This window comes from Enterobacter cloacae complex sp. IR5422, from assembly GCF_049238165.1.
Taxonomy (GTDB): Bacteria; Pseudomonadota; Gammaproteobacteria; order Enterobacterales; family Enterobacteriaceae; genus Enterobacter; species Enterobacter roggenkampii.
This window is the reverse complement of record NZ_JBMKHT010000014.1, coordinates 1-95901: the sequence shown is the minus strand read 5'-3', so window position 1 is coordinate 95901 and position 95901 is coordinate 1. Positions and strand designations below refer to the sequence as shown.

At 56.2% G+C, this 95901-nt stretch carries 97 protein-coding genes, 2 tRNA genes, 1 other RNA gene, 1 pseudogene and 1 other annotated feature; of the genes and pseudogenes, 54 read left to right on the top strand and 47 right to left on the bottom strand.

What is annotated here, in order from left to right; translation table 11 throughout:
• Nucleotides 1-334: 334 nt before the first annotated feature.
• Both spy and ves read left to right on the top strand, forming a co-directional pair.
• Entirely contained in the window at nt 335-829 is a 495-nt protein-coding gene (gene spy / locus ACOTXT_RS09580) for an ATP-independent periplasmic protein-refolding chaperone Spy (RefSeq protein WP_008500682.1), read from the top strand.
• A gap of 296 nt (nt 830-1125) precedes the next feature.
• Complete coding sequence (gene ves / locus ACOTXT_RS09575) at nt 1126-1683, top strand: environmental stress-induced protein Ves (RefSeq protein ID WP_021241069.1); 558 nt, start codon at nt 1126-1128, stop codon at nt 1681-1683.
• On the opposite strand, the gene cho is transcribed toward ves, so the two are convergent.
• Both cho and nadE read right to left on the bottom strand, forming a co-directional pair.
• Nucleotides 1661-2551 (bottom strand): excinuclease Cho, encoded by an 891-nt coding sequence (gene cho, locus ACOTXT_RS09570; protein WP_172955643.1) that lies wholly within the window; start codon nt 2549-2551, stop codon nt 1661-1663. The genes ves and cho overlap by 23 nt on opposite strands.
• A 103-nt stretch (nt 2552-2654) precedes the next feature.
• A complete protein-coding gene (gene nadE, locus ACOTXT_RS09565) occupies nt 2655-3479 on the bottom strand; it encodes an ammonia-dependent NAD(+) synthetase (RefSeq protein ID WP_106106095.1) in 825 nt (274 codons plus the stop codon).
• A 221-nt stretch (nt 3480-3700) separates the two neighbouring features.
• On the opposite strand from nadE, the gene osmE reads away from it, so the two are divergent.
• The 7 genes from osmE (at nt 3701) to chbG (ending at nt 9550) form a co-directional block, all read left to right on the top strand.
• The gene (gene osmE, locus ACOTXT_RS09560; protein ID WP_008500677.1) at nt 3701-4042 is read left to right on the top strand and encodes an osmotically-inducible lipoprotein OsmE; all 342 of its coding nucleotides are present in this window, start codon (nt 3701-3703) and stop codon (nt 4040-4042) included.
• Between the two features lie 284 nt (nt 4043-4326).
• Entirely contained in the window at nt 4327-4644 is a 318-nt protein-coding gene (gene chbB / locus ACOTXT_RS09555) for a PTS N,N'-diacetylchitobiose transporter subunit IIB (protein ID WP_008500676.1), read from the top strand.
• A gap of 79 nt (nt 4645-4723) precedes the next feature.
• Nucleotides 4724-6082, top strand: coding sequence for a PTS N,N'-diacetylchitobiose transporter subunit IIC (gene chbC / locus ACOTXT_RS09550; RefSeq protein WP_008500675.1), 1359 nt, complete (start codon nt 4724-4726; stop codon nt 6080-6082).
• 46 nt (nt 6083-6128) lie between these two features.
• A complete protein-coding gene (gene chbA / locus ACOTXT_RS09545) occupies nt 6129-6476 on the top strand; it encodes a PTS N,N'-diacetylchitobiose transporter subunit IIA (RefSeq protein WP_106106094.1) in 348 nt (115 codons plus the stop codon).
• A gap of 29 nt (nt 6477-6505) precedes the next feature.
• Entirely contained in the window at nt 6506-7324 is an 819-nt protein-coding gene (gene chbR, locus ACOTXT_RS09540; RefSeq protein ID WP_008500673.1) for a transcriptional regulator ChbR, read from the top strand.
• A gap of 109 nt (nt 7325-7433) precedes the next feature.
• Nucleotides 7434-8789 carry a 6-phospho-beta-glucosidase gene (locus ACOTXT_RS09535; protein ID WP_333163733.1) on the top strand — a complete coding sequence of 452 codons (1356 nt, stop codon included), beginning with the start codon at nt 7434-7436 and terminating at the stop codon, nt 8787-8789.
• Between the two features lie 11 nt (nt 8790-8800).
• Nucleotides 8801-9550 (top strand): chitin disaccharide deacetylase, encoded by a 750-nt coding sequence (chbG, locus tag ACOTXT_RS09530; protein ID WP_106106092.1) that lies wholly within the window; start codon nt 8801-8803, stop codon nt 9548-9550.
• A gap of 93 nt (nt 9551-9643) precedes the next feature.
• On the opposite strand, the gene katE is transcribed toward chbG, so the two are convergent.
• On the bottom strand, nt 9644-11893 hold the full coding sequence (katE, locus tag ACOTXT_RS09525) for a catalase HPII (RefSeq protein ID WP_106106091.1): 2250 nt from the start codon (nt 11891-11893) through the stop codon (nt 9644-9646).
• 167 nt (nt 11894-12060) lie between these two features.
• On the opposite strand from katE, the gene cedA reads away from it, so the two are divergent.
• A complete protein-coding gene (gene cedA, locus ACOTXT_RS09520) occupies nt 12061-12336 on the top strand; it encodes a cell division activator CedA (protein WP_191091794.1) in 276 nt (91 codons plus the stop codon).
• A gap of 48 nt (nt 12337-12384) precedes the next feature.
• Here cedA and tcyP read toward each other — a convergent pair whose 3' ends face one another.
• The 3 genes from tcyP to hxpB form a co-directional block, all read right to left on the bottom strand.
• Nucleotides 12385-13776: a cystine/sulfocysteine:cation symporter gene (tcyP, locus tag ACOTXT_RS09515; RefSeq protein WP_008500667.1), complete on the bottom strand. Its 1392-nt coding sequence runs from the start codon at nt 13774-13776 to the stop codon at nt 12385-12387.
• Nucleotides 13777-13903: 127 nt separating this feature from the next.
• Entirely contained in the window at nt 13904-14494 is a 591-nt protein-coding gene (locus ACOTXT_RS09510) for a metal-dependent hydrolase (RefSeq protein WP_032644865.1), read from the bottom strand.
• Nucleotides 14495-14595: 101 nt separating this feature from the next.
• A complete protein-coding gene (hxpB, locus tag ACOTXT_RS09505; protein WP_023343934.1) occupies nt 14596-15267 on the bottom strand; it encodes a hexitol phosphatase HxpB in 672 nt (223 codons plus the stop codon).
• Between the two features lie 148 nt (nt 15268-15415).
• Between hxpB and ACOTXT_RS09500 the strand changes: the two genes are divergently transcribed.
• The gene (locus ACOTXT_RS09500) at nt 15416-15952 is read left to right on the top strand and encodes a YniB family protein (protein WP_008500663.1); all 537 of its coding nucleotides are present in this window, start codon (nt 15416-15418) and stop codon (nt 15950-15952) included.
• Nucleotides 15953-15988: 36 nt separating this feature from the next.
• On the opposite strand, the gene ACOTXT_RS09495 is transcribed toward ACOTXT_RS09500, so the two are convergent.
• The 3 genes from ACOTXT_RS09495 to pfkB form a co-directional block, all read right to left on the bottom strand.
• The gene (locus ACOTXT_RS09495; RefSeq protein WP_065102187.1) at nt 15989-16849 is read right to left on the bottom strand and encodes a fructosamine kinase family protein; all 861 of its coding nucleotides are present in this window, start codon (nt 16847-16849) and stop codon (nt 15989-15991) included.
• 105 nt (nt 16850-16954) lie between these two features.
• Nucleotides 16955-17245: a type V toxin-antitoxin system endoribonuclease antitoxin GhoS gene (ghoS, locus tag ACOTXT_RS09490; protein ID WP_021241079.1), complete on the bottom strand. Its 291-nt coding sequence runs from the start codon at nt 17243-17245 to the stop codon at nt 16955-16957.
• A gap of 106 nt (nt 17246-17351) precedes the next feature.
• Nucleotides 17352-18284, bottom strand: a complete 933-nt coding sequence (pfkB, locus tag ACOTXT_RS09485) for a 6-phosphofructokinase II (protein ID WP_163340811.1) — start codon at nt 18282-18284, stop codon at nt 17352-17354.
• A 295-nt stretch (nt 18285-18579) separates the two neighbouring features.
• On the opposite strand from pfkB, the gene ACOTXT_RS09480 reads away from it, so the two are divergent.
• Nucleotides 18580-19338, top strand: a complete 759-nt coding sequence (locus ACOTXT_RS09480; protein WP_021241081.1) for a DUF481 domain-containing protein — start codon at nt 18580-18582, stop codon at nt 19336-19338.
• An 80-nt stretch (nt 19339-19418) separates the two neighbouring features.
• Here ACOTXT_RS09480 and yniD read toward each other — a convergent pair whose 3' ends face one another.
• Nucleotides 19419-19526: a small membrane protein YniD gene (gene yniD / locus ACOTXT_RS09475; RefSeq protein WP_008500658.1), complete on the bottom strand. Its 108-nt coding sequence runs from the start codon at nt 19524-19526 to the stop codon at nt 19419-19421.
• A gap of 98 nt (nt 19527-19624) precedes the next feature.
• On the bottom strand, nt 19625-19717 hold the full coding sequence (yncL, locus tag ACOTXT_RS09470; protein ID WP_021241082.1) for a stress response membrane protein YncL: 93 nt from the start codon (nt 19715-19717) through the stop codon (nt 19625-19627).
• Nucleotides 19718-20041: 324 nt separating this feature from the next.
• Here yncL and thrS point away from each other — a divergent pair, with 324 nt between their 5' ends.
• The 14 genes from thrS to selO all read left to right on the top strand — a co-directional run bounded on the left by thrS (nt 20042) and on the right by selO (nt 32677).
• Nucleotides 20042-21970: a threonine--tRNA ligase gene (gene thrS / locus ACOTXT_RS09465; RefSeq protein ID WP_008500657.1), complete on the top strand. Its 1929-nt coding sequence runs from the start codon at nt 20042-20044 to the stop codon at nt 21968-21970.
• A 3-nt stretch (nt 21971-21973) separates the two neighbouring features.
• Entirely contained in the window at nt 21974-22516 is a 543-nt protein-coding gene (gene infC, locus ACOTXT_RS09460) for a translation initiation factor IF-3 (RefSeq protein ID WP_333163873.1), read from the top strand.
• A gap of 97 nt (nt 22517-22613) precedes the next feature.
• Nucleotides 22614-22811 carry a 50S ribosomal protein L35 gene (gene rpmI / locus ACOTXT_RS09455; protein ID WP_001124225.1) on the top strand — a complete coding sequence of 66 codons (198 nt, stop codon included), beginning with the start codon at nt 22614-22616 and terminating at the stop codon, nt 22809-22811.
• A gap of 49 nt (nt 22812-22860) precedes the next feature.
• Nucleotides 22861-23217: a 50S ribosomal protein L20 gene (gene rplT / locus ACOTXT_RS09450; RefSeq protein ID WP_000124850.1), complete on the top strand. Its 357-nt coding sequence runs from the start codon at nt 22861-22863 to the stop codon at nt 23215-23217.
• Nucleotides 23218-23334: 117 nt separating this feature from the next.
• Nucleotides 23335-23459: a sequence feature (Phe leader region), on the top strand.
• Nucleotides 23340-23384 carry a pheST operon leader peptide PheM gene (gene pheM, locus ACOTXT_RS09445; RefSeq protein ID WP_001386830.1) on the top strand — a complete coding sequence of 15 codons (45 nt, stop codon included), beginning with the start codon at nt 23340-23342 and terminating at the stop codon, nt 23382-23384. (Overlaps the previous feature by 45 nt.)
• A 62-nt stretch (nt 23460-23521) precedes the next feature.
• Nucleotides 23522-24505, top strand: a complete 984-nt coding sequence (pheS, locus tag ACOTXT_RS09440; RefSeq protein ID WP_069598151.1) for a phenylalanine--tRNA ligase subunit alpha — start codon at nt 23522-23524, stop codon at nt 24503-24505.
• A gap of 15 nt (nt 24506-24520) precedes the next feature.
• Nucleotides 24521-26908, top strand: a complete 2388-nt coding sequence (gene pheT / locus ACOTXT_RS09435; protein WP_333163742.1) for a phenylalanine--tRNA ligase subunit beta — start codon at nt 24521-24523, stop codon at nt 26906-26908.
• Nucleotides 26909-26912: 4 nt separating this feature from the next.
• Nucleotides 26913-27212: an integration host factor subunit alpha gene (ihfA, locus tag ACOTXT_RS09430; RefSeq protein ID WP_003857805.1), complete on the top strand. Its 300-nt coding sequence runs from the start codon at nt 26913-26915 to the stop codon at nt 27210-27212.
• A 103-nt stretch (nt 27213-27315) separates the two neighbouring features.
• The gene (gene btuC, locus ACOTXT_RS09425; protein ID WP_333163745.1) at nt 27316-28296 is read left to right on the top strand and encodes a vitamin B12 ABC transporter permease BtuC; all 981 of its coding nucleotides are present in this window, start codon (nt 27316-27318) and stop codon (nt 28294-28296) included.
• A gap of 22 nt (nt 28297-28318) precedes the next feature.
• Nucleotides 28319-28870, top strand: coding sequence for a glutathione peroxidase (locus ACOTXT_RS09420; protein WP_021241087.1), 552 nt, complete (start codon nt 28319-28321; stop codon nt 28868-28870).
• The gene (btuD, locus tag ACOTXT_RS09415) at nt 28870-29625 is read left to right on the top strand and encodes a vitamin B12 ABC transporter ATP-binding protein BtuD (RefSeq protein ID WP_008500651.1); all 756 of its coding nucleotides are present in this window, start codon (nt 28870-28872) and stop codon (nt 29623-29625) included. The genes ACOTXT_RS09420 and btuD overlap by 1 nt, the downstream gene beginning before the upstream one ends.
• 74 nt (nt 29626-29699) lie before the next feature.
• Nucleotides 29700-30164, top strand: coding sequence for an NlpC/P60 family protein (locus tag ACOTXT_RS09410; protein WP_008500650.1), 465 nt, complete (start codon nt 29700-29702; stop codon nt 30162-30164).
• Between the two features lie 292 nt (nt 30165-30456).
• Complete coding sequence (locus tag ACOTXT_RS09405; RefSeq protein WP_008500649.1) at nt 30457-31173, top strand: EAL domain-containing protein; 717 nt, start codon at nt 30457-30459, stop codon at nt 31171-31173.
• A gap of 61 nt (nt 31174-31234) precedes the next feature.
• The gene (gene selO / locus ACOTXT_RS09400) at nt 31235-32677 is read left to right on the top strand and encodes a protein adenylyltransferase SelO (protein ID WP_333163748.1); all 1443 of its coding nucleotides are present in this window, start codon (nt 31235-31237) and stop codon (nt 32675-32677) included.
• 38 nt (nt 32678-32715) lie between these two features.
• Here the strand turns inward: selO and ACOTXT_RS09395 are convergent, their stop codons facing one another.
• The 8 genes from ACOTXT_RS09395 to ppsR form a co-directional block, all read right to left on the bottom strand.
• The gene (locus ACOTXT_RS09395; protein ID WP_023292669.1) at nt 32716-33495 is read right to left on the bottom strand and encodes a heme ABC transporter ATP-binding protein; all 780 of its coding nucleotides are present in this window, start codon (nt 33493-33495) and stop codon (nt 32716-32718) included.
• Nucleotides 33488-34480 carry a FecCD family ABC transporter permease gene (locus ACOTXT_RS09390; protein WP_045406286.1) on the bottom strand — a complete coding sequence of 331 codons (993 nt, stop codon included), beginning with the start codon at nt 34478-34480 and terminating at the stop codon, nt 33488-33490. Before ACOTXT_RS09390 ends, ACOTXT_RS09395 begins: the two co-directional genes overlap by 8 nt.
• Nucleotides 34480-35301, bottom strand: coding sequence for a heme/hemin ABC transporter substrate-binding protein (locus tag ACOTXT_RS09385; protein WP_065102183.1), 822 nt, complete (start codon nt 35299-35301; stop codon nt 34480-34482). Before ACOTXT_RS09385 ends, ACOTXT_RS09390 begins: the two co-directional genes overlap by 1 nt.
• On the bottom strand, nt 35298-36326 hold the full coding sequence (gene chuS, locus ACOTXT_RS09380; RefSeq protein WP_333163752.1) for a hematinate-forming heme oxygenase ChuS: 1029 nt from the start codon (nt 36324-36326) through the stop codon (nt 35298-35300). The genes ACOTXT_RS09385 and chuS overlap by 4 nt, the downstream gene beginning before the upstream one ends.
• A 35-nt stretch (nt 36327-36361) precedes the next feature.
• Nucleotides 36362-38344, bottom strand: a complete 1983-nt coding sequence (locus tag ACOTXT_RS09375; RefSeq protein WP_023327178.1) for a TonB-dependent hemoglobin/transferrin/lactoferrin family receptor — start codon at nt 38342-38344, stop codon at nt 36362-36364.
• Between the two features lie 72 nt (nt 38345-38416).
• Entirely contained in the window at nt 38417-38599 is a 183-nt protein-coding gene (gene hemP, locus ACOTXT_RS09370; protein ID WP_021241095.1) for a hemin uptake protein HemP, read from the bottom strand.
• Nucleotides 38600-38795: 196 nt separating this feature from the next.
• Nucleotides 38796-39842 (bottom strand): 3-deoxy-7-phosphoheptulonate synthase AroH, encoded by a 1047-nt coding sequence (gene aroH, locus ACOTXT_RS09365; RefSeq protein WP_333163757.1) that lies wholly within the window; start codon nt 39840-39842, stop codon nt 38796-38798.
• A gap of 152 nt (nt 39843-39994) precedes the next feature.
• On the bottom strand, nt 39995-40828 hold the full coding sequence (ppsR, locus tag ACOTXT_RS09360) for a posphoenolpyruvate synthetase regulatory kinase/phosphorylase PpsR (RefSeq protein WP_008500644.1): 834 nt from the start codon (nt 40826-40828) through the stop codon (nt 39995-39997).
• A gap of 335 nt (nt 40829-41163) precedes the next feature.
• Between ppsR and ppsA the strand changes: the two genes are divergently transcribed.
• From ppsA to ACOTXT_RS09345, 3 genes are all read left to right on the top strand, one after another.
• Nucleotides 41164-43542: a phosphoenolpyruvate synthase gene (gene ppsA, locus ACOTXT_RS09355; RefSeq protein WP_023292664.1), complete on the top strand. Its 2379-nt coding sequence runs from the start codon at nt 41164-41166 to the stop codon at nt 43540-43542.
• A 234-nt stretch (nt 43543-43776) separates the two neighbouring features.
• The gene (locus ACOTXT_RS09350; RefSeq protein ID WP_421625304.1) at nt 43777-45126 is read left to right on the top strand and encodes an MFS transporter; all 1350 of its coding nucleotides are present in this window, start codon (nt 43777-43779) and stop codon (nt 45124-45126) included.
• A 54-nt stretch (nt 45127-45180) separates the two neighbouring features.
• A complete protein-coding gene (locus tag ACOTXT_RS09345; RefSeq protein ID WP_063930176.1) occupies nt 45181-47556 on the top strand; it encodes a glycoside hydrolase family 3 N-terminal domain-containing protein in 2376 nt (791 codons plus the stop codon).
• 5 nt (nt 47557-47561) lie between these two features.
• Here ACOTXT_RS09345 and rprA read toward each other — a convergent pair.
• Nucleotides 47562-47669: antisense sRNA RprA (rprA, locus tag ACOTXT_RS09340), an RNA gene on the bottom strand.
• A gap of 207 nt (nt 47670-47876) precedes the next feature.
• Nucleotides 47877-48992 (bottom strand): annotated as a pseudogene (gene ydiK, locus ACOTXT_RS09335) (AI-2E family transporter YdiK).
• 200 nt (nt 48993-49192) lie between these two features.
• Here ydiK and ydiJ point away from each other — a divergent pair.
• From ydiJ to ACOTXT_RS09320, 3 genes are all read left to right on the top strand, one after another.
• A complete protein-coding gene (gene ydiJ / locus ACOTXT_RS09330; protein ID WP_045336106.1) occupies nt 49193-52249 on the top strand; it encodes a D-2-hydroxyglutarate dehydrogenase YdiJ in 3057 nt (1018 codons plus the stop codon).
• The gene (gene menI / locus ACOTXT_RS09325; RefSeq protein WP_021241102.1) at nt 52246-52656 is read left to right on the top strand and encodes a 1,4-dihydroxy-2-naphthoyl-CoA hydrolase; all 411 of its coding nucleotides are present in this window, start codon (nt 52246-52248) and stop codon (nt 52654-52656) included. The genes ydiJ and menI overlap by 4 nt, the downstream gene beginning before the upstream one ends.
• An 85-nt stretch (nt 52657-52741) precedes the next feature.
• A complete protein-coding gene (locus ACOTXT_RS09320; protein WP_003857766.1) occupies nt 52742-52936 on the top strand; it encodes a YdiH family protein in 195 nt (64 codons plus the stop codon).
• Nucleotides 52937-52986: 50 nt separating this feature from the next.
• On the opposite strand, the gene ACOTXT_RS09315 is transcribed toward ACOTXT_RS09320, so the two are convergent.
• The 5 genes from ACOTXT_RS09315 to ycgZ all read right to left on the bottom strand — a co-directional run bounded on the left by ACOTXT_RS09315 (nt 52987) and on the right by ycgZ (nt 56961).
• On the bottom strand, nt 52987-53616 hold the full coding sequence (locus ACOTXT_RS09315; protein ID WP_025911639.1) for a helix-turn-helix domain-containing protein: 630 nt from the start codon (nt 53614-53616) through the stop codon (nt 52987-52989).
• 131 nt (nt 53617-53747) lie between these two features.
• Nucleotides 53748-55898 carry a formate dehydrogenase subunit alpha gene (fdhF, locus tag ACOTXT_RS09310; RefSeq protein WP_055321208.1) on the bottom strand — a complete coding sequence of 717 codons (2151 nt, stop codon included), beginning with the start codon at nt 55896-55898 and terminating at the stop codon, nt 53748-53750.
• Nucleotides 55899-56088: 190 nt separating this feature from the next.
• Nucleotides 56089-56367 carry a biofilm/acid-resistance regulator YmgB/AriR gene (locus ACOTXT_RS09305; RefSeq protein WP_008500635.1) on the bottom strand — a complete coding sequence of 93 codons (279 nt, stop codon included), beginning with the start codon at nt 56365-56367 and terminating at the stop codon, nt 56089-56091.
• A gap of 29 nt (nt 56368-56396) precedes the next feature.
• Nucleotides 56397-56717: a hypothetical protein gene (locus tag ACOTXT_RS09300; RefSeq protein ID WP_021241105.1), complete on the bottom strand. Its 321-nt coding sequence runs from the start codon at nt 56715-56717 to the stop codon at nt 56397-56399.
• A 4-nt stretch (nt 56718-56721) separates the two neighbouring features.
• Nucleotides 56722-56961, bottom strand: a complete 240-nt coding sequence (gene ycgZ / locus ACOTXT_RS09295; protein WP_008500634.1) for a regulatory protein YcgZ — start codon at nt 56959-56961, stop codon at nt 56722-56724.
• A 340-nt stretch (nt 56962-57301) separates the two neighbouring features.
• On the opposite strand from ycgZ, the gene ACOTXT_RS09290 reads away from it, so the two are divergent.
• The 9 genes from ACOTXT_RS09290 (at nt 57302) to ldtE (ending at nt 66381) form a co-directional block, all read left to right on the top strand.
• Nucleotides 57302-58522 (top strand): diguanylate phosphodiesterase, encoded by a 1221-nt coding sequence (locus ACOTXT_RS09290; protein ID WP_055321207.1) that lies wholly within the window; start codon nt 57302-57304, stop codon nt 58520-58522.
• Nucleotides 58523-58710: 188 nt separating this feature from the next.
• Nucleotides 58711-59439, top strand: a complete 729-nt coding sequence (locus ACOTXT_RS09285) for a MerR family transcriptional regulator (RefSeq protein ID WP_008500632.1) — start codon at nt 58711-58713, stop codon at nt 59437-59439.
• Between the two features lie 313 nt (nt 59440-59752).
• The gene (gene sufA / locus ACOTXT_RS09280; protein WP_008500631.1) at nt 59753-60121 is read left to right on the top strand and encodes a Fe-S cluster assembly scaffold SufA; all 369 of its coding nucleotides are present in this window, start codon (nt 59753-59755) and stop codon (nt 60119-60121) included.
• A gap of 8 nt (nt 60122-60129) precedes the next feature.
• Nucleotides 60130-61620, top strand: a complete 1491-nt coding sequence (sufB, locus tag ACOTXT_RS09275) for a Fe-S cluster assembly protein SufB (protein ID WP_008500630.1) — start codon at nt 60130-60132, stop codon at nt 61618-61620.
• Between the two features lie 9 nt (nt 61621-61629).
• Complete coding sequence (gene sufC / locus ACOTXT_RS09270; protein WP_048027583.1) at nt 61630-62376, top strand: Fe-S cluster assembly ATPase SufC; 747 nt, start codon at nt 61630-61632, stop codon at nt 62374-62376.
• Nucleotides 62351-63622 (top strand): Fe-S cluster assembly protein SufD, encoded by a 1272-nt coding sequence (sufD, locus tag ACOTXT_RS09265; RefSeq protein WP_055321206.1) that lies wholly within the window; start codon nt 62351-62353, stop codon nt 63620-63622. The genes sufC and sufD overlap by 26 nt, the downstream gene beginning before the upstream one ends.
• The gene (sufS, locus tag ACOTXT_RS09260) at nt 63619-64839 is read left to right on the top strand and encodes a cysteine desulfurase SufS (RefSeq protein ID WP_045406260.1); all 1221 of its coding nucleotides are present in this window, start codon (nt 63619-63621) and stop codon (nt 64837-64839) included. Before sufD ends, sufS begins: the two co-directional genes overlap by 4 nt.
• Nucleotides 64840-64853: 14 nt before the next feature.
• Entirely contained in the window at nt 64854-65270 is a 417-nt protein-coding gene (gene sufE / locus ACOTXT_RS09255; RefSeq protein WP_008500626.1) for a cysteine desulfuration protein SufE, read from the top strand.
• 97 nt (nt 65271-65367) lie between these two features.
• The gene (ldtE, locus tag ACOTXT_RS09250; protein WP_333163776.1) at nt 65368-66381 is read left to right on the top strand and encodes a L,D-transpeptidase LdtE; all 1014 of its coding nucleotides are present in this window, start codon (nt 65368-65370) and stop codon (nt 66379-66381) included.
• A 60-nt stretch (nt 66382-66441) separates the two neighbouring features.
• Here the strand turns inward: ldtE and lpp are convergent, their stop codons facing one another.
• From lpp to ACOTXT_RS09225, 5 genes are all read right to left on the bottom strand, one after another.
• Nucleotides 66442-66678, bottom strand: a complete 237-nt coding sequence (lpp, locus tag ACOTXT_RS09245; RefSeq protein ID WP_001082307.1) for a murein lipoprotein Lpp — start codon at nt 66676-66678, stop codon at nt 66442-66444.
• Nucleotides 66679-66987: 309 nt separating this feature from the next.
• Nucleotides 66988-68400, bottom strand: coding sequence for a pyruvate kinase PykF (gene pykF, locus ACOTXT_RS09240; RefSeq protein ID WP_045284943.1), 1413 nt, complete (start codon nt 68398-68400; stop codon nt 66988-66990).
• A gap of 7 nt (nt 68401-68407) precedes the next feature.
• A complete protein-coding gene (locus tag ACOTXT_RS09235) occupies nt 68408-68704 on the bottom strand; it encodes a hypothetical protein (protein WP_418251755.1) in 297 nt (98 codons plus the stop codon).
• 73 nt (nt 68705-68777) lie between these two features.
• Nucleotides 68778-69923, bottom strand: coding sequence for a trans-sulfuration enzyme family protein (locus tag ACOTXT_RS09230; protein WP_421625305.1), 1146 nt, complete (start codon nt 69921-69923; stop codon nt 68778-68780).
• 11 nt (nt 69924-69934) lie between these two features.
• Nucleotides 69935-71305 carry a pyridoxal-phosphate dependent enzyme gene (locus ACOTXT_RS09225; protein WP_055321203.1) on the bottom strand — a complete coding sequence of 457 codons (1371 nt, stop codon included), beginning with the start codon at nt 71303-71305 and terminating at the stop codon, nt 69935-69937.
• Nucleotides 71306-71705: 400 nt separating this feature from the next.
• Here ACOTXT_RS09225 and ACOTXT_RS09220 point away from each other — a divergent pair, with 400 nt between their 5' ends.
• The 4 genes from ACOTXT_RS09220 (at nt 71706) to fumD (ending at nt 74670) form a co-directional block, all read left to right on the top strand.
• Nucleotides 71706-72728 carry a methionine ABC transporter ATP-binding protein gene (locus tag ACOTXT_RS09220; RefSeq protein ID WP_055321202.1) on the top strand — a complete coding sequence of 341 codons (1023 nt, stop codon included), beginning with the start codon at nt 71706-71708 and terminating at the stop codon, nt 72726-72728.
• Nucleotides 72721-73389 (top strand): methionine ABC transporter permease, encoded by a 669-nt coding sequence (locus ACOTXT_RS09215; protein ID WP_008500617.1) that lies wholly within the window; start codon nt 72721-72723, stop codon nt 73387-73389. Before ACOTXT_RS09220 ends, ACOTXT_RS09215 begins: the two co-directional genes overlap by 8 nt.
• A 148-nt stretch (nt 73390-73537) precedes the next feature.
• Complete coding sequence (locus tag ACOTXT_RS09210) at nt 73538-74350, top strand: MetQ/NlpA family ABC transporter substrate-binding protein (RefSeq protein ID WP_008500616.1); 813 nt, start codon at nt 73538-73540, stop codon at nt 74348-74350.
• Between the two features lie 110 nt (nt 74351-74460).
• Complete coding sequence (gene fumD, locus ACOTXT_RS09205; RefSeq protein WP_023343959.1) at nt 74461-74670, top strand: fumarate hydratase FumD; 210 nt, start codon at nt 74461-74463, stop codon at nt 74668-74670.
• Here the strand turns inward: fumD and ACOTXT_RS09200 are convergent.
• From ACOTXT_RS09200 to ACOTXT_RS09185, 4 genes are read right to left on the bottom strand one after another with little or no spacing between them, the layout of a single operon-like run.
• Nucleotides 74651-75337: an amino acid ABC transporter permease gene (locus tag ACOTXT_RS09200; RefSeq protein ID WP_055321201.1), complete on the bottom strand. Its 687-nt coding sequence runs from the start codon at nt 75335-75337 to the stop codon at nt 74651-74653. The two genes, fumD and ACOTXT_RS09200, sit on opposite strands and share 20 nt — an antisense overlap.
• Nucleotides 75321-76097, bottom strand: a complete 777-nt coding sequence (locus ACOTXT_RS09195; protein WP_055321200.1) for an amino acid ABC transporter permease — start codon at nt 76095-76097, stop codon at nt 75321-75323. The genes ACOTXT_RS09200 and ACOTXT_RS09195 overlap by 17 nt, the downstream gene beginning before the upstream one ends.
• Nucleotides 76097-76912 (bottom strand): amino acid ABC transporter ATP-binding protein, encoded by an 816-nt coding sequence (locus ACOTXT_RS09190; RefSeq protein ID WP_045353762.1) that lies wholly within the window; start codon nt 76910-76912, stop codon nt 76097-76099. The genes ACOTXT_RS09195 and ACOTXT_RS09190 overlap by 1 nt, the downstream gene beginning before the upstream one ends.
• A gap of 2 nt (nt 76913-76914) precedes the next feature.
• A complete protein-coding gene (locus ACOTXT_RS09185) occupies nt 76915-77745 on the bottom strand; it encodes an ABC transporter substrate-binding protein (protein WP_072253605.1) in 831 nt (276 codons plus the stop codon).
• A 251-nt stretch (nt 77746-77996) separates the two neighbouring features.
• Between ACOTXT_RS09185 and ACOTXT_RS09180 the strand changes: the two genes are divergently transcribed.
• Nucleotides 77997-78164: a hypothetical protein gene (locus ACOTXT_RS09180; RefSeq protein WP_008500610.1), complete on the top strand. Its 168-nt coding sequence runs from the start codon at nt 77997-77999 to the stop codon at nt 78162-78164.
• A 144-nt stretch (nt 78165-78308) separates the two neighbouring features.
• Nucleotides 78309-79715 (top strand): DUF1996 domain-containing protein, encoded by a 1407-nt coding sequence (locus ACOTXT_RS09175; RefSeq protein WP_055321199.1) that lies wholly within the window; start codon nt 78309-78311, stop codon nt 79713-79715.
• Between the two features lie 45 nt (nt 79716-79760).
• Here ACOTXT_RS09175 and ACOTXT_RS09170 read toward each other — a convergent pair whose 3' ends face one another.
• Nucleotides 79761-79901, bottom strand: coding sequence for a hypothetical protein (locus ACOTXT_RS09170; RefSeq protein ID WP_008500607.1), 141 nt, complete (start codon nt 79899-79901; stop codon nt 79761-79763).
• Nucleotides 79902-80026: 125 nt separating this feature from the next.
• On the opposite strand from ACOTXT_RS09170, the gene ACOTXT_RS09165 reads away from it, so the two are divergent.
• Nucleotides 80027-80809 (top strand): hypothetical protein, encoded by a 783-nt coding sequence (locus ACOTXT_RS09165; RefSeq protein ID WP_055321198.1) that lies wholly within the window; start codon nt 80027-80029, stop codon nt 80807-80809.
• A 72-nt stretch (nt 80810-80881) separates the two neighbouring features.
• Nucleotides 80882-81517 carry a carbonic anhydrase gene (locus ACOTXT_RS09160; RefSeq protein WP_008500605.1) on the top strand — a complete coding sequence of 212 codons (636 nt, stop codon included), beginning with the start codon at nt 80882-80884 and terminating at the stop codon, nt 81515-81517.
• A gap of 28 nt (nt 81518-81545) precedes the next feature.
• Here the strand turns inward: ACOTXT_RS09160 and ACOTXT_RS09155 are convergent, their stop codons facing one another.
• From ACOTXT_RS09155 to mdtK, 4 genes are all read right to left on the bottom strand, one after another.
• Nucleotides 81546-83141, bottom strand: a complete 1596-nt coding sequence (locus ACOTXT_RS09155) for an FAD-NAD(P)-binding protein (protein ID WP_055321197.1) — start codon at nt 83139-83141, stop codon at nt 81546-81548.
• Between the two features lie 119 nt (nt 83142-83260).
• Nucleotides 83261-83337, bottom strand: a tRNA-Val gene (locus tag ACOTXT_RS09150).
• A 4-nt stretch (nt 83338-83341) separates the two neighbouring features.
• A tRNA-Val gene (locus tag ACOTXT_RS09145) sits at nt 83342-83418 on the bottom strand.
• A 153-nt stretch (nt 83419-83571) separates the two neighbouring features.
• Nucleotides 83572-84945, bottom strand: a complete 1374-nt coding sequence (gene mdtK / locus ACOTXT_RS09140) for an MdtK family multidrug efflux MATE transporter (RefSeq protein WP_055321196.1) — start codon at nt 84943-84945, stop codon at nt 83572-83574.
• Between the two features lie 225 nt (nt 84946-85170).
• Between mdtK and ACOTXT_RS09135 the strand changes: the two genes are divergently transcribed.
• Nucleotides 85171-85812 (top strand): riboflavin synthase, encoded by a 642-nt coding sequence (locus ACOTXT_RS09135; RefSeq protein WP_008500602.1) that lies wholly within the window; start codon nt 85171-85173, stop codon nt 85810-85812.
• Nucleotides 85813-85844: 32 nt separating this feature from the next.
• Here the strand turns inward: ACOTXT_RS09135 and cfa are convergent, their stop codons facing one another.
• Nucleotides 85845-86993: a cyclopropane fatty acyl phospholipid synthase gene (gene cfa / locus ACOTXT_RS09130; protein ID WP_055321195.1), complete on the bottom strand. Its 1149-nt coding sequence runs from the start codon at nt 86991-86993 to the stop codon at nt 85845-85847.
• A gap of 298 nt (nt 86994-87291) precedes the next feature.
• A complete protein-coding gene (punC, locus tag ACOTXT_RS09125; RefSeq protein ID WP_055321194.1) occupies nt 87292-88491 on the bottom strand; it encodes a purine nucleoside transporter PunC in 1200 nt (399 codons plus the stop codon).
• Nucleotides 88492-88605: 114 nt separating this feature from the next.
• Between punC and punR the strand changes: the two genes are divergently transcribed.
• Nucleotides 88606-89517: a DNA-binding transcriptional activator PunR gene (gene punR / locus ACOTXT_RS09120; RefSeq protein WP_008500598.1), complete on the top strand. Its 912-nt coding sequence runs from the start codon at nt 88606-88608 to the stop codon at nt 89515-89517.
• Nucleotides 89518-89534: 17 nt separating this feature from the next.
• On the opposite strand, the gene purR is transcribed toward punR, so the two are convergent.
• Nucleotides 89535-90560 carry an HTH-type transcriptional repressor PurR gene (gene purR / locus ACOTXT_RS09115; RefSeq protein ID WP_014883552.1) on the bottom strand — a complete coding sequence of 342 codons (1026 nt, stop codon included), beginning with the start codon at nt 90558-90560 and terminating at the stop codon, nt 89535-89537.
• A 297-nt stretch (nt 90561-90857) separates the two neighbouring features.
• Here purR and ACOTXT_RS09110 point away from each other — a divergent pair, with 297 nt between their 5' ends.
• Entirely contained in the window at nt 90858-90947 is a 90-nt protein-coding gene (locus ACOTXT_RS09110; RefSeq protein ID WP_008500596.1) for a YnhF family membrane protein, read from the top strand.
• A 163-nt stretch (nt 90948-91110) separates the two neighbouring features.
• Nucleotides 91111-92277, top strand: coding sequence for an MFS transporter (locus ACOTXT_RS09105; protein ID WP_021241126.1), 1167 nt, complete (start codon nt 91111-91113; stop codon nt 92275-92277).
• Between the two features lie 38 nt (nt 92278-92315).
• On the opposite strand, the gene sodB is transcribed toward ACOTXT_RS09105, so the two are convergent.
• Complete coding sequence (sodB, locus tag ACOTXT_RS09100) at nt 92316-92897, bottom strand: superoxide dismutase [Fe] (RefSeq protein ID WP_023292633.1); 582 nt, start codon at nt 92895-92897, stop codon at nt 92316-92318.
• Nucleotides 92898-93019: 122 nt separating this feature from the next.
• Nucleotides 93020-93793, bottom strand: a complete 774-nt coding sequence (locus ACOTXT_RS09095) for a C40 family peptidase (RefSeq protein WP_333163787.1) — start codon at nt 93791-93793, stop codon at nt 93020-93022.
• A gap of 338 nt (nt 93794-94131) precedes the next feature.
• Here ACOTXT_RS09095 and grxD point away from each other — a divergent pair, with 338 nt between their 5' ends.
• Nucleotides 94132-94479 carry a monothiol glutaredoxin 4 gene (grxD, locus tag ACOTXT_RS09090; RefSeq protein WP_003832760.1) on the top strand — a complete coding sequence of 116 codons (348 nt, stop codon included), beginning with the start codon at nt 94132-94134 and terminating at the stop codon, nt 94477-94479.
• A 75-nt stretch (nt 94480-94554) separates the two neighbouring features.
• Here grxD and rnt read toward each other — a convergent pair whose 3' ends face one another.
• Together rnt and gloA are read right to left on the bottom strand one after the other, a co-directional pair.
• Entirely contained in the window at nt 94555-95214 is a 660-nt protein-coding gene (gene rnt / locus ACOTXT_RS09085) for a ribonuclease T (protein ID WP_219292016.1), read from the bottom strand.
• Nucleotides 95215-95309: 95 nt separating this feature from the next.
• The gene (gene gloA, locus ACOTXT_RS09080; RefSeq protein WP_008500591.1) at nt 95310-95717 is read right to left on the bottom strand and encodes a lactoylglutathione lyase; all 408 of its coding nucleotides are present in this window, start codon (nt 95715-95717) and stop codon (nt 95310-95312) included.
• Between the last annotated feature and the right edge of the window lie 184 nt (nt 95718-95901).

Here is a 95901-nt window from a genome sequence, read left to right as displayed (position 1 = left end):
CAGGGCCAAAATCAGCCACGAAGAGACGATTTTGGGCTGAAAATTGGAAAATTGAGCCACAGGACGTCGATAAAGGACGGTTTGGGGCGTCATATCGGGAGCTGCGGACCACTTAATCGCAACTTCCCTAAATCGCTTTAAAATCATCGTATTGAATATTTTTGGTTGCAACTCTCCACGCTTTATCCTTATTTCCTCCACATTTGGCGAAAATTTGTTTTTTACACTTTCATTGTTTTACCGTTGCTCTGACTAATTGACGATAAACCCCGTAAAGTTAATCTCGTCAACACGGCATAGCGCCGAAGAATAACTGAAAGAAAGGAAATAAATTATGCGTAAGTTTACTGCACTGTTTGTTGCTTCTACCCTGGCTCTGGGCGCTACCAGCATGGCGTTCGCCGCAGATACTGCGACCACCACCGCTGCCGCGCCTGCTGAAGGCAAAATGATGATGCATCATAAAGGCCCGGGTATGCACAACGAGATGATGATGTTTAAGGATCTCAACCTGACGGATGCACAGAAACAGCAGATCCGCGATATCCGGAAAAGCGAACGCGACCAGATGAAACGTCCGCCGCTGGAAGAGCGTCGTGCCATGCATGACATCATCGCCAGCGACAGCTTCGACAAGGCGAAAGCCGAAGCGCAGATCGACAAAATGGCCGAGCAGCACAAAGCCCGCATGCTGGCTCACCTGGAAACCCAGAACAAGATCTACAACATTCTGACCCCGGAACAGAAAAAACAATTTAATGCGAATTTTGAGAAGCGTCTGACAGAACGTCCGGCGATGGAAGGTAAAATGCCAGCACCAACCGAATAATCGGTTCACTCTCTTAAGACCGCCGGGATCCTGTCCACAAAAGCGCAATCGCTGTGGACAGGACCGGCGGTTTTTCTTTCCTGCCCTCTTGTCTGCCGCCGCCAGCGCGGTATGCTCCTGTAGTCGCATCAGAGAATGTTTGTAGAGTCATGGCGTTAGAATTTTTATTAACGTTCCGCTAAGGCCTGCCCGCTCTGCTGCCGATACTGTGTTGTGAATACCTAACGATAACAAACAAGACAGCAACGATAGCAATATCCTTGCCCTGGCACGGGTTGTGCCATTCAGGAGTGGTGATGGAGTTCTTTGATATCCGTAAGATGCCGGTCAGCCTCTGGCGCAATGGTGCGGGTGAAACGCGTGAGATTTGTTGTTTCCCTCCCGCAACGCGCGATTTTCACTGGCGCGCCAGTATCGCGACTATCGCCAGCAACGGCGAATTTTCCTCTTTTCCCGGCGTCGATCGGGTAATTACCTTGTTGGAAGGCGGGGAGGTGACGCTGGATGCGGGCCAGGCGTTCTTCCATACCCTGAAGCACCATCAGCCCTACAGCTTTGCCGGCGACCTGCCGGTGAAAGCGCTGCTGTCCGATGGGCGGATGGCGATGGACTTCAACATCATGACCCGTCGCGACTGCTGCCGGGCGAAGGTGCGCGTGGCTGACCGTACCTTTACCACCTTTGGCACACGCGGGGGCGTGGTGTTTGTGTTAAGCGGGGCGTGGCAGCTGGGTGATAAATTGCTGACGGCCGATCAGGGCGCCAGCTGGGAGGAGGGTACCCATACGCTGCGTCTGCTGGAGGCTCAGGGTACCTTATTGTTCAGCGAAATCACGTGGCTGCCAGGCCATTGAGCTCAATGATTTCAAACTTACCGGCCAGCACAGGTTTACAGAGAATTTTGTAGCCATCGTGGTCAAATCCGGCGGGCGTGCGCAGCAGGGTTGCCGCGTCGTTGATATCGTCGACAGCGCCCAGCCAGAGCCAGTTATTGACGATGTGATATTGGGTCATCGCGTCACCCACTTCTTTTAGCGCAACGGCGCTTTCCCAGGGCCAGCACTTCACGCTGATGGCCGCCAGACCGGCGAGGAGCCGGGCGTGGTGCGCCTCAACGCTCTCTTTCCCACAGCAGGCACCGGCACAGCGCTTCAGCGCGGATCGAAAACAGGCGCGTCCGCGCGTGGTCGCCTCAAGGCCCAAAAGGCTGTAGCAAAGCTGGAGTTCGTCCGCCAGCGTCTGCAGCGCCTGAAGTGCCGCACGTTTATTGGCGAACAGTCCATAGAGATTCGGGGCATGAGAAAAATCGACGTCCCGCGCGTAGACGACCTGCGGCTTGCCTTCGTTGATCTGCAGGGAGCAGAGCTGACGGTTGCGGCGCAGGCGCTTGTTGAACAGCGGCTGCTGCTCTTTAATCAAACGCGCCTCCAGCAACAGCGCACCCATTTCTCCCGCCGTCTGGAACCAGGTAATGCGTCGCGACTGGCGCAGCATGGCGGCCTCATCCGGAGTACGCAGATGGGATAACACCCGACTGCGAATGTTAACGCTCTTGCCGATGTAAAGCGGCAGCGTGTCGCTTTCACCGTGAAAGATATATACGCCCGGCTGTTTAGGCAGTGCCTCAAGCCAGGGGCGAAGGTGCTCGGGATATTCGTAGATAGCCGCCGCTTCAAACTCAAGACGCGGGGCGGATTGACGCCTGCTCACATACTGCTCCATATACTGTTCAGGCATACAGTGTAGCAGAGAGGGTTAGGTTAAAAAAGAGCCGGGTGGCGGCGACGCCTTACCCGGCCTACAAAACGGGGTTACCGTTTTGCGTTTATTTCCAGAAGTCGTCAAACACCGTTATCGGTGGGCGACGCTTGTGCTCGGTTTTCAGATACCAGCCTTCGATGATCTTTGCAGTGCCCTCATCCAGCTTTTTGCCTTCCAGATAATCATCAATGTCGTCGTAGGTGACGCCAAGGGCCGCTTCATCCGGCAGGGAAGGGCGATCGTCTTCAAGGTCCGCTGTCGGCGCTTTCTTATACAGATGCTCAGGACAGCCCAGCGCGGCAAGCAGCTGCTTGCCCTGACGCTTGTTCAGGCGGAAGATCGGGTTAATGTCGGTGCCGCCGTCGCCGTACTTGGTGAAGAAGCCGGTGATCGCTTCGGCCGCATGGTCGGTGCCGACCACGACGCCTTTGGTCATCCCGGCGATGCTGTACTGCGCTTTCATGCGCTCGCGGGCTTTCTCGTTGCCGCGAACAAAATCGCTTAACTCAATGCCCGCTTCGCGAAGCGCCTGCTCGCTTGCCAGCACGGAGCCTTTAATATTGACGGTCAGCACGCGGTCAGGCTGAATAAAGGCGATTGCATCCTGGCAATCCTGCTCGTCCGCCTGTACGCCATATGGAAGACGCACGGCGATAAATTGCAGGGTTTCATCTCCCGTCTCCTCGCGCAGCTCTGAAATTGCCATCTGGCAGAGCTTACCGGTCAGCGTTGAATCCTGGCCGCCGCTGATGCCCAGCACCAGAGATTTCAGGAAAGAGTTCTTCTTTAAATACGCTTTTAAAAAATCCACGCTGCGGCGGATCTCTTCATTTGCATCTACCGCAGGCTTCGCGCCCAGCGCCTGGATAATCTCTTGTTGCAGAGTCATCACGCTCTCCATAAACAGAATGTGTTAACTGTTAAAACTAACCCTTTGGACGTAAAACGACAAGGATCACAGTTTCGAGTGCGCTAATTTGCGCCGTTTTAGCAGGTTATCGTTGTTTTATTAGAATTTTCCGAAATTCGTCTGGCGTAACGCACAAAGTTGAACAATAGTACTTTTTATCCCATGCTTAGATAACACGCTGATAAACAAGAGGACGGAATATGAACAAGAACGTAGCAGGAATTCTTAGCGCAGCGGCGGTACTGACTATGCTGGCAGGGTGTACGGCTTACGATCGCACCAAGGATCAGTTTACGCAGCCCGTAGTAAAAGACGTTAAAAAGGGTATGACCCGTTCGCAGGTCGCTGCGATTGCCGGTAAACCTTCTTCCGAAGTCACCATGATTCATGCGAAAGGGACCTGCCAGACCTACATCCTGGGTCAACGTGATGGTAAGGCAGAAACCTACTTTGTCGCCCTGGATGATACCGGTCATGTGATCAACTCCGGCTATCAGACCTGTGCTGAATACGACACTGACCCGCAGGCACCTAAGGCGTAGTCACCCCGCTTGCCTGAGGATGTTAACAAACCGGCCCTGAGGCCGGTTTTTTTATGCATCGGAAAATCTTATTTCTTTTCGCGAATTATTTGCCCGAAATGTGAGGGTAGTCAACAAGCCAGGTCAATGAGAGACAATTTGAGTCTGTTCAGAATTATCCCCTGTCTGTACCATTGCGTATACTCACTCCAACGATAAACAACAGTACGCAAACTACCTGTCTGCCGGGACAGCGAGTCGAGTGAGAACGCGACGGCAGGTAGTCATACAAGAGGGAAATTACGATGGAAAAGAAACATATCTACCTGTTCTGCTCAGCGGGCATGTCAACCTCGCTTCTGGTGTCAAAGATGCGTGCGCAGGCTGAAAAGTATGAAGTCCCTGTGGTGATCGAAGCGTTCCCGGAAACGCTGGCGGGCGAAAAAGGTCAGACAGCCGATGTTGTTTTACTGGGACCGCAAATTGCCTATATGTTGCCCGAAATTCAACGACTGTTACCTAATAAACCGGTCGAAGTGATCGACTCGGGGCTGTACGGCAAGATTGATGGTTTAGGTGTTCTTAAAGCTGCTGTGGCAGCGATTAAAAAAGCTGCTAATTAATTTTTATTTTTCCCGTCAAAGAGTTATTTCACACACAATACGCCGTAACATGCGTTACGGCATTTAAGGGTATTTTCCTATGAGTAAAGTCATCGCTTCACTTGAAAAGGTACTCCTTCCTTTTGCTGTTAAAATAGGAAAGCAGCCTCACGTTAATGCCATCAAAAACGGCTTTATTAAATTAATGCCGTTGACGCTGGCCGGGGCCATGTTCGTTTTAATTAACAACGTTTTTCTGAGCTTTGGTGAAGGTTCCTTCTTTTATTCATTAGGAATTCGGTTAGACGCTTCCACAATTGAAACCCTTAATGGTTTTAAAGCCATCGGCGGCAACGTCTATAACGGTACGTTGGGGATTATGTCGCTGATGGCGCCTTTCTTTATTGGGATGGCGCTGGCAGAAGAGCGTAAAGTGGACCCACTGGCCGCCGGGTTATTATCCGTCGCCGCCTTTATGACAGTGACCCCGTACAGCGTCGGTGAAGCCTATGCTGTGGGCGCCAACTGGTTGGGTGGGGCTAACATCATCTCCGGTATTGTTATCGGCCTGGTGGTGGCAGAGATGTTCACCTTTATTATCCGTCGCAACTGGGTGATCCGCCTGCCGGATAGCGTACCGGCCTCCGTTTCCCGTTCATTTTCCGCGTTGATTCCAGGCTTCATTATTCTCTCTATTATGGGGATTATCGCCTGGGCGCTCTCTCACTGGGGCACGAACTTCCACCAGATCATCATGGACTCTATCTCTACGCCGCTGGCGTCTATGGGTGGCGTGGTCGGTTGGGCGTACGTGATTTTCACCTCTCTGCTGTGGTTCTTTGGCGTGCATGGTTCACTGGCACTGGCCGCGCTGGACAGCGGAATTATGACCCCGTGGGCACTGGAAAACGTTGCACTGTATCAGCAGTACGGCTCCGTTGACGCGGCGCTGGCAGCGGGTAAAACTTTCCATGTGTGGGCGAAGCCGATGCTTGACTCCTATATCTTCCTGGGCGGTACCGGGGCAACCTTGGGTCTGATCATCGCGGTCTTTATTGTCTCTCGTCGCGCAGACTACCGTCAGGTCGCGAAGCTGGCGCTGCCATCAGGCATCTTCCAGATTAACGAACCGATTCTGTTCGGTCTGCCAATCATCATGAACCCGGTCATGTTCATTCCGTTCATCCTGGTTCAGCCGCTGCTGGCCGCTATCACCCTGACGGCGTATTACATGGGCATCATTCCACCGGTCACCAACATTGCACCGTGGACCATGCCAGCGGGTCTGGGCGCCTTCTTCAACACCAACGGCAGCGTCGCAGCCTTCCTGCTGGCGATATTTAACCTCGGGATTGCCACCCTGCTGTACATGCCGTTCGTAGCGATTGCGAACAAAGCCGCCACCATCATTGATGAAGAAGAGAGCGAAGAGGATATCGCCCTCTCACTGAAATTCTAAGATTGACGGCGCGGGGAAACCCGCGCCAGCCACAAGGAGCTTAAAGATGTTAGATTTGGATAATATTGTCGCAGACGAAACCGTCGAGAACGATCTCGAAGAAGTGGTGATGGGGCTTATCATCAACTCCGGGCAGGCCCGCAGCCTGGCCTACGCCGCGCTGAAGCAGGCCAAGCAGGGGGATTTTGCCGCGGCGAAAACCATGATGGAACAGTCGCGCACGGCGCTGAACGAAGCGCACCTGGTGCAGACAAAGCTGATTGAAAGCGATCAGGGCGAAGGGAAGATGAAGGTCAGCCTGGTGCTGGTCCACGCGCAGGATCACCTGATGACCTCGATGCTGGCACGCGAGCTGGTGGCGGAGCTTATTGAGCTTCACGAGAAGATGCAGTAAGTCAGACTGAGTAGCAGGAGGTCAGCACGATGGAAATTAAAACCGCACTTGAACAGCAGCTGTTTAATGGCAAAAATTTTCACGTGGTTATCTACAACAAAACGGAGAGCGCCAGCGGTCTGCATCAGCATGACTACTACGAGTTCACGATTGTTCTGACCGGCCGCTACTACCAGGAGATCAACGGTAAGCGCGTTCTGCTTGAACGAGGGGATTTTGTCTTCCTGCCGATGGGATCTTATCACCAGAGCTTTTACGAATTTGGTGCCACCCGTATTCTGAATGTGGGCGTCAGCAGACGTTTTTTCGAGAAGCACTATCTGCCGCTGGTGCCGTTCTGCTTTGTGGCCTCCCAGGTTTATCGCGTCAAAAACGAGTTCATGACCTGGATTGAAACGGTTATCGCCTCGCTTAACTTCCGCGACAATGAATTTGATGAGTTTATTGAAACGGTGACCTTCTACGTGATGAACCGGCTGCGCCATCATCGTGAAGAGCAGCAGGTGACGGATGATATTCCGCAATGGCTGCGCAGCACCGTTGAGCTGATGCACGATAAAAGCCAGTTCAGCGAAAATGCGCTGGAAAATATGGTCTCTCTGTCGGGCAAATCCCAGGAATATCTAACCCGCGCGACGCAGCGTTATTACCGTAAAACGCCCGTGCAAATTATTAATGAAATCCGCATTAATTTTGCTAAAAAACAGCTGGAAATTACCAACTATTCTGTCACCGATATTGCATACGAGTCAGGATACAGCAGCCCCAGCCTGTTTATTAAAACCTTTAAGAAATTGACGTCATTCACACCGAACAGTTACCGGAAAAATTTGACGGTAATTAATTAACTGTCGGCGGATTACCCGCCACGAATATTGCTTTAATGGCTTGCCCAAATAGCGGGAAGAGCACGCTATACCTTGCAGGCGATTAACCTGATACGCTAAGGGAGATATTATGCAGAAGAAATTAAAAGTCGTAACCATTGGTGGCGGCAGCAGCTATACCCCGGAATTACTCGAAGGTTTCCTGAAACGTTATCATGAATTACCGGTCAGCGAATTATGGCTGGTGGACGTTGAGGAAGGTCAGGAGAAGCTGAATATTATTTTCGACCTGTGCAAGCGCATGGTGGAAAAAGCGGGCGTGCCTCTGGCCGTGCATAAAACCCTCGATCGTCGTCTGGCGCTGAAAGATGCGGATTTCGTCACCACCCAGCTGCGCGTCGGCCAGCTGAAGGCGCGTGAGCTGGACGAGCGTATTCCCCTGAGCCACGGGTATCTGGGGCAGGAGACCAACGGCGCGGGCGGCCTGTTTAAAGGCCTGCGCACCATCCCGGTCATTTTCGACATCGTCAAAGACGTGCAGGAGATCTGCCCGAACGCGTGGGTCATTAACTTCACCAACCCGGCCGGTATGGTGACCGAGGCGGTCTATCGTCATACCGGCTTCAAACGTTTTATCGGCGTCTGCAACATTCCGATCGGCATGAAGATGTTTATCCGCGACGTGCTGGCGCTGACCGACAGCGACGATCTCTCCATCGATCTGTTCGGCCTGAACCACATGGTGTTTATTAAAGATGTCATCGTGAACGGGGAATCGCGCTTTGCCGAGCTTCTCGACGGCGTGGCCTCCGGTCGTCTGACGGCGGCATCGGTGAAAAACATCTTTGACCTGCCGTTCAGCGAAGGGCTGATCCGCTCGCTGAATCTGCTGCCTTGCTCGTACCTGCTTTACTACTTCAAGCAGAAAGAGATGCTGGCCATCGAAATGGGCGAGTATTATAAGGGCGGCGCGCGTGCGCAGATCGTTCAGAAGGTCGAAAAGCAGCTGTTCGATTTGTATAAAGACCCGAACCTGAACGTCAAACCGAAAGAGCTGGAGCAGCGCGGCGGGGCCTACTACTCCGATGCGGCGTGTGAAGTGATCAACGCCATCTACAACGACAAGCAGGCGGAGCACTATGTCAACGCCCCGCATCACGGCCATGTCGACAATATTCCGGCTGACTGGGCCGTCGAAATGACCTGCATCCTGGGGCGCGAGGGGGCTAAACCGCATCCCCGTATCACCCACTTCGATGACAAGGTCATGGGGCTGATTCATACCATCAAAGGCTTTGAAGTGGCAGCAAGCAACGCGGCGCTGAGCGGGGAACTCAATGACGTGCTGCTGGCCCTGAATCTCAGCCCGCTGGTGCATTCTGACCGCGACGCGGAGCAGCTGGCCAGCGAGATGATTCTGGCGCATGAAAAATGGCTGCCGAACTTTGCCGCCACGATCGAGAAGCTGAAGTTCAAACAGCAATAAGAGGGCGCACAATGGAAAACCTGCTGATCGTTAATGCTGATGATTTTGGTCTCTCGAAAGGTCAGAACTACGGCATTATTGAAGCCTGCCGCCGGGGGGTTGTGACCTCTACAACGGCCCTGGTTAACGCTCAGGCGGTTGAACACGCGGCGCAGCTGAGCCGCGAGGTGCCAGAGCTGGGCGTCGGCATGCATTTTGTGCTGACGCTCGGGATGCCGCTTTCGCCAATGCCGGGCCTGACGCGCGACGGCCAGCTGGGTAAATGGATTTGGGAACGGGCGGAGCAGGGTGCTCTGCCGCTCGAAGAGATTGCCCGCGAGCTGGAGTGCCAGTTCAACCGCTTCGTTGATGTGTTTGGTCAGGCGCCGACGCATATCGACAGCCATCACCACGTGCATATGATCCCAGCAATTTTCCCTGTTGTCGCCGGGTTTGCGCAGCGCAAAGGCGTGGCGATGCGCGTGGATCGCGAGGTGCACGGATTGCCGGACTGCGCTGTTACATCCACTGAGGGGTTCAGTAGCGCGTTTTACGGAGAAGAGATCAGCGAAGCGCTGTTCCTGAAGGTGCTGGATGATTCCGCTGCCCGCGGTGAAACCTCGGTGGAAGTGATGGCGCATCCTGCCTTTGTCGATAACACCGTGCGTAAAAGTGCCTACTGCTGGCCGCGGCTGGCGGAGCTGGACGTGCTGACGTCGGCCTCGCTGAAATACGCGATTGCCGAACGCGGGTATCGGTTGGGGACGTTCAGGGAGCTGTAAGAGTTGCCGGGTGGCGGCTTCGCCTTACCCGGCCTACGAACGACCTGCTAACTCTTGTAGGCCCGGTAAGGCGAAGCCGCCACCGGGCTTTTTTTACGCCGGAATCTGATCGACCTTGCTGCTTCGCGACCAGACGCGGTGCGCGGCGAGCAAATCAAACAGCTTCGTCATGAAGGCATCGTCAATGTTATCTCCCTCGACAATGCCGTCCTCACCCTGATCGGCCACCTTCAGTTGCGCTTTAAACTGTCGCGCGTCGCCGGACAGCGCGATCGGTTTCAGGTGCTTATAGGCTTCCAGCAGATAATAGACGGCGTCGCCGTTGGTCAGCAGACTGGCAAGATCTCCGCCCGGCACAATCACCGCATCGACGGTGAGCGATGGCGCACCGGCAAAGGTCGCCGCGACCGGCAGCACAGAGCCATCGTCGGCCGTCACTTCACCCATGCGGGAATAGAGCAGTTTGGCATGCACGCCCTGGGTTTTTAGCGCCTGCATGATCCCCAGCACGTCGCTGGCGCGGGTTTTGTCGTTCAGCAGAATGGCAACCACGCGGCCTTTAATCGAGCCGCCCGGCACCGCATACAGGCTCAGCGACGGATCTTTCTTCACGCCGTTAACCTCTTTCGGCGGAGCGAGGTTACGCTGCTCGTCGGTCAGCGTAATGCCCAGGTTATCCGCAACGCTCTGGGCAAGCTGAACATCAATATGCGCCAGCTGATCGACCACGCGCTCGCGGATGTAGGTGCGCACCACTTTACTCAGCTCAAAGCTGAAGCCGCCGATGATGTGCTGTTGCTCAATCGGCGTCTGGCTGTTCCAGAACAGGCGAGGGTGGGCGTAATACTCGCCGAACGAGGGGCTGCGCTCGCGAATTTTATTGCCATCGATACGCTCCTGATAGGATTCAAATCCACCGCGTTTCGGTCCGGGAGGCGTTTCACGCGGCCAGTTATCGTTGATGGAGTTCGGCTCATAGTTCGCCGGGTTGGTATCAATATCCTGACGGTGCATCCCGTCGCGCTGGAAGTTGTGGTACGGGCAGGTTGGGCGGTTGATCGGTATCTCGTGGAAGTTCGGCCCGCCAAGACGGCTGATCTGCGTATCGGTATAGGAGAACAGGCGTCCCTGCAGGAGCGGATCGTTGGTGAAGTCCAGCCCCGGCACGATATGCCCCGGGTGGAACGCGGCCTGCTCGTTTTCGGCAAAGAAGTTATCCGGGTTGCGGTTGAGCACCATTTTACCCACCAGCTGCACCGGTACCAGCTCTTCCGGGATTAGCTTCGTCGGGTCCAGAAGGTCGAAATCGAACTTAAATTCGTCCTCTTCCGGGATGAGCTGCAGGCCCAGCTCGTATTCCGGGAAGTCGCCCGCTTCAATGGATTCCCACAGCTCGCGGCGATGGAAGTCCGGATCGCGCCCGGTCAGCTTCTGCGCCTCGTCCCACACCAGCGAGGCTTTACCCGCCACCGGCTTCCAGTGGAAACGGACAAACGTGGCTTTCCCCTCGGCGTTGATCATCCGGAAGGTATGGATGCCAAACCCCTCCATGGTGCGGTAGCTGCGGGGGATCCCGCGGTCTGACATCGCCCACATCACGTTGTGTAAGGTTTCAGGCTGCAGGGAGACATAGTCCCAGAAGGTGTCGTGCGCACTTTGTCCCTGCGGTATGGCCCAGTGGGGCTCCGGTTTTACCGCATGGACAAAGTCAGGAAATTTATGCGCGTCCTGAATGAAAAACACCGGCGTGTTATTGCCGACCAGATCGAAAATCCCCTCTTCGGTATAAAACTTGGTGGCAAAGCCGCGGATATCCCGGACGGTGTCTGCCGAACCTGCGCCGCCCTGCACGGTGGAGAAACGCACAAATACCGGGGTAATTTTATCCGGGTCGGAGAGGAAGTCCGCTTTGGTGATCGCCTTCAGGCTCTTGTAGGGCTGAAAATAGCCGTGCGCAGCGGAACCGCGTGCGTGGACGATGCGTTCCGGTATCCGCTCGTGGTCAAAATGGGTGATTTTTTCCCGCAGAATGAAGTCTTCCAGCAGGGTTGGCCCGCGCGAGCCTGCGCGAAGTGAGTTCTGATCGTCAGCAATGCGCACGCCCTGATTGGTGGTGAGCGCAAAACCTTCGCCGCCTTTACGGTGTGGCTCAAGCGATTTCAGCTTATCGTTTCCCGTATCCGGGGATTTCATGCTTCCCGGTGCGGTAGGCTGTTCGCCTGGTGCGGAAGGGCCCGGGGAGGGGCGGTGAGAGCCGTCAGAAGGGGCGAGAGAGTCCATGCCCGGTTGAGATTCTTCAGTGCCATGAATCGGTGATTGATGTGTTTTATCTTTGTTCGACATTGCACGCTTCTCCTTTATCCATTGCTAAAAACCCTATTAAGGATAGAACAATGTCGTGACATGGCTCGCGAACTAAGAGTTTTCACATGCCAGCATTAACGAAAGGAGCCATCTCACCCACTCGGAGCGCGACGGAAGGCAGCAGGATCGGCTATCATAGAATTTTCCTGCTTCAAGAATTTGCTTTAGTGAATCCGTCGCTTATGAAACCTCTTCGTCAACAAAACCGCCAGGTTATTAGCTATGTGCCCCGCGTTGAGCCCGCGCCGCCAGACCATGCCCTGAAAGTGGAGGGTTTTCGCGATGTGTGGCAGTTACGGGGGAAATACGTGGCCTTTGTGCTGATCGGCGAACATTTCCGTCGCTCTCCCACCTTTACGGTGCCGGAGTCCGCACAGCGGTGGGCGATGCAGATCCGCCAGGATGAAGAGGTTGAAGAATAACAGCCATAAAAAAACCGCCTGTTGGCGGTTTTTTTATATCTACAGCGATTAACGATGCGCCAGTTCGGCGTCGTCTTCACTTTCCAGAATCGCTTTGTCGGTCTGCTTCAGCCACTGGCTGGTCAGCGTACCGGCGGTCATGGAGCCGCTGACGTTCAGCGCGGTACGGCCCATGTCGATCAGCGGCTCAACGGAGATCAGCAGCGCGACAAGCGTCACAGGCAGGCCCAGCGCAGGCAGCACAATCAGCGCGGCGAAGGTTGCGCCACCGCCAACGCCCGCAACGCCTGCGGAGCTTACGGTGACAATCCCGACCAGCGTGGCGATCCAGACCGGATCCAGCGGGTTAATGCCGACTGTAGGAGCAACCATTACCGCCAGCATCGCCGGGTACAGACCCGCACAGCCGTTCTGACCAATGGTGGCACCAAAGGAGGCAGAGAAGCTGGCGATGGATTCAGGCACGCCCAGACGACGAGTCTGTGCTTCAACGTTCAGCGGAATAGACGCGGCGCTGGAACGGCTGGTGAAGGCAAAGGTCAGTACCGGCCAGACCTTACGGAAGTATTTCAGCGGGCTGACGCCGTTCACGCCCAGCAGGATGCCGTGCACCACAAACATAATGCCCAGGCCCAGGTAAGAGGCGACAACGAAGCTGCCCAGCTTAATGATGTCCTGCAAGTTAGAGCCGGCAACCACTTTGGTCATCAGCGCCAGCACGCCGTAAGGGGTGAGCTGCATGACCAGACGAACCAGCTTCATCACCCAGCTTTGCAGGGTATCAATCGCGGTCAGCACGCGTTCGCCTTTTGGCGCATCGTCTTTCAGCAGCTTCAGCGCCGCCACGCCCAGGAACGCGGCGAAAATAACCACGCTGATGATGGAGGTTGGGCTCGCACCGGTCAGGTCAGCAAACGGGTTCTTCGGAATGAAGGAGAGCACCATCTGCGGCACGGTCAGGTCAGCCACTTTACCGACGTAGTTGGTCTGAATTGCGGTCAGACGCGCCGTTTCAGCGGTACCCTGAACCAGACCCTCTGCGGTCAGGCCAAACAGGTTAGTGACCAGCACACCCACCAGCGCGGCAATCAGCGTGGTGAACAGTAGCGTACCAATGGTCAGGAAACTGATTTTTCCCAACTGGGTCGCGTTATGCAGGCGGGCAACGGCGCTCAGAATAGAGGCGAATACCAGCGGCATAACGATCATCTGCAGCAGCTGAACATAGCCGTTACCGACAATGTTGAACCACTGAATGGAATCTTTCAGTACTGGATTATCGGAGCCATAAATAGCCTGTAATGCCAGACCAAATACGACACCCATGGCCAGACCAACCAGCACCTTTTTCGCCAGGCTCCACTGTTTATGGCGCGCCTGCGCGAGAAGCAATAGCAATACAACGAACACAACGACGTTCGCGATGAGTGGAAAATTCATCCCCGTTCTCCTGATTTATTATCGGGTCGGTTTTTACCGATCCTGTTGGCGGAAGGTTAGCAGAAGTGTGATGTCGCGCTTATATCCAAATGGAATGGGTTATGACAAATGGGATAGTTTTGTTGGTTTACTGTTCAATCTGGTGGTGAATAAAGCGATTGAACTGAAATTGTAGCGAATTAATCATCTGGGAAGACCAGCGGACTGCACTGTTTTCGGGCAACGTTTGCGGCATCCAGACGGCGTAAGCAAACAGCGCCATGCACAAGACGCGCTCAAGCTGGTTCCCTTTCTGCGGTGCCAGGATAGGAAAACGGAAGCGCCAGCGGCAGGGCCACAGCAGCGGTACGCCCGCGGGCGTCAGCATATCGGCCAGAATATGGCTCAGATAGCCCAGCACCATCCCCTGGATGGCATCACCGGGGACGATCCAGCTTTCGGGCACTTTTAAATAGAAAAGCGTCAGCAGGCCAAACACGGCCAGCAGGCTGTGCGTAAACCCCCGGTGGCCGAACGCGCGAGCGATGGGTTTCGACACCCACTTCAGGCGCTGTCCGAGGAAGGACTTGGGATGGTCAATGTCGGGCAGCAGACAGGTCAAAACGGCGGAAGGGACGATATGCCACCAGTCCCCCTGTGCCAGCACGGGGGTGAGTTCAGCGTTTTTGGCAAATACTGCGCACGCGATAGAAAAAAGCAGGTGGCCTTCCGCCGTCATGATAAAACCCATAAAACTGTCAATTCATACAGTATAGGGTTTTTATACAGTAGGCGGAAGAGGTGACGGTGTAACTGTTTGTCACAAACCGGAGGAGGGGCTTAACCGCCCCGCAGGTGATGCGCCGTGAGTTCTGCCAGTGAAATCAGCTTCGCATCGGCAAGGGCAAACCGGGGATCGTGGCGGCCTTCTTCCGCAGGCACCACAATGGAGCGCATACGCGCGGCTTTAGACGCTATCATGCCGTTAACGGAATCTTCCAGCGCAACGCAGTTGAGGGGATCCACGCCGAGCTTAGCGGCACAGTCGAGATAGACCTGCGGGTGCGGCTTGCTGTAAGGCAATTTCTCAGCAGACGCCAGCGCGTCGAAACTGTCGCGCAGTTCAAACATGATGAGCACTTTTTCCAGCATATGCAGCGGTGACGCCGAGGCCAGGCCGACCTTGAGCCCCTGGGCTTTACACAGCGCGACGGCCTCACGTACGCCGGGCAGCAGCGGCTTGCTCTCTTCTACCAGCGAAATGGCGCGACTGATAATGCGCGCAGTCACTTCATCACGACCCGGTCCAGCCCACGGCTGTTGGGCAAACCACAGGTCAACCACCATATCGATGCGCAGGCCCAGCGTATCGGGAAGTTCATTCCGGCGGCTGATGTCCACGCCCAGGCTGGCCATGACCTCCAGTTCGGCGCGATCCCACAACGGTTCGGAATCGATCAGTAATCCATCCATGTCAAAAATTGCGGCAAGAATTTGGCGCGGTGTCGACATCACAACGTCTCCTTATCCAGGGTGTTCGACAGACGATAAGTGCTAAGCACACTCTGCAATTTAGCATATTGCTTTTAAAGAGCGGGCGAAATTGATGACCAGCAGGTAGACTTAGGCACAAATAACGCGTCTTTATGAAGAGGAACTGATGACGTATCAACAAGCTGGACGCATTGCGGTCTTAAAACGTATTGCTGGCTGGGTGATTTTTATTCCTGCCGTCATTTCTACGCTGATTTCTGTACTCAAATTTATGTACGATCACAGCGAAAAACAGCCGGGTATCAATGCGGTTATGCTTGATTTTGCGCATGTGATGATTGAGATGATGCGTTTTAATACGCCATTCTTGAATGTCTTCTGGTTTAACTCACCGACCCCGGATTTTCAGCATCAGCTGAATATCGGCTTTTGGGTGATCTACGCCCTGATCTTTGTTGCGCTGGCGCTGCAGGCCTCTGGCGCGCGAATGAGCCGTCAGACGCGCTTCTTACGCGAGGGCGTCGAGGACCAGCTCATTCTGGAGCAGGCCAAAGGCCCGGAAGGCATGAGCCGGGAGCAGATTGAATCCCGCATTGTTGTGCCGCGCCACACCATTTTCCTGCAAATCTTCCCGCTCTATATCCTTCCCGTGATTATCATTGTGGCAGGATACTTCTTCTTCTCACTGCTCGGTTTTCTGTAACCGATACGGGTGGCGGCAAAGCCACCCGTCCGCGTCTCAGGCGGCAAGCATGCGCTCAAGCGCCCGCTGGGCGTTAACCAGGTGTTCCCCACCAAAAAGTATGGCGCGGTTCATCAGCGTATAAAGCTGATACACCGGTTGACGCTCGAGGAAGCCGGGCGGCAGGGGGGAAACCGACTGATACCCGTCGTATATCTGCGGCGGTTGTTCTGGGTGCAGCGGCAGCATGGCAAGATCGCACTCACGGTCGCCCCAGTAGCAGGCCGGGTCGAAGATATAGGGGCCGTTGGGCCCCAGCGCGCAGTTATCGGACCACAAATCACCGTGGAGCAGAGACGCCTGAGGCTGGTGGGAGGCCAGACGCTGCTGCACGTGTTCGACGATGGCATCAATATTGCCAAATTCCAGGCCTTTCTCGGCGGCAAGCTCAAGCTGCCAGCCAATGCGCTGCTCGGCAAAAAACGTCGACCAGCGGCGCTGCCAGGCATTGGGCTGTGGCGTGGTGGAGAGATCGTTGTCAAAATCCAGGCCAAACTGCGGCTGGTCGCTCCACTGATGGAGGCGCGCTAGCTGCTGGCCAAGAATGAAAGCGTTATGGGCATCCAGCGGACGGGCGGGGAGATATTCCATGACCAGAAAACTGTAATCGCGGTCGCTACCGACGGCCAGAACCTGCGGGACCGTCACCGTTTTACTGCGCGACAGCAGCTCCAGCTGATCGGCTTCGGCGGTAAATATCGGAAGCAGCTCGCGTTCATCGCATTTTACGAAGAGATCGCGCCCTGCGTAGCGTAAATGCCACGCGGCGTGGATCTCTCCGCCTGGCAGTTCGTTACGCAGTTCAATTTCACCTTCACCCAGCTGCTCCCTTAAAAGATGACTGATAGCCTGCCACATGTTGACTCTCCCATGTTGTCTGCCAGATCATAAAGTTAGCGCATTATTGCGGTAAAAAAATACGAACTAACGCACACCTGAGCGGTTTAATTTCATACAGGGCACTTATTGTTCTTTTTTCTGCCAGCTTTCCCAGGTGTCGACGTCAATTTCGGCTGGCTTGTCGGTCACACTTTCCACCAGGCTGGCGGCCAGCGCATGGACCTCTTCTTTATTAAGCGCGCCGATCAGGCCAAATGTCAGAGTGCCTAAATCATGAATATTGCCTTCGTCATCCGTCAGGGTGAGGAGAAAATTAGCCCGGGTGAAGGCATTGTTGAGCTCATTTAGCTCGGTAAGCGATGCCTCATGAAGGTTGACGGTTACGACATAACGAGTGATGTCACCACTGCTCATAATTCACCTCATTGTTATCATGGAAGTTTTCTTAGCATAGTCGATAGTTTGCGTTTGGCGACTCGGGGATGACGTTCCCCTTCATGCAGATGAAGGGGAACAGACGTTAATTTCGGGACAGGTAATCGACGATTTTTTGCGTATCGGCCAGCGAACAGAGGCGCGTGCCCTGGTTGATGGTGGCGGCGCTACCCGCCGCCACGCCGTAGCGCGTCATCTCCAGCAGTGACGCACCCTGCGCAAGTTTAAGCGTCATCGCACCCACCATGCTGTCACCCGCGCCAACCGTGCTCTGGCTCTTCATCGGCGGTGGAACAACCTGAACGGACGACGTTTCATCGACGGCCAGTGCCCCCTGCGGACCGAGGGAAACCACCACGCGTCGCGCTTTGCCACTGCGTACCAGCTCCTGCGCGGCGGTGCGCACATCGTCAGGCTGCGTCAGTTCGCGGTTGACCAGCGCGCTTAGCTCTTTCTGGTTGGGTTTGACCAGCTCAAGATTGCCCGGCACTAAGGCCGCTTGCAGGGCCTCGCCGCTGCTGTCGACGATGCAGCGAATACCGCGTTGCTGCGCCGCCTGAATCAGCGCGGTTAATTTTTCCGTGCTGACGCCGGGCGGCAGGCTGCCGCTGACCACCAGCAGCGCGCCGCTTTCTATCGTCAGCACTTTCTCTTCAAGCTGACGAAACTCGTCATCGGTGAGTTTCGCGCCCGGCATGACAAACCGGTACTGCTCGCCGCTGGATTCCACGTGAACATGCAGGTTTTGCCGCGTCCAGTCTTTCGCCTCGACGGTCTCTACGGCCACCTGTTCATCTGCCAGCAGGGAGACCAGATGTTCACCGGTAGCACCGCCTGCGGGGAAAATGGCCGTGGCTTTGCCGCCGAGGTGGGTAATGGCGCGCGCCACGTTGATACCGCCACCGCCGGGCTCAAAGACCGGGGCGCTACAGCGCAATTTACCTTCCGGATAAATCTGCGGCGTCAGGGTGGCGGAATCAAGGGAAGGGGAGAGCGTCAGGGTGTAGATAGAAACCATCATTACCTCCTTTTAGCATGGGTTCCTTTTAGTCTGGCACCATTTGTCAGGAAGGCAATCTAAATAACAGTATGATTTTAAATATGAATAGTGAATAAAAGTGAGGCCGGAGACATATAAAATAAAACGCTTTTTGGGATCGTTCTTATTCAAAAAATGAAATAAGAAAACATTGCTATGTTATTTGCGGCTTTTTATAATTTGTTACCTTTCTCTGGACGCCTTGTCATTGATCCTCAAGAAAGATTCCGGGACCGTGTGGTCTCTTTTTTTGTTGTACGGACTCCTTAATAAAATGAAGCTTTTAAAGACAGTGCCCGCTGCACTGATGCTGGCGGGTGGCGTGTTTGCGGCTATGAACGCGACCGCCGATGATTCCGTTTTTACTGTCATGGACGATCCCTCCACCGCGAAAAAACCGTTTGAAGGTAACCTGAACGCGGGGTACCTGGCACAATCCGGTAACACCAAAAGCTCTTCTCTGACGGCGGACAGTACGCTCACCTGGTACGGTAATACCACCGCCTGGTCTCTGTGGGGTAATGCCAGCAATACGTCCGCTAATGACGAACGCTCTTCCGAGAAATATGCGGTAGGCGGACGTAGCCGTTACAACATGACCGACTATGACTACCTGTTTGGTCAGGCAAGCTGGTTAACCGACCGTTACAACGGTTATCGCCAGCGTGACGTGTTCACGGCGGGTTATGGTCGTCAGTTCCTGAACGGTCCGGTACACAGCCTCCGTTTTGAATTCGGTCCCGGTGTGCGTTATGACGAGTACACCAATGGCGATACCAAAACTCAACCGCTCGGTTACGCTTCTGGTACCTATGCCTGGCAGATGACTGATAACACCAAATTTACACAGGGTGTTTCTGTATTTGGTGCCGACGACACGACGCTGAACTCTGAGACGGCGCTCAACGTGGCCATCAACGAACACTTTGGTCTGAAAGTCGCCTACAACGTGACCTGGAACTCTTCACCACCAGAGTCTGCACCGGATCATACCGACCGCAGAACCACGGTTTCACTGGGTTATAGAATGTAATGAAGACGGGCCGATGATCATGTCGGCCCGTTTATTCTCTCTGATCTTGTGACGTCCCTTCTGATGAGCTGTACTCGCCCCTAACCCCAAATCATCGCCGCCCAACGGAGTAACAGCATTGCGCCGCAGATGGCAATCAGCACCAGCACCATTTTCCAGTGTTTTACGGCAAATCGTTTTGTTGGCATAACCTAATCCTTGTTCGTTGATATCCACAGTCTACCAAACAGGGCCTGAATATGCCCCTTCGCAGGAACGATTGGGTTATGCCAGCGTAGGGGGCGGTTCAGAACCAGTGGAATCGTTCGGCGAGAATCAACAATAAACCTGTGGCGGAAAGGATGTTCAATATCACAACCGTTCTACTGGATACGTTCATGGTATGCACCTTTGGGTTTAAAGACCTGTTCAAGAGTAGCCCTGCATTTCTAAATTGCGAGCGCCGGGAATATGCAACCTGCAAATTCATGCGAAAGTGCCAGCACATCAATCTGCCAGCAGAGGGTGCAATCTCCCTTTTGTTAGTGTTAACATTGCAAGGCTTGCCGTATATCCGGCGTTGTCTGATTTTCCGGCAGGTGAATGATGACGAACCAATTTGACGATTGTTGGTCAGATGGTGTCGTAATCTATTGTCAAATCACGATTATTTTCTTTGTATATGCTCTTATGTGTGGGGCATCACTGCAAATAAGGATATAAAATGCCTGTAATTACTCTTCCTGATGGCAGCCAACGCCATTTCGACCGCGCTGTTAGCCCAATGGATGTTGCCCTGGACATCGGTCCTGGTCTCGCGAAAGCGACCATCGCCGGCCGTGTCAACGGTGAGCTGGTGGATGCCTCCGATCTGATCGAAAACGATGCGACACTGGCCATCATCACCGCAAAAGATGAAGAAGGTCTGGAGATCATTCGTCACTCCTGCGCGCACCTGTTGGGCCATGCCATCAAACAGCTGTGGCCAAACACCAAAATGGCGATCGGTCCGGTTATCGATAATGGTTTCTACTACGACGTTGACCTTGACCATACCCTGACTCAGGAAGATATCGACGCGCTCGAAAAACGTATGCACGAGCTCGCCGAAACGAACTATGACGTCATCAAGAAGAAAGTCAGCTGGCATGAAGCGCGTGAAACCTTCGTGAAGCGCGGCGAGAGCTATAAGGTCTCGATTCTTGACGAAAACATTTCGCATGATGACAAGCCTGGCTTGTACCATCACGAAGAATACGTCGACATGTGCCGTGGACCGCACGTGCCGAACATGCGCTTCTGTCATCACTTTAAGCTGATGAAGATCGCAGGCGCCTACTGGCGCGGCGACAGCAACAACAAGATGTTGCAGCGTATCTATGGTACCGCATGGGCCGATAAAAAAGCCCTGAACGCTTACCTGCTGCGCCTGGAAGAGGCGGCGAAGCGTGACCACCGTAAAATCGGCAAGCAGCTTGACCTGTACCACATGCAGGAAGAAGCGCCGGGTATGGTGTTCTGGCATAACGACGGCTGGACCATCTTCCGTGAACTGGAAACCTTCGTACGCTCCAAGCTGAAAGAGTACCAGTATCAGGAAGTGAAAGGCCCGTTCATGATGGACCGTGTGCTGTGGGAAAAAACCGGCCACTGGGACAACTACAAGGATGCGATGTTCACCACCTCGTCTGAGAACCGTGAATACTGCATCAAGCCAATGAACTGCCCGGGCCACGTTCAGATCTTCAACCAGGGTCTGAAATCCTACCGCGACCTGCCGCTGCGTATGGCGGAGTTCGGTAGCTGCCACCGTAACGAGCCATCAGGTGCGCTGCACGGTCTGATGCGCGTGCGTGGCTTTACGCAGGATGATGCGCATATCTTCTGTACCGAAGATCAGGTCCGTGATGAAGTTAACGCCTGTATTCGTATGGTCTACGATATGTACAGCACCTTTGGCTTCGAGAAGATCGTGGTCAAACTCTCAACGCGTCCGGAAAAACGTATCGGTAGCGATGAGACCTGGGATCGCGCAGAAGCGGATCTCGCCGTGGCGCTGGAAGAGAACGGCATTCCGTTCGAATACCAGCTGGGCGAGGGCGCATTCTACGGTCCGAAAATTGAATTTACCCTGTATGACTGCCTCGATCGCGCATGGCAGTGCGGTACTGTACAGCTGGACTTCTCCCTGCCGCAGCGTTTAAGCGCCTCTTATGTTGGCGAAGACAACGAGCGTCAGGTGCCGGTAATGATTCACCGCGCCATTCTCGGTTCTCTGGAGCGCTTCATCGGCATCCTGACCGAAGAGTTCGCCGGCTTCTTCCCAACCTGGCTTGCGCCGGTGCAGGTGGTGGTGATGAACATTACCGATTCTCAGGCAGATTACGTTAAAGAATTGACGCAGAAACTACAAAATGCGGGCATTCGCGTAAAAGCAGACTTGAGAAATGAGAAGATTGGCTTTAAAATCCGCGAGCACACTTTACGTCGTGTCCCGTATATGTTGGTCTGTGGTGATAAAGAGGTGGAAGCAGGCAAAGTTGCCGTTCGCACCCGCCGTGGTAAAGACTTGGGCAGCCTGGACGTAAGTGAAGTGATTGAGAAGCTGCAACAAGAGATTCGCAGCCGCAGTCTTCAACAACTGGAGGAATAAGGTATTAAAGGCGGAAAACGAGTTCAAACGGCACGTCCGAATCGTATCAATGGCGAGATTCGCGCCCAGGAAGTTCGCTTAACAGGTCTGGAAGGCGAGCAGCTGGGGATTGTGAGTCTGAGAGAAGCAATCGAAAAGGCTGAAGAAGCTGGAGTAGATTTAGTTGAAATCAGCCCTAACGCCGAACCGCCAGTTTGTCGTATCATGGACTACGGCAAGTTCCTTTATGAAAAGAGTAAGTCTTCTAAGGAACAGAAGAAGAAGCAAAAAGTTATCCAGGTTAAGGAAATCAAATTCCGTCCTGGTACCGACGATGGCGATTATCAGGTAAAACTCCGCAGCCTGATTCGCTTTCTGGAAGATGGCGATAGGGCCAAGATCACACTGCGTTTCCGCGGTCGTGAGATGGCCCACCAACAGATTGGTATGGAAGTGCTTAACCGCGTCCGTGACGATTTGAGTGAACTGGCAGTAGTCGAATCCTTCCCTACGAAGATCGAAGGCCGCCAGATGATCATGGTGCTCGCTCCTAAGAAGAAACAGTAAGGCCTTCAAGCAGCAAAATCTGTGGAGCCTTCGGGTTTCATAGGTTTTGTTCGCCTATGTTTCGTTTATTTAACAATGCGAAGTGGAAGTTATTAAAATGCCAAAAATTAAGACCGTACGCGGTGCTGCTAAGCGCTTCAAAAAAACCGGTAAAGGTGGTTTTAAGCACAAGCACGCTAACCTGCGTCACATTCTGACTAAGAAAGCTACCAAGCGTAAACGTCACCTGCGTCCAAAAGCCATGGTTTCTAAAGGCGATCTGGGCCTGGTCATCGCGTGCCTGCCGTACGCATAAGTCGTTTCGTTTAACTTTTTTAACTTAGAATAGATACAGGAGAGCACACATGGCTCGCGTAAAACGTGGTGTAATTGCACGTGCACGTCACAAGAAAATTTTGAAACAAGCTAAAGGCTACTACGGTGCGCGTTCACGCGTATACCGCGTTGCCTTCCAGGCTGTTATCAAAGCAGGTCAGTACGCTTACCGTGACCGTCGTCAGCGTAAGCGTCAGTTCCGTCAACTGTGGATTGCGCGTATCAACGCAGCAGCACGTCAGAACGGTATTTCTTACAGCAAATTCATCAACGGCCTGAAAAAAGCCTCTGTTGAAATCGACCGTAAGATCCTGGCTGACATCGCAGTATTCGACAAAGTAGCGTTCACCGCTCTGGTCGAAAAAGCGAAAGCAGCACTGGCATAAGCCAGTTGAGAGAGGGGGCCTGGCTCCCTCTTTTCATATAACCCTGTAAGAAGATTGACATTTACCCGTGCAGGCTTTTCAATAAGGTCTCAACGGTTTTTACCCAACAAGGTAACGCAAGCATGAATGCTGCTATTTTCCGCTTCTTCTTTTACTTTAGCACCTGACTTCAGGAGGCTAGCGCGTGAAAGATGAAACGAAAAACAGCGCCAGATAAGCCTCCCGATGGAGGCTTTTTTTGTGCCTGAATTTGAGAGAATAACTCCACCAAATCGGTGTCTGCACCGACATAATGAGGAAAATCATGTCACATCTCGCAGAGCTGGTTGCCAGTGCAACAGCCGCCATTAATCAGGCCTCAGATGTTGCCGCGTTAGACAATGTCCGCGTCGAATATCTTGGGAAGAAAGGGCACCTGACCCTTCAAATGACAACCCTGCGTGAGCTGCCGCCAGAAGAGCGCCCGGCAGCGGGGGCGGTGATTAACGAAGCCAAAGAGCAGGTACAGCAGGCGCTGAACGCACGCAAAGCCGACCTGGAAAGCGCGGTGCTGAATGCGCGTCTGGCCGCAGAGACGATCGACGTTTCTCTGCCGGGTCGCCGCATCGAGAACGGCGGTCTGCACCCGGTTACCCGCACCATCGATCGCATTGAAAGTTTCTTCGGTGAGCTCGGCTTTACCGTGGCGACTGGCCCGGAAATTGAAGATGATTACCACAACTTCGATGCTCTGAACATTCCTGGCCATCATCCGGCACGCGCTGACCACGACACTTTCTGGTTCGACGCGACGCGTCTGCTGCGTACCCAGACCTCCGGCGTTCAGATCCGTACCATGAAGGATCAGGCGCCGCCAATCCGTATTATCGCGCCGGGCCGCGTCTATCGTAACGACTACGATCAGACCCACACCCCAATGTTCCACCAGATGGAAGGTCTGATTGTTGATAAAAACATCAGCTTCACCAACCTGAAAGGCACGCTGCACGATTTCCTGAACAACTTCTTTGAGGAAGATCTGCAGGTTCGTTTCCGTCCGTCCTACTTCCCATTCACCGAACCGTCTGCGGAAGTTGACGTGATGGGCAAAAACGGCAAATGGCTGGAAGTGCTGGGCTGCGGCATGGTGCATCCAAACGTCCTGCGCAACGTGGGTATCGATCCGGAAGTTTACTCCGGCTTCGCCTTCGGTATGGGCATGGAGCGTCTGACCATGCTGCGCTATGGCGTCACCGACTTACGTGCATTCTTCGAAAACGATCTGCGTTTCCTCAAACAGTTTAAATAAGGGCAGGACAGAACAATGAAATTCAGTGAACTGTGGTTACGCGAGTGGGTGAACACCACGCTGGACAGCGACGCGCTTTCTAACCAGATCACCATGGCAGGTCTGGAAGTGGACGGCGTTGAGCCGGTTTCAGGGGCATTCAACGGCGTGGTCGTCGGCGAAGTGGTAGAGTGCGGTCAGCACCCTAACGCGGACAAACTACGCGTAACAAAAGTAAACGTAGGCGGTGACCGTCTGCTGGATATCGTCTGCGGTGCGCCAAACTGCCGCCAGGGGCTGAAAGTGGCCGTGGCGACCGTCGGTGCGGTACTGCCGGGCGATTTCAAAATCAAAGCGGCTAAGCTGCGCGGCGAGCCGTCTGAAGGCATGCTGTGTTCCTTCTCCGAGCTGGGTATTTCCGACGATCACAACGGCATCATTGAGCTGCCGCTGGATGCGCCAATCGGCACCGACATCCGCGAATACCTGAAGCTTGATGACAACACCATCGAAATCAGCGTCACGCCAAACCGCGCTGACTGCTTAGGGATCATCGGCGTGGCGCGCGACGTTGCCGTGCTGAACCAGACCGCGCTGAACGCGCCGGAGATCGCCCCGGTTGAAGCGACCATCAGTGACGTGCTGCCTATCCAGGTTGACGCTGCGGATGCCTGCCCGCGCTACCTCGGTCGCGTGGTGAAAGGCATCAACGTGAAAGCGCCAACCCCGCTGTGGATGAAAGAGAAGCTGCGCCGCTGCGGTATCCGCTCTATCGATGCCGTGGTTGACGTGACTAACTACGTTCTGCTGGAACTGGGCCAGCCAATGCACGCCTTCGATAAAGATCGTATCGAAGGCGGTATTGTGGTGCGCATGGCGAAAGAGGGCGAAACCCTCGTTCTGCTGGACGGCACCGAAGCGAAACTGAACGCCGACACCCTGGTGATTGCTGACCACAGCAAAGCGCTGGCAATGGGCGGTATCTTCGGAGGCGAGCATTCGGGCGTCAACGACGAAACGCAAAACGTCCTGCTGGAGTGCGCGTTCTTCAGCCCGCTTTCCATCACTGGTCGCGCACGCCGTCACGGACTGCACACCGATGCGTCCCACCGCTACGAGCGCGGCGTGGATCCTGCGCTGCAATACAAAGCGATGGAGCGTGCGACTCGCCTGCTGATCGACATCTGCGGCGGCGAAGCGGGCCCGGTTATCGACGTCACCAACGAAGCCACGCTGCCGAAGCGTGCGACCATCACCCTGCGTCGCAGTAAGCTGGATCGCCTGATTGGGCACCACGTTGCCGACGCGCAGGTGACCGATATTCTGAAGCGTCTGGGTTGCGACGTAACCGAAGGCCAGGACGAGTGGAAAGCCGTTGCGCCGTCATGGCGTTTCGACATGGAAATTGAAGAAGATCTGGTGGAAGAAGTGGCCCGTGTTTATGGCTACAACAACATCCCTGACGAGCCTGTGCAGGCAGGTCTGGTGATGGGCACCCACCGTGAAGCCGACCTGTCCCTGAAGCGTGTGAAAACCATGCTGAACGACAAAGGCTATCAGGAAGTGATCACCTACAGCTTTGTTGATCCAAAGCTGCAGCAGCTGATCCACCCGGGTCAGGAAGCGCTGATCCTGCCAAGCCCAATTTCCAGCGAAATGTCCGCGATGCGTCTGTCCCTGTGGACGGGGCTGCTGGGCACTATCGTTTACAACCAGAATCGCCAGCAAAACCGCGTGCGAATTTTCGAAAGCGGTTTGCGCTTTGTACCGGATAATCAGGCAAATTTAGGCATCCGTCAGGATCTCATGCTGGCTGGCGCCATCAGCGGTAACCGTTATGAAGAGCACTGGGACCTGGCAAAAGGCACGGTTGATTTCTACGATATGAAGGGCGATCTGGAAGCGATTCTGGATCTGACCGGTAAATTATCTGAAATTGAATTCCGCGCAGAAGCCATTCCGGCCCTGCATCCAGGCCAGAGCGCCGCCCTCTATTTAGACGGCAAACGCATTGGTTTTATTGGGGTTGTTCACCCTGAGCTGGAGCGTAAACTGGACCTGAATGGCCGTACCATCGTGTTTGAGCTGGAATGGAACCCGGTGGCAGACCGCGTGATTCCTCAGGCTCAGGACGTCTCCCGCTTCCCGGCAAACCGCCGTGATATCGCGGTTGTGGTCGCGGAAAATGTGCCCGCAGCAGATATTTTGGCCGAATGTAAGAAAGTTGGCGTAAATCAGGTAGTTGGCGTAAACTTATTTGACGTGTACCGCGGCAAGGGCGTAGCAGAGGGCTTTAAGAGCCTGGCTATCAGCCTGATCCTTCAGGATACCAGCCGTACACTCGAAGAAGAGGAGATTGCCGCTACCGTCGCCAAATGTGTAGAGGCATTAAAAGAGCGATTCCAGGCATCATTGAGGGATTGAACCTATGGCGCTTACAAAAGCTGAAATGTCAGAATATCTGTTTGATAAGCTTGGGCTTAGCAAACGGGATGCCAAAGAGCTGGTAGAGCTGTTTTTCGAAGAGATCCGTCGTGCTCTGGAAAATGGTGAGCAGGTAAAACTCTCCGGCTTTGGCAATTTTGATTTGCGAGATAAAAACCAACGTCCGGGCCGCAACCCGAAGACGGGGGAAGATATTCCCATTACAGCCCGCCGCGTGGTGACCTTCAGACCCGGCCAGAAGTTAAAAAGCCGTGTCGAAAACGCAACGCCCAAAGCAGAGTAATATGAACTAACTAAAAAGGCCGCCCACGCGGCCTTTTTTCTTTGCGCTCTCAGGCAAACCCGCCGTAAAATCAATTACATCTCTCGCTACGAAAACCGTAAACATGCTTGATTATGTCCATCTCCAGCACCGTTCCGATCGGCGTCACCTGCTTTTTCTGGTGCTGCTGCTCATTGTCGCCGCAGGCGTTAGCCTCTGCGCCGGTGACCGGTGGATAGGGCCCAAAAGCTGGTGGGGACCTGACGGACAGCTCTTCGTCTGGCAAATTCGTCTGCCGCGTACCGTCGCGGTGATGCTGGTGGGGGCCGCGCTGGCGCTGTGCGGCACCATTATGCAGGCGTTGTTTGAGAATCCTCTGGCGGAGCCCGGGCTGCTCGGCGTGTCTAACGGTGCGGGCGTGGGGCTGATTGCATCGGTGATGCTGGGCGGAGGAGAACTCTCCGGCTGGAGCATTAGCCTGAGCGCGATCCTCGGCGCATTACTGATAACGCTCATCCTTCTTCGTTTTGCCAGACGGCACTTATCGACCAGCCGTCTGCTGCTTGCCGGCGTGGCGCTGGGGATCATCTGTAGTGCGTTGATGACCTGGGCGGTCTACTTCTCGACCTCTTTTGACCTTCGGCAGCTCATGTACTGGATGATGGGCGGCTTTGGCGGCGTCGACTGGCAGCAGGGCTGGCTGATGGCGCTGCTGGTGCCGGTCATCGTGTGGGCTGCCCTGCAGGCGCAGCCGTTGAATATGCTCGCGCTGGGTGAAACCTCAGCCCGCCAGCTGGGCATGCCGATTGGGTTCTGGCGTAATGTGCTGGTCATCGCCATTGGCTGGCTGGTCGGCGTCAGCGTGGCTCTGGCGGGCGCGATTGGCTTTATCGGTCTGGTGATTCCGCATATGCTCCGACTGTGCGGAATCACGGACCATCGAACCTTGCTTCCGGCCTCGGCGGTTGCCGGGGCCGTCACGCTGCTGGTGGCCGACATCATCGCCAGGCTTGCCCTGACGGCCGCAGAGCTGCCCATTGGCGTGGTGACCGCCACGCTGGGCGCGCCGGTCTTTATCTGGCTACTATTAAAAGCTGGACGTTAAATCGACAACCTGAGGAAATGCTATGCAGTCAGATATCCTGAATACTGAAGTGACCACCATTGATGGCGATAAAACCACGCTGGAAGGCTACAAAGGCAATGTGTTGCTGATCGTCAACGTGGCATCCAAATGCGGCCTGACGCCGCAGTACGAGCAGCTGGAAAACATTCAGAAGGCCTGGGAGAAAGACGGTTTTACCGTGCTGGGCTTCCCCTGCAACCAGTTCCTGGGGCAGGAGCCGGGCAGCGAAGAGGAGATTAAAACCTTCTGCAGCACTACCTACGGCGTAACGTTCCCGCTGTTCAGCAAAATCGATGTCAACGGTGAAGACCGCCATCCGCTGTATGCGAAGCTGATCGCTGCCGCACCGAAAGCCGTCGCGCCGGAAGGCAGCGGTTTTTATGAACGCATGGCCAGCAAAGGCCGCGCGCCGCTTTATCCGGACGATATTCTGTGGAACTTTGAAAAATTCCTGATAGGTCGCGACGGTCAGGTCGTACAGCGTTTTTCACCGGATATGACCCCTGAAGATCCGATCGTCATGGAATCGATCAAGCTGGCGCTGGCGAAATAATGTCGCTGCTGATGCAGCTCACGGACGTTGCCGAGAAGGGACGTCTGGAGCCGATAACCGGCGCCGTCAATGCGGGAGAAATCCTGCATCTTGTCGGGCCAAACGGCGCAGGAAAGAGCACGCTGCTGGCACGGATGGCAGGCATGACTGCCGGAGAAGGGCAGATAATGTTGCTGGAGCATACGCTGGCCGAGTGGTCGCCGGTCTCGCTGGCGCATCGGCGCAGCTATCTCGTGCAGCAGCAGGTGCCCCCCTTTGCGATGCCGGTCTGGCACTATCTGATGCTGCATTTGCACGACAAACATTCTACGGCACTGCTGACGGACGTGGCCGCGGCGCTGGGGCTGGAGGATAAACTCTCCCGGCATGTCAGCCAGCTATCCGGCGGCGAATGGCAGCGGGTGCGTCTGGCGGCTGTCATTGTTCAGATCCACCCGGCCGGTAATCCTCATGGGCGGATGCTGCTTCTCGATGAACCGATGAGCGGTCTGGATGTGGCGCAGCAGGCGGCCCTGGATACCCTGCTAAGTGCGCTCAGTAGAAAAGGCATCGCCGTGGTGATGAGCAGTCATGACCTCAACCACACCTTGCGTCATGCCCACCGGGTGTGGCTGCTGTCGCAGGGGAAGATGATCGCCAGCGGTACGCGGGATCAGGTTCTTACGCCGCCCAATCTTGCCCGCGCGTACAACATGTCGTTCCGCAGGCTGGATATTGAGGGCCATAAGATGCTGATTTCGACCGGGCAGGAGTAAGCGTTTCTTGCCTGTGAGCACAATTGCACGCTAAATTACGAAAAGAACAAAAAAAGCAGAGGATTCGTCTGAAAATGCGATTCTGGTTTCTCCTGATGGCCGCACTTTTTCTTGCGGGATGCAGTAGCCATCGTGCACCGCCGCCTAACCCACGGCTTTCAGATTCGATCACCGTCATTGCCAGCCTCAACGATCAGCTGAGCAACTGGCGCGGCACGCCTTATCGCTACGGCGGTATGAGCCGTGGCGGTGTAGATTGCTCCGGCTTCGTTCTGATGACGTTTCGCGACAAGTTTGATTTACAGCTGCCGCGTGAAACGCGTAAACAGGCAGAAATCGGCACGGAAATTGATAAAGACGACCTCCTGCCCGGGGACCTGGTTTTCTTCAAAACCGGATCGGGGGAAAGCGGACTTCATGTGGGCATTTATGATACTGACAACCAGTTCATTCACGCCTCGACGAGCCGCGGCGTGATGCGCTCTTCTCTTGATAATGTTTACTGGCGTAAAAATTTCTGGCAGGCACGACGTATATAATCTTCGTCGTATACCTCTCTTATGACGGCATGGTAGCGAATAACATGCCGTTTTTTCTCAAATAAGATGATTAAAGTTAAATTTACCTAAAATTAGCGAATTCCTCATGTATCTGTTTTATCTAAAACTGGCTATTATTTTGCAACCAGGATAAGATTATTTTAGATTCAGGGAAAAATCTGAAAATTAATACGGAACTAATGAAATTAATCTTATTAAAATCAAGACAGTGGAATTGTGTCGGCAATTGCTCCAGGATGTCCTCTCTCATCTTTAATGCGGGGCGAGTGCAATGATAATTACGCTAGATAATGCTTACCAGTCTGAACTGCTGCTTTTGCCTGCCCGTAATAGCGCAGGGGAGCTTAAAGGTTTAGAAATTCTGGTTAACTTTACTGGCGTCGACAGCGATGTGCGGATCCCCACTGAGCTTGTTATCCCACGACTTTCAGCGGCTGAAGAGTTAGCGCTGTTTAACGAAAAACTGCAATTGCTTGATACCTGCAAACTGTTTTTTATTCAGCATCAGTTAATTGCATGGATCAATATTACACCTGCAATAGTTGAATTTTTATTAAGTAATGGAAACGCTGTTTCAATTCTTGAGCGTTATCCGTTTCTTGAGTTTACTGTTAATGAGAATTATCCAGGTTTAAATAACGGAAAGGACGATCTTCAGCTGGCGAGAATGGCAATCCATTTCCCATTGGTGCTGGCAAACTTTGGTGCAGGCGCTGCATCGCTCAAGGCGGTCTACGATGGATTATTTAAACGGGTTATTCTCGATAAAGGCTTCATTCAGCAGCGTGCTTCAGAGCTCTCTTTTGAGCCATTTATGCGAGCCATCCTCTGGCAAATCACGCCGCACTGCCAGTCTGTGATTGTCTCGGGCATTGACGACCACGGTCTGTTGCAGCGCGTGTTGTCCTTTAATTTTGGCGCCATGCAGGGAACACTCTGGCCTGCCGTCTCGGCGGAACACGTCACTACGCTGGTTCAGCAGCGATAACCCTTGCTTTCGCCCGTGTTTAAGTCCGGGTAAACCCTCTACACTAAAAGCAGGAGGACTTATGACCCTGTCTTTTACTGCTCACTGGCATGACGAGTTGCCGGGATTTTATACCGCACTCAAACCCACACCGTTACAAAATTCACGCCTTATCTGGCATAACGATCGGCTGGCAGAAGAGCTGGCCATTCCGCCTGAGCTGTTTCAGCGTTCAGGGAGCGCTGGCGTCTGGGGAGGCGAAACGCTGCTCGCCGGGATGCAACCCCTGGCCCAGGTCTATAGCGGACATCAGTTTGGCGTCTGGGCTGGGCAACTGGGCGACGGCAGGGGGATCCTGCTCGGTGAACAACAGCTTCCCAACGGGGAGACGGTTGACTGGCATCTGAAAGGTGCGGGCCTGACGCCCTATTCGCGGATGGGCGACGGGCGTGCGGTTCTGCGTTCAACGATTCGCGAATGCCTGGGCTCCGAAGCGATGCATGCCCTCGGTATCCCCACCACCCGTGCGCTGTCGATCGTGACCAGCGACACGCCGGTTGCGCGCGAAACCGTGGAAAAGGGCGCAATGCTGATGCGCATTGCGCAAAGCCATCTGCGCTTCGGTCATTTTGAACACTTTTACTATCGCCGCGAGCCGGACAAGGTGCGCCAGCTGGCTGACTTTGCCATTCGTCACCACTGGGCGCATTTGCAGGACGACGCGGATAAATACGTTCTCTGGTTCAGGGACGTGGTGGCCCGTACTGCAACCCTGATTGCCCGCTGGCAAACGGTAGGTTTTGCCCATGGCGTCATGAATACGGACAACATGTCGCTTCTCGGGTTGACCTTTGACTACGGTCCGTTTGGTTTCCTGGATGATTATCAGCCAGGGTACATCTGTAACCACTCCGACTATCAGGGGCGCTACAGTTTTGACAATCAGCCCGCGGTGGGCCTGTGGAACCTGCAGCGGCTTGCGCAAACCCTGTCGCCGTTCATCGACGTTGATGCCCTCAATGATGCGCTCGACAGCTATCAGGCGATCTTACTGCGAGAGTATGGCTCGCTGATGCGCAACAAGCTGGGGCTAGTCACGCAGGAGAAGGGCGATAACGACATCCTCAATGGCCTGTTTGCCCTGATGGCGCGCGAGGGCAGCGATTACACGCGCACCTTCCGGATGCTGGGCCAGACGGAGCAGCACAGTGCCGCCTCGCCGCTGCGCGATGAGTTTATTGACAGACAGGCGTTTGACGACTGGTTTGCATCGTACCGCGCGCGGCTGCAGCAGGAGCAGGTGGATGATGCGACCCGCCAGGCGCAGATGAACGCTACGAACCCTGCGATGGTGTTGCGCAACTGGCTGGCGCAGCGGGCGATTGAGCAGGCCGAGCAGGGCGAGTACGACGAGTTACACCGTCTGCACGTGGCGTTGCGCACGCCGTTTGCCGACCGGGATGATGATTACGTCAGCCGCCCGCCTGACTGGGGCAAGCGGCTGGAGGTCAGTTGCTCAAGCTAGTGTCTGGCCGGAGTCGGCGTCGTCAGAATCCGGCCCGGTCAGGGGACGAGAAACACCTGCGGCACGGCGTGAGCGGGATGCCTGCCGACGTGAACCTGTGCGCCGTACCAGCGCGCCAGCGCATCGGCCTGCAACACGGTTTCCGGCTCTCCCTGGGACACGATCCGGCCGCTATGCAGGAGCAGGATGCGATCCGCCCACAGCGCTGCCAGGTTGAGGTCGTGCAGCACCGCGCACACGTGCAGATGTCCCCGGCTGGTCAGGGATTTCAGCAGGCGCAGCAGATGCTGCTGGTGATAGAGATCCAGCGCGGACGTCGGTTCATCAAGAAACAGCCAGCCGCGCGGCGCACCGTCGCACCAGAGCTGAGCCAGCGCGCGGGCGAGCTGAACGCGCTGCTGCTCGCCGCCGGAGAGCGCGGCAAACTGCCTGCCCGCCAGCGGTAAACAGCCGGTGATGGCCATCACCTCCTCGATCACCGACGCTTCTGGCGTGCGGGTCCAGGGCGCACGCCCCATACCGACCACCGCCTCAACCGGCCAGTCAAATCCGAGCTGCGTGCTCTGGCGCATCACCGCCCGGTAGCGGGAGAGCCTTTCCGGCTGCCAGGCCGCAAGCGGTGTGCCCGCCAGGCTGCACCGTCCCCCAGCAGGTTTAAGATAGCCGGTAAGCAGTCGCAACAGCGTCGATTTCCCGGCGCCGTTGGGGCCAATCAACGCCACCAGCTCGCCCTGAGATAAGGTCAGCGACACGTCGTTAATCAGCGTGCGTTGCCCGGCGCGAAAAACAAGGTTTTCTGCACAATAGCGTTCAGCCATGCGCACCTCCACGACGAAAGATCAGCCACAAGAACCACGGCGCGCCGAGAAGGCTGGTCAATAAGCCAACCGGCATTTCCGCCGGAGCGACCACGCTGCGCGCCAGCGTGTCGGCCATCAGCAGGAGCAGCGCACCGGCCAGCACCGAGCCGGGGAGCGTGGCCCGATGGTCGGCTCCCAGCCACATGCGCACCAGGTGGGGCACCACCAGGCCAACAAAACCGATCACGCCGCTGATCGCAACGGCGGCAGCCACCAGCAGGGCGCTGCACAGCAGCAGGATCCGCTGCACGGCGGCCACCTCCACGCCGAGATAGTGCGCCTCTTCGTCGCCCAGCTGCAGCAGGTTGAGGGGCCCTGCCAGACGCCAGATAACCAGCACGGTGGGGATCATCAGCGACGCGACGGCCAGCAGCGTCGACCACTGCGCCTGGCCGAGGCTGCCCATTCCCCAGAGCGAAAGCTGGCGAAGCTGGGCATCATTGCTGAGCCATGACAGCACGCCGACGGCCGCACCGCACAGGGCGTTGATGGCAATGCCCACCAGCAGCAGGCGCGACAGGGAAGCGTCACGCTGACGGCTGAGCAGGAAAATCACGAAGGTGGCGGCCAGCGCGCCGAGAAACGCCGCCAGCATCGGGGCATACAGCATCACCAGTGCAGGCAGCGAGAGCGGAAGCACCACCCACAGCGCGACGGCAAGTGCCGCGCCGCTACTGATGCCGAGCAGGCCCGGGTCCGCCAGCGGGTTGCGGAACAGCCCCTGCATCACGCAGCCCGCGAGCGCCAGCGAACCGCCGATCGCCAGCGCCAGCAGCACGCGTGGCAGGCGGATCGTCAGCCAGATCTGACGCAGGGCCTCGTCGGTGCCGTTCCAAAGCAGGCTGATCGGCAGGCGCAGCGCGCCAATACCGCTGGCCGTCAGCGTCGTGACGACCAGCAGCGCGGCCAGCATCCACAATGACAGGGCGACTCGCCGGGACATCAGGGCAGTTGCTCCGCTTTGGCCCGCAGTTGCCGGATGGCTTCCGGCGTTCGCACGCTAAAGCCCAGCAGCGCCATATCATCCATCGCCAGCACCTGCTTATTGCGTCCTGCCGGGGTTTGCGCCAGCCCGGGCAGCGTCCACAGATTCGCTTCCCCACCCAGGGCGTTGATGCCGTCCTGCGAAATCACCACCAGATCGGGCCGGCTGGCAATCACCCCTTCCTGAGACAGCGGCTGATAGCGGGTGAACCCCTGCATCGCATTCTGCAGCCCCGCCGCGCGAATGGCCGCGTCCGCGCCGGTCTGTTGTCCGGCAGCCATCGCGGTCATCCCGCCGTGGTTGAGAATAAACAGCACCCGTTTGTTGAGTGGCGATGTGGGCAGGGTTGACAGCGCCTGACGCAGCTTGCCGCGCAGGGCTTCCCCCTCGGCCTCGCGATGCGTCGCTTCCGCCACGATCCGCACTTTTTCGTCGATGACGCTCAAATCGTTAGCGGCTGGAACCGCGATAACCCGGACGTGGCTTTGCTCAACCTGCTTTAGCGCCAGGGAGGGCTGCGCCTGGGCGCTGGCCAGCACCAGCGTGGGGCGCATGGACAAGATCCCTTCCGCGTTGAGCTGGCGCAGATAGCCCACGTCCGGCAGCACGTTCGCCGCTTGCGGCCACTGGCTGGTGCTGTCGCGGGCCACCAGGGAAGACGACGCGCCGAGTGCGTAGACAATCTCGGTGACGTCGCCGCCGAGCGTGACGATTTTCTCCTGCGGCGCAGCAAACGCCAGCAGGGGCAGGGCGCTGAACAGGACAAGCCACCGTTTCATGCGGCCAGCCCTTTCGCCGTCAGGGCGTCTATCTGGCTGCGCCACTGGCTTTGCTCCGGCTCGCCTTCGGTGCGCTGGCCGTACAGCTGGGCGATTTGCGTCCCGTCGGCGGCAAACAGCTCCAGGCTGGTGACGTGCCCGTCAGCGGTTGGTTTGCGCGTGACCCACGTCTCCGCAATGGCGTCTTCAAGCAGGTGCAGGGTAAAGGTTGAGTTGAAGATGTTCAGCCAGCCTTTCATCGGCGCCAGCTTTTCCACCACGCCGGTGAAAATCTGTACGCAGCCGCGGTTGCCGACGAAGACCATGATTTCATTGCCGTCCCGGCGCGCCGTCTCCAGCAGTTGCGCCAGCGCGCTGTTCTCTACCCGACAGGCCAGATCGTCCCCGACCAGGCGAAACGCCTGCTGGCGGCTGAGGTTATGGCGTTTGAGGAGGCTGAAGAACTGGTGCACGTCGGTCATGGCGCGCCACTCGTTGTCCACGAGCGCAGCTTGCGCATTTTCCGCGTGAGCAGGCGCGTCGGGTGCCTTCATCGCCAGCGGTGGATTATCGGCAATGATAAAGCGAGTCAGCACGTCGCCCCAGGCGGAAACGTCGGTGTTATCCGTGGCGTAGACCTTCAGCAGGGCATCGCCCTGGTGGTCGAAGAACTGAATGCTCTGCCGCTCGCCGCGGGCGGTGGCTTCACTGATGTGAAACGCGCTTGCCCACTGGTTGAGGAACAGGCGCAGATCCAGCGCGCGCGGGTTCAGCACCAGCCCGGCATGGCCGTTCAGGTGCTGGTTGGTGAAGCTTCCGACCTGCTCGTGAACGGCGTAGTCGTTGCGGCAGATGCATTTGGTTTCGCCCACCGCCTCCAGCGCGCCCAGGATCTCGCGGATCTCACCGCGCAGTCGCCAGGCGTCGTGACCCACGCGGGCAAAGGTCAGCTCCGCTTCGCTGATGTTCATTAGCTCTGCGATGTCGCGCGCGTACTTACCCGGATTGTCTTCTTTCAGCTCAAGCCAGCGCGTGTAGTGATTCATTTTCTTATCCTTCTGAAGAGTTGCCCCGACGGGAATTACCACTGATAGCTTACGAAAATCTTGCCGTTACGGCCGTCCTGCGGAATGCCCTGAGGTGACCAGTATTCTTTGTCAAAGGCGTTGCCGAGCACCAGCGTCGTGGTCACGCCTTTGAGCTGCTCCTGACCCTTATAGCTGACGTAGAAGTCATTGACCGCGTAGCCCGGCTGCTTGCTGTAGCTGCTGCTGATATGCGTTGAGCGATCGACAAAGGTGCCAATCCAGCCGACGGAAAAACCGCTCTGCGCCACCGGAATGTCCAGCTTGCTGGTGACGGTATCCGGGTTGATGCTGGAGATGTACTCGCCCGTATCGGTGTCTTTCCCGCGCGTGCGGTTATAGGCCAGGTCGAGGTTGAAGAGGTCGGCAGAGTATTTTGCCATCATGTCCCAGCCCCAGATTTTGGCGTTCGGGACGTTATAAGACATGGTGGTCGCGGCGGCAAAATTGACGGTGGTGGAGATATAGTCTTTAGCTTTGGTATCGAAATAGCTGGCTTTAAACTCCAGCGCATCGTTGGCAAGCAGCAGATCGTCAAAGCGCAGACCGAACCCAAACTCCTGCGTTTCGTTGGTTTCCGGGCGCAGGTTCGGGTTTGGCACCCAGTAGTTGGTATAGAAGCGGCCAATAGAGAAGTGTTTGGCGTCGTTGTACATCTCGCCCATGGTGGGCGCGCGGAACGCCTGCGCGTATGAGCCAAACAGCATCAGCCAGTCTGTCGGGCTGACGGTCAACCCGGCGCGGGAGGACCATTTATCGGCATCCACGTCGTCGTAGCCATTGCTGCTGCCGCGGTAGTTGTCATAGCGCGTACCGCCCAGCAGGGTGACCGGCAGATCGCGCAGGGTGATCTCATCCTGCAGCCAGCCGGAGCTGAAGTCGATTTTCGCCTCCGGGAAGCCGGTGGTCGCGCCGCCCGGATGCTGCTCCTGACGGTAGTATTCCCCACCGTAGGTCAGCAGATGTGCTGCAAACGTGTCGCTGAACAGGCGGGTGCGGTTTTCCACCTTGCCGCCTTTGGTGGTCTGCTTGCGGAACTCACCGCTGTTGTCGATATTCTGGGCATTAATGCGCGCTTCGGACCAGTAGACCTTCGCGTCGGCGTTCAGCCAGTCGTTACCTTCCGGGGCGATGCGGTAGCCCACCTGCGCGTCACGCTGGATGGTGGAGCGATCGGTCATCGGGTTACTGCTGTCCGCCCCGGTGGTTTGCGGGTTTTTTGGTTCCTGAGCATCGTTGTTGTAGTAGCGCAGGGCGCCGCTCAGGGTCTGGGCCGGGTCGATTTTCCAGCTGCCTTTCGCCAGCATGTTATTGATGGACTCGTCGTTAGGGGCGGTTGCTCCGTCGCTCTGGCGGATATCACCGCGATCCCGGCTGGACCAGGCCACCAGACCGTCCAGCGTGTCGGTGCGGCCATAGGCGCTGGCCCCCATGCCAAGACTGTGATCGCCTGTCGCCCCCGTACCAAACACACGATAACCGCTGTTTTTACCCGTTTCCAGCAGGTCTTTTGCATCAACGGTGTCATAGGAAATCACGCCGCCCAGCGCGCCGCTGCCGTACAGCAGGGCCGACGGGCCGCGAACCACTTCGATACGTTTAATCAGCGCCGGATCGAGGAACGTGCTGTTCAGGTGGCCGGTGTCGGTGCCCTGACGCACGCCGTCAACCAGCACCAGCACGCCGCGACGATCGTAGCCGCGCAGGTTCACGTCCTGCCCGTTGGTGCGCCCGGTGCCGTCCAGCATCAGGCCGGGAACGTTACGCAGCAGGTCGGCCGCCGAGCTGGCGGTTTGTTTCTCCGGGGCGGTGGCATCAATCACGCTCACCATCATGGGGGCTTCAAAGGCGCTGCGGGCGTTGCCCGTGGCGGTGACGGTCATTTCGTCTGCGGCAGCAAACGCGACGCCCGGCAGGGTGCTGACAATCGCCAGCGCCAGAAGTGACGGGCGTAAAGAGGCGGAAGGCAGGTGTGGCATAGCAACTCTCCATAAAGAATCGAAAGCGCTGGCTGCCTGGGGATCACCTGGGTGGCTGGCGAAGTTTTTGGTTTATTTTGTGAGGATCAGTTTTCCGGCATGGGTCTGGCGCAGCAGATAGCGCTGGCCGTCATGCTCGATAATGACCCGCCCCGCATCGCCGAGCAGGGTTTTGCTGTCAATCCGACGCTCGGTAGGGGCTGGTGCTGTGTCTGTTTTTGCTGGCGTTGCCGCGCTGTTATCCGTACGTGACATAATGTTTATAAATAACAATCAATGTAACAATGATAATCATTATCAATAAACTGCAAATTTACGGCAAGCGTTTTTGTGAAAAAAGGGTGAGAGGATCAATATTGTGCAATCAAAAGCCCGGTGGCGGCTTCGCCTTACCGGGCTTACAACGGCAAGAATCGTAGGCCGGGTAAGCGCAGCGCCACCCGGCAGGATGTTAAAAGCGCGTGTCCACGGCTGCAGCCAGCTTCTCCAGCAGCAGCTCGCTGTCTTCCCAGCTCAGGCACGGGTCGGTGATCGACTGGCCGTATACCATCTGCTGGCCAGCAACGATTTTCTGCGCGCCTTCTTTGATAAAACTCTCCGCCATAATCCCTGCAACGGCGGTTGAACCGCTGCGGATCTGCTGGCAGATCTCATCGCAGACGTCCAGCTGGCGGCGATGCTGCTTCTGGCAGTTGCCGTGGCTGAAGTCCACCACCAGATGTTCCGGCAGGTCGAATTCCGCCAGCGTTTCACAGGCCGCCGCAATATCTTGTGTATGATAATTGGGCTTCTTCCCGCCGCGCATAATGATATGCCCGTACGGGTTACCGCTGGTCTGGTAGATGGTCATATGACCGCTCTTGTCCGGCGACAGGAACATGTGGCTGGCACGGGCCGCGCGGATGGCATCAACCGCAATACGGGTATTGCCGTCGGTCCCGTTTTTAAAGCCGACCGGACAGGAGAGGGCGGAGGCCATCTCGCGGTGGATTTGGCTCTCGGTGGTGCGTGCGCCAATCGCGCCCCAGCTGATCAGATCGGCGATAAACTGCCCGGTCACCATATCAAGGAACTCGGTGGCGGTTGGCACGCCCAGCTCGTTGACCTGCAAAAGCAGCTTCCGCGCCAGCTCGATGCCGTGGTTCACGCGATAGCTGCCGTTGAGGTCAGGGTCGGAAATCAGCCCTTTCCAGCCCACCACGGTCCGCGGTTTTTCAAAGTAGGTTCGCATCACAATCTCAAGGCGGTGCTGATACTTGTCCCGCAGGCCCTGAAGCCGTTTTGCATAATCCATCGCGGCATCCAGATCGTGGATGGAGCAGGGACCAATCACCACCAGAAGACGCTTGTCTTCACCATTGAGGATTTTTTCAATGCGGCGGCGGGAGGCCGTCACGTGTTCCGCAACGGCAGCGGAAACAGGATGCCGCTGGGCCAGTTCAGCCGGCGTGACCAGGCTGTCAATGCGCGCAGTGCGGAGTTCATCGGTTTTATTCATGGAATGTCTCAGAAAATTTTTGCTTCATCGGCAGACTACCGGGAAGTGATGGGCATCACCTTAAACCAATCCCTGCTGATTTCAAGTTCGGGGCGACATAGCCCCGTGGTTGCCGATGATGATACCTGAATCTGAGCTAATGTACTAGCATATTAGTACATGCGGCGATTAAGCCCCATGATGTCGAGAATTTTGGTGGCAATTTCTTCCACAGAGTAGTTGGTGCTGTTCAGCCACGGGATCTGATTTTTGCGGTACAGGGCTTCCACTTCGGAGACCTCCATCCGGCACTGGCGCATGGAGGCGTAGCGGCTGTTCTCGCGGCGCTCTTCGCGGATGGCGGCAAGGCGCTCCGGATTGATGGTCAGCCCGAACAACTTGTGCTGCAGCGGCTTCAGGGCGGCGGGCAGCACCAGGTTATCCATATCGTCAGCGATGAACGGGTAGTTGGCGGCGCGAATGCCGAACTGCATCGCCAGGTAGAGGCTGGTCGGCGTTTTGCCGCAGCGCGACACGCCAAGCAGGATCACCTGCGCCTGGTCGAGATTACGCAGCGAGATGCCGTCGTCGTGCGCGAGGGTATAGTCAATGGCGGCGATACGCGCGTCGTACTTGGTCAGGTTGCCGGGGTTCAGCCCGTGGGTACGGTGGGCGATAGGCGTTGGGTCGAGCTTCAGCTCGCTTTGCAGCGGAGCCACCAGCGCCTGCACGATATCCTGGCAGAAGCCTTCACTCTGCAGAATGATGGCGCGGATCTCGGGGATCACGATGGAGTAGAACACCAGCGGGCGGACGCCGGTCTGCTGGTAAATGGCGTCGATCTGGTCCTTCACCGCTTTGGCGCGGCTCTCATTTTCGACAAACGGCAGCGTGATGCTGTTGATCGATACGGGAAACTGCGACATCACCGCGTGGCCCAGCACCTCGGCGGTGATCGCCGTACCATCAGAAATATAAAAAACGTGACGATCGACAGCACTATCCATTTTACCCACCCTGAATATCAGACGTAATTGTCTGAAAGCATAAATTAAAAAAGTAATTTACACAGCAAAGAACTTATCCTAATTATGAATGAAACGCTGTTTTTGATTTTCCTGAAAAGTGGATTTCATTTTTCAAATAGCGACTTTATTTTTGGGGTTTCTGGCTGAATATAGAGGAATCATCGGGTTAATCGTTGATGGGAAAGTATCCGAAAAGTTGAAAATTTAAATTGCTTACACGATTCACCGTTTTTTTAGCGGAAATAATTATGCCAGTATAAATACGTAGTCAGGTGTTTCTTACTCCGATCAAATATCACAAAAGGATTGTTTCGATGTCCAACAATGGCTCGTCACCGCTGGTGCTTTGGTATAACCAACTCGGCATGAATGATGTAGACAGAGTTGGGGGCAAAAATGCCTCCCTGGGTGAAATGATTACAAACCTGTCGGGTATGGGTGTCTCCGTACCGAACGGGTTTGCCACCACCGCCGATGCCTTTAACCTGTTTTTAGACCAGAGCGGTGTTAACCAGCGCATTTACGACCTGCTGGATAAAACGGATATTGATGACGTGACCGAGCTTGCCAAAGCCGGGGCGCAGATCCGCCAGTGGATCATCGACACACCTTTCCAGCCGGAACTGGAAAAAGCCATTCACGACGCGTACAACCAGCTCTCCGCTGACGACGCGCAGGCCTCCTTTGCCGTGCGCTCTTCAGCCACCGCAGAAGACATGCCGGACGCCTCGTTTGCCGGGCAGCAGGAAACCTTCCTGAACGTCCAGGGTTACGATGCGGTGCTGGTGGCGGTGAAGCACGTGTTTGCTTCCCTGTTCAACGACCGCGCCATCTCCTATCGCGTGCACCAGGGCTACGACCATCGCGGCGTGGCGCTCTCCGCTGGCGTACAGCGCATGGTGCGCTCGGACGTGGGCTCATCCGGCGTGATGTTCTCCATTGATACCGAATCCGGCTTCGACCAGGTGGTGTTCATCACCTCCGCGTGGGGTCTGGGTGAGATGGTTGTGCAGGGTGCGGTAAACCCTGACGAATTCTACGTTCACAAGCCTACGCTGGCCGCTGGCCGTCCGGCGGTGGTGCGCCGCACCATGGGCTCGAAAAAAATCCGCATGATCTATGCCCCGACCCAGGAGCATGGCAAGCAGGTTAAAATTGAAGATGTACCGCAGGAGCAGCGCGACCGCTTCTCCCTGACCGACGCCGAAGTGCAGGAGCTGGCGAAGCAGGCGGTGCAGATCGAAAAACACTACGGCCGTCCGATGGATATCGAATGGGCGAAAGACGGGAACACCGGCAAGCTGTTTATCGTGCAGGCGCGCCCGGAAACCGTTCGCTCACGCGGTCAGGTGATGGAGCGTTACACGCTGCACGCCCAGGGCAAAATCGTGGCGGAAGGCCGTGCTATCGGTCACCGCATCGGTGCCGGTCCGGTGAAGGTGATCCACGACATCAGCGAGATGAACCGCATTGAGCCCGGCGACGTGCTGGTGACCGACATGACCGACCCGGACTGGGAACCGATCATGAAGAAAGCGGCGGCTATCGTTACCAACCGCGGCGGTCGTACCTGCCACGCGGCGATCATTGCCCGCGAGCTGGGGATTCCTGCGGTTGTCGGCTGCGGTGATGCTACCGAGCGCATGAAGGACGGACAGAACGTGACCGTCTCCTGTGCCGAAGGCGATACCGGCTACGTGTATGCCGATATCCTCGACTTCAGCGTGAAGAGCTCCAGCGTGGATACCATGCCGGACCTGCCGCTGAAGATCATGATGAACGTCGGCAACCCGGACCGCGCGTTCGACTTCGCCTGCCTGCCGAACGAAGGCGTAGGCCTGGCGCGCCTGGAATTTATCATCAACCGTATGATCGGCGTTCACCCGCGTGCGCTGCTGGAGTTTGACGACCAGGAGCCGAAGCTGCAGAACGAAATCCGCGAGATGATGAAAGGCTACGACTCGCCGAAAGAGTTCTACGTCGGCCGTCTGACCGAAGGGATCGCGACGCTGGGTGCCGCTTTCTATCCGAAACGCGTGATTGTGCGCCTGTCTGACTTTAAGTCTAACGAATACGCCAACCTGGTGGGCGGCGAGCGCTACGAGCCGGAAGAAGAGAACCCAATGCTGGGCTTCCGCGGGGCCGGACGCTACGTGTCCGACAGCTTCCGCGACTGCTTCGCGCTGGAATGTGATGCGGTGAAGCGCGTGCGCAACGACATGGGGCTGACCAACGTCGAAATCATGATCCCGTTTGTGCGTACCGTGGATCAGGCGAAAGCGGTTGTTGACGAACTGGCGCGTCAGGGTCTGAAGCGCGGCGAGAACGGGCTGAAGATCATCATGATGTGCGAAATTCCGTCCAACGCCCTGCTGGCCGAGCAGTTCCTGGAGCACTTCGACGGCTTCTCTATCGGCTCGAACGACATGACGCAGCTGACGCTGGGTCTGGACCGCGACTCCGGCGTGGTCTCCGAGCTGTTCGACGAGCGCAACGAGGCGGTGAAAGCATTGCTCTCCCTGTCCATCCGCGCGGCGAAGAAGCAGGGCAAATACGTCGGGATTTGTGGTCAGGGGCCATCCGACCATGAAGACTTTGCCGCCTGGCTGATGGAGGAGGGGATCGATAGCCTGTCCCTGAACCCGGACACCGTGGTGCAAACCTGGCTGAGCCTGGCGGAACTGAACAAGTAACGCCACGCTGACCCGAAAAGGCGAGGATATTATTCCTCGCCTTTTTTATTTCCGCCCGAATATGCTCCCCATCACAAATAAAGTAAAAAACTAAATATCATAATTTGCCTGTCAATTTAGACAATTGTTAGCGCGCAAACCGTTGCTAATACTTGAGCCTTACATGCGCATTTCCCTTCAGATGATGCGCAACTGGTTGAAATACGTTTTAACCTGATAAAAAGGCAAATAACAATGACACTCTCCTCTGTATTGCGTACCAAAGATAAAATAGGTTATGGCTTAGGTGATATGGCCAGCGCGCTGGTCTGGCAAACGGCAACGTTATTTCTCGCCTATTTCTATACGGACGTTTTTGGGCTGCCCGCCGCAATCATGGGCACCATGTTTTTAGTGGTGCGCGTGGTCGATGCGTTTGTCGACCCGTGCATTGGCGCGCTGGTGGATCGCACTCAAACGCGCCACGGCCGTTTCCGTCCCTGGCTGCTGTGGTTTGCCATTCCGTTTGGCGTGAGCTGCCTCATTACTTTCTATGTACCGGACGTGGGGCCGACGGCGAAAATCGTTTATGCCTGCCTGACCTACGCGATCTTAAGCCTGATTTACTCCGCCATTAACGTGCCTTACTGCGCCATGCCCGGCTCGCTGACGCTGGATCCGCGCGAGCGTCACTCCCTGCAGTCGTGGCGCTTTGGCCTGTCGTTTATCGGCGGGTTGATTGTGACGGTGATTGCCCTGCCGCTGGTCTCATTGTTAGGCCAGGGCAACGTGCAGAAAGGCTATTTCTACGCCATGAGTCTGATGGGGCTGCTGGGCATTGTGCTGTTTTTCTGCTGCTTCCTGATGACCCGCGAGCGTTATTCTCCGCGCAGTGATACTTCCGGCTCGATGCTCACCGATTTAAAACTGCTGGCCGGAAACAGCCAGTGGCGCATTGTGTTCCTGTTTAATATTTTGCTGTTAACGGCGGTGGTAACGCGCGGTTCCGCCACGATGTATTACGTGAACTATGTGCTGTTGCGCCCGGAGCTGGTTTTTGCCTTTATTGTTTCCGGAATGGTCGCCTCCTTAAGCGGCGCACTATTATCTGAACGGCTGCTGGGGAAATTTGACCGCGTGCGTGCCTACCAGTGGACCATTATTTCCTTCGTCATTTTCGGGGCGCTGATTTTCTTCCTGCCGCCTTCGCAGGTGTGGCTGATTTTTGGCCTCAACATTGTCTTTAGCTTTGTGCAAAACCTCACCACGCCGCTGCAGTGGACCATGTTCTCCGATGTGGTCGATTACGAAGAGCATCGCAGCGGCCGCCGCCTGGACGGGCTGGTTTTCTCTACCGCGCTGTTTGCCATCAAATTTGGGCTGGCGCTGGGTGGCGCGGTCGTCGGCTGGGTGCTTGGCATGGTGGATTACGCCCCGGGACAGGCAGCCCAGGCGCCGCACGTGCTCTCTACGATCAACGCCCTGTTTACCCTTATCCCTTGCGCGCTGTTCCTCTGCATGGTCGCGCTGCTTTCAATCTACAAGCTTAACAGCCGGCTGGTGGATTCCATCGCCCGGGAGCTGGCCAGCAAGCGTGAGGTGTGACCCGAAGCAGGGCCGCTCAGCCCGGCAACCCCTTCCGCACTACAGGAGTAAAACATGACAGCTATCTATAAGGACGCGGGACGTCCCGTGCACGAGCGCGTCGCCGATTTACTGGCGCGTATGACCCCGGAAGAGAAGTTCGCCCAGATGCATGCGTACTGGCTGATCCTCGATGAAAACGGCAACCACCGCGAGCGCAGCGATCTGAGCGACGAATTCGCCGGCGTGAGCGAGCAGGCTGCACTGAGCGAACGGCTGAAGCTGGGCGTCGGGCAGATCACCCGTCCGCTGGGTACCCATATCGTTGACGCGAAAACCGGCGTGCGCGCCGCTAACCGCCTGCAGCGCATGATGATGGAGGAGACGCGCCTCGGCATTCCGGCCCTGTTCCATGAAGAGTGCCTGGTGGGGCTGCTGTGCAAAGACGCCACGCTGTTCCCGTCGTCGCTGAACTACGGTTCGAGCTGGGATCCGGAGCTGGTGCAGCGCGCGGCAGAGCAGATTGGCAAAGAGGCGCGATCCGTCGGCTGCCAGCAGGGGCTGGCGCCGGTGCTGGACGTTTCCCGCGACGTGCGCTGGGGGCGAACCGAAGAGACCTTCGGGGAAGATCCCTGGCTGGTGGGCGTGATGGCGACCGCCTACGTGAAGGGCTTACAGGGCGATAAGCGCGACCTGCTGGCGACGCTCAAGCACTACGTGGGTCACTCGTTCAGCGAAGGGGCGCGCAACCATGCGCCGGTACATCTGGGTTTTAGCGAACTGAACGACACCTTCCTGCTGCCGTTTGAAATGGCGGTGAAGCTGGCAAACGCCGGTTCGGTCATGCCCGCCTACCACGATATCGATAACCAGCCGGGGCACAGCGACAGCTTCCTGCTGACCACCATCCTGCGCGAACAGTGGGGCTTCGACGGCATTATTGTGGCGGACTACGGCGGCGTCAGCCTCCTACACCAGCATCATGGGATTTCCCACGATGCGGCCGAATCCGCCGCGCTGGCCTTCAACGCCGGGCTGGACGTTGAGCTGCCGAAAGATGACTGCGCGCGGCATCTGGCAGACGCCGTTGAGTGTGGATTGATTTCCATGGTGAAGGTGGATGAGATCGTGGGCCGTGTGCTGACCGAAAAATTCCGCCTCGGCCTGTTTGAGAACCCGTATGCCGATGAAAACGGCATCGATCTGCAAAATGAGACGACCCGCCAGGTGGCGCGGGAGGTGGCGACAAAATCGGTCACGCTGCTGGAAAACAACGGCATTCTGCCGCTGAATGGTAAACCCCGCGTGGCGGTGGTGGGGCCGACGGCAGACGATCCGCTGGCGTTGCTCAGCGGCTACAGCTTTCCGGTGCATCTGATCATCAGCGATATGGTGGAGGAGACCTCGCAGGTGACGACCCCGCGCGCGGCGCTGGAGCAGTACCTGGGTGCATCGAACGTGCGCTACGCGAAAGGGTGTCACATCATCGAGAAACGGATGGCGGGTGCGCCGGTCTTCCCGGGCGACAGCGGCGGTAAACCGATGCAGCAGTCTCCCGTGTCGCAAAGCACCGCCCTTATCCCCGAGGCGGTCAACGCCGCGCAGGAGAGTGACGTGGTGGTGGCCTGCGTGGGCGATCTCGCCGGGCTGTTCCAGAGCGGTACCGTGGGGGAAGGTTCCGACACCGATTCCCTGAATCTGCCGGGTGTTCAGCAGCAGCTGCTGGAGGCGCTGGTGGCGACGGGCAAACCGGTGATTGTCGTGATGACCGGCGGGCGTCCTTACACTCTTCAGGGCCTGGAGGACAAGGTGGCCGCGCTGATCGTGGCGTGGGCACCGGGGCAGGAAGGGGGCTGGGCGATTGCGGACGTGTTAACGGGACGGGCAGAGCCGCAGGGGCGTCTGGTGGTGAGCGTGCCGAAAAGCGCCGGGGCCATGCCGTATTACTACAATCACAAGCTCAAAAGCGGCGGCACGCCGTTTGCGTTCCACTTCGGTTCACGTTATCCGTTTGGCTTCGGCCTCGGCTGGACGACGTTTCGCTGGAATGCTGCCCGCGTCGCTGAAAGCAGCGTGCCGGTCGACGGCGAGGTGACGCTGAGCGTGGATATCACCAATACCGGAGAGCGCAGCGGCAGCGAGGTGGTGCAGGTTTACGTCAGGGATAAGGTCGCCACCCAGGTTCGGCCGCTCCAGGAGCTGAAGGCCTTCCAGCGCGTCACGCTCTCGCCGGGCCAAACCGCCACGCTCAGCTTTACGCTGCCGGTGGAGATGTTCAACTTCACCCGTCGCGACGGGAAACGCATCGTTGAGCCGGGCGAGTTTGAACTGCAGGTTGGCGCATCGTCGGCGGATATCCGCCAGGTGGTGACGGTCAATGTGACCGGGGAAACGCGGGTGCTGCCTGCCGAGTGGCGGATGCTCAGTACCTGTGAGGTTACGCGCGCGTAGTCAGGATAAAAAAAAGCCCATCGTGGGAGATGGGCAAAGACTACACACAGCAATTCGTTGTTTCACTCAGGGGATTTCCATGCTTATAAATCAAGGTGTTGATTTATAACCGTGTGCTAATAGTAGGCATGTCCGCTTTTAGCGTCGATCGGATTCGTCTCAATAGTTAAAGAGATATAAAGATTTCTTGAGGTTATGAGCAGATTGAGTGCAGAAATTGCGGGTCTGACCAGTGTTCAACGAATAAATACTTTAGCAGTGTTAAAGTATTGGGTGGGGGAATGTAGGCCGGGTAAGCGTTAGCGCCACCCGGCAAAAACTTAATGCGTGTTCTTCTCTTCCAGCTCTTCCAGTTCGCTCAAAATCACGTCCGGATCCGTTCCCGGCGGCGGAATTTCATGCACCCAGGCGGAGAACAGACGCCAGGTAACGGCGAGCAGCACCGGGCCGATAAACAGGCCAATCATGCCGAAGGCAATCAAGCCGCCAATCACCCCGGAGAGGATCAGGATCAGCGGCAGGTCGGCGCCCATACGGATGAGAATCGGGCGAATGACGTTATCCATGGTACCGACCACGCAGCTCCAGACCAGCAGCACCGTTCCCCACGTGGTATCTCCCGTCCAGTAGAGCCAGATAATGCAGGGCACCAGCACCAGCAGCGGCCCCAGTTGTGCAAGACAGGTCATCAGCATGACAACGGTGAATATCGTGGCATACGGTACGCCGGAAATCGCCAGACCAATACCGCCCAGCACCGCCTGCACCAGCGCGGTGACCACCACGCCCAGCGCCACCGCGCGTACGGCCTGCGCCGCCAGCAGTACCGCAGCGTCACCGCGTTTGCCCGCCAGGCGGGTGGCAAAGTGACGAACGCCCAAAGCCACCTGCTCACCGCGCCAGTAAAGCAGGGCGCTGAAGAGCAGCATCAGGGTACAGTGCATCATAAAGCGGCCAATATGCGCCGCCTGACCCACAAACCAGGTGGTGGTGGTGCCAATATACGGGCGCACTTTTGCCATCAGCGCGCTGCCGCCCATCTCCAGCAGGCTGTGCCAGCCGCTGTAGAGCTTGGCGCCCACGACCGGAATGCTGTTCAGCCAGGCGAGATCCGGCAGCGTGAGATCGCCGCTGGTCACGGTGCGGATCACCGGGCCGCTGGAGTCGACGAGACTGTTTACCAGCAGCGCAATGGGAATAATAAACAGCAGGAACAGCAGCAGCGTCATGACCAGCACCGCTAACCCGCGGCGGCCGAACAGCAGCTTCTGCAAGCGCAGCAGCAGAGGCCACGTGGCAACGACAACGGTCGCGGCCCAGGCGAAGCCAAGAATAAAGGGTTGAACAATCTACAGACACGCAATGATCATGAGGGCCAGGAACAGCACCGACAGCAAAATTTGCGCAACATCCCTGGGCTGGCGAAGATTGACCATAAATGAAACTTTCCTTAAAAGAACGCCAGCGCGGCTGGCGGGAACGGAAAACCGCATCTCTTTAATCATTAATGATCTCAGCGGTTTTTGACAGGCGGATTTTGCCCGTAATTCTACGAAGCACATAAGAAAAAAATGTGATAAAACTTTCCGGACACAACGCAAACGATTTCACCTTACTCTAATTAGGGTCGACAGTCATGATCCCACAGATTTCCCAGGCACCCGGCGTCGTTCAGCTGGTGCTTAATTTTTTGCAGGCACTGGAGCAACAGGGTTTTACAGGTGATACCGCCACGAACTATGCCGACAGGCTGACGATGGCAACCGATAACAGTATTTATCAGCTTCTTCCCGATGCCGTCGTTTTCCCTCGTTCTACGGCCGACGTGGCGCTGATTGCCCGGCTGGCCACGCAGGAGCGCTTCGCCTCGCTGGTCTTTACGCCGCGCGGCGGCGGCACCGGGACCAACGGTCAGGCGCTGAACCAGGGCATCATTGTTGATATGTCGCGCTATATGAACCGCATCATTGAGATCAACCCGGAAGAGGGGTGGGTGCGGGTCGAAGCGGGCGTTATCAAAGATCAGCTTAACCAGTACCTCAAGCCTTACGGCTACTTTTTTGCCCCGGAACTTTCCACCAGTAACCGCGCGACCCTCGGCGGGATGATCAACACGGATGCCTCCGGTCAGGGCTCGCTGGTCTACGGCAAAACCTCCGATCATGTGCTGGGCGTGCGGGCCGTTCTGCTGGGCGGCGATATTCTCGATACGCAGCCGATGCCGGTCGAACTGGCGGAAACGCTGGGTAAAGATAACACCGCCAGCGGACGCATCTACCGTACCGTGCTGGAGCGCTGCCGCGACAACCGCCAGCTTATTCTCGACAAATTCCCCAAACTGAACCGCTTCTTAACGGGCTACGACCTGCGCCACGTCTTTAACGACGACCTGACCCAGTTCGATTTAACCCGCGTGCTCACCGGTTCCGAAGGGACGCTGGCGTTTATCACCGAGGCGCGGCTGGATATCACCCGCCTGCCGAAGGTGCGTCGTCTGGTGAACGTCAAATATGACTCTTTCGACTCCGCGCTGCGCAATGCGCCGTTTATGGTGGAGGCGAAAGCGCTGTCCGTTGAGACGGTCGACTCCAAAGTGCTCAACCTGGCACGGGAAGATATTGTCTGGCACTCCGTCAGCGATCTCATTACCGACGTGCCGGACAAAGAGATGCTCGGTCTTAACATCGTGGAATTTGCTGGCGACGACGCGGAGCTGATTGAGAGCCAAGTCACCACGCTCTGCCAGCGGCTGGATGAGCTGATTTCGCAGGGCGAAGGCGGCGTGATCGGCTGGCAGCTCTGTAACGATCTGGCCGGGATTGAGCGTATCTATGCGATGCGTAAAAAAGCCGTGGGTCTGCTCGGCAATGCGAAAGGGGCCGCGAAGCCCATTCCTTTTGCCGAAGATACCTGCGTGCCGCCTGAGCATCTGGCGGATTATATCGTCGAGTTTCGCGCCCTGCTGGACAGCCACGGCCTGAGCTACGGCATGTTTGGCCACGTCGATGCCGGGGTGCTGCACGTGCGTCCGGCGCTGGATATGTGCGACCCTCAGCAGGAGATCCTGATGAAGCAGATCTCCGACGACGTGGTGGCCTTAACCGCCAAATACGGCGGTCTGCTGTGGGGCGAGCACGGGAAAGGGTTCCGCGCAGAATACAGCCCGGCGTTCTTCGGCGAACAGCTCTATGCGGAGCTGCGCAAGGTGAAAGCGGCCTTCGACCCGCATAACCGCCTCAACCCGGGCAAAATCTGCCCGCCTGAAGGGGTGGATGCCCCCATGCTGCAGGTGGATGCCGTCAAGCGCGGCACCTACGACAGACAGATCCCCATTGCGGTACGCTCCTCCTGGCGCGGCGCGATGGAGTGCAACGGCAACGGCCTGTGCTTTAACTTTGATGTGAAAAGCCCGATGTGTCCGTCAATGAAAATCACCAGCAACCGCATTCATTCGCCGAAAGGGAGGGCGACGCTGGTGCGCGAGTGGCTGCGTCTGCTGGCCGACCGTGGCGTCGATCCCCTCAAGCTGGAGCAGGAGCTGCCGGAAAAACGGGCCAGCCTGCGCTCGCTGATTGAGCGCACCCGCAACAGCTGGCATGCCAACAAGGGCGAGTATGATTTCTCCCATGAGGTGAAAGAGGCGATGTCCGGCTGTCTGGCCTGTAAAGCCTGCTCTACCCAGTGCCCGATTAAAATCGACGTCCCTGAATTCCGCTCGCGCTTCCTGCAGCTTTACCACACGCGCTATCTGCGTCCGGTGCGCGACCATCTGGTGGCGACGGTAGAGAGCTATGCGCCGCTGATGGCGCGCGCGCCGAAGACCTTCAACTTCTTTATCAACCAGCCGCTGGTGCGCAAGCTTTCCGAAAAGCATATCGGCATGGTCGATCTGCCGCTGCTGTCGGTGCCGTCTCTGCAGCGCCAGCTCGTCGGGCATCGTTCGGCGAACATGACCCTGGAGCAGCTGGAGGCGCTCACGCCTGAGCAAAAAGCGAAGGTGGTGCTGGTGGTGCAGGATCCGTTTACCAGCTACTACGATGCCCAGGTGGTTGCGGACTTCATCCGCCTGTCGGAAAAGCTGGGCTATCAGCCGGTTGTGCTGCCGTTCTCGCCCAACGGCAAGGCGCAGCACATAAAAGGCTTCCTGACGCGCTTTGCGAAGACCGCGCAGAAAACATCTGACTTCTTAAACCGCGTGGCGCAACTCGGGATACCGATGGTCGGCGTCGACCCGGCGCTGGTGCTGTGCTACCGCGATGAATACAGGCAGACGCTGGGCGATAAGCGCGGTGATTTCCACGTCATGCTGGTGCACGAGTGGCTGCCGACGGCCCTGGAAGACAAAGCGGTTCAGGACGTCAGCGGTGAGCCGTGGTATCTGTTCGGACACTGCACGGAAGTCACCGCGCTGCCTGGCGCCCCCGCGCAGTGGGCGTCCGTCTTTGCCCGCTTCGGCGCGAAGCTGGAGAGCGTTAGCGTGGGCTGCTGCGGCATGGCCGGCACGTACGGACACGAAGTGAAAAACCACGCCAACTCGCTCGGCATTTATGAGCTGTCCTGGCATCAGGCGATGCAGCGCTTGCCGCGAAACCGCTGTCTGGCGACGGGATACTCCTGCCGCAGCCAGGTGAAACGGGTAGAGGGTAACGGCGTACGCCACCCATTGCAGGCTTTACTGGAGATAATTGGATGATCTGGAAACGTGCCGTGACGCTGCAGGCGCTGAACGCCATGGGCGAGGGGAATATGGTGGGGCTGCTGGATATCCAGTTCACCCGCATTGGCGACGATGACATTGAGGCCACCATGCCTGTCGATCGTCGCACCCACCAGCCGTTTGGTTTATTGCACGGCGGGGCGTCCGTCGTGCTGGCCGAAACCCTGGGCTCGGTGGCGGGATATCTCTGTACCGAAGGGGAGCAGAAGGTGGTCGGACTTGAGGTGAATGCTAATCATATCCGCTCGGTACGCAGCGGGCGCGTGCGCGGCGTGTGCCGCGCGCTGCACGCCGGCAGTCGCCACCAGGTGTGGCAGATTGACATTCTCGACGAGCAGGATCGCCTGTGCTGCTCTTCAAGGTTGACGACAGCGGTTGTGTAAAGTTTTCAGATGTTTTGCCTTTGGTCAAAAACTAGCCAGCGGGTTGTGATATACTGGTCAGGTTTTGTACATAAGCGAGGACATCATGGATACTGAAATAACCCCAACACAGCTGGCAATTGAATATTTACGTCGCGATAAGAGCAATTTGTCCCCGGCGCAGTACCTGAAAAAGCTGAAACAGCTTGAGCTGGAATTTACAGATTTGCTGGCGCTCTCTTCGAATGAGCTGAAAGAAGAGATCTACTTTGCCTGGCGGTTGGGCGTTCACGTCCATTGAGAAAGTAATGTTGAAAAGGCCGCAACTGCGGCCTTTTTTGTGCCTGAGATTCAGTATTTAGCGGGGAGCTTGTTGATTTTGATAAGCCTGCCTTCTTCCATTTCGATAAATCCGCCGGTTTTCAAATCCGCCAGAATGCGCATCACGCCGCTGCGGGAGAGGTGGGTTTTCTCCCTGATATACTTTTCCGCCGTCACGCTGAGCCGATAACCCTCCTCTTCTTCCGTCAGCTTCATTAACTGCTGGCGAATCATCTCATACGCCGTTGGCGCGCCCTGCGGCATTACGTTGTTATAGAGACGGCTATACACATACATGAGCTGTTGAGAGAGCAGTCCCCAAAGCGCCTTCTCTTTAATAATGGCATTCACCCTTTCTGTGGTGATCGTCCCGATCAGGCACGGGCTGACGGTCTTAAGATAATCACTAAAATAGATATCAGTGAGGTTAGCGAGGCCGAAAACAGCAGGGCTACGGGCCGTAGACAGCATCATGTTATCGCTTCTTCTGTAGACGGCGATGGTTCCTTCAAGAATTAAATAGCACATGCCCTGACCATTGACCTGCAGGTCCAGCCGCTCGCCGCGGGCGGTATGTCGCGTTGTGCAATCAGGTAACAGGTGTGAAATAAGCGCTTGCGCGTGGGGAGAACCCCGCTGAGACTTTTCTGGAAGGGACATGGTTGCCGACAGCCTTAAAAAAAACCTGGCTAATTATAGCGCTTCTCTTTGGGGCGGGTAAGCGAGTTGCTTGTTATTGCATGATACCGTACGCGATTGCCGGGTGGCGGTTACGGCACCCGGCATTTTCCTCAGACGTTCGCCGCACTTATCAGCCGCGACTTCATGGACTGATACGCCGATGCGGCATAGTCCTCTGCCCAGCGCTGGTCCTCAATGGCCTCCAGCTGCACCGCGCAGTACTTCGTTTCCGGGGTTTTGGAGATGGGATCGAGGTTATCCTGGGTTAGCTCGTTGCAGGCGCCAATCCACCACTGATAGGTCATATAAACGGCCCCGGCGTTGATGCGCTCGCTGATGCTGGCGCGGGAAATTACTTTCCCCCGGCGGGAGCGTACCCAGACCAGCTGTCCGTCAGTAATGCCCAGCTTGTCCGCATCGGCAGGGTTCATTTGCACCCGCCCCGGCTCGTCGGCCAGGCTTTGCAGCGCGGCGCAGTTCCCGGTCATGGAGCGGCAGGAGTAGTGGCCCACCTCGCGGACCGTACAGAGCACCAGCGGGAAATCCGCATCCGTGATTTCTGCCGGCGCGCGCCACGGTGCGGCAAAGAGCTGCCCTTTACCGCTCGGGGTATCGAACTGATTATCTTTGTACAGGTACGGCGTACCGGGATGATCCAGCGTCGGGCACGGCCATTGAACGTGACCCATCTCGCCCATTTTTTCATACGTCACGCCGTAGAAGAGCGGGCACAGCTCGCGCATCTCGTCCCAGATTTGCTGGTTGGAGTCATAATGCATCGGGTAGCCCATCTCGGTGGCGAGCAGGCTGATGATCTCCCAGTCGCGCTTCACGTTGCCGCTGGCTTCAATGGCTTTGCCAAAACGCTGGAAGCCGCGATCGGCACAGGTAAAGACGCCGCCGTGTTCACCCCATGAGGTAGCCGGAAGCAGAACGTCCGCCACCTCTGCCGTTTTGGTCATAAAGATGTCCTGAACCACGACAAAATCGAGCGCCTCAAAACCGCTGCGCACCAGGCTGAGATCGGCTTCCGTCTGGAGCGGATCTTCTCCCATGATGTAATAGGCTTTGACCTTGCCTTCCAGCGCAAGATGCGGCACTTCGGTAATGCGCGTCCCGACGCGATCGTCCATTTTATTGACATCAATTCCCCAGGCATCGGCGAACTTCTGCCGGACCGCCGGGTCGGTCACATCCTGATAGCCGGGGAACATATTCGGCAGGACGCCCATATCGCAGGCACCCTGGACGTTGTTCTGACCGCGCACCGGCCCGACGCCGACGGCGGGGCGACCGAGATTCCCGGTCAGCAGCGCCAGGCTGGAAAGCCCTTTTACCACGTCAACGGCCTGACCAAACTGGGTCACGCCCATTCCCCACATCACGGTAGCGGAAGGAGCCGCCGCGAACGTGCGCATCGCCTGGCGGACATCACGGGCGGGGATGCCGGTAAGATATTCGACCTTCTCAGGCGCATAGTCTTTTACCGTTTGCCGGTAGGCCTCAAGCCCTTCCGTAAAGCGCGCCACGTAGCTTTTGTCGTACAGCTCCTCTTCCAGCAGCACATAGCCAAAGGCGTTCACCAGCGCCATGTTGCTGCCGTTTTTCAGCTGAAGATGTTGGTCGGCAATACGCGCCGTTTCAATACGGCGCGGATCGCAGACAATAATTTTTGCGCCGTTTTCACGCGCTTTCAGCACGCGGCGGGCAACGATAGGGTGGGAGTCCGCGCAGTTATAGCCAAACACCAGCAGGCATTTTGAGTTTTCAATATCGTTAATGGCGTTGCTCATCGCGCCGTTGCCGAGCGTTTCCTGTAAACCCGCCACGGACGGGCCATGACAGACGCGCGCGCAGCAGTCCACGTTGTTGGTGTTCAGCACCGCGCGGGCAAACTTTTGCATCACGTAGTTGGTTTCATTGCCGGTGCCGCGAGAGGAGCCGGTGGTCATGATCGACCGCGGCCCGTGCTGCGCTTTAATGCTGCTGAGCCTGTGGGCGGTGTAGCGGATCGCCTCTTCCCAGGTAACGGGGGTGAAGGCTTCGCCTTTGCGGTAGCGGATCATGGGCTGGGTAAGGCGGGGGGTGAGAAGACGGGTGTCGTTGAGGAAGTCCCAGCCGTAAAACCCTTTCAGACATAAGGTGCCCTGGTTTGTGACCCCCTCTGCCGCTTCGGCACGGATGATACGGTTATTTTCAACGACAAGGTTCAATTTACAGCCTGCACCGCAGTACGGGCAGACGCTGGCGATCTTTTTCATCAATAACAGACCTGTTAAGAAATGAAGCAAAGTTGACTGGAAAAACCAGTCCCGTATGCGGAGATAAGCAGAAAGCGTGCCAGGTTGGCTTTGCGTGTATTACAGGGTGTTATGGGGGAGGGCGCGTGTCATCGTCAGGCCGATCGTCAGTTTTGACGATGACACGTTAGGGGGCGCGGCGAGCAGGAACTCAGAGATCGTCCATGGTGTAACCCACCACGATTTCCAGCGTCTTACGAATCACATCCGCCTGAACCACGTCGTTGGTGGATTCCAGCGTCTGAATGAGCCAGAGGATGATCGCTTTATTGGAAAGATGGCCTTCAGAGGCCAGAACACAGCGTACTGCAGTAGAAAAAATAGCGGACTCTTCAGCAAAACGATCGCCTGCATGGCGGAAATACTCCGCCAGCGCACTGTCTAAAAAAGCAGAGTGATATTCGGGTTGAAGCTGAATATTTTGTCTCATTTGTTCTCACCGTAGCTGTTAAATTGCAGTCAATGTATTTTTTTGGGATCGGACGGTTTTCCACTTCCAAATAACGGCACTACATTGTCTCGGTTATCGTTGAGAGATCCCTCTCTTTTTGTTCGTCCTTGCGCGGTTCTGCGACGTGTAAAGGCGATGCTGTTTGAGCCGATCTCGGCAATCACCATCGCAAGTGTCTCCCGCCGCTGGGGATCCTTTTCATGTTCTTTCATGACCCGCAGACGCTGTAGCAAGCCTTCCGTTGTCACCGGTCCCCGCTCTTTCAGAAGAGAGAGAACGGCTTCACCGATAAGCTGGTCTATCAGTCGGTCTGCGTTACTGCGATTCATATCCTTACCGTTCGAAGAGCAGACCAAGCAGCATGTGGTAATGCTCTTCCTCTTCCGGCCCATCGGCCTTTTCGAGGCGGCTGAGCAATTTTGTACAAAGCGATTTGCGATTAAGGTTTCGCCCGTCGCTGAGAATTTCAACAACCACCTGGCCCAGCGTTTCCTGTTGGGTCGGAAGCGCGGCTTTTTCGAAGTACTGTGCGATTGCTGCTGCGGAATCTGCGACGTAACCTTTCTGCTGCATGTTTCGCTCCTGTAAAATTTTGTAATCAGTAACGTTACATTTAAGGTATACACAATTTCCAAATCTGTACATCTAAAATGTACAGATTTTTAGATTTTTTACGATATATTTTATAAATCATTTATTTTTCATTACGTTGGGTTGGCGTTGTGATGGGGGGTGAGTGCAGGATATATTGTACAAAAAGCGCAGGTGCTGGTAAGTTGTACAGCCGAGTCAAACGGTCTCATTAACTGCCGTAAATGGTTGAGATGTAAATTATTTGTCAGGCAATTAATGTGCTATAAATGAACATTCCCCACGTCTTTTGTGGCCAAAACCCTAACCTCCCAGGAATAGCATGCTCACAACCATCATTTACCGCAGTCATATCTGCGAGGACGTTCCAGTGAAAGCGCTGGAAGCAATGGTCGCTGCTGCAAATCGTAAAAATCGGCAATCCAATGTCACGGGGATCCTGCTGTTTAACGGCACACATTTTTTTCAACTGCTTGAAGGGCCGGTGGAGCACGTTTCGGCTATCTATGAGCAGATCTGCAACGACCCGCGCCACCATAACGTGGTCGAGTTAATGCGCGATCACGGCCCTGTCCGGCGTTTTGGCAACGTGGGTATGGAGCTTTTTGATTTGCGCCACTTCGACCGGGACGAGGTGCTGCAGCAGATACTTAATAAGGGGACGACACGCTACCAGCTGACGTATAACGATCGCCCTCTGCAGTTTTTCCGCACCTTTGTCGAGGCCACGGAAAAAGCGAACTATTTTGAACTGCCGCCTGCGGATACATGGGATTTCGTACGCGAAGAGACGCGTTTGTCCGCACAGCCTGAGGTGGTCGCGAAAGGGGCGGATTGCAGCTTCGCGTTCCAGCCGATAGTCGATCCGTTTATGCAGCAGGTTGTCTCCTGGGAGGCGCTTCTCCGCACCCCGTCCGGCGACTCGCCGGGGGCCTATTTCGCCAGCCTTCCGCAGGAGGAAGTGTACACCTCTGATTTGCAGAGCAAGCAGGTGGCTCTGTCTATGGCCAGCGCGCTGGGGTTACAGGACCAGACGTTATCCCTGAACCTGCTGCCTATGACGCTGGTTAACATTCCCAACGCCGTGGATTTTCTGCTCACCGCGATTGAAGCAAACGGGTTTGTACCTGAGCAAATCGTGGTGGAGTTCACCGAGAGCGAAGCCATTTCCCGTTTTGATGAATTCACGGATTCGGTCAGGCAGTTAAAAAGCGCGGGTATCAGCGTGACGATCGATCACTTTGGTGCCGGTTTTGCCGGGCTGCAGCTGCTGGCCCACTTCCAGCCTGACAGAATTAAGATTAATCGCGATCTGGTCGCGAACGTGCATAAAAGTGGCCCCCGACAGGCCATCATTCAGGCGATCATCAAATGCTGTTCCTCGCTTGAAATCCAGTTCTGCGCGGTGGGGGTAGAGAAGGCAGAAGAGTGGATGTGGCTGGAATCTGCGGGAATTTCCCAGTTCCAGGGGCATCTTTTTGCCAGCCCCCGGCACGGCGGGATTCCAGCCATTGCCTGGCCGGAGAAAAAGTTCGAATTGTGATAAAGCTGTACACAATCTGGCAGTCGTTACTGTACGAACGGTAAATTTTATACAACAATGTATTAACAGGTGGATGGGGTGGTAAGCCATTCACCCGTTCAAAATGCGGTCTTAGTTATACAAATGGTTTGTACAATCTGATAAGGTTGGTGCAGTTAGGTATGGAAGTTCTGAGCGTGAGGGAGTTAATGGCCTATTACAGTATCGGCGAAGTGGCCGAACGATGCGGTATCAACCCCGTTACGCTGCGTGCCTGGCAGCGCCGTTATGGATTGTTGAAGCCGCAGCGCAGCGAAGGGGGCCATCGTCAGTTTGACGATGAAGATATCCTGCGTATAGAAGAGATCAAACGCCTGATGAAGAGCGGCGTTTCGGTCGGGAAAGTAAAAGCCTTGCTGGAAAACAAGGAAGTGTTGACTCAGGGCAACTGGGTCTCGTTCCAGGAAGAGATGATGACCGTTCTGCGCTACGCCAGCCCGGCAAAGCTGCGTGCCAAAATTGGTGAGTTCCGCCGCGATCACCCGATAGATTCCCTGATTGACAATATCATTTCTCCCGTCCGTCAGCGGATGAACCAGGACCAAAATACCGTGCGACACATGGCGAGCCTGTTAGACGGTGTCCTGATTGAATTCGCGATTGCAAGCCTGGCGGAGTCCCGTAAGAAAGCCGGTAAAGATGCGCTCCTGATCGGCTGGGAGTGCGATGACCGCACCCATCTGTGGCTCGAAGCCGCGCGCTTAGCGCAGAAGGGCTGGCACATTGACGTCCTGGCAGAACCGATTGATTCGCCGCGTCCTGAACTGTTCCCGGGACAAAAAATCTTCGTCTGGACGGGGAAATCGCCAACGCCTCGACAGCAGGAACAGCTCGACCACTGGCGTGAACAGGGGTTTGCTGTCTCATTTCATCATTAAGTGTAAGAGGCCTTGAGGGCCTTTTTTTATTTTTGTCACTTTCCATGCAAAAGCTATCTCAAAAATAGGCATTTCCAATGCATATTTTACGTTTCTCCTCTCCTGCCCGAATGCCACAACGAAATGCATTATTAATCAATGTATTGAACAATTAAATCCATCCTGCCTGCATCCTGCCACAGGGTCTATGCTTAATAAAAGTAGGCAAAAAGGGCGGTTTAGCCGAATGCCCCTGCTGACAGAGGGTTGAAGTGATAATCGTTATCACTAACATGGTGTTATGCCCTGATGGCTTATCAGATGAGGTGGACCTATGGAACTGCATTCAGAAACCTTTAATCCTGCCGATTTTGCCTGGCGCGGGTTAACGCTCACGCCGGCTGCGGCGGCACATATTCACGAGCTGGTGGCGAAAAAGCCCGAGATCCTCGGCGTGCGTTTAGGTGTCAAACAGACCGGCTGCGCAGGTTTCGGTTACGTGCTTGATACCGTCACCGAACCCGAGAAAGATGACCTGGTGTTTGAGACCGACGGCGCAAAACTGTACGTCGCGCTGCAGGCCATGCCCTTTATCGATGGCACCGAAGTGGACTACGTCCGCGAAGGCTTAAACCAGTTATTCAAATTTCATAACCCGAAAGCCCAGAACGAATGCGGCTGCGGCGAAAGCTTTGGGGTATAGGCGGAACTATGTCTCGTAATACTGAAGCAACGAGTGAAGTAAATACCTGGAGCGGCGGGCACCTCAATTATAAAGAGGGGTTCTTCACCCAGCTGCAGACCGATGAGCTGGCAAAAGGCATCAATGAAGATGTCGTGCGGGCGATCTCGGCGAAACGTAACGAGCCCGAGTGGATGCTGGAGTTTCGCCTGAGCGCCTACCGCGCCTGGCTGGAGATGGAAGAGCCGCACTGGCTGAAAGCGCACTACGATAAGCTTAATTATCAGGATTACAGCTACTACTCCGCGCCCTCCTGCGGCAGCTGCGATGACACCTGCGCCTCGCAGCCCGGCGCGGTGCAGCAAACCGGCGCGGAGAACAGTTTCCTCAGCAAAGAGGTAGAAGAGGCGTTTAACCAGCTGGGCGTACCGGTGCGCGAAGGGAAAGAGGTGGCGGTGGACGCTATCTTTGACTCGGTCTCGGTGGCCACCACCTACCGCGAGAAGCTGGCAGAGCAGGGGATCATTTTCTGCTCCTTCGGCGAAGCGATTCACGATCATCCTGAACTGGTGAAAAAGTACATCGGAACCGTGGTGCCCTCTAACGACAACTTCTTTGCGGCGCTTAACGCGGCGGTGGCCTCGGACGGCACCTTTATTTACGTGCCGAAAGGCGTGCGCTGTCCGATGGAGCTTTCCACCTATTTCCGCATTAATGCCGAAAAAACCGGCCAGTTCGAACGTACCATTCTGGTCGCGGATGAAGGCAGCTACGTCAGCTACATCGAAGGGTGTTCCGCTCCTGTGCGCGACAGCTATCAGCTGCACGCGGCGGTGGTGGAGGTCATCATCCATAAAGACGCCGAGGTGAAATACTCGACGGTGCAAAACTGGTTCCCGGGCGACGGCAATACCGGCGGCATCCTGAACTTCGTGACCAAGCGTGCGCTGTGCGAAGGCGAAAACAGCAAGATGTCGTGGACCCAGTCCGAAACCGGCTCGGCCATCACCTGGAAATACCCGAGCTGCATCCTGCGCGGGGATAACTCCATCGGCGAGTTTTACTCGGTGGCGCTTACCAGCGGCCATCAGCAGGCGGACACCGGCACCAAGATGATCCACATTGGTAAAAACACCAGATCGACCATTATCTCGAAAGGGATTTCCGCCGGACACAGTCAGAACAGCTATCGCGGGCTGGTGAAAATCATGCCGACGGCGACCAATGCGCGAAACTTCACCCAGTGTGACTCGATGCTGATTGGCGCTGACTGCGGGGCGCATACCTTCCCATACGTCGAATGCCGTAATAACACGGCCCAGCTGGAGCACGAGGCGACCACGTCACGGATTGGGGAAGATCAGCTCTTCTACTGCCTGCAGCGCGGGATCAGCGAAGAGGATGCCATCTCGATGATCGTCAACGGCTTCTGTAAGGACGTGTTCTCTGAACTGCCGCTGGAATTTGCCGTTGAAGCCCAGAAACTCCTCGCCATTAGTCTTGAACACAGCGTCGGTTAAGGAAAGCACATGTTAAGCATTAAAGATTTACAGGTCAGCGTAGAAGATAAAGCCATCCTGCGTGGCCTCAATTTTGACGTCAAGCCGGGCGAAGTCCACGCCATCATGGGGCCGAACGGTTCCGGGAAAAGTACGCTTTCTGCGACGCTGGCGGGACGCGAAGATTATGAGGTGACCCACGGCTCGGTCGAATTTAACGGCAAAGATCTGCTGGAGATGTCGCCGGAAGACCGCGCGGGCGAGGGCATCTTTATGGCCTTCCAGTATCCGGTAGAAATCCCCGGCGTCAGCAACCAGTTCTTCCTGCAAACCGCGCTCAACGCGGTGCGGAAATACCGGGGGCTGGAGGCGCTCGACCGCTTCGACTTCCAGGATCTGATGGAAGAGAAGATCAGGCTGCTGAAAATGCCGGAAGATTTGCTCACCCGCTCGGTGAACGTCGGTTTTTCCGGCGGCGAGAAAAAGCGTAACGACATTTTGCAGATGGCGGTACTCGAGCCCGAGCTGTGCATTCTGGATGAGACCGATTCCGGTCTGGATATCGACGCCCTGAAGATTGTCGCTGACGGCGTCAACGCCCTGCGCGACGGCAATCGCTCGTTTATTATCGTCACCCACTACCAGCGCATTCTGGACTACATCAAGCCGGATTACGTCCACGTGCTTTACCAGGGGCGCATTGTGAAATCCGGTGATTTTACGCTGGTTAAACAACTGGAGGAGCAGGGTTATGGCTGGCTTACCGAACAGCAGTAATGCGCTCCAGCAGTGGCACCGGCTGTTTGAAGCCCAGGGCGGCACGCGCTCGGCGCAGGCGCAGCAGCATCTGCAGCAGATGCTGCGTCTTGGCCTGCCGACGCGTAAGCATGAGAACTGGAAGTACACCCCGCTTGATGGCCTGCTGAACGCCGAGTTTGTTACCCGTCTGGCGGATCTCAACCCAGCGCAGCGCGACGCGTTGGCCTTGCGTGTCGATGCCGTGCGCCTGGTGTTTGTCGATGGCCAGTTCCGTCCGGAACTGAGCGACACGCTCCAGGAGAGCGGCTTTGAGATTGAGATAAACGACGATCGCCAGCGCCTGAGCGCCCCGGTTCAGCCCGAGGTTTTCCTGCACCTGACCGAAAGCCTGGCCCGCAGCGTGACGCATATCGGCGTGAAGCGTAACCAGCGTCCGGCCAAACCGCTGCTGCTGATGCACATCACTCAGGGTCTGGACGGCGCCGAAATCAATACCGCGCACTATCGCCACCATCTTGAGCTGGCGGAGGGGGCGGAGGCCACGGTCATCGAACACTACGTCAGCCTCAATGAGACACGTCACTTTACCGGGTCGCGACTGACGATGAACGTGGCGGCGAATGCCCAGCTACACCACATCAAGCTGGCGTTTGAGAATGCGCAGAGCCACCACTTTGCCCATAACGACATTGTCCTGGGACAGGATGCCGCCGCGTACAGCCACAGCTTCCTGCTCGGCGGGGCGGTGCTGCGCCACAACACCAGCACGCAGCTCAACGGTGAAAACACCACGCTGCGCATCAACAGCCTGGCGATGCCGGTTAAATCAGAGGTATGCGATACGCGCACCTGGCTTGAGCACAACAAAGGCTACTGCAACAGCCGCCAGCTGCACAAAACCATCGTCAGTGATAAAGGGCGTGCGGTGTTTAACGGCCTGATTAACGTGGCGCAGCACGCCATTAAAACCGACGGGCAGATGACCAACAACAATCTGCTGTTAGGTCGCCTTGCAGAGGTGGACACCAAGCCGCAGCTGGAGATCTACGCCGACGACGTGAAATGCAGCCACGGTGCGACGGTCGGGCGAATCGACGACGAGCAGATGTTCTACCTGCGCTCGCGCGGCATCGACCAGCAGGCGGCGCAGAAAATGATTATCTACGCGTTTGCCGCCGAACTGACGGAAGCGCTGCACGATGGTCAGTTAAAACTGCAGGTGCTGGATCGGATCGGTCAGCGCCTGCCTGGAGGCGAAGCATGAGTTTTCCCGTCGAGAAAGTACGGGCAGATTTCCCGGTTCTGACCCGTGAAGTAAACGGTCTGCCGCTGGCCTACCTGGACAGCGCGGCCAGCGCGCAGAAGCCGAATCAGGTGGTGGATGCCGAAGCCGAGTTCTATCGCCACGGCTATGCTGCCGTGCATCGCGGTATTCATACCCTGAGCGCCGAGGCGACCCAGCGGATGGAAAACGTGCGCACGCAGCTTGCCGCCTTCCTTAACGCCCGCTCGCCGGAAGAACTGGTCTTTGTTCGCGGGACCACCGAAGGGATCAACCTTGTCGCTAACAGCTGGGGCAACGCGCAGGTCCACGCGGGGGATAACATCATCATCACCCAGATGGAGCACCACGCCAATATCGTGCCGTGGCAGATGCTCTGCGAGCGCGTGGGCGCCCAGCTGCGGGTGATCCCGCTAAACGCTGACGGGACGCTTCAGCTTGAGCAGCTTGACCTCTTGCTGGACGACCGCACGCGGCTGGTGGCGGTTACCCAGGTCTCCAACGTGCTGGGGACAGAAAACCCGGTGGCAGAGATCGTCGAGAAGGCCCACCAGGCGGGCGCAAAGGTCCTGATTGACGGCGCGCAGGCGGTGATGCACCACGCGGTTGACGTCCAGGCGCTGGACTGTGATTTCTACGTCTTTTCAGGCCACAAGCTCTATGGGCCGACCGGGATTGGCGTGCTGTATGTGAAAGAAGAGATCCTGCAGGCGATGCCGCCGTGGGAAGGGGGCGGGTCGATGATCGCCACCGTCAGCCTGACGGAAGGCACGACCTACGCGCGCGCCCCGTGGCGTTTTGAGGCGGGCACGCCCAACACCGGGGGCATTATCGGGCTGGGGGCGGCGGTCTCTTACGTCTCTGCCATCGGTCTTGATGCCATTCAGGAGTATGAACAGCTGCTGATGCACTACGCGCTTGCAGAGCTTGCCAGCGTGCCGGATTTGACCCTCTACGGGCCTGCCAACCGGCAAGGGGTAATCGCGTTTAATCTTGGGAAACACCACGCCTATGACGTGGGCAGTTTCCTCGATAACTACGGCGTGGCGGTCCGCACCGGGCACCACTGCGCCATGCCGCTGATGGCGTTTTACCAGGTACCGGCAATGTGCCGCGCATCGCTGGTGATGTACAACACGACGGAAGAGGTCGACAGGCTGGTGGCGGGGCTGAAGCGCATTCATCAGCTGCTGGGCTAACGGAGAGGCGAAAGATGGCAGAGCTGCCGGACAAAGATAAATTACTGCGCAACTTCTCGCGTTGCGCAAACTGGGAAGAGAAGTATCTCTATATCATCGAGCTGGGACAGCGTTTGCCGCCGCTCGGTGAAGAGGCGCACAGCCCGGAGAACAGTATTCAGGGCTGCCAGAGCCAGGTGTGGATTGTGATGGCGCAGTCGGATGACGGCACGATCGAATTGCGCGGCGACAGCGATGCCGCCATTGTAAAAGGGCTTATTGCGGTCGTCTTTAGCCTTTACCAGCAGATGTCTGCGCAGGATATCGTCGCGTTCGATGTTCGTCCGTGGTTTGAAAAAATGGCCTTAACCCAACACCTCACCCCGTCCCGCTCTCAGGGACTGGAAGCGATGATTCGCGCCATCCGCGCCAAAGCTGCAATCCTTAGCTAGACTTACAGAACAGCATTCATTCTGTTTCGCGAGGTGGTTCCCGCCTCGCTGGTTTTTCAGCTTTCTGGCGTTCTGTCAGTGAATAAGGAATCTCAGCATGAAGCGCGCGTCTCTCATTACTCTATTACTCCTCAGTTCGCTCGGCGCCCTTCATTCGGCCCGCGCGATGGACTATCCGTTGCCGCCCGCAGGCAGTCGTCTGATTGGGCAAAATCAAACCTACACGATACAGGAAGGGGATAATAAGCTGCAGACCATCGCCCGCCGGTTTAATACGGCGGCGCAGGTGCTCCTGGAAACCAACAATACCATTGCGCCGGTAAACCCTGCGCCGGGCACCGTGATAACCATTCCGTCGCAAATGCTGTTGCCGGATACGCCCCGCGAGGGGATTGTGGTGAATCTTGCTGAGCTTCGGCTCTACTACTTCCCGCCGGGGCAAAATATTGTTCAGGTTTATCCTCTGGGTATTGGGCAACTGGGGCTGGAAACGCCGGTGACGACCACGCGGGTGAGCCAGAAGATCCCGAATCCCACCTGGACGCCAACGCCGGGCATACGAGCACGTTCTCTGGAGCAGGGCATTAAACTGCCTCCGGTGGTCCCTGCCGGGCCAAATAACCCGCTAGGACGCTTCGCACTGCGTTTAGGCGTGGGGAATGGGGAATATCTCATTCATGGCACCAGCGCGCCGGACAGCGTTGGCTTGCGTGTCAGCTCCGGCTGTATGCGGATGAACGCCCCGGACATTAAGGCGCTGTTCGAACAGGTGCGGGTGGGCACGCGGGTGCAGATTATCAATGAACCCGTGAAGTTCTCCGTTGAGCCGGATGGTAAACGCTATATTGAGGTCCACCGTCCGCTGGCGCAGGTAGAAGGGGAAAATCCGCAGGTCTCGCCCATTACCCATTCCGCCGACTTTGCGGCCTTTGTTTCTCAGGCAGGAAGCGATAAGGCGCTGATTGATAAAGCCCTGTCACGTCGCGCCGGGATCCCGGTTATCGTGTCGGCCGGTAGCGGCCCGTCAGCCAGCAATAGCGTGTTGTCGGTGCAGAACAGCCGGGTATCTGCTGCGGTAGCGGAAGATGAAGGAGAGAAGGTGACGCAGTAGCCGTTTAACGCAGGCAAAAAAAATGGCGCACAATGTGCGCCATTTTATTAACAGGTACTATTACTTACGGTATTTAGTAGCCTGGTTGTCCAGACGCTGGTTAGCGCGAGCTGCGTCGTCTTTAGCAGCCTGAACGTCGGAACGCATTGCGTTCACGTCGTTGCTCAGCTGGTCAACTTTAGCGTTCAGAGTCTGAACGTCAGAAGACAGCTGATCGATTTTAGCGTTGCTGGAGCAACCAGCCAGCAGAGTAGAACCCAGGATTACCGCGCCCAGTACCAGTTTAGTACGATTCATTATTAATACCCTCTAGATTGAGTTAATCTCCATGTAGCGTTACAAGTATTACACAAAGTTTTTTGGGTTGAGAATATTTTTTTGATGGGAATACACCTATTTTTGATCGTTCGCTCAAAGAAGCACCGAATCAGCCCTTTTCAGGCAAAAATCTAAGGAAAAAAAGGCATTTATCATCGGATTCATCTTAGATAATTCGCAATTAAATAGAAAAACCCGATTTGCATTTTGAATGCGTTTGGCTAATACCGGGAATAAAAAAAGCGCCCAATGGGCGCTTTTTATCCAAATTAATTCGTTCGGGAATTATTACAGCACGTGAACAGATGCGGTATTGGTGGTGCCGCTTGGTACCAGGGCGCCAGAAACCATGACCACAACGTCGCCTTTCTGTGCCAGACCGCTTTCCAGAGCCAGTGCTTTACCCTGAATGTAGAAATCGTCAGTAGAGGCGATCTCTTTAACCAGGTGCGCAACGACGCCTTTGCTCAGCACCAGCTGACGAGCGGTGGTTTCGTTGGTGGTCAGGGCCAGGATGGTCGCATCCGGGAAGTATTTACGCACGGCGCGCGCAGATTTACCGCCCTGAGTAGCAACCACAATCAGTGGTGCTTCCAGTTTCTCAGCAGTTTCTACCGCACCGCGGCATACTGCTTCGGTGATACGCAGCTTGCGGCTGTCGTTGTTGAAGTCCAGACGGCTGGTCATCACGCGGTCAGTACGTTCACAGATGGTCGCCATGATGCCGACCGCTTCCAGCGGGTATTTACCTTTCGCGGATTCACCGGACAGCATAACTGCGTCAGTACCGTCGAGAATGGCGTTTGCCACGTCGCCTGCTTCAGCGCGGGTTGGGCGTGGGTTTTTGATCATGGAGTCCAGCATCTGCGTGGCGGTGATAACCACTTTACGCGCGCGCACACACTTCTCGATCATCATCTTCTGCGCGAAGATCACTTCTTCAACCGGGATTTCAACGCCCAGGTCACCACGTGCAACCATGATGCCGTCAGACGCTTCGAGGATTTCGTCGAAGTTGTTCAGGCCTTCCTGGTTTTCGATTTTGGAGATGATCTGGATCTTCTCGCCGCCGTGTGCTTTCAGGTGCTCACGGATTTCAACCACGTCGGAACGCTTACGGATGAAGGAGGCCGCGACGAAGTCAACGCCTTGCTCGCAGCCGAAGATCAGGTCCTGCTTGTCTTTTTCAGCCAGGGCTGGCAGCGCGATGGAGACGCCCGGCAGGTTAACGCCTTTGTTTTCGCCCAGGTCGCCGTTGTTCAGCACTTTACAGATAACTTTGTTGCCTTCGATAGCGGTGACTTCCATACCGATCAGGCCATCGTCGACCAGCACGGTGTTACCAACGGACAGATCGCTGGTGAAGCCTTCGTAGGTCACTGCAACGATTTCGCTGTTGCCGACGACGGATTTGTCGGTGGTGAAGGTGAAGGTCTGGCCCGCTTTCAGAGAGACGTCGTTACCGCCTTCCAGCTTGATGGTACGGATTTCTGGACCTTTGGTATCCAGCAGGATGGCCGCTTTTTTACCGGTCTTGCTCATCACGTTGCGCAAGTTCTGGATGCGCTGGCCGTGCTCTGCGTAGTCACCGTGGGAGAAGTTCAGACGCATCACGTTCATGCCGGCGTCCAGCATTTTGCTCAGCATCTCTTCAGATTCGGTTTTCGGGCCGATAGTACAAACAATTTTCGTCTTTTTCATGACAGTCTTAGTCTTTAAGTTGGGAAGGATATGGAAATCTCGCTCCGGGGGCGCACCGCCGCGGAGTCAAACCTGTGTTGCAAAAGAGTATATGACACGCACTAAGGATAGGAGACATCAAATGAGCGTGCAGAAGAAAGTGTGCCTGAGTGACAGCCCAACGAAGGAGAGGAGAAGTTGTACGTTGTTTTTTGTATTCCAAGCGCTGAAACCATTCACCAGGGATTAGGCGCGCATTATACGCTGATTTTAAGATAAAAGGAAAATGGAAACGGTGTTTCAGAAATAATCTGTGCTGTTTCACATAATATTGTTATCAAGGCGTTAAGCCATGATGACAACTTATCGCGGCAGGGGAGGGACCTGCCGCACTTTGCTTATTTTTGCAGCGCCTGGCTGAGGTCGGCAATCAGGTCTTTAGGATCTTCAATCCCCACCGACAGGCGGATCAGCTGCGGCACAATGCCGTTTGCGAGGCGTTGCTCCAGCGGAATCGAGGCGTGGGTCATGCTGTAAGGCTGGCTCACCAGACTTTCCACGCCGCCCAGGCTTTCCGCAAGGGTGAACAACTTCAGGTTGCGAATCACCTCGGTGGCGCGTTGCACATCGCCTTTAACCACGACGGAAATCATGCCACCGGGCAGCGCCATCTGCGTGCGGGCAAGCTGGTACTGCGGATGCGATTCCAGTCCTGGATAGTACACGTTTTCGACCAGCGGATGCTGCTCCAGCCATTGCGCAATCGCCAGCGCGTTGGTGCTGTGCTTTTCGACCCTCAGCGCGAGCGTGCGAATACCGCGCAGCGTCAGGAAGCTGCTGAACGGATCCAGAACGCCGCCCACCGCGTTCTGCAGATAGCCGAGCTTGTCCGCCAGCGCCTTGTTATCGCCCACCACCGCCAGCCCGGCGACGACGTCAGAGTGGCCGTTAAGGTATTTAGTGGCCGAGTGCACCACGATATCGAACCCGGACTCCAGCGGACGGTGGATCACCGGCGACGCGAAGGTGTTATCCGCCACGCTGATGACGTTATGGCGACGAGCGATCGCCGCAATCGCCGCCAGATCCGCCAGCTTCAGCAGCGGGTTGGTTGGCGTTTCGACCCAGACCATACGCGTTTCCGGGCGAATGGCGGCCTCGAGCCCGGCCAGGTCGTCCGGTTTGACCCAGCTGACCTGCAGCCCGGTGCTGCGCTTGCGCACGTTTTCAATCAGGCGGTACGTCCCGCCGTAAACGTCATCAATGGCGACAATATGGCTGTCTTTATCCAGCAGTTCGAGCACCGTGGAGATGGCCGCCAGACCGGAGGCAAAAGCGTAGCCCCGCGTGCCGCCTTCCAGTTCGGCAATCGCCGTTTCCAGCGCATGGCGGGTAGGGTTGCCGCTGCGGGAGTACTCATAGCCGGTATGCTCCCCGGGCGCGGGTTGCGCAAACGTCGAGGTGGCATAAATTGGCGGCATAACGGCGCCGTGCTGGTCGTTGAATTCGCCGCTGTGGACGCTGAGGGTGGCCAGATTTTTCATCATTGATTCCTTTATTGCTGTAGACGGTTGCGCCAGGCGGTCAGAACGTCGCTGCGCGTAATCAGACCGAGAAAACGGTCGTTGTCATTAATGACGGCCACCAGGCCGCGGTCGAAGATGGCGTTCAGGGCGCTTTCCGGCGCGTGTTTATCAAGGAATTCGACCTGACGCGTCATGGCTGCCGTCACCGGCAGCGCGAAGCGATCGCCGTCGCCGCCGATATGCCGCAGGAGATCCCACTCGTCGATAATGCCCACCACCTTGCCGTTCTCCAGCACCGGCAGCTGGGAGATGTCATACAGACGCATGCGCGCCAGGACGGTGGAGAGCGTGTCGTCCGGGGCAGCGGTAACGGTAGCGCCTTCATCGTGGCGCAGGGCGATGTAATCAGAGAGATCGCCGGCCTGAGGACGCGTGATGAGCCCCTGCTGTCGCATCCAGTCGTCGTTAAACATCTTCGAGAGATATTTATTGCCGCTGTCGCAGGCGAAGGTCACCACCCGCTTCGGCGTGGCCTGCGCCTGGCAATACTTCAGCGCGGCCGCCAGCAGCGTGCCGCTGGAGGAGCCCGCCAGAATGCCTTCCGTTTTCAGCAGCTCGCGCGCGGTGGTGAAGGCTTCGCGGTCGGTGATGCGCCAGGCGCGATTCACCCCTTCAATGTGGGCCAGCGGAGGAATAAAGTCTTCGCCAATTCCCTCAACCAGCCAGGAGCCCGCGTCGTGGTAGCGTCCGGTTTCCACCTGGTCGGCGAGAACGGATCCGGCCGGGTCAGCCAGGACAAATTCCGTGTGCGGAGAGTGCTCGGCGAACCACGCCTGCAGGCCGCCCAGCGTGCCGCCTGAGCCGACACCCACGACGATGGCGTCGATCCTGCCGTCAAGCTGTTCATACAGCTCAGGCGCCGTGGTGGTGCGGTGCGCCAGCGGGTTGGCTTCGTTGTTGAACTGGTCGATGTAAAACGCGCCCGGCAGTTCGTTAGCCAGACGCTGGGCATAATCCTGGTAATAGGCAGGATGGCCTTTGTTGACGTCGGAGCGGGTCAGCACCACCTGGGCACCCAGCGCGCGCAGGTGGAAAATCTTCTCGCGGCTCATTTTGTCCGGCACTACCAGGATCAGCGAGTAGCCTTTCTGGGCGGCGATCAGGGCCAGGCCGAGACCGGTATTGCCCGCCGTGGCCTCAATTATCGTGCCGCCAGGCTGCAGCTGGCCGGTACGTTCCGCTTCGTTAATCATCGACAGCGCAACGCGATCCTTAATCGACCCGCCCGGATTCTGGTTTTCCAGCTTCAGAAAGAGCGAGCAGGGACCGGTATCAAGCTTATGCAGCTGGATCAGCGGGGTACGACCAATCAGTTCGGTGACGGAGTGATAAATCGTCATGATGTTTTCCTTTCTGGATGTCATGACGGGATGATAGGGCGGTGAAATTTTCTCAAGAAAGAACCATTCACTGCTTTTTAGAACAGAAAGGAATATAAATGGTGTTTTTGGATGTCAGGACAGCAAGACGTAAAGTTGTCTGGATGTGAGGATGGCTATATCCGCATAAAATGCTGCAAAAATGAGCGTTTTTGCAGGGTGTCAGCCAGCAGATATACATCAGGCAGATAATCATTGCTGAAATTCATCTAAATGCTTCCCACCCGGTAAATCCGCTATTTATTCCCCAAAGTTATAACACATTCTTTTTTGTTCATTTAAAAGCTGATAACGCCTGTTTACTATCGTTTGGACATCCATACTGCTAAACCGCCGCGGGCGGCACGGATAACGAATAAGAATGATAGTTCTCAGCAATATTTCGAAGGTTTTTGACAACGGAAAGGTGGCGCTCACGGCCGTTGATAATGTCAATTTGACGATAGCACAGGGACAGATATACGGGATCATCGGTTACAGCGGCGCAGGTAAAAGTACGCTTATTCGCCTGCTGAATGGTCTGGAAAAACCGAGCAGCGGCAGCGTAACCATCAACGGGCAGAACATTTCTGCCGCAAAAGGTGAAGCCCTGCGCCAGGCGCGTCTGAAGATCAGCATGGTGTTTCAGCACTTCAACCTGCTGTGGTCGCGCACGGTCAGCGAGAATATTGCGTTCTCGATGCAAATTGCCGGCGTACCGAAAGCCGACATTAAGGCCCGCGTGGCCGAGCTTATTGAACTCGTTGGCCTGAAAGGTCGCGAGCATGCTTATCCGTCACAGCTGAGCGGTGGGCAAAAGCAGCGCGTGGGCATTGCGCGTGCGCTGGCTAATCGCCCGGATGTGCTGCTCTGCGATGAAGCTACCTCCGCGCTTGACCCGCAGACCACCGATCAGATCCTCGATCTGCTGCTGGATATTAACCGTCGTTTCAGGCTGACCATCGTGCTGATCACGCACGAGATGCACGTGGTGCGCAAAATCTGCGACCGCGTGGCGGTGATGGAGAACGGTAAAGTGGTGGAAGAGGGAGACGTGCTGAGCGTCTTTACCCATCCGCAGCAGCCGATTACGCAGCAGTTTGTCCGTCAGGTGAGCCAGTACGCTGAAGAAGAAACCTTCAATCCCGAACTGGCAAACGAACTGGAAGGGACGGTCATCAGGCTGACCTTTACCGGGCACAGCACGCATAAACCGATTGTGGGCGAACTGACGCTGCGCTACGGCCTGCCGTTTAACATCCTGCACGGAAAAATGACCCAAACCGCTCACGGCGTGTTTGGTCAACTCTGGGTGCACGTCGCGGCATCTGATGAACAACTGAACAATATCCTCGCCGACCTGCAGCACAGCGATATTGAAGGCGAGGTGATTAAACATGGCTGAGAATCTCTTTCCGCATCTCAAGTGGGATCAGCTCTGGGCGGCGACGCTGGAGACGCTGTACATGACCGCGCTTTCCGGCGTGGCGACCTTTGTGCTGGGCATCGTGCTGGGTCTGGCGCTGTTTTTAACCGCGCGCGGCGGATTGTTCCACAACCGCACGGTGTATAGCGTCATTTCGATTGTGGTGAACGTGTTCCGCTCGATTCCGTTCATCATTTTGATTGTGCTGCTGATCCCGTTCACCAAGACCGTTGTCGGCACCATTCTTGGCGCCAACGCGGCGCTGCCGGCCCTGATTGTGGGGGCTGCACCGTTCTACGCACGCCTGGTGGAGATCGCCCTGCGTGAAGTGGATAAAGGCGTGATTGAAGCGACGCGCTCGATGGGCGCACGACTGAGCACGCTCGTGTTTCGGGTTTTACTGCCGGAATCATCACCTGCACTGGTCTCGGGTATTACGGTAACGCTGATTGCGCTGGTGAGCTACAGCGCCATGGCGGGGGTGATTGGCGCCGGTGGTTTGGGAAATCTGGCTTATCTGGAAGGATTCCAGCGCAACCATGGTGACGTCACGCTGGTGGCAACGGTGACCATTCTGATCATCGTTTTCATTATCCAGTTCTGCGGCGATGTCATTACTTCACTGTTAGATAAACGCTAATACCCGTCATATTTCGAGCCTCAGGCGCGTTGGCTGCATTCGTTCACCCCAGTCACTTACTGTATGTAAGCTCCTGGGGATTCACTCACTTGCCGCCTTCCTGTGACTCGAACTATTTAGGGTAACAACAACACACAGGAACCACATCATGAAAAAGACACTGACGCTGATCGCCGCTGCAACCCTGAGTGCCCTGAGCTTCGCCTCCTGGGCCGACACCCTGACCGTGGGGGCATCCAACACGCCGCATGCGGAAATTCTGGAGCAGGCAAAGCCGATTCTGGCGAAGCAGGGTATCGACCTGGAGATTAAACCGTTCCAGGACTACATTCTGCCGAACACCGCGCTGGCGGGCCATGACATCGATGCGAACTATTTCCAGCACATTCCTTACCTGAACAGCGTGCTGAAAGATCATGCGGGCGATAAGGACTACGATTTTGTCAGTGCGGGCGCGATTCACATTGAGCCAATCGGCATCTACTCCAAAAAATACAAGTCGCTGAAAGACCTGCCGGAAGGTGGCAAGATCATCATGCGTGACGCGGTTTCTGAAGAGGGTCGTATTCTTTCCATCTTCGAGAAAGAGGGCGTGATCAAGCTGAAGCCGGGCATCGATAAAGTCACCGCGCGCATCAGCGACATCGTCGAGAACCCGAAAAAGCTGAAGTTCACGCCTAACGTGGAAGCGTCTCTGCTGCCGCAGATGTACAACAATAACGAAGGCGACGCGGTGGTGATTAACGCCAACTACGCGATTGACGCGGGTCTGGATCCGGTTCACGACCCGATTGCGGTTGAGAGCGGTGAAAACAACCCGTACGCTAACATCATTACCGTGCATCGCGGTGACGAGAAGAAGAAAGACATCGTCGCGCTGGTGAACGTGCTGCACTCGAAAGAGATTCAGGACTGGATCCGCACCAAGTACAAAGGCGCGGTCATTCCAGTAAACAACTAATTGACTGATTTTACAGATGAAGCCCGGCGAGTCTCTCGCCGGGCTTCTTTTTTGTATCCGGCAGGAGAATCATTTAAGCTCAACGTTTAACAGGCAATGGAGTGATGACGATGGGTAACGTGACCAAAGATGAAGCGCTGTACCAGGAGATGTGCCGGGTGGTCGGAAAGGTGGTGCTTGAGATGCGTGATTTAGGGCAGGAGCCAAAGCATATTGTCATTGCCGGTGTTCTGCGTACCGCGCTGGCGAACCAGCGCGTGAAACGCAGTGCATTGACAACCGAAGCGATGGAAACGGTGGTTAAAGCGCTGGCCGGGTAAGGCGCCAGCGCTTCGCAAGCTGCTCAAGCGAGCAGCAGAGCAGGTAGTAGACCACGCCCGTAAAGATAAAAATGGCCGCCGGGTAGATTTGCACCCGGTTGTTGACCTGTCCCGCCACCGTGGTCAGCTCCGGGACGTTCACGATAAACGCCAGCGATGTATCCTTCAGCAGGCTGATAAAAATCCCCACCAGAGACGGCAAAATATTCCCCAGCGCCTGCGGCAGCAGCACGCGCCACAGGGTTTGCTGCGTGCTGAATCCCTGTGACAGCGCGGCTTCGTACTGCCCGGTCGGCAGCGCGCTCAGCCCGGCCAGCACTGAGTGCATCACGGTGGCCGCCGTAAACCAGGCCAGCGCCAGCGTGACGGTCAGCGCTCCCGGCAGATCGCCCCCGGTGATGAGCGGCAGGAGATACCACATCCAGAAAATCACGAAGATGAGCGGGATCCCGCGAATCAGCTCTGCCCATAAAAAGAGGACTTTTCGCACGAGCCCGGTAAAGCGCCAGGCTAGGCACGCGAGCAGTATCCCTCCGGGCAGAGCAATAACCGCAGCGCCTGCTGCCATCATTAACGAAAGCAGTACGCCCCCCGGTTCACCGGCTGCCGCGCGTCCCCACAGCAGATAATCGAGGTTATCGGTGATGACATTAAGTCCGGCAATCATGTTTTTCACTCCCTGCGGTGACGACGATCGGACGTTTACGTTTCGCCTGCGGCCCAAGGCGAACCAGCACCATTCCCATGACCAGACCGGTCAGGAGATAGAGTGCGGTACCGAGGGTAAATGCCTCCAGCGCGTGTGCGTTAAAGCTTTCGATCTGCCTGACCTGGTAGGTGAGCTCGGCGAAGCCAATCCCGCTGGCGAGCGAGGAGAGCTTCATCAGGTTGAGATACTGGCCCACAACGGGCTGCCAGGCGTTAGCCAGCCCCTGCGGCAGCAGGATGTAGCGAAACACGCCCCATGCCGAGAATCCCTGGGCGAGCGCCGCCTCCCGTTGCCCGGCTGGCACAGAACGCAACCCGGCTTCCACTTCTTCGATTAAAAACGCCGAGGTAAAAACGCCCAGCCCCCAGGCAGAACATAAAAATTCGGGCGTAAACCACCAGACGTCGCCGGGCAGAATGGACCAGCTGTGATCGGCGTTGACCGCGTCGCGAAACGCCTGCGGCAGCCCGTTCCAGGCGGCAAAATACCAGAACAGCAGCTGCACCAGCAGCGGCGTATTGCGAAACAGCGATACCCAGCCGCTGACGATCGCTTTCCCGACGCGTCCACCGGACAGGCGCAGGAGCATAAAGAGCAGTGCGAGCAGGCTGGCCAGCGCGATCCCCGCCAGCGTCACCCACAGGGTGGTGAGAAATCCGGAAAGTATCCACTGCAGAGGCTGTCCGGTCAGTACTCCCTGCCAGTCGAGCGCGGGCATTACAGATGCTCCTGATGCAGCGGGTCCAGCACCTTTTGCAGGAACCGCTGCGCGCGCGGATGCGCTGGCTGGCTGAAAAACTGCGCCGGCGGCGCGGTTTCCAGAATGTGCCCGCCGTCGATAAAGACAATCCGGTCGGCAATTTCCCGGGCAAACTGCATCTCATGGGTCACCACGATCATCGTGATCCCGCTGTGGGCGAGGGCTTTCATCACAAACAGCACCTCACCAATCATCTCGGGATCGAGTGCCGACGTCGGCTCGTCAAAGAGAATGATTTGCGGTGACGAGGCCAGGGCGCGGGCAATCGCCACCCGCTGCTGCTGTCCACCGGAAAGCTCAGCCGGGTAATGGTGGGCTTTTTCCAGCATCCCGACTTTCTCCAGCAGGGCCAGCGCGCGCGCCTGAGCGGGCAGCGGCTTCCAGCCGTGGACGTGCTCAAGCGCCAGGGTGATGTTCTGGCTGGCGGTGAGGTGGGCATAAAGATTGAACTGCTGAAACACAAACCCCACGCGGCTTCGCAGCTGGCGCAGCCCGCTACCGGAGAGCTTTCCGGTAGGCTTGTTGTCGACCAGGATCTCCCCGCCGCTCAGGGGTTCAAGCTGGTTGATAAGACGAATCAGGGTGGATTTACCAGAACCCGACGGGCCGAGGATGGCCACCACTTCACCGGGCGTAATAGTGAGGTTAATGTCGTTCAAAACCTGATGGTCACCGTAGCGTTTGTCCACATGACGAAACTCGACGCTGGCCTGTTCCAGATGTGAAAAATCCGCGGCACCGGCCGCGGAGTGGGAAAATAAACCTGAGAGCATCATTATCTGGCTTCTATTTTAAAGGCGCGGGGCTGTGGAGCAGGGGTGCCAGGACCAAACCAGACGTCGTAGATTTTAGCCGCCTGACCAGTCTTCTCGAGATTAACCAGCTCATCGTTGACGGCTTTCAGCAGCGCCGTTTCACCTTTTTTCACCCCGACGCCAATCTCTTCTTTGCTCAGCAGGTCGGGCAGGATTTTGAAGTTGGCTTTATCCGGCGCCTGCGCCAGCAGACCGGCCAGAATGGTGCTGTCCTGAGTGATGGCCTGTACGTTGCCGTTGCGCAGCGCGGTCAGCGCCAGCGGAATATCGTCATAAGAGAGGACGCGGGACTGCGGGAAGCGCTGGTGCAGCGCCTGCTCGCCCGTCGTGCCTTTGACCGCGCCAATGCGCGCCCGGCTGTAGTCATCGAGCTTGTCCGGAGATTTCGCCGGAACGAGGAACTGCTGGCCGGTAACGAAGTAAGGCGTCGAGAAATCAATGACCTGTGCGCGTTCTGGGGTGATAGTAATATCCGCCACGATCAGGTCGGCTTTGCCGGACTGCAGCAGCGGAATGCGGTTGGCCGGATTGGTGGCAACCAGTTCAAGCTTCACGCCGAGCGATGTTGCCAGCGCTTTGGCGAAGTCCACGTCGTAACCCACGATCTCATGCGTTTTGGCATCAATCGAGCCAAACGGCGGGTTGGCATCAAACGTGGCGACTTTTACCACCCCTGCTGCCTTGATATCCGCCAGCTGATCGGCCTGCGCCTGCGCTGAAAACAGACCCCAGGCTGCCACTACGCCCAGAACCAGCGTCCGTTTTTTAAACCCTTTCATTTTTGCTGCCATAGTCATACGCCATCCCGTTCCCGTTGTTTTTGTTTTACCCCGTTACGCTCCCATAAGGGAAAGCTATCGCCAAATAAGAAATCGTTCTTTGCTATGAGCAAAAAAGCATTAGTGAACAAGGTGTTAATGAAGCGTGAAAAGGACGGGGCGCTATTTGCAGATCCTGCACATCGACAGTGGATTTTGGTATTTCCCCTGCACGGGATTGGGGTGCTTAACTGAAGGCAGATACGGCGAGAGAGGGTAAGACGATGAAAAAATGGATCAGCACGTTACGGCGGTTTTTTGCGACCCGACCAGCGAATGCGGAGAACAGCGCGCAACGTGTTCTTGAGTCGATACTGCCTGTCGCCAGCCTGTATGGCGTAGACGTTGCCAACATTGACCCGGAGTGGTTCCATGACAAAACGCCACGCTGAACTGCGCCGCACGCGCGAAACGTACTGGAATGAGGTGTGCGTGACGTCTGTAAAGCCTCAAAAGACGGAAAAGTACGCTCTGAATCATTCGGTTAATTAGCCCGCTTTTGTTACCAATGTGTCCTTTCAGTCATGGAGAAAATGATGAAACGGACCACGTTAACACGCGCGCTTTCTGTCCCTGCGCTACTTTTCACAATTCATGCGGCACACGCCGCACCGCAGGCGCATGTTGTTTGCGGCTATTCCCATACCCTTGGCGATGACGCCATTATGATGTACGGCATGCCCAACGAGGCCATGCTGCACGACTTCTTCGGCAACGTGCAAACGGATGCTGACTCCAGCCGTGAATCCCTGCGCCGGGATGAAAAGACCACCTGCGATAACAAAGCCGACAGCTCTGCCTACTGGGCACCTTCGCTTCGCCTGCCTGACGGCACGGTCGTCAAACCGGCGTATCAAAAAACCTATTATCAGGCATCGAACGTGGACGCCTGGCCGCTACACCCTTTCCCGGCGGGGCTGTCGCTGCTGGCGGGCGACCATCACGGTAGTGCGCCGAATCCACATATCACCTTTTTATGTGCCAACGGCAAGGGTTACACCACCAAAACCGGTGAGGTCTGCGGCTTGCGCAAGGCGAACGATGCCGTGCAGTTTAATATCGGCATTCAGTTTCCTAACTGCTGGGATGGAGTGAACCTGAAGCCTGCCCATGGTCTGATTAACGCCACCTACGACGTCAAGGGGCAGTGCCCGTCCACCTTCCCGGTGAAAATTCCCACCGCGAACATGAACATTGCTTACGTACTCCCGACGATTAGCTCGCTTGATACCAGCAAAGTGCAGCTCTCCATGGACCCCATCATGCACGGCGATGAGCGAGAAGAGCGGTGGGGTAGTCTGTATACGGCGCATGCAGATTTCATGAACGGCTGGACGGAAGACGCCGCGCGCTTTATGACTGACCTGTGCATGAACCGCGGGTTAGATTGTGGCACCACCGTCCCGTATGGTTATTCCAGAGCGAAGGCCAACGTCTGGCTCAGCAGCCTGGAGCCAGACCTCTCCCAGCCCGAACCGCAGGTTTTACTGGTGCAGGATAACTGGCAGAACGGGGGACGCACGAAAAACAGCGAAACGCTGTCGCTGGTGAAGTTCCACATTCCCCCTCTGCCTGCCGGGCAGGATCCTTCGCAGTTTACATACCGCGTGCGGATTTATGGCGGGAAAGTGGAAACTAACGGTGCCGATCAGATCTTCTTCTATTCGGCCAGCAATGACTGGGATCCTGCTACCGTAAGATGGGCCTCGCGTCCGGCCTGTAACTATCGCTCCGACGCAGTGCTCTATCTGAACCATTCTCGTGAATACCGGATGGTGAACGTGGACAAAGCCGTGCGCAAGGCGCTGGCGGAAGGAAAAACCGAAATCTCCTGGTATATCGGCGGTGACCGCCAGGGGAATCATTACCAGTTCGAACCGGCGTCTTCATCAGAAAGCCTGGTTCTGATGCTAACGGGGTTTAAAAAGACGCCTGAGCTGTAATCTTCCCCGCAATGAAAAAAGCACCGGTTTTCCGGTGCTTTTTTATCAGATCTTGCAGGCGTCGCCGCAGTCGTCGTCGGCAATAATCGCCTGCGCTTTTTTATCCGCATCGTCCAGACGTTCTGCGTTACGCTCTTCCGCTTCATCCAGGCCGTTAAAAACTAAGTTATCGAGATCAATTTCCATGTTGCACCTGCTCTGTTCGGTTTTTGATACTGGCACAGTATAGGGTAAAAAACGCCAGCAATGTACCTCGCAGCACATAAGGATAATCCCTGCCATACTCAGTGCTTTATCACTGAGGAGCGCTCATGATTACACTCTGTAGAACCTGCGGTACTTCTTATGAGGGAACGCCGGAGAGATGTGCCATTTGCGAGGATGAACGTCAGTATGTTCCGGCCAGCGGCCAGGCGTGGATCGATTACGCGACGGTAACGGCGACACACGCCAACAAATGGCAGCAGCTGGAGCCGCAGTTATTCAGTATCAAGACGGTACCCGCTTTTGCCATTAACCAGCGGGCACTGCTCCTGCGTACTCCCCACGGTAACATTCTCTGGGACTGCATCGCCAACCTTGATCCTGCAACCCAAACGCTCATCGCCACACTCGGCGGCCTTCGCGCGATTGCGATTTCGCATCCGCACTATTACACCACGATGCAGGAGTGGGCCGCGGCTTTCGACGCGCCGGTCTATCTGCACGTAAGCGATAGCGAGTGGGTGATGCGCGACAGCCCGGCGATTCATTTCTGGGATGGCGATGCGCTGGAGATAGTACCGTCGGTTACGCTGCTGCGTCTCGGCGGGCATTTTGCGGGCGGAACGGTACTGCACTGGCAGGAGGGTGAGGGCGTTTTACTGGCGGGAGACATTTTGCAGGTGACCCCAGGGAAAGAGGCCGTGTCGTTCATGTGGAGCTACCCGAATATGCTTCCGCTGCCTGCCCGTACGGTTGAGGACGTTACCCGGCGCCTGTCGGGAAAATCGTTCGCCCGTCTTTACGGCGCGTTCGAAGGGCAGAACATTCCGGCAAACGCCGATGACATCGTGCAGCGGTCGGGCCAGAAATATATTGCTTGTCTCAAGTGAAGCACGGTGGGTAAACTTTGCGAGTGTGATCTCGATCATGCCTAAACGAAAACAGATAAAAGAGAAATTGCTATGCAACATATCATTGAAGGTTTTCTCAGCTTTCAAAAAGAGATTTTCCCGCAACGTAAAGAGCTCTTTCGCAGTTTAGCGTCCAGCCAGAATCCCAAAGCGCTGTTTATCTCCTGCTCCGACAGCCGTCTGGTCCCTGAACTGGTCACCCAGCAAGAGCCGGGACAACTCTTTGTTATTCGTAATGCTGGCAACATTGTTCCACCGTTCGGGCCGGAGCCAGGCGGCGTCTCTGCAACTATCGAGTACGCGGTAGTGGCGCTGGGCGTGACCGACATCGTGATCTGCGGCCACTCCAACTGCGGCGCGATGAAGGCGATTGCCGATAACGCGAACCTGGAGCCGATGCCTGCTGTATCGCACTGGCTGCGCTATTCCGACGCGGCAAAAGCCGTGGTAGAGAAGAAAAGCTGGGATAAGCCGATCGATAAAGTGAATGCGATGGTGCAGGAAAACGTCTTTGCGCAGCTCAGCAACATCAAGACCCACCCGTCCGTCGCGGTGGGCCTGCGTAATAACTCGCTTCGCCTGCACGGCTGGGTATACGACATTGAAAGCGGCAAAATTCTCGCCCTGGATAAAGCGACGAAAAGCTTCGTCTCGCTGTCTGAAAACCCGGAAGTGTTCTTCGAATAATCTCGCGTTGCAGGGCATGGAAGCCCTGTCAGTTCTCCACGTACGGCAACCGACGCCGTATACCTGAGGCCGGTTTTTCAGCCGCCTTCGCCATCGCTTCTGCAATCTCCGCACACTCTGCCAGCCCCTGAACGAAGGGACGATCGTGCATCAGCCACGGTATTGCGCCGAAGGCGATGCGCCCACGAACCGTATCTGGCGCTTTTAACGTGTAATCCTCGCCGATGTCGGGGATCTCATCGCCCGTCTCCTCAAGCTGTCCGCGCAGCGATGGGAAAGGCAGATCGTTTGTTTTAAGCGGCTTTTGCCCGCGCGCATCAATAAAGACGTCGAAACGATAAACGGTCTCTTGTGTGGTGATGACTGTCCGATCGCTGCCGGCATCAAGCGTGTAATCATCGCCGAGCGCCGCCACGCTAATGATGCCGGCCTCGCGAAGCGCAAGCAGCCTGCGAATAGACTGCGGCGGGATGGCAGCATAATTATCGATAAACACGCGAGCCAGGCCCTGCTTAAAGCGTTTTCTGTCCTGCTCGCTAAGATGGGGAACGATCTCCTGAACGACCTCATGCAGCCGAAGCACGGTGTAGCGCCATGCCACGGTACGGCGCTCGCGTTTATTGCGTTCAACCTCGTTGAGATTCTCTTCCGCCCAGGTAAAGGGCCCGTGGCGCTTACGATCCTCAAACCAGGCCTCACGAATGGTGTCCGCATTAAGCGTACGCAGAGACATTTTCTCGCACCACGCCGGGTCGGCGAGTTCAAGCTCTTTCACCATCAGGGCAAAGACTCGGTCAAGCAGGCCATCCGGTCCTTTGGCTATCTCGCTTTCCACTACGAATTCGGTCAATACCGACAGCGGTTCATAAGGGATGGGGCAGTAAAAATCGGCTTCCGGGAGAATGCCCGTCCGTGACATCAGCGTAATGTTTAACCCTTCGCTGCCGCTGTCGAGGATGAATTTACCGTCACGAAACTCGCCGTGCTGCATCACCACCGCCATAGCCGCGTCCAGGCCGCTCAACGAGGTGCCCATAATGCCCACGCGACAAGGGGGAATGCGGGCGTCCATCAGGCCGGACCACGGGCTTGGGAAGAACGTGCGCGTGGCTTCATCCTCCTCTGGCCAGACGTGGCCGGTGGCAATAACCGCCAGGTCGAATTTATCCGCTAATGTGCGGTCATTGACCGAAATCGTCACGCCGGTTGTCGAAGGGTTGATGTCGGTGACCTTCGCAGATTCATGGACCTCAACCTGGAACCCCAGCTTTTTCGCCTCTTTTACGATTGAACGAAAGCTGTCGCGAAAATACTCTCCCAACAGGAGCCTGGGCAGGAACTGCCGATCGTGCAGGCTGGCTTTATCAACTTTAAAGCGCGCCAGATGGTCGTCGCTTTGCTCCTTAAGCCAGTTGAGGTAGGTCATAAAAATGGGCGGGATTTCAATGCTCGCAATGTTCGCCAGCATCAGCCGGGAATTATCGTCATCGTTATAGGGCATGCCCACGCCAGCTTCATCGGCCTGTTCAAAGACGGAAACGGAGAGTGGGGTATTGTTATTAAGCAGATGATAAAAGGTGTAAATTCCCGTGGGGCCGGAGCCGATAATCGCGATCTTCTTCATCAACACGTTTCCTGTGTTTTTTTCCATAGGAAAAGCGTAGCAGGAGAATAATGATGAAAATAAGGGATTAAGAAAATTCAGGGTAACTGAGGAGAATTTGCACCATTTCAGGACTGAAATGGTGCGTCCGAGTGGACTCGAACCACCGACCCCCACCATGTCAAGGTGGTGCTCTAACCAACTGAGCTACGGACGCAGAATGGTGCGTTCAATTGGACTCGAACCAACGACCCCCACCATGTCAAGGTGGTGCTCTAACCAACTGAGCTATGAACGCAACGTGTTGTCGGTGACAACGGGGACGAATATTAGCGGCACAGCACCGAGGTGGCAAGAGGGAAAATGCAATTTTCTCTCTGATTTCACGCGATTGCTGTATTACCGCGCAAAGTGAAGAGAAAGTAGCCGCCGGGCGGCGGCTACTGCGTATTTAACGTGCAGCGCGTTGCAAAATGATCGTTGATGGCTGGCGCTGCAGGAAGCGCATGCGCAACATCATCATAATTGCCGCCGACGTCAGGCCGATGATAAAGCCCATCCAGAACCCCGCCGGTCCCATGCGGTCAACCACCAGGTCGGTCAGGGCAAGAATATACCCACACGGCAGACCCAGCACCCAGTAGGCGATGAAGGTGATAAAGAAAATGGAACGCGTGTCTTTATAGCCGCGCAGCACCCCGCTGCCAATCACCTGGATGGAGTCCGAAATCTGGTAAATCGCGGCCAGCAGCATCAGGTGCGAGGCCAGCGCGACGACTTCCGGATTGTCGTTGTAGAGCAGGGCAATCTGCTCGCGCAGCGCCACGGTATAAAGCGCCGTGCAAATGGCCATGCAGACGCCGACGCCCAGTCCGGTGCGCGCGGCGGTTTGCGCATCGAGCGTCGAGCCTTGCCCCAGGCGGAAGCCCACGCGAATCGTCACTGCTGCGGCCAGCGACATCGGCAGGACAAACATCAGGGAGCTGAAGTTGAGCGCAATCTGATGCCCGGCGACGTTCACAATGCCCAGCGGGGAGACCAGCAGGGCGACCACGGCAAACAGGGTCACCTCAAAGAACAGCGCAAGGGCAATCGGCAACCCTAACTGCACCAGGCGCGTCATGATGTTCCAGTCCGGCGTGCTGAATCTGTTCTCGTTACGAATATCACGCATGGAGCGGGCGCGCTTCACGAAGGTAAGCATTGAGAAGAACATGACCCAGTAAACGGCGGCCGTCGCCACGCCGCAGCCGACGCCGCCCAGCTCCGGCATCCCGAAATGACCGTAAATAAAAACATAGTTAACGGGAATGTTGACCAGCAACCCGATAAAGCCCATCACCATGCCGGGCTTGGTTTTCGCCAGACCTTCACACTGGTTACGCGCCACCTGGAAGAAGAGATATCCAGGCGCCCCCCAGAGCAGGGCGCGCAGATAGCCCACGGCTTTGTCCGCCAGGGCCGGGTCAATGTTATGCATAGCGCGAATGATATGGCCCGCGTTCCAGAGCACGACCATGATCAGCACAGAGACAAACCCGGCCAGCCAGAAACCCTGGCGGACCTGATGGGCAATGCGCTCGCGGCGCCCCGAGCCATTGAGCTGAGCGATAACAGGCGTGAGCGCGAGCAGCAGACCGTGGCCGAACAGGATGGCCGGAAGCCAGATTGACGTGCCGATAGCAACGGCCGCCATGTCGGTGGCGCTGTAGCCACCTGCCATTACCGTATCCACAAATCCCATTGCGGTCTGGGCCACCTGCGCGACGATCACGGGTATAGCCAGTGCCAATAACTGGCGCGCTTCATTCATGTACTTCTGCACGTGAACACCTTTATTTTGTAGTTATTTGAGAGACTAAAAAAGCCGCCGAAACGGGCAGCAAGAAGAAAATGCAGGGGGGTGCCAGCTATTGTAGCGGGCTTTAGCTATTTATCTAGTGAAAAAATCGCCAGAAAATGCGCTCCGCTGGCAACCTGTTTTTCCAACTGTTATTGTGGAGGGATTAAACGGTGTCATCACCGTTCGGAAAAAACAGGAGTTGTAAGCATGTTTACTGGTATTGTGCAGGGCACTGCCAAAGTGGTGTCCATTGATGAAAAACCTAATTTCCGTACTCATGTTGTTGAGCTGCCGGAATATATGCTTGAGGGCATCGAAACCGGTGCCTCGATTGCCCATAACGGCTGCTGCCTGACCGTGACCGAAATTAACGGCAACCAGATTAGCTTTGATTTAATGAAAGAGACGCTGCGGATCACTAACCTGGGCGAGCTGGTGGTAGGCGATACCGTCAACGTTGAGCGCGCGGCGAAGTTCAGCGATGAGATTGGCGGCCATTTGATGTCCGGGCACATCATGACCACTGCCGAAGTGGCGAAAATCGTGACCTCGGAAAATAACCGTCAAATCTGGTTTAAAATGCAGGACCCGTCATTAATGAAATACATCCTCTATAAAGGATTTATTGGCATTGACGGGATTAGCCTGACGGTGGGAGAAGTGACGCCAACGCGTTTTTGCGTGCATTTAATTCCTGAAACGCTGCAGCGCACCACGCTGGGCGCGAAAAAACTGGGGCATCGCGTGAATATCGAAATCGATCCGCAAACCCAGGCCGTGGTTGATACGGTGGAGCGCGTGCTGGCAGCAAAAGAAGCCGCAATAATAAAGACCGCAGAAGAAGAATAAAAAATAACCCCGGCTATCCGGGGTTATTTTTTTTAGCGTGCGACACGTAGCCCGTGTTCAATCCCCCGGCTGAATACCACCTGCCAGAGCTGAATATCCCGTGCGCGAAACGCCCCCGCGCAGGCATTCAGATAATAGCTAAACATCCGTTTAAATCGTTCTGAATAGTTGTCCGCAATCTCGGGCCAGGCTTTCTGGAAACGTTCATGCCATGCCATTAAGGTGGTGTCGTAGTCCGCGCCAAAGTTATGCCAGTCTTCCATCACGAAATGGGATTCACTGGCGTTGGCAATCTGGCGAACGGACGGTAAACAACCATTCGGAAAGATGTATTTATTGATCCACGGGTCAACGTTGTTGTCGGTCCGCTTAGAGCCGATGGTGTGCAGCAGGAAGAGGCCGTCCGGTTTCAAATTACGATCCACCACCTCAAAGTAGGTGTCGTAGTTTTTTGGCCCCACGTGCTCGAACATGCCGACGGAAACGATCCGGTCGAACTGCTCGTTCAGGTCACGGTAGTCCTGCAGCCGGATATCCACGTCAAGACCCTGACAGCGCTCCCGCGCCATTTTTTGCTGTTCCGCTGAGATCGTCACGCCGACCACGCTGACGCCGTAGTGCTTCGCCATAAAATACGCCAGCCCGCCCCAGCCGCAGCCGATATCCAGCACGCGCATGCCGGGCTGTAGCTGCAGCTTCTCGCTGATCAGGCGCAGCTTGGCCTGCTGTGCTTCCTCAAGCGTCGACGCGTCTTTCCAGTAGGCGCAGGAATATTGCATGAAAGGGTCCAGCATGCGGCTGAACAGGTCGTTGCCGAGATCGTAATGTTCTTTGCCGACGATCCAGGCGCGTTTTTTACTTTGCAAGTTAAACAGTCGGGCAGAGGCGACACGCAGGGTGTCTTTCAGATTGCGGGGGAGTTGATTTTCCAGACCGGCGCGCAACACGCTGGCAAAAAAGATATCCAGACGTTCGCACTCCCACCAGCCGTCCATATAACTTTCTCCCAGGCCTAACGATCCTTCCCGCAACACGCGTTTAAAAAAGTCGGGATGCTTAATCTGGGGATCGGATGGCGAAGATCCGTTGATAGTGATGCCTGCTCGACCTAACAGTTCACTGACGATCCGGGACCAGTTGTCGTCCGGAACGCTGACTTCTTCTATACACGATGAACTCATAGCTTCTCCATCACCCTGATGTGATCAGAACCTTCAAACAGCGTAGACGCTTTTTTTGGTTTGTGAGAAATCTCACGGTAAATACCGCGAGGCTAGTATCCGACGTAGAACAGAGGAAGGGAGATAACCCTTGCCGAAATGCCTTCCATGGTAAAACGGGAGCACTCCGGCTCCCGTTAACACTTAATATTTATCGTATTTAATCGAACCAAATTTAGTATAGGCCTCAAAATTTGGTGATTCAATAGAAAATTGTTAGCAACCTAATCACTGAAATGTAACATGATTTCTGGCGCAATCAGGCATGCGAGGTTTCCACCTGCGCACCGCTATCCTGCTCACGCTGCGCGGACGCCTGCATGCGGTAACCCAATACCGCCAGCGCAACGGTGACCAGCATCACGCTGGTGGTGGTCAACAGCGGCGTCGCAATCAGCGCCGAGACCACCAGGCTTGCGAGGAAGCACAGACCCAGCTGCAGGGTATTTTGCAGCGCGGCGGCGCGGCCTGTCGCCTGCGGGAACGGACGTAACGCCTGTGCCACCACGATCGGGTAAATCGCCCCGTTCGCCACGGCCATCACGCAGAAGGGAATCAAAATTTCAGCCAGGCCCGCGCCCGGAATAAACCCGACGGCCCAGGTACCGATGACGCTCAGCGCATAGAGCACCAGCAGCCATGGCAGCATCTGCTGACCTTCCCATTTTTGCAGCGCCGCGCGGCAGCCGTACCCGCCCACCAGGAACGCGATGGTCTGCGGAACATAGCTCAGACCGATGGCCGCCGGGCTGTAGCCCATATCGTGCAGAATAAACGGCGAGCCGGTGAGCCACGCGAAGAAGCTGGCCGAACAGGCGGCATAAATCAGGACATTCCCGCGATACGCCTTGGCGCTCAGCAGGGAGGTGAAGGTAATCGGCTTCGCGTCGGCATGCGCCTCTTTTTTATGCGCGGGTTTAAGGGCAAACGCCGGCAGCATCAGCACCAGCGTGATGGCAAACAGCGTGGCAAAAATGGCCTGCCAGTCAAAGTGCGCGAGGATCCAGCTGCCCAGCAGCGGAGCCAGGGCAGGGGAGAGGCCCACCAGCGGCATAATGGTGGCGAAAATACGGTTTGTGCGGTTAGCCGGGTAGTAGTCGGTCACCAGCGCCTGCCAGGTCACCGCCGCAGCACAGACGCCCACGGCCTGAACGAAGCGCAGCACCAGCAGCAAGGTAGCATCGCGCACCCACAGCATCCCCAGGCAGCCCACGGCAAAAATGGCCAGACCCAGCAGCAGCACCGGTTTACGGCCGAAGCGATCCGAGAGCGGTCCCCAGAGCAGCTGCGCGAAAGCAAAACCGGCAAGGAACAGGCTCAGGCTGGCGCTGATGGCCGCGGCAGGGGTTTGCAGGTCTTCCTGCATCGCGGCAAACGCGGGCAGGTACATGTCGGTGGCCAAAAAGCCCAGCACGCTTAAGCCGCCGAGCCAGACTAAAAATCCTTTCCTGGGTTGCATTCTTTTATTCTCCTGAGGAGGCAGGTGTACGTTGGCGCAGAGTGTAGGGAGTGCAAAGCGGCTTGTGAAACGCTAATATTTGGCGGGTGCATTCAAATTTTTTGCAGGCAGAAAATGTGGTCAGATTATTCTCTTGAAGTGGTCGATGCTGTTGCGCGTAACGGCAGCTTTAGCGGTGCAGCGCAGGAGTTGCACCGCGTCCCTTCGGCCATCAGCTACACGGTGCGTCAGCTTGAGGAGTGGCTGGCGGTTCCGCTGTTTGAACGGCGGCATCGCGACGTGGAATTAACGCCCGCCGGAGCATGGTTTTTGAAAGAAGGGCGTTCTGTTATCAAAAAAATGCAGATCACCCGCGAACAGTGTCAGCAGATCGCCAACGGCTGGCGGGGGCATCTCGCCATCGCGGTAGATAACATCGTGAAGCCGGAACGCACCCGACAAATGATCGTGGATTTCTATCGTCATTTCTCTGACGTCGAGCTACGGGTCTCGCAGGAGGTGTTCAACGGCGTCTGGGATGCGCTGGCGGACGGCAGGGCGGAGATGGCGATTGGCGCGACGCAGGCGATCCCGGTCGGGGGACGTTACGCCTTTCGCGACATGGGTATGCTGAGCTGGAAATGCGTGGTGGCCAGCGATCATCCTCTGGCAGCGATGGAAGGTCCGCTGAGCGACGATACGCTGCGCAACTGGCCGTCGCTGGTGCTGGAGGATACGTCCCGTTCATTGCCCAAGCGTATCACCTGGCTTCTGGACAACCAGCGGCGGGTGGTGGCTCCTGACTGGGAATCATCGGCGACGTGCCTCAGCGCCGGGCTGTGCGTTGCGATGGTGCCCGCTCATTTTGCGCGTCCGCGCATCGATACCGGAGAATGGGTTGAACTGACGCTGGAGAACCCGTTCCCGGACGCGGCCTGCTGCCTGACCTGGCAACAAAATGATGTCTCGCCCGCCATGGCCTGGCTGCTGGATTATCTGGGAGACAGCGAAACCCTAAACCGGGAATGGTTACGGGAGCCAGCGTAGCTGGCCCCGTAAAGGGATTAACGACGGTAGTCGCGGAACGGACCGTCCGCAACGGAACGGCGTTCAATCAGGCGCGGGTGAACTTCAATGGACTGCGACTCTTCGCGCTTGTTGACGATCCTGTCCAGCAGCATATTGAAGGCCGTTTCGCCCAGCGAATCTTTTGGCTGGTGAATGGTTGTCAGCGCCGGGGTGAAGAAGCGCGCGTTGCGCACGTTGTCATACCCGATCACGGAAATATCCTGCGGTACGCGCAGACCCAGCTCATCGGCGGCGCAGAGCGCGCCCATGGCCATGATGTCACCCCCGCAGAAAACGGCGGTCGGGCGGTGCTGCTGGGAAACGATCTGCTGCATCGCGCGGTAGCCTGATTCCGGCTCAAAGTCGCCCTGTACGATCCAGTTTTCCGGCACGGTGATCAGCGCTTCTTCCATCGCTTTCATAAAACCGGCCAGACGGCCCGCGCCGGTGTTACGCTCCAGCGGACCGGGGATCACGCCAATCTCGCGGTGACCGCGTTCGATCAGGTAACGACCCGCCATGTAACCGCCTTCGAAGGCGTTGTCGATAACGGAGTCGGTGAAGTCCGCGCGCGCTTCACCCCAGTCCATGACCACCATGGGGATATGGCGATACTCTTCCAGCATCGACAGCACGGATTCCGGGTACTCGGAACACATCACCAGCAGGCCATCGACGCGCTTTTGCGCCATCATCGACAGGTAGGCGCGCTGTTTTTCTATGCTGTTCCACGCGTTGCCCAGAATCAGGGTATAGCCTTTCTGGAAGCAGTTCTTCTCTACCGCTTCTATGATCTCGGCAAAATAGGCCGCTTCACTGCTGGTGGCCAGCAATCCAATGGATTTGGTGTGATTAACCTTGAGGCTGCGCGCAACCGCACTTGGCGAATAGTGCAGCTCCTTGATCGCTGCCCAGACGGCGTTGCGCGTCTCTTCCGCCACGAAACGGGTTTTGTTAATTACATGTGATACGGTTGTAGTGGAAACGTTTGCGCGTTTTGCTACGTCTTTAATTGTTGCCATTAAATGTCACTCCAGACCATATCCTAAGCTCCTGAAAAACTTGAAGGTAAACGTTTGCCTTCTCTCACCCTTATCACGCAATCTTGAATTGCGGCACGCCGGGAAAACGACACGGGACGTCAGGAGGGGGTCAATGGCCGGTACGCTAATAAATTTAGCGTGGAATTTTGTCCTATCTTGATGAAAAGGGGAAGAGGTAAAGTGTTTATCAGCCTAAATCCAGGAAGATTTTTGACGTAAATTATGCAAAAATGAGCAGGCTCACTTTTCGTGGGGGGATTAAAAGGAGAAAAATTGATGAGTTCCGATCTGAAGTTTTCGCTGTTCACCACCGTGGTTGTGCTGGCTCTGATTGTCGCGGCGGGTCTGACGGCCGCGCTGCACTGATTTACGCGGAGGGAGAGCCTTCTCCCTCCCGCTCACCTCGATTGTTACTCCTAAGGCAAAAATCTTTTGCCATTTTGTTAACTTCTCATTTTTTGTGATTGATGTCATGCTTTCCGCTTCTTTGTTCTGTGTCACCACATGACACGGCATCCGGAGTTGACACATGAAAATCAATTTTCCCCTGCTGGCCCTGGCGATTGGCGCTTTTGGGATTGGCACCACTGAATTTTCCCCGATGGGGTTACTGCCCGTTATCGCCCGCGGCGTGGACGTCTCGATCCCTGCGGCCGGCATGTTAATCAGCGCCTACGCCATTGGCGTGATGGTGGGGGCGCCGCTGATGACGCTTCTTCTTTCACACCGCGCGCGCCGCAATGCGCTGATTTTCCTGATGGCGATTTTCACCCTCGGCAACGTGCTTTCGGCCATTTCGCCGGACTACACCACGTTGATGCTTTCGCGTATTCTGACCAGCCTTAACCACGGCGCGTTCTTTGGGCTGGGGTCGGTTGTGGCGGCAAGCGTGGTGCCGAAACACAAGCAGGCCAGCGCCGTAGCCACCATGTTTATGGGTCTGACCATCGCTAACATCGGCGGCGTTCCTGCGGCAACCTGGCTGGGCGAGGTCATTGGCTGGCGGATGTCCTTCCTGGCGACGGCCGGACTGGGCGTGGTCGCGATGGTGGCCTTGTTCTTCTCCCTGCCAAAGGGCAGCGCCGGAGAACGTCCGGAAGTGCGTAAGGAGCTGGCGGTGCTGATGCGCCCGCAGGTGCTCTCCGCGCTGCTGACCACCGTGCTCGGGGCAGGGGCGATGTTTACCCTGTATACCTACATTTCACCGGTCCTGCATGACATCACCCACGCAACGCCTCTCTTCGTTACCGCGATGCTGGTGCTGATTGGCGTGGGCTTCTCGATTGGCAACTATCTCGGCGGGAAATTTGCCGACCGTTCCGTGAGCGGAACGCTGAAGGGCTTCTTAACCCTGCTGATTGTTATCATGATCGCCATTCCGTGGCTGGCGCGCAACGAGTTTGGTGCCGCGATCGCAATGGTCGTCTGGGGGGCTGCAACGTTCGCGGTGGTGCCACCGCTGCAGATGCGCGTGATGCGTGTCGCGCATGAAGCGCCGGGCCTCTCATCCTCGGTCAATATTGGCGCCTTTAACCTGGGCAATGCGCTCGGTGCGGCGGCCGGTGGGGCCGTGATTTCCGGTGGGCTGGGGTACAGTTTTGTGCCGGTGATGGGGGCGATTATTGCCGCGCTCGGTCTGCTGCTGGTGATGATGTCGGGTCGTAAACAGCCAGAAGCAGCCTGCGCTGCGGAATAAACCAAAAACGCAGAAGGGCGAACCCTTCTGCGTGTCTCTTACGCGGCGAAGTTCTTCGCCACAAAGTCCCAGTTAACCAGTGCCCAGAAGTGCTCCAGGTAGTTAGGGCGCGCGTTGCGGTAATCGATGTAGTAAGCGTGTTCCCATACGTCCACGGTCATCAGCGGCTTCGCGCTGGTGGTCAGCGGGGTGCCTGCGTTAGAGGTAGACACGATAGCCAGTTTGCCATCCGCCTCTTTGACCAGCCACGTCCAGCCTGAACCGAAGTTCTTGATGGCGGCATCGGTGAACTTCGCTTTGAATTCCGCGAAGCTGCCAAAGGCGGCGTTGATGGCGGTAGCCAGTTCACCGACAGGTTCGCCACCGGCGTTTGGCGCCAGGCAGTGCCAGTAGAAGGTGTGGTTCCACACCTGAGCGGCGTTGTTGAATACGCCACCCTCAGAACTGCGCACGATCTCTTCCAGCGTTTTGCCTTCAAAATCGGTGCCCTTGATCAGGTTATTCAGGTTGGTGACGTACGTCTGGTGATGTTTGCCGTAGTGATATTCCAGGGTTTCCGCAGAAATGTGCGGGGCCAGGGCGTCTTTTGCATACGGTAGTGCAGGTAATTCGAACGACATTGCTTCTCTCCTTATTGTATTTTGTGTTGCCAATAACCACACAGACAACAGGGACAGGATAGCAAATTGAAAGGGTATGCAAAAGAGGAACTTACCCTGCCACGGGTGTGGCAGGGTAGGGGTTAGCGAATGGTTTTCGGCGTCATCACGCGACGCGCGCCGACGTAATGGCGCACCCAGTAGTCTTCACTGAGCGAGGTGATCTGAATATCCTGGCCGCTACGCGGTGACTGGATGAATTTTCCGTTGCCGACATAGACGCCAACGTGGTCAGCCGTCCCGCGACCCTGCGTGCGGAAGAAGACCAGATCGCCGTTCTCCAGCTCTCCTCGGTTGACCGGGGAAGCATCGCGCAGGTGGTACATCTCGTTGGCGGTGCGAGGAATGCGGAACTTGACCAGATCTTTATAGGCGTAATAGACGAGGCCGCTGCAGTCAAAACCGGTACGTGGCGAAGTCCCGCCCCAGTGATACGGTTTGCCAATCTGCCCCATCAGCTTGTTCATTGCGGTTTTTTGCGCTTTCTGGACGCGCACTTTATGCACTTCCGCTATTTTGGTGACCTTGGTGCATTTCGCCTTATGGCCTTTACGCGCGATGCATTTTTCAGTCACGAGGTTAGCGGCGGTTTGCGAAGCTTTACTTTTGGCGGTGTAGGCAGTGCGGGAAGAGGTGGTTTTCGTCTTGCTTGAAGCGGTTTTTTTAGTCTGTGTGGTTGTCTTTTTCTTGTCGTTCTTAGCGGTGGTTTTTTTCTTACGTTCTGTGGCTTTCACCAGATGGTTTTTTTGTACAGCAGAATGCCGCGCCTGCTGAGAGGCGTTTGCCACTGGCGTGAAGGTGAGTGAAGTAAACAGTAAAGCACAGAGCGTGATCGAGATTTTATTTATCCGCGCCACTGGGCAGTCCCCTGATAAATGCAGGTCATCAATAATACCCGCGTGTGATTTACAAAGCCCGTCGATTCTAATCCATAAAAAGCCAGAAAGTTAATACCATTTTTCAATCTACGATCCTGTTTCGTTAGCAAGTGCAAAAAAATTCATCGTTCTGTCGTACATTTGCCCATTCCCTAAGCAAAACCCTGACTGACGCAGGGGTAAACACCATTTGCAATGCAACTTTTCATCACTCGGAGTAGAATGTCTATACGTGACAAAAATGTTATTTTCCGATGCCAGTCTGAACCGCTACAATGTCAGACGAATGCCGTAACAGAAGTTAAAGGAAGCAAGACATGAGCACCACTATTGAAAAAATCCAGCGCCAGATCGCTGAAAACCCGATTCTGCTGTATATGAAAGGTTCTCCAAAGCTGCCAAGCTGCGGCTTCTCCGCGCAAGCGGTTCAGGCGCTGTCTGCCTGTGGTGAGCGTTTTGCTTACGTTGATATCCTGCAGAACCCGGACATCCGCGCTGAGCTGCCAAAATACGCTAACTGGCCGACCTTCCCGCAGCTGTGGGTGGACGGCGAGCTGGTGGGCGGCTGCGATATCCTGATTGAGATGTATCAGCGCGGCGAACTGCAGCAGCTGATCAAAGAGACGGCGGCGAAGTACAAAACGGAAGAGCCGGACGCAGAGTAACTTTCTGCGGAAATAAAAAAGCGACCTGCTATGTGGTCGCTTTTTTTTTGTCGGGTGGCGCTGCGCTTACCCGACCTACGATTGGCGCTCGGCCTCATCATCCATCGGCAGCGGCCAGCCGCCCAGACGCTTCCAGCGGTTGACGATCTCACAGAACAGCTCTGCGGTACGCTCCGTGTCATACAGCGCGGAGTGCGCCTGCGTGCCATCGAACGGAATGCCAGCCGTAATACAGGCCTTTGATAACACCGTTTGTCCCAGCGCCAGGCCGCTCAGCGCGGCGGTATCGAAGGTCACAAACGGGTGGAAGGGGTTGCGCTTGAGCGCGGCCCGATCGGCGGCGGCCATGGTAAAGCTGTGATCGAAGGTGGCGTTATGAGCCACCATAATGGCGCGGCTGCAGTTGCTCTCCTTCATGCCTTTGCGCACCATTTTAAAAATGGCGTGCAGCGCATCATATTCACTGACGGCACCGCGCAGCGGGTTATGCGGATCGATACCGTTAAACGCCAGCGCTTCCGGCTGTAAGTTTGCCCCTTCGAAAGGTTCAACGTGGAAATGCAGCGTGGTGTCCGGTGTAAGCCAGCCCTGTTCATCCATCTTCAGCGTGATGGCGGCAATTTCGAGCAGCGCATCGGTTTTAGCGTTAAATCCGGCTGTTTCTACATCAATGACAACGGGATAAAAACCACGAAAACGGTCGCACAGACCGCTAAATTGAGCGTTATCGGACATCAGGGTCTCTTACATGGGGAAAAAGCAGAGCGCATTATGGCAAATTTTGCGGGGTGATGCAGTAAAACTACGGGCGCACGTTGCGCCCTGAGGGATCAGTTGCCCAGACCGCGACCGGCGTCTTTGGCTTCAATCAGCTCGATTTTGTAACCGTCCGGATCTTCCACAAACGCAATCACGGTGGTGCCGCCTTTTACCGGGCCCGCTTCGCGCGTAACGTTACCGCCATTTTTGCGAATGCGTTCGCACGCGTCGGCTGCGTTGTCCACTTCCAGCGCGATATGGCCGTAGGCCGTGCCCAGCTCATAGCTGTCAACGCCCCAGTTGTAGGTCAGCTCGATCACCGCTTCATCCGTTTCCGGGCCGTAACCCACGAACGCCAGCGAGTATTTGTATTCCGGGTTTTCGCTGGTGCGCAGCAGCTTCATGCCCAGGACGTTAGTGTAGAAATCGATTGAACGTTGCAGGTCGCCAACGCGCAGCATGGTGTGAAGTAGGCGCATAATTTCCTCATTAACCAATGGAATAAAAAAGCTTTTTGATCAGAAACGATGTTTTAGGGAAGGTGCGAATAAGTCCGAGATGTGAGATCATCGTGTTGTAACCTGAACCCAGAATGAGTAACCGGATGAGCCAGCAACTGACTTTTGCCGACAGTGAGTTTTCCAGTAAACGCCGCCAGACCCG

Bases quoted from the DNA above. Each gene is read 5' to 3' on its own strand.
- chbC (WP_008500675.1), top strand. From the start codon at position 4,724: ATGAGTAAAGTCATCGCTTCACTTGAAAAGGTACTCCTTCCTTTTGCT.
- ACOTXT_RS09410 (WP_008500650.1), top strand. From the start codon at position 29,700: ATGCGATTCTGGTTTCTCCTGATGGCCGCACTTTTTCTTGCGGGATGC.
- ACOTXT_RS09405 (WP_008500649.1), top strand. From the start codon at position 30,457: ATGATAATTACGCTAGATAATGCTTACCAGTCTGAACTGCTGCTTTTG.
- sufD (WP_055321206.1), top strand. From the start codon at position 62,351: ATGGCTGGCTTACCGAACAGCAGTAATGCGCTCCAGCAGTGGCACCGG.
- chbR (WP_008500673.1), top strand. From the start codon at position 6,506: ATGGAAATTAAAACCGCACTTGAACAGCAGCTGTTTAATGGCAAAAAT.
- ACOTXT_RS09210 (WP_008500616.1), top strand. From the start codon at position 73,538: ATGAAAAAGACACTGACGCTGATCGCCGCTGCAACCCTGAGTGCCCTG.
- yncL (WP_021241082.1), bottom strand. From the start codon at position 19,717: ATGAACGTATCCAGTAGAACGGTTGTGATATTGAACATCCTTTCCGCC.
- ACOTXT_RS09320 (WP_003857766.1), top strand. From the start codon at position 52,742: ATGGATACTGAAATAACCCCAACACAGCTGGCAATTGAATATTTACGT.
- ihfA (WP_003857805.1), top strand. From the start codon at position 26,913: ATGGCGCTTACAAAAGCTGAAATGTCAGAATATCTGTTTGATAAGCTT.
- ACOTXT_RS09395 (WP_023292669.1), bottom strand. From the start codon at position 33,495: ATGGCTGAACGCTATTGTGCAGAAAACCTTGTTTTTCGCGCCGGGCAA.
- ACOTXT_RS09500 (WP_008500663.1), top strand. From the start codon at position 15,416: ATGACGTATCAACAAGCTGGACGCATTGCGGTCTTAAAACGTATTGCT.
- fdhF (WP_055321208.1), bottom strand. From the start codon at position 55,898: ATGAAAAAGATCGCCAGCGTCTGCCCGTACTGCGGTGCAGGCTGTAAA.
- ydiJ (WP_045336106.1), top strand. From the start codon at position 49,193: ATGATCCCACAGATTTCCCAGGCACCCGGCGTCGTTCAGCTGGTGCTT.
- ghoS (WP_021241079.1), bottom strand. From the start codon at position 17,245: ATGAGCAGTGGTGACATCACTCGTTATGTCGTAACCGTCAACCTTCAT.
- tcyP (WP_008500667.1), bottom strand. From the start codon at position 13,776: ATGAATTTTCCACTCATCGCGAACGTCGTTGTGTTCGTTGTATTGCTA.
- menI (WP_021241102.1), top strand. From the start codon at position 52,246: ATGATCTGGAAACGTGCCGTGACGCTGCAGGCGCTGAACGCCATGGGC.
- ACOTXT_RS09180 (WP_008500610.1), top strand. From the start codon at position 77,997: ATGAAAAAATGGATCAGCACGTTACGGCGGTTTTTTGCGACCCGACCA.
- katE (WP_106106091.1), bottom strand. From the start codon at position 11,893: ATGTCGAACAAAGATAAAACACATCAATCACCGATTCATGGCACTGAA.
- sufE (WP_008500626.1), top strand. From the start codon at position 64,854: ATGGCAGAGCTGCCGGACAAAGATAAATTACTGCGCAACTTCTCGCGT.
- ACOTXT_RS09195 (WP_055321200.1), bottom strand. From the start codon at position 76,097: ATGCCCGCGCTCGACTGGCAGGGAGTACTGACCGGACAGCCTCTGCAG.
- ACOTXT_RS09535 (WP_333163733.1), top strand. From the start codon at position 7,434: ATGCAGAAGAAATTAAAAGTCGTAACCATTGGTGGCGGCAGCAGCTAT.
- ACOTXT_RS09215 (WP_008500617.1), top strand. From the start codon at position 72,721: ATGGCTGAGAATCTCTTTCCGCATCTCAAGTGGGATCAGCTCTGGGCG.
- chbA (WP_106106094.1), top strand. From the start codon at position 6,129: ATGTTAGATTTGGATAATATTGTCGCAGACGAAACCGTCGAGAACGAT.
- ACOTXT_RS09350 (WP_421625304.1), top strand. From the start codon at position 43,777: ATGACACTCTCCTCTGTATTGCGTACCAAAGATAAAATAGGTTATGGC.
- lpp (WP_001082307.1), bottom strand. From the start codon at position 66,678: ATGAATCGTACTAAACTGGTACTGGGCGCGGTAATCCTGGGTTCTACT.
- fumD (WP_023343959.1), top strand. From the start codon at position 74,461: ATGGGTAACGTGACCAAAGATGAAGCGCTGTACCAGGAGATGTGCCGG.
- ACOTXT_RS09105 (WP_021241126.1), top strand. From the start codon at position 91,111: ATGAAAATCAATTTTCCCCTGCTGGCCCTGGCGATTGGCGCTTTTGGG.
- ACOTXT_RS09420 (WP_021241087.1), top strand. From the start codon at position 28,319: ATGCAGTCAGATATCCTGAATACTGAAGTGACCACCATTGATGGCGAT.
- pykF (WP_045284943.1), bottom strand. From the start codon at position 68,400: ATGAAAAAGACGAAAATTGTTTGTACTATCGGCCCGAAAACCGAATCT.
- ACOTXT_RS09480 (WP_021241081.1), top strand. From the start codon at position 18,580: ATGAAGCTTTTAAAGACAGTGCCCGCTGCACTGATGCTGGCGGGTGGC.
- aroH (WP_333163757.1), bottom strand. From the start codon at position 39,842: ATGAATAAAACCGATGAACTCCGCACTGCGCGCATTGACAGCCTGGTC.
- ACOTXT_RS09230 (WP_421625305.1), bottom strand. From the start codon at position 69,923: ATGAAAAATCTGGCCACCCTCAGCGTCCACAGCGGCGAATTCAACGAC.
- sufC (WP_048027583.1), top strand. From the start codon at position 61,630: ATGTTAAGCATTAAAGATTTACAGGTCAGCGTAGAAGATAAAGCCATC.
- ACOTXT_RS09160 (WP_008500605.1), top strand. From the start codon at position 80,882: ATGCAACATATCATTGAAGGTTTTCTCAGCTTTCAAAAAGAGATTTTC.
- thrS (WP_008500657.1), top strand. From the start codon at position 20,042: ATGCCTGTAATTACTCTTCCTGATGGCAGCCAACGCCATTTCGACCGC.
- ldtE (WP_333163776.1), top strand. From the start codon at position 65,368: ATGAAGCGCGCGTCTCTCATTACTCTATTACTCCTCAGTTCGCTCGGC.
- rpmI (WP_001124225.1), top strand. From the start codon at position 22,614: ATGCCAAAAATTAAGACCGTACGCGGTGCTGCTAAGCGCTTCAAAAAA.
- ACOTXT_RS09290 (WP_055321207.1), top strand. From the start codon at position 57,302: ATGCTCACAACCATCATTTACCGCAGTCATATCTGCGAGGACGTTCCA.
- punR (WP_008500598.1), top strand. From the start codon at position 88,606: ATGTGGTCAGATTATTCTCTTGAAGTGGTCGATGCTGTTGCGCGTAAC.
- hemP (WP_021241095.1), bottom strand. From the start codon at position 38,599: ATGTCACGTACGGATAACAGCGCGGCAACGCCAGCAAAAACAGACACA.
- rplT (WP_000124850.1), top strand. From the start codon at position 22,861: ATGGCTCGCGTAAAACGTGGTGTAATTGCACGTGCACGTCACAAGAAA.
- ACOTXT_RS09200 (WP_055321201.1), bottom strand. From the start codon at position 75,337: ATGATTGCCGGACTTAATGTCATCACCGATAACCTCGATTATCTGCTG.
- ACOTXT_RS09155 (WP_055321197.1), bottom strand. From the start codon at position 83,141: ATGAAGAAGATCGCGATTATCGGCTCCGGCCCCACGGGAATTTACACC.
- sodB (WP_023292633.1), bottom strand. From the start codon at position 92,897: ATGTCGTTCGAATTACCTGCACTACCGTATGCAAAAGACGCCCTGGCC.
- ACOTXT_RS09385 (WP_065102183.1), bottom strand. From the start codon at position 35,301: ATGAAACGGTGGCTTGTCCTGTTCAGCGCCCTGCCCCTGCTGGCGTTT.
- chbG (WP_106106092.1), top strand. From the start codon at position 8,801: ATGGAAAACCTGCTGATCGTTAATGCTGATGATTTTGGTCTCTCGAAA.
- ppsR (WP_008500644.1), bottom strand. From the start codon at position 40,828: ATGGATAGTGCTGTCGATCGTCACGTTTTTTATATTTCTGATGGTACG.
- pheS (WP_069598151.1), top strand. From the start codon at position 23,522: ATGTCACATCTCGCAGAGCTGGTTGCCAGTGCAACAGCCGCCATTAAT.
- btuD (WP_008500651.1), top strand. From the start codon at position 28,870: ATGTCGCTGCTGATGCAGCTCACGGACGTTGCCGAGAAGGGACGTCTG.
- ACOTXT_RS09390 (WP_045406286.1), bottom strand. From the start codon at position 34,480: ATGTCCCGGCGAGTCGCCCTGTCATTGTGGATGCTGGCCGCGCTGCTG.
- ACOTXT_RS09375 (WP_023327178.1), bottom strand. From the start codon at position 38,344: ATGCCACACCTGCCTTCCGCCTCTTTACGCCCGTCACTTCTGGCGCTG.
- spy (WP_008500682.1), top strand. From the start codon at position 335: ATGCGTAAGTTTACTGCACTGTTTGTTGCTTCTACCCTGGCTCTGGGC.
- ACOTXT_RS09300 (WP_021241105.1), bottom strand. From the start codon at position 56,717: ATGAATCGCAGTAACGCAGACCGACTGATAGACCAGCTTATCGGTGAA.
- ACOTXT_RS09135 (WP_008500602.1), top strand. From the start codon at position 85,171: ATGTTTACTGGTATTGTGCAGGGCACTGCCAAAGTGGTGTCCATTGAT.
- sufA (WP_008500631.1), top strand. From the start codon at position 59,753: ATGGAACTGCATTCAGAAACCTTTAATCCTGCCGATTTTGCCTGGCGC.
- sufB (WP_008500630.1), top strand. From the start codon at position 60,130: ATGTCTCGTAATACTGAAGCAACGAGTGAAGTAAATACCTGGAGCGGC.
- ACOTXT_RS09190 (WP_045353762.1), bottom strand. From the start codon at position 76,912: ATGCTCTCAGGTTTATTTTCCCACTCCGCGGCCGGTGCCGCGGATTTT.
- purR (WP_014883552.1), bottom strand. From the start codon at position 90,560: ATGGCAACAATTAAAGACGTAGCAAAACGCGCAAACGTTTCCACTACA.
- osmE (WP_008500677.1), top strand. From the start codon at position 3,701: ATGAACAAGAACGTAGCAGGAATTCTTAGCGCAGCGGCGGTACTGACT.
- ves (WP_021241069.1), top strand. From the start codon at position 1,126: ATGGAGTTCTTTGATATCCGTAAGATGCCGGTCAGCCTCTGGCGCAAT.
- ACOTXT_RS09110 (WP_008500596.1), top strand. From the start codon at position 90,858: ATGAGTTCCGATCTGAAGTTTTCGCTGTTCACCACCGTGGTTGTGCTG.
- ACOTXT_RS09185 (WP_072253605.1), bottom strand. From the start codon at position 77,745: ATGGCAGCAAAAATGAAAGGGTTTAAAAAACGGACGCTGGTTCTGGGC.
- chuS (WP_333163752.1), bottom strand. From the start codon at position 36,326: ATGAATCACTACACGCGCTGGCTTGAGCTGAAAGAAGACAATCCGGGT.
- rnt (WP_219292016.1), bottom strand. From the start codon at position 95,214: ATGTCCGATAACGCTCAATTTAGCGGTCTGTGCGACCGTTTTCGTGGT.
- cfa (WP_055321195.1), bottom strand. From the start codon at position 86,993: ATGAGTTCATCGTGTATAGAAGAAGTCAGCGTTCCGGACGACAACTGG.
- ACOTXT_RS09345 (WP_063930176.1), top strand. From the start codon at position 45,181: ATGACAGCTATCTATAAGGACGCGGGACGTCCCGTGCACGAGCGCGTC.
- ACOTXT_RS09175 (WP_055321199.1), top strand. From the start codon at position 78,309: ATGAAACGGACCACGTTAACACGCGCGCTTTCTGTCCCTGCGCTACTT.
- selO (WP_333163748.1), top strand. From the start codon at position 31,235: ATGACCCTGTCTTTTACTGCTCACTGGCATGACGAGTTGCCGGGATTT.
- cho (WP_172955643.1), bottom strand. From the start codon at position 2,551: ATGGAGCAGTATGTGAGCAGGCGTCAATCCGCCCCGCGTCTTGAGTTT.
- ACOTXT_RS09220 (WP_055321202.1), top strand. From the start codon at position 71,706: ATGATAGTTCTCAGCAATATTTCGAAGGTTTTTGACAACGGAAAGGTG.
- gloA (WP_008500591.1), bottom strand. From the start codon at position 95,717: ATGCGCCTACTTCACACCATGCTGCGCGTTGGCGACCTGCAACGTTCA.
- punC (WP_055321194.1), bottom strand. From the start codon at position 88,491: ATGCAACCCAGGAAAGGATTTTTAGTCTGGCTCGGCGGCTTAAGCGTG.
- btuC (WP_333163745.1), top strand. From the start codon at position 27,316: ATGCTTGATTATGTCCATCTCCAGCACCGTTCCGATCGGCGTCACCTG.
- sufS (WP_045406260.1), top strand. From the start codon at position 63,619: ATGAGTTTTCCCGTCGAGAAAGTACGGGCAGATTTCCCGGTTCTGACC.
- yniD (WP_008500658.1), bottom strand. From the start codon at position 19,526: ATGCCAACAAAACGATTTGCCGTAAAACACTGGAAAATGGTGCTGGTG.
- ACOTXT_RS09285 (WP_008500632.1), top strand. From the start codon at position 58,711: ATGGCCTATTACAGTATCGGCGAAGTGGCCGAACGATGCGGTATCAAC.
- chbB (WP_008500676.1), top strand. From the start codon at position 4,327: ATGGAAAAGAAACATATCTACCTGTTCTGCTCAGCGGGCATGTCAACC.
- ACOTXT_RS09305 (WP_008500635.1), bottom strand. From the start codon at position 56,367: ATGAGACAAAATATTCAGCTTCAACCCGAATATCACTCTGCTTTTTTA.
- ACOTXT_RS09170 (WP_008500607.1), bottom strand. From the start codon at position 79,901: ATGGAAATTGATCTCGATAACTTAGTTTTTAACGGCCTGGATGAAGCG.
- ACOTXT_RS09165 (WP_055321198.1), top strand. From the start codon at position 80,027: ATGATTACACTCTGTAGAACCTGCGGTACTTCTTATGAGGGAACGCCG.
- pheT (WP_333163742.1), top strand. From the start codon at position 24,521: ATGAAATTCAGTGAACTGTGGTTACGCGAGTGGGTGAACACCACGCTG.
- ACOTXT_RS09225 (WP_055321203.1), bottom strand. From the start codon at position 71,305: ATGACGATTTATCACTCCGTCACCGAACTGATTGGTCGTACCCCGCTG.
- ppsA (WP_023292664.1), top strand. From the start codon at position 41,164: ATGTCCAACAATGGCTCGTCACCGCTGGTGCTTTGGTATAACCAACTC.
- pfkB (WP_163340811.1), bottom strand. From the start codon at position 18,284: ATGGTTTCTATCTACACCCTGACGCTCTCCCCTTCCCTTGATTCCGCC.
- grxD (WP_003832760.1), top strand. From the start codon at position 94,132: ATGAGCACCACTATTGAAAAAATCCAGCGCCAGATCGCTGAAAACCCG.
- ACOTXT_RS09495 (WP_065102187.1), bottom strand. From the start codon at position 16,849: ATGTGGCAGGCTATCAGTCATCTTTTAAGGGAGCAGCTGGGTGAAGGT.
- hxpB (WP_023343934.1), bottom strand. From the start codon at position 15,267: ATGTCGACACCGCGCCAAATTCTTGCCGCAATTTTTGACATGGATGGA.
- ACOTXT_RS09510 (WP_032644865.1), bottom strand. From the start codon at position 14,494: ATGACGGCGGAAGGCCACCTGCTTTTTTCTATCGCGTGCGCAGTATTT.
- ACOTXT_RS09315 (WP_025911639.1), bottom strand. From the start codon at position 53,616: ATGTCCCTTCCAGAAAAGTCTCAGCGGGGTTCTCCCCACGCGCAAGCG.
- ycgZ (WP_008500634.1), bottom strand. From the start codon at position 56,961: ATGCAGCAGAAAGGTTACGTCGCAGATTCCGCAGCAGCAATCGCACAG.
- nadE (WP_106106095.1), bottom strand. From the start codon at position 3,479: ATGACTCTGCAACAAGAGATTATCCAGGCGCTGGGCGCGAAGCCTGCG.